96 protein-coding genes, 4 tRNA genes and 2 pseudogenes (1 of these 102 cut by a window edge) are annotated in these 98912 nt (G+C 59.3%); 56 read left to right on the forward strand and 46 right to left on the reverse strand.

Translation table 11 applies throughout. The features are described from left to right. Nucleotides 1-6: 6 nt before the first annotated feature. From AC3IUA_RS03390 to AC3IUA_RS03400, 3 genes are all read right to left on the reverse strand, one after another. Complete coding sequence (locus AC3IUA_RS03390) at nt 7-363, reverse strand: hypothetical protein (protein WP_489359124.1); 357 nt, start codon at nt 361-363, stop codon at nt 7-9. 232 nt (nt 364-595) lie between these two features. Beyond that, on the reverse strand, nt 596-2449 hold the full coding sequence (locus AC3IUA_RS03395; protein ID WP_489359125.1) for an Lnb N-terminal periplasmic domain-containing protein: 1854 nt from the start codon (nt 2447-2449) through the stop codon (nt 596-598). 92 nt (nt 2450-2541) lie between these two features. Then, nucleotides 2542-3030 carry a DUF3015 domain-containing protein gene (locus tag AC3IUA_RS03400; protein ID WP_489359126.1) on the reverse strand — a complete coding sequence of 163 codons (489 nt, stop codon included), beginning with the start codon at nt 3028-3030 and terminating at the stop codon, nt 2542-2544. A 277-nt stretch (nt 3031-3307) separates the two neighbouring features. Here AC3IUA_RS03400 and AC3IUA_RS03405 point away from each other — a divergent pair, with 277 nt between their 5' ends. Further along, the gene (locus AC3IUA_RS03405; RefSeq protein ID WP_489359127.1) at nt 3308-5746 is read left to right on the forward strand and encodes a Lon protease family protein; all 2439 of its coding nucleotides are present in this window, start codon (nt 3308-3310) and stop codon (nt 5744-5746) included. A 296-nt stretch (nt 5747-6042) separates the two neighbouring features. Continuing rightward, the gene (locus tag AC3IUA_RS03410; RefSeq protein WP_150803277.1) at nt 6043-6363 is read left to right on the forward strand and encodes a PA4575 family protein; all 321 of its coding nucleotides are present in this window, start codon (nt 6043-6045) and stop codon (nt 6361-6363) included. 22 nt (nt 6364-6385) lie between these two features. On the opposite strand, the gene AC3IUA_RS03415 is transcribed toward AC3IUA_RS03410, so the two are convergent. After that, a complete protein-coding gene (locus tag AC3IUA_RS03415; protein ID WP_489359128.1) occupies nt 6386-8215 on the reverse strand; it encodes a hypothetical protein in 1830 nt (609 codons plus the stop codon). Between the two features lie 159 nt (nt 8216-8374). On the opposite strand from AC3IUA_RS03415, the gene AC3IUA_RS03420 reads away from it, so the two are divergent. From AC3IUA_RS03420 to bamJ, 3 genes are all read left to right on the forward strand, one after another. Beyond that, the gene (locus AC3IUA_RS03420; protein ID WP_020296439.1) at nt 8375-8863 is read left to right on the forward strand and encodes a TIGR00645 family protein; all 489 of its coding nucleotides are present in this window, start codon (nt 8375-8377) and stop codon (nt 8861-8863) included. A 165-nt stretch (nt 8864-9028) separates the two neighbouring features. Beyond that, complete coding sequence (locus tag AC3IUA_RS03425; RefSeq protein WP_489359129.1) at nt 9029-9334, forward strand: DUF6482 family protein; 306 nt, start codon at nt 9029-9031, stop codon at nt 9332-9334. A gap of 126 nt (nt 9335-9460) precedes the next feature. After that, nucleotides 9461-10078, forward strand: a complete 618-nt coding sequence (bamJ, locus tag AC3IUA_RS03430; RefSeq protein ID WP_489359130.1) for a BamJ family beta-barrel-assembly machinery protein — start codon at nt 9461-9463, stop codon at nt 10076-10078. A gap of 131 nt (nt 10079-10209) precedes the next feature. On the opposite strand, the gene AC3IUA_RS03435 is transcribed toward bamJ, so the two are convergent. The 3 genes from AC3IUA_RS03435 to AC3IUA_RS03445 all read right to left on the reverse strand — a co-directional run bounded on the left by AC3IUA_RS03435 (nt 10210) and on the right by AC3IUA_RS03445 (nt 12102). Continuing rightward, nucleotides 10210-10467 carry a PA4570 family protein gene (locus tag AC3IUA_RS03435; RefSeq protein WP_489359131.1) on the reverse strand — a complete coding sequence of 86 codons (258 nt, stop codon included), beginning with the start codon at nt 10465-10467 and terminating at the stop codon, nt 10210-10212. Between the two features lie 193 nt (nt 10468-10660). Next, nucleotides 10661-11002, reverse strand: a complete 342-nt coding sequence (locus AC3IUA_RS03440) for a zinc ribbon domain-containing protein YjdM (protein WP_489359132.1) — start codon at nt 11000-11002, stop codon at nt 10661-10663. Between the two features lie 131 nt (nt 11003-11133). Continuing rightward, nucleotides 11134-12102: a polyprenyl synthetase family protein gene (locus AC3IUA_RS03445; RefSeq protein ID WP_489359133.1), complete on the reverse strand. Its 969-nt coding sequence runs from the start codon at nt 12100-12102 to the stop codon at nt 11134-11136. A gap of 241 nt (nt 12103-12343) precedes the next feature. Between AC3IUA_RS03445 and rplU the strand changes: the two genes are divergently transcribed. The 3 genes from rplU to cgtA all read left to right on the forward strand — a co-directional run bounded on the left by rplU (nt 12344) and on the right by cgtA (nt 14387). After that, nucleotides 12344-12658 (forward strand): 50S ribosomal protein L21, encoded by a 315-nt coding sequence (gene rplU, locus AC3IUA_RS03450; protein WP_003443915.1) that lies wholly within the window; start codon nt 12344-12346, stop codon nt 12656-12658. 35 nt (nt 12659-12693) lie between these two features. Then, entirely contained in the window at nt 12694-12969 is a 276-nt protein-coding gene (rpmA, locus tag AC3IUA_RS03455; protein WP_150641122.1) for a 50S ribosomal protein L27, read from the forward strand. Between the two features lie 194 nt (nt 12970-13163). Further along, nucleotides 13164-14387 carry an Obg family GTPase CgtA gene (gene cgtA, locus AC3IUA_RS03460; RefSeq protein ID WP_489359134.1) on the forward strand — a complete coding sequence of 408 codons (1224 nt, stop codon included), beginning with the start codon at nt 13164-13166 and terminating at the stop codon, nt 14385-14387. Nucleotide 14388: 1 nt separating this feature from the next. On the opposite strand, the gene AC3IUA_RS03465 is transcribed toward cgtA, so the two are convergent. Next, nucleotides 14389-14583 carry a hypothetical protein gene (locus AC3IUA_RS03465; protein ID WP_489359135.1) on the reverse strand — a complete coding sequence of 65 codons (195 nt, stop codon included), beginning with the start codon at nt 14581-14583 and terminating at the stop codon, nt 14389-14391. Between the two features lie 44 nt (nt 14584-14627). On the opposite strand from AC3IUA_RS03465, the gene proB reads away from it, so the two are divergent. Further along, nucleotides 14628-15746 carry a glutamate 5-kinase gene (gene proB / locus AC3IUA_RS03470; RefSeq protein ID WP_489359136.1) on the forward strand — a complete coding sequence of 373 codons (1119 nt, stop codon included), beginning with the start codon at nt 14628-14630 and terminating at the stop codon, nt 15744-15746. A gap of 10 nt (nt 15747-15756) precedes the next feature. Continuing rightward, entirely contained in the window at nt 15757-16221 is a 465-nt protein-coding gene (locus AC3IUA_RS03475; protein WP_489359137.1) for a CreA family protein, read from the forward strand. A 127-nt stretch (nt 16222-16348) separates the two neighbouring features. On the opposite strand, the gene rpsT is transcribed toward AC3IUA_RS03475, so the two are convergent. Continuing rightward, nucleotides 16349-16627 carry a 30S ribosomal protein S20 gene (gene rpsT / locus AC3IUA_RS03480; protein WP_029292043.1) on the reverse strand — a complete coding sequence of 93 codons (279 nt, stop codon included), beginning with the start codon at nt 16625-16627 and terminating at the stop codon, nt 16349-16351. 252 nt (nt 16628-16879) lie between these two features. Here rpsT and murJ point away from each other — a divergent pair, with 252 nt between their 5' ends. The 6 genes from murJ to ispH all read left to right on the forward strand — a co-directional run bounded on the left by murJ (nt 16880) and on the right by ispH (nt 24319). Next, entirely contained in the window at nt 16880-18418 is a 1539-nt protein-coding gene (gene murJ / locus AC3IUA_RS03485) for a murein biosynthesis integral membrane protein MurJ (RefSeq protein ID WP_489359138.1), read from the forward strand. Between the two features lie 119 nt (nt 18419-18537). Next, the gene (gene ribF, locus AC3IUA_RS03490; protein WP_489359139.1) at nt 18538-19476 is read left to right on the forward strand and encodes a bifunctional riboflavin kinase/FAD synthetase; all 939 of its coding nucleotides are present in this window, start codon (nt 18538-18540) and stop codon (nt 19474-19476) included. Between the two features lie 13 nt (nt 19477-19489). Then, nucleotides 19490-22321 (forward strand): isoleucine--tRNA ligase, encoded by a 2832-nt coding sequence (ileS, locus tag AC3IUA_RS03495; protein ID WP_489359140.1) that lies wholly within the window; start codon nt 19490-19492, stop codon nt 22319-22321. Continuing rightward, nucleotides 22314-22826, forward strand: a complete 513-nt coding sequence (gene lspA / locus AC3IUA_RS03500; protein ID WP_489359141.1) for a signal peptidase II — start codon at nt 22314-22316, stop codon at nt 22824-22826. The genes ileS and lspA overlap by 8 nt, the downstream gene beginning before the upstream one ends. After that, the gene (locus AC3IUA_RS03505; protein WP_489359143.1) at nt 22819-23271 is read left to right on the forward strand and encodes an FKBP-type peptidyl-prolyl cis-trans isomerase; all 453 of its coding nucleotides are present in this window, start codon (nt 22819-22821) and stop codon (nt 23269-23271) included. Before lspA ends, AC3IUA_RS03505 begins: the two co-directional genes overlap by 8 nt. A 100-nt stretch (nt 23272-23371) precedes the next feature. Beyond that, the gene (ispH, locus tag AC3IUA_RS03510) at nt 23372-24319 is read left to right on the forward strand and encodes a 4-hydroxy-3-methylbut-2-enyl diphosphate reductase (protein ID WP_489359144.1); all 948 of its coding nucleotides are present in this window, start codon (nt 23372-23374) and stop codon (nt 24317-24319) included. On the opposite strand, the gene AC3IUA_RS03515 is transcribed toward ispH, so the two are convergent. Then, nucleotides 24296-24850: a GspH/FimT family pseudopilin gene (locus AC3IUA_RS03515; protein WP_489359145.1), complete on the reverse strand. Its 555-nt coding sequence runs from the start codon at nt 24848-24850 to the stop codon at nt 24296-24298. The two genes, ispH and AC3IUA_RS03515, sit on opposite strands and share 24 nt — an antisense overlap. 132 nt (nt 24851-24982) lie before the next feature. Between AC3IUA_RS03515 and AC3IUA_RS03520 the strand changes: the two genes are divergently transcribed. The 7 genes from AC3IUA_RS03520 to thiO are packed head-to-tail and all read left to right on the forward strand — an operon-like array spanning nt 24983 to nt 31796. Further along, nucleotides 24983-25468 (forward strand): GspH/FimT family pseudopilin, encoded by a 486-nt coding sequence (locus AC3IUA_RS03520; protein WP_489359146.1) that lies wholly within the window; start codon nt 24983-24985, stop codon nt 25466-25468. Beyond that, nucleotides 25465-25932 carry a type IV pilus modification protein PilV gene (pilV, locus tag AC3IUA_RS03525; RefSeq protein WP_489359147.1) on the forward strand — a complete coding sequence of 156 codons (468 nt, stop codon included), beginning with the start codon at nt 25465-25467 and terminating at the stop codon, nt 25930-25932. The genes AC3IUA_RS03520 and pilV overlap by 4 nt, the downstream gene beginning before the upstream one ends. After that, on the forward strand, nt 25929-26642 hold the full coding sequence (locus tag AC3IUA_RS03530; protein WP_489359148.1) for a PilW family protein: 714 nt from the start codon (nt 25929-25931) through the stop codon (nt 26640-26642). Before pilV ends, AC3IUA_RS03530 begins: the two co-directional genes overlap by 4 nt. A gap of 11 nt (nt 26643-26653) precedes the next feature. Then, a complete protein-coding gene (locus AC3IUA_RS03535) occupies nt 26654-27130 on the forward strand; it encodes a pilus assembly PilX family protein (protein ID WP_489359149.1) in 477 nt (158 codons plus the stop codon). Then, nucleotides 27117-30215: a pilus assembly protein gene (locus AC3IUA_RS03540; protein WP_489359150.1), complete on the forward strand. Its 3099-nt coding sequence runs from the start codon at nt 27117-27119 to the stop codon at nt 30213-30215. The genes AC3IUA_RS03535 and AC3IUA_RS03540 overlap by 14 nt, the downstream gene beginning before the upstream one ends. Before the next feature lie 14 nt (nt 30216-30229). Then, nucleotides 30230-30640, forward strand: a complete 411-nt coding sequence (locus AC3IUA_RS03545; protein WP_489359151.1) for a type IV pilin protein — start codon at nt 30230-30232, stop codon at nt 30638-30640. A 55-nt stretch (nt 30641-30695) separates the two neighbouring features. Continuing rightward, the gene (thiO, locus tag AC3IUA_RS03550; protein ID WP_489359152.1) at nt 30696-31796 is read left to right on the forward strand and encodes a glycine oxidase ThiO; all 1101 of its coding nucleotides are present in this window, start codon (nt 30696-30698) and stop codon (nt 31794-31796) included. A 166-nt stretch (nt 31797-31962) separates the two neighbouring features. Here thiO and AC3IUA_RS03555 read toward each other — a convergent pair whose 3' ends face one another. The 4 genes from AC3IUA_RS03555 to AC3IUA_RS03570 form a co-directional block, all read right to left on the reverse strand. Further along, the gene (locus AC3IUA_RS03555; protein WP_489359153.1) at nt 31963-33309 is read right to left on the reverse strand and encodes a sigma-54-dependent transcriptional regulator; all 1347 of its coding nucleotides are present in this window, start codon (nt 33307-33309) and stop codon (nt 31963-31965) included. Beyond that, nucleotides 33306-34895: a sensor histidine kinase gene (locus AC3IUA_RS03560; protein WP_489359154.1), complete on the reverse strand. Its 1590-nt coding sequence runs from the start codon at nt 34893-34895 to the stop codon at nt 33306-33308. The genes AC3IUA_RS03555 and AC3IUA_RS03560 overlap by 4 nt, the downstream gene beginning before the upstream one ends. Then, the gene (locus tag AC3IUA_RS03565) at nt 34885-35118 is read right to left on the reverse strand and encodes a PP0621 family protein (RefSeq protein ID WP_489359155.1); all 234 of its coding nucleotides are present in this window, start codon (nt 35116-35118) and stop codon (nt 34885-34887) included. The genes AC3IUA_RS03560 and AC3IUA_RS03565 overlap by 11 nt, the downstream gene beginning before the upstream one ends. Nucleotides 35119-35243: 125 nt before the next feature. Further along, nucleotides 35244-36266: an outer membrane protein assembly factor BamD gene (locus AC3IUA_RS03570; RefSeq protein ID WP_489359156.1), complete on the reverse strand. Its 1023-nt coding sequence runs from the start codon at nt 36264-36266 to the stop codon at nt 35244-35246. Nucleotides 36267-36417: 151 nt separating this feature from the next. Here AC3IUA_RS03570 and rluD point away from each other — a divergent pair, with 151 nt between their 5' ends. From rluD to AC3IUA_RS03605, 7 genes are all read left to right on the forward strand, one after another. After that, nucleotides 36418-37380: a 23S rRNA pseudouridine(1911/1915/1917) synthase RluD gene (gene rluD, locus AC3IUA_RS03575; protein WP_489359157.1), complete on the forward strand. Its 963-nt coding sequence runs from the start codon at nt 36418-36420 to the stop codon at nt 37378-37380. Further along, complete coding sequence (gene pgeF, locus AC3IUA_RS03580) at nt 37377-38102, forward strand: peptidoglycan editing factor PgeF (RefSeq protein ID WP_489359158.1); 726 nt, start codon at nt 37377-37379, stop codon at nt 38100-38102. Before rluD ends, pgeF begins: the two co-directional genes overlap by 4 nt. Nucleotides 38103-38231: 129 nt before the next feature. After that, the gene (gene clpB, locus AC3IUA_RS03585) at nt 38232-40796 is read left to right on the forward strand and encodes an ATP-dependent chaperone ClpB (protein ID WP_489359159.1); all 2565 of its coding nucleotides are present in this window, start codon (nt 38232-38234) and stop codon (nt 40794-40796) included. A gap of 298 nt (nt 40797-41094) precedes the next feature. Then, nucleotides 41095-41170, forward strand: a tRNA-Asn gene (locus AC3IUA_RS03590). A 9-nt stretch (nt 41171-41179) separates the two neighbouring features. After that, nucleotides 41180-41256, forward strand: a tRNA-Pro gene (locus AC3IUA_RS03595). A 5-nt stretch (nt 41257-41261) separates the two neighbouring features. Continuing rightward, a tRNA-Lys gene (locus AC3IUA_RS03600) sits at nt 41262-41337 on the forward strand. Nucleotides 41338-41432: 95 nt separating this feature from the next. Next, nucleotides 41433-41509 (forward strand) — tRNA-Pro (locus tag AC3IUA_RS03605). Nucleotides 41510-41619: 110 nt separating this feature from the next. On the opposite strand, the pseudogene AC3IUA_RS03610 reads toward AC3IUA_RS03605, so the two are convergent. The 5 genes and pseudogenes from AC3IUA_RS03610 to AC3IUA_RS03630 all read right to left on the reverse strand — a co-directional run. Then, nucleotides 41620-41721, reverse strand: a pseudogene (locus AC3IUA_RS03610) (EF-hand domain-containing protein); the annotation flags it as partial. 205 nt (nt 41722-41926) lie between these two features. Then, nucleotides 41927-43225 carry an NAD(P)/FAD-dependent oxidoreductase gene (locus AC3IUA_RS03615; RefSeq protein ID WP_489359160.1) on the reverse strand — a complete coding sequence of 433 codons (1299 nt, stop codon included), beginning with the start codon at nt 43223-43225 and terminating at the stop codon, nt 41927-41929. 60 nt (nt 43226-43285) lie between these two features. Continuing rightward, a complete protein-coding gene (locus AC3IUA_RS03620; protein ID WP_489359161.1) occupies nt 43286-43459 on the reverse strand; it encodes a DUF3094 family protein in 174 nt (57 codons plus the stop codon). Between the two features lie 52 nt (nt 43460-43511). Then, nucleotides 43512-44039 (reverse strand): MOSC domain-containing protein, encoded by a 528-nt coding sequence (locus AC3IUA_RS03625; protein ID WP_489359162.1) that lies wholly within the window; start codon nt 44037-44039, stop codon nt 43512-43514. After that, on the reverse strand, nt 44036-44662 hold the full coding sequence (locus AC3IUA_RS03630; protein WP_150643345.1) for a DUF1780 domain-containing protein: 627 nt from the start codon (nt 44660-44662) through the stop codon (nt 44036-44038). The genes AC3IUA_RS03625 and AC3IUA_RS03630 overlap by 4 nt, the downstream gene beginning before the upstream one ends. 250 nt (nt 44663-44912) lie before the next feature. Between AC3IUA_RS03630 and AC3IUA_RS03635 the strand changes: the two genes are divergently transcribed. The 4 genes from AC3IUA_RS03635 to AC3IUA_RS03650 all read left to right on the forward strand — a co-directional run bounded on the left by AC3IUA_RS03635 (nt 44913) and on the right by AC3IUA_RS03650 (nt 49833). After that, nucleotides 44913-46256, forward strand: a complete 1344-nt coding sequence (locus AC3IUA_RS03635) for an aromatic acid/H+ symport family MFS transporter (RefSeq protein ID WP_489359163.1) — start codon at nt 44913-44915, stop codon at nt 46254-46256. A 128-nt stretch (nt 46257-46384) separates the two neighbouring features. Continuing rightward, nucleotides 46385-47596, forward strand: coding sequence for a benzoate/H(+) symporter BenE family transporter (locus tag AC3IUA_RS03640; RefSeq protein ID WP_489359164.1), 1212 nt, complete (start codon nt 46385-46387; stop codon nt 47594-47596). A gap of 78 nt (nt 47597-47674) precedes the next feature. After that, nucleotides 47675-48943 (forward strand): OprD family porin, encoded by a 1269-nt coding sequence (locus AC3IUA_RS03645; protein ID WP_489359165.1) that lies wholly within the window; start codon nt 47675-47677, stop codon nt 48941-48943. Between the two features lie 440 nt (nt 48944-49383). Next, a complete protein-coding gene (locus tag AC3IUA_RS03650) occupies nt 49384-49833 on the forward strand; it encodes a methyl-accepting chemotaxis protein (RefSeq protein WP_489362221.1) in 450 nt (149 codons plus the stop codon). A gap of 49 nt (nt 49834-49882) precedes the next feature. Here the strand turns inward: AC3IUA_RS03650 and AC3IUA_RS03655 are convergent, their stop codons facing one another. After that, nucleotides 49883-50128 carry a DUF2790 domain-containing protein gene (locus tag AC3IUA_RS03655; protein ID WP_489359167.1) on the reverse strand — a complete coding sequence of 82 codons (246 nt, stop codon included), beginning with the start codon at nt 50126-50128 and terminating at the stop codon, nt 49883-49885. A gap of 118 nt (nt 50129-50246) precedes the next feature. Here AC3IUA_RS03655 and AC3IUA_RS03660 point away from each other — a divergent pair, with 118 nt between their 5' ends. From AC3IUA_RS03660 to AC3IUA_RS03670, 3 genes are all read left to right on the forward strand, one after another. Then, complete coding sequence (locus AC3IUA_RS03660; protein ID WP_489359168.1) at nt 50247-51179, forward strand: LysR family transcriptional regulator; 933 nt, start codon at nt 50247-50249, stop codon at nt 51177-51179. A gap of 172 nt (nt 51180-51351) precedes the next feature. Next, nucleotides 51352-52041, forward strand: a complete 690-nt coding sequence (locus AC3IUA_RS03665; RefSeq protein WP_489359169.1) for an energy-coupling factor ABC transporter permease — start codon at nt 51352-51354, stop codon at nt 52039-52041. A 72-nt stretch (nt 52042-52113) separates the two neighbouring features. After that, nucleotides 52114-52329 (forward strand): hypothetical protein, encoded by a 216-nt coding sequence (locus tag AC3IUA_RS03670; protein ID WP_489359170.1) that lies wholly within the window; start codon nt 52114-52116, stop codon nt 52327-52329. A gap of 8 nt (nt 52330-52337) precedes the next feature. On the opposite strand, the gene yacG is transcribed toward AC3IUA_RS03670, so the two are convergent. From yacG to AC3IUA_RS03695, 5 genes and pseudogenes are all read right to left on the reverse strand, one after another. Next, nucleotides 52338-52541, reverse strand: a complete 204-nt coding sequence (yacG, locus tag AC3IUA_RS03675) for a DNA gyrase inhibitor YacG (RefSeq protein WP_150803319.1) — start codon at nt 52539-52541, stop codon at nt 52338-52340. Beyond that, nucleotides 52538-53161, reverse strand: coding sequence for a dephospho-CoA kinase (coaE, locus tag AC3IUA_RS03680; RefSeq protein ID WP_489359171.1), 624 nt, complete (start codon nt 53159-53161; stop codon nt 52538-52540). Before coaE ends, yacG begins: the two co-directional genes overlap by 4 nt. After that, a complete protein-coding gene (locus AC3IUA_RS03685) occupies nt 53158-54030 on the reverse strand; it encodes a prepilin peptidase (RefSeq protein ID WP_489359172.1) in 873 nt (290 codons plus the stop codon). Before AC3IUA_RS03685 ends, coaE begins: the two co-directional genes overlap by 4 nt. Nucleotides 54031-54032: 2 nt before the next feature. After that, nucleotides 54033-55250 (reverse strand): type II secretion system F family protein, encoded by a 1218-nt coding sequence (locus AC3IUA_RS03690; protein WP_489359173.1) that lies wholly within the window; start codon nt 55248-55250, stop codon nt 54033-54035. Nucleotides 55251-55253: 3 nt separating this feature from the next. Beyond that, nucleotides 55254-55589: pseudogene (locus tag AC3IUA_RS03695) on the reverse strand (ATPase, T2SS/T4P/T4SS family); the annotation flags it as partial. A 294-nt stretch (nt 55590-55883) separates the two neighbouring features. Between AC3IUA_RS03695 and AC3IUA_RS03700 the strand changes: the two are divergent. The 3 genes from AC3IUA_RS03700 to AC3IUA_RS03710 all read left to right on the forward strand — a co-directional run bounded on the left by AC3IUA_RS03700 (nt 55884) and on the right by AC3IUA_RS03710 (nt 57557). Continuing rightward, nucleotides 55884-56309: a pilin gene (locus AC3IUA_RS03700; RefSeq protein WP_489359174.1), complete on the forward strand. Its 426-nt coding sequence runs from the start codon at nt 55884-55886 to the stop codon at nt 56307-56309. Between the two features lie 338 nt (nt 56310-56647). Further along, nucleotides 56648-57001, forward strand: a complete 354-nt coding sequence (locus tag AC3IUA_RS03705) for a BON domain-containing protein (protein WP_489359176.1) — start codon at nt 56648-56650, stop codon at nt 56999-57001. Nucleotides 57002-57200: 199 nt separating this feature from the next. Next, a complete protein-coding gene (locus AC3IUA_RS03710; protein ID WP_489359177.1) occupies nt 57201-57557 on the forward strand; it encodes a BON domain-containing protein in 357 nt (118 codons plus the stop codon). Nucleotides 57558-57742: 185 nt separating this feature from the next. On the opposite strand, the gene AC3IUA_RS03715 is transcribed toward AC3IUA_RS03710, so the two are convergent. The 16 genes from AC3IUA_RS03715 to dksA all read right to left on the reverse strand — a co-directional run bounded on the left by AC3IUA_RS03715 (nt 57743) and on the right by dksA (nt 78571). Further along, nucleotides 57743-58039 carry a DUF2845 domain-containing protein gene (locus tag AC3IUA_RS03715; RefSeq protein ID WP_489362223.1) on the reverse strand — a complete coding sequence of 99 codons (297 nt, stop codon included), beginning with the start codon at nt 58037-58039 and terminating at the stop codon, nt 57743-57745. A 2-nt stretch (nt 58040-58041) separates the two neighbouring features. After that, on the reverse strand, nt 58042-60960 hold the full coding sequence (locus tag AC3IUA_RS03720; protein WP_489359178.1) for a DUF748 domain-containing protein: 2919 nt from the start codon (nt 60958-60960) through the stop codon (nt 58042-58044). 97 nt (nt 60961-61057) lie between these two features. Beyond that, nucleotides 61058-62071, reverse strand: a complete 1014-nt coding sequence (locus AC3IUA_RS03725) for a class I SAM-dependent rRNA methyltransferase (protein ID WP_489359179.1) — start codon at nt 62069-62071, stop codon at nt 61058-61060. A gap of 352 nt (nt 62072-62423) precedes the next feature. After that, entirely contained in the window at nt 62424-63296 is an 873-nt protein-coding gene (locus AC3IUA_RS03730) for an oxygenase MpaB family protein (protein WP_489359180.1), read from the reverse strand. Nucleotides 63297-63334: 38 nt separating this feature from the next. Then, entirely contained in the window at nt 63335-65272 is a 1938-nt protein-coding gene (gene acs, locus AC3IUA_RS03735; RefSeq protein ID WP_489359181.1) for an acetate--CoA ligase, read from the reverse strand. 222 nt (nt 65273-65494) lie between these two features. Continuing rightward, nucleotides 65495-67159 (reverse strand): glucose-6-phosphate isomerase, encoded by a 1665-nt coding sequence (pgi, locus tag AC3IUA_RS03740; protein WP_489359182.1) that lies wholly within the window; start codon nt 67157-67159, stop codon nt 65495-65497. Nucleotides 67160-67405: 246 nt separating this feature from the next. Beyond that, nucleotides 67406-67786, reverse strand: a complete 381-nt coding sequence (gene panD / locus AC3IUA_RS03745) for an aspartate 1-decarboxylase (RefSeq protein ID WP_489359183.1) — start codon at nt 67784-67786, stop codon at nt 67406-67408. A gap of 128 nt (nt 67787-67914) precedes the next feature. Continuing rightward, nucleotides 67915-68775, reverse strand: a complete 861-nt coding sequence (gene panC / locus AC3IUA_RS03750; protein WP_489359184.1) for a pantoate--beta-alanine ligase — start codon at nt 68773-68775, stop codon at nt 67915-67917. After that, nucleotides 68772-69572, reverse strand: coding sequence for a 3-methyl-2-oxobutanoate hydroxymethyltransferase (gene panB, locus AC3IUA_RS03755; protein WP_489359185.1), 801 nt, complete (start codon nt 69570-69572; stop codon nt 68772-68774). Before panB ends, panC begins: the two co-directional genes overlap by 4 nt. Nucleotides 69573-69904: 332 nt before the next feature. Continuing rightward, complete coding sequence (gene folK, locus AC3IUA_RS03760; protein WP_489359186.1) at nt 69905-70390, reverse strand: 2-amino-4-hydroxy-6-hydroxymethyldihydropteridine diphosphokinase; 486 nt, start codon at nt 70388-70390, stop codon at nt 69905-69907. Nucleotides 70391-70394: 4 nt separating this feature from the next. Continuing rightward, on the reverse strand, nt 70395-71804 hold the full coding sequence (locus tag AC3IUA_RS03765) for a polynucleotide adenylyltransferase PcnB (protein ID WP_489359187.1): 1410 nt from the start codon (nt 71802-71804) through the stop codon (nt 70395-70397). 674 nt (nt 71805-72478) lie between these two features. Then, on the reverse strand, nt 72479-73915 hold the full coding sequence (locus AC3IUA_RS03770) for a sigma-54-dependent transcriptional regulator (RefSeq protein WP_489359188.1): 1437 nt from the start codon (nt 73913-73915) through the stop codon (nt 72479-72481). 22 nt (nt 73916-73937) lie between these two features. Then, nucleotides 73938-76892, reverse strand: coding sequence for a sensor histidine kinase (locus AC3IUA_RS03775; RefSeq protein WP_489359189.1), 2955 nt, complete (start codon nt 76890-76892; stop codon nt 73938-73940). Then, entirely contained in the window at nt 76876-77052 is a 177-nt protein-coding gene (locus tag AC3IUA_RS03780) for a hypothetical protein (RefSeq protein WP_003176118.1), read from the reverse strand. The genes AC3IUA_RS03775 and AC3IUA_RS03780 overlap by 17 nt, the downstream gene beginning before the upstream one ends. 78 nt (nt 77053-77130) lie before the next feature. Then, on the reverse strand, nt 77131-78027 hold the full coding sequence (gene gluQRS, locus AC3IUA_RS03785) for a tRNA glutamyl-Q(34) synthetase GluQRS (RefSeq protein ID WP_489359190.1): 897 nt from the start codon (nt 78025-78027) through the stop codon (nt 77131-77133). Nucleotides 78028-78127: 100 nt separating this feature from the next. Then, a complete protein-coding gene (dksA, locus tag AC3IUA_RS03790; RefSeq protein WP_150643317.1) occupies nt 78128-78571 on the reverse strand; it encodes an RNA polymerase-binding protein DksA in 444 nt (147 codons plus the stop codon). 339 nt (nt 78572-78910) lie between these two features. Here dksA and AC3IUA_RS03795 point away from each other — a divergent pair, with 339 nt between their 5' ends. Both AC3IUA_RS03795 and sfsA read left to right on the forward strand, forming a co-directional pair. Next, a complete protein-coding gene (locus AC3IUA_RS03795) occupies nt 78911-80083 on the forward strand; it encodes a pyridoxal phosphate-dependent aminotransferase (protein WP_489359191.1) in 1173 nt (390 codons plus the stop codon). Next, nucleotides 80083-80796 (forward strand): DNA/RNA nuclease SfsA, encoded by a 714-nt coding sequence (gene sfsA, locus AC3IUA_RS03800; RefSeq protein ID WP_489359193.1) that lies wholly within the window; start codon nt 80083-80085, stop codon nt 80794-80796. The genes AC3IUA_RS03795 and sfsA overlap by 1 nt, the downstream gene beginning before the upstream one ends. Here the strand turns inward: sfsA and AC3IUA_RS03805 are convergent. Continuing rightward, nucleotides 80793-81110 carry a Rieske (2Fe-2S) protein gene (locus AC3IUA_RS03805; RefSeq protein ID WP_489359194.1) on the reverse strand — a complete coding sequence of 106 codons (318 nt, stop codon included), beginning with the start codon at nt 81108-81110 and terminating at the stop codon, nt 80793-80795. The genes sfsA and AC3IUA_RS03805 overlap by 4 nt on opposite strands. A gap of 217 nt (nt 81111-81327) precedes the next feature. Between AC3IUA_RS03805 and AC3IUA_RS03810 the strand changes: the two genes are divergently transcribed. The 5 genes from AC3IUA_RS03810 to deoC all read left to right on the forward strand — a co-directional run bounded on the left by AC3IUA_RS03810 (nt 81328) and on the right by deoC (nt 85802). Continuing rightward, entirely contained in the window at nt 81328-82215 is an 888-nt protein-coding gene (locus tag AC3IUA_RS03810) for a heme/hemin ABC transporter substrate-binding protein (protein WP_489359195.1), read from the forward strand. Nucleotides 82216-82265: 50 nt separating this feature from the next. Further along, nucleotides 82266-83249 (forward strand): FecCD family ABC transporter permease, encoded by a 984-nt coding sequence (locus AC3IUA_RS03815; RefSeq protein WP_489362225.1) that lies wholly within the window; start codon nt 82266-82268, stop codon nt 83247-83249. Next, nucleotides 83249-84016, forward strand: a complete 768-nt coding sequence (locus tag AC3IUA_RS03820) for a heme ABC transporter ATP-binding protein (protein ID WP_489359196.1) — start codon at nt 83249-83251, stop codon at nt 84014-84016. The genes AC3IUA_RS03815 and AC3IUA_RS03820 overlap by 1 nt, the downstream gene beginning before the upstream one ends. Before the next feature lie 22 nt (nt 84017-84038). Beyond that, nucleotides 84039-84914 carry a ChaN family lipoprotein gene (locus AC3IUA_RS03825; protein ID WP_489359197.1) on the forward strand — a complete coding sequence of 292 codons (876 nt, stop codon included), beginning with the start codon at nt 84039-84041 and terminating at the stop codon, nt 84912-84914. 132 nt (nt 84915-85046) lie between these two features. Then, nucleotides 85047-85802 carry a deoxyribose-phosphate aldolase gene (gene deoC / locus AC3IUA_RS03830; protein ID WP_489359198.1) on the forward strand — a complete coding sequence of 252 codons (756 nt, stop codon included), beginning with the start codon at nt 85047-85049 and terminating at the stop codon, nt 85800-85802. 406 nt (nt 85803-86208) lie between these two features. Here deoC and AC3IUA_RS03835 read toward each other — a convergent pair whose 3' ends face one another. The 3 genes from AC3IUA_RS03835 to AC3IUA_RS03845 all read right to left on the reverse strand — a co-directional run bounded on the left by AC3IUA_RS03835 (nt 86209) and on the right by AC3IUA_RS03845 (nt 88721). After that, nucleotides 86209-86481, reverse strand: a complete 273-nt coding sequence (locus AC3IUA_RS03835) for a TfoX/Sxy family protein (protein ID WP_150803350.1) — start codon at nt 86479-86481, stop codon at nt 86209-86211. Nucleotides 86482-86728: 247 nt separating this feature from the next. Then, a complete protein-coding gene (locus AC3IUA_RS03840; protein WP_489359199.1) occupies nt 86729-87073 on the reverse strand; it encodes a pentapeptide repeat-containing protein in 345 nt (114 codons plus the stop codon). A gap of 91 nt (nt 87074-87164) precedes the next feature. Beyond that, nucleotides 87165-88721: a bifunctional aminoglycoside phosphotransferase/ATP-binding protein gene (locus tag AC3IUA_RS03845; protein WP_489359200.1), complete on the reverse strand. Its 1557-nt coding sequence runs from the start codon at nt 88719-88721 to the stop codon at nt 87165-87167. A gap of 116 nt (nt 88722-88837) precedes the next feature. Here AC3IUA_RS03845 and mrcB point away from each other — a divergent pair, with 116 nt between their 5' ends. The 3 genes from mrcB to AC3IUA_RS03860 are packed head-to-tail and all read left to right on the forward strand — an operon-like array spanning nt 88838 to nt 92245. Next, the gene (mrcB, locus tag AC3IUA_RS03850; RefSeq protein ID WP_489359201.1) at nt 88838-91162 is read left to right on the forward strand and encodes a penicillin-binding protein 1B; all 2325 of its coding nucleotides are present in this window, start codon (nt 88838-88840) and stop codon (nt 91160-91162) included. A 16-nt stretch (nt 91163-91178) separates the two neighbouring features. Next, on the forward strand, nt 91179-91910 hold the full coding sequence (locus AC3IUA_RS03855) for a tetratricopeptide repeat protein (RefSeq protein ID WP_489359202.1): 732 nt from the start codon (nt 91179-91181) through the stop codon (nt 91908-91910). Then, nucleotides 91910-92245, forward strand: a complete 336-nt coding sequence (locus AC3IUA_RS03860) for a YqcC family protein (RefSeq protein ID WP_489359203.1) — start codon at nt 91910-91912, stop codon at nt 92243-92245. Before AC3IUA_RS03855 ends, AC3IUA_RS03860 begins: the two co-directional genes overlap by 1 nt. A gap of 18 nt (nt 92246-92263) precedes the next feature. On the opposite strand, the gene AC3IUA_RS03865 is transcribed toward AC3IUA_RS03860, so the two are convergent. Then, nucleotides 92264-92686 carry a DUF4124 domain-containing protein gene (locus AC3IUA_RS03865; RefSeq protein ID WP_489359204.1) on the reverse strand — a complete coding sequence of 141 codons (423 nt, stop codon included), beginning with the start codon at nt 92684-92686 and terminating at the stop codon, nt 92264-92266. Nucleotides 92687-93086: 400 nt separating this feature from the next. Here AC3IUA_RS03865 and AC3IUA_RS03870 point away from each other — a divergent pair, with 400 nt between their 5' ends. The 6 genes from AC3IUA_RS03870 to msrQ form a co-directional block, all read left to right on the forward strand. Then, nucleotides 93087-94811 carry an acetolactate synthase 3 large subunit gene (locus tag AC3IUA_RS03870; protein ID WP_489359205.1) on the forward strand — a complete coding sequence of 575 codons (1725 nt, stop codon included), beginning with the start codon at nt 93087-93089 and terminating at the stop codon, nt 94809-94811. Nucleotides 94812-94813: 2 nt separating this feature from the next. Beyond that, the gene (ilvN, locus tag AC3IUA_RS03875) at nt 94814-95305 is read left to right on the forward strand and encodes an acetolactate synthase small subunit (RefSeq protein ID WP_489359206.1); all 492 of its coding nucleotides are present in this window, start codon (nt 94814-94816) and stop codon (nt 95303-95305) included. Nucleotides 95306-95353: 48 nt separating this feature from the next. Then, nucleotides 95354-96370 carry a ketol-acid reductoisomerase gene (gene ilvC, locus AC3IUA_RS03880; protein WP_122540428.1) on the forward strand — a complete coding sequence of 339 codons (1017 nt, stop codon included), beginning with the start codon at nt 95354-95356 and terminating at the stop codon, nt 96368-96370. A 145-nt stretch (nt 96371-96515) separates the two neighbouring features. Further along, the gene (gene pssA / locus AC3IUA_RS03885; RefSeq protein ID WP_489359207.1) at nt 96516-97373 is read left to right on the forward strand and encodes a CDP-diacylglycerol--serine O-phosphatidyltransferase; all 858 of its coding nucleotides are present in this window, start codon (nt 96516-96518) and stop codon (nt 97371-97373) included. Nucleotides 97374-97436: 63 nt separating this feature from the next. Beyond that, nucleotides 97437-98450 (forward strand): protein-methionine-sulfoxide reductase catalytic subunit MsrP, encoded by a 1014-nt coding sequence (gene msrP / locus AC3IUA_RS03890; RefSeq protein WP_489359209.1) that lies wholly within the window; start codon nt 97437-97439, stop codon nt 98448-98450. After that, on the forward strand, nt 98450-98912 hold the 5' portion of the coding sequence (msrQ, locus tag AC3IUA_RS03895) for a protein-methionine-sulfoxide reductase heme-binding subunit MsrQ (RefSeq protein WP_489359210.1). 158 nt of this gene lie beyond the right edge of the window; only the first 463 of its 621 coding nucleotides appear in the window; it begins with the start codon at nt 98450-98452; its stop codon lies beyond the right edge, outside the window. The genes msrP and msrQ overlap by 1 nt, the downstream gene beginning before the upstream one ends.

Consider the following 98912-nt stretch of genomic DNA (forward strand, 5'->3'; position numbering starts at 1 on the left):
AGCGACTTATTGCGAGCGATAAGCCCGCGCCTTGTCCTGATCCTTCTGTTGCTGCCAGGCGCGTTCGCGTTCATCCCAGTGTCGATTCCGGTAATCGTTGCGCTCCTGGTTCTCCCGCATGGCCTGACACTGCCGGAAGCCATCGCTCCAGCCCTCGGCGTATTGCGCATCCTTGAGATAGCGCGGGACGTTTTTCCTGAATTGCCCGGTGATCACTCCAGCGGCCTGACGACCACTGCTGCAACCGTCATCGAAACCATCGGCGAAGGCTGGTGGATAACCTTCGGCGAGCAAATGCTCGTGAGTCGACTCGCACCCCGCCAGCAAACCCAACACCACCACAGCAGCCCAGCACCGCCACATCTCAGACTCCCACGCCGTTGAACGGCCTATGAGGTAAGTTTAGGAGTGGATTCGTCGGGCGTTTGTGAAAGGCTGGTGATTAATCTGTGGAGTTGAGCGCCTCAAGATCAAAAGATCGCAGCCTGCGGCAGCTCCTACGCCGATCGCATGCAACCGGGGTGCTGAGGGTGTACGCAATCCCGTAGGAGCTGCCACAGGCTGCGATCTTTGCGGCAACACTGCAAATCGCAAGTCAATAGTGATACCACTTCACCTCCAGCATCACTTCATTCTCCGGCGACGCCATCTGGCTGAACTCGCGCTGCGCACTCAAACGCAAGCCGAGATTGCGCGACAACTCCCACTGTTGATTGAGACTCAAGCTGCGGCGCACTTCGCCGTTGGTGAAGTAATCGCCTTTGGCTTCCAGGCTTAGATTGCCCAGCGGGTTGTGCCACAGCAGGCCGGTATTGAAGCCGGCCGCCGGGGTAATGAATCCGGAAAAGTCGGCATTGTGCTCGACGCGCGCGGTGCCAAGGGCAAAACCGAGCATCTGCTCACCGAGCTGCCAGGTACCACCGGCACCGCCATTGACATGGCTGACCAGGGTTTCATCGTCATGTTTGCCCGGTACGCGCTCCAGGCCGCCCGTGACTTGCCATGAAAGGGGCTTCAGCAGTTCGTTGCGCGGTGTCAGCGAGCGAATGGTCGCCAGGTCCAGTTGCTGTAACTGCCAGTTATTGCCTTCGTACTGACGCAGTTTCATCTGCAGGATTTCGATCTGCGCCCCGAGGGGAAAGCTCTCGGCATTGTCGTTGAGGTCGTGATAGGCCATGCGCAGGCCATATTCGCCAAACGCCTGGTCGCCCCGGGTACCGATGCCGGCTTGCCAGGTGCGTGATTCATGACCGTTCTCAGGCAGGCCCGGACGCTCGATCGAAAGCTCCGGCGCCGGGTTCTGGTTGATCGCCCGCAACAACTCGAAGCTGCGTTGTGCGCGCTGTGGATCGCGCTCCTGGCCGTTGGCGCGGTAGCGTTCGAGACGGTAGGCCGCGTCGATGATCAGTGCCTGGCGGGCCCGTGGCTGGGCCTTGAAGGCTGGATCCTGCAATTGTTTCTGGTCGGCACTGACTTTCAGCACCCAATCCTGCTCCTCGTCGCTCAATGGTTCGGCGCGGCTTAGCAGTTCGCGTTCGCGGGATGGCCGGTAGTCGATCTTCTCCACCAGCCCGGCTTCTTTCACCGCTTTAACAGTGTCGGTGGGGATGGCGGTCAGTGGGAATTGTTCGGTCAACTTCAGGCCCGGTCGCGCCACTTGCAGCAGTTCGAGCAGGCGGTAGGAACAGTTTTCATCGAAGAAGAAGTAGTCGAACTGGATCTGCTTGAGCTCCCAGACGTGCTCGACCATGCGCTCGGTCTCGGCTTGGGTCAGGTTCAGCCGGTATTCCCAGAGGTCACGGTTTTCCAGGCTGCGGTACTCAGAAAGCTTCTCCTGATAGGGCACCAGGGCGAACAGCCCGGGATAGCCACCCATCAGACCTTTCCAGGCATAGAGAATGCTGTTGTCGGAGCCTTCGATGTAAGCGCCGAAGTTGATCGCGTAGCTGAGAAGGGCGGTATTGTTGCGTTGCACGTCGGCCTGGTCGATCCGCAGCAAGGTGTGGCCGAACATCGACGACGGACTGTTCAGGTAAGCCGCCGGGAAGATCATCACCGCGCTATGCGGTGCAACATCCTTGAACCACTGGGTGAACTCGGCGCACTGCACGACGGGCAGGTCGTTGAGGCCCAGCTGCGCTTTCAGCCAGCGGCTGCGGGCCGGGTAGACGCACTGCGCGTGCTTCTCGCCAGCGCTGGCCGGGGCATACAGTGCCTGTACGGTCGCCTCCAGCTCATGATCCGGACGCTGTGCTCCATCGGCGGCGAGAAAAAACGTCGGCTCGCTGACATGGCTGCGCCAGCCGCCGAGCTTGGCGGATTCATAGTGACCCAGGGAAATCCAGAAGGGGTCATTGGCCAGTTGCTGCAAACCTTGGTTGTCGATGTGAGGCGCGGCGCACAGCGGGGCGCAGACACAGAGCGCCAGAGAGGCAAGGCGTTTGAGCATGGCGGGCAACTTAGAATTCGAAAAAAAAGACCCAAAGCGGGACAGGTCCAAAAAACAAATCCCGCCCCTCGAAAGGAGCGGGCGGGTCGAGCTTAAGCCTGGGTAGCGTATTTGGCCAGACGAGCGTCGCCTTTGAGCACGGCCAGGGTGTTGGTGTGCACATCATCGGCAGTTACATCGGCTTTGCTGAAGATTTGCTGGAAGTGTTGATGAGTGACTGCGGCGAAATGCGCGCGGTCTTCAGGGGCTACGCCCAGCACCACGGCGTAGGTAGTCAGCGCTTCGCCCTGCCCCTTGGCCATGTCTTCGGAGAGCTCGTTCATCATGCCATTCATGGCAATCCAGGACTTGCCCCCGTAAGTCAGCGCAGCGTTGGTCGAGCAACCGTTGGTGCCGGAAGTCATACCGAAGGTAGCGTTACCGGAGGTGCCGTTGGTGGTGGATGCCAGGAAATGAGCCGGGGTGCCACGCTGACCTTCAAACAGCATGTTGCCCCAACCGCAATCCGGGCCGCCTGGCGCTTGGGCCATTGCATTGATGGATACAGCGGTGAAAAGAGTACCGAGAAGAATCCGTTTCATAGCTTTGTTCTCTTTAGGTGCATACCAATGGACAAGGGTTCGGGCGCCAAGCTGACGCCGTTGGGCCGGTTATTAGTCCAGCCGCGCAGTTTGGAGTTTAGGCACGATCCAGGGGTTCCGTTGTTTTTTGCAAAGCATCCCTCGAAACAGCTTCTTTTTCGCGGGTCTGCGCGAGGTTTTTAGCTGGTCTATGCTTTCGCCTGCAGCGTGCCTTGCCAGCCGGGTGTACCCGGCGCCAGAATGCCGTCATCTGCCCCGCCTGATGTAAGGAAGCCCGATGCCTGATCCTGTTGCTGCCAGCTTGCGTCTAGCGCCCGAAGCGCTGACCCGTCCGTTTTCCGCTGAACAGTTCAGCTTCTCTACCACCAATGATCTGGAGCCTTTTCGCGGTGTGCTTGGCCAGGAACGAGCGGTCGAAGCCTTGCAGTTCGGCGTGGCCATGCCGCGCCCCGGTTACAATGTATTTGTCATGGGCGAGCCCGGCACCGGCCGGTTTTCTTTCGTCAAACGCTACCTCAAGGCCGAAGGCAAACGCCTGCAAACCCCGGCGGACTGGGTCTACGTCAACAATTTCGATGAGCCGCGCGAACCGCGGGCGCTGGAGCTGCCTTCGGGGGCGGCGGGTGCATTCATTACCGATATCAATGGCTTGATCGACAATCTGCTGGCGACCTTTCCGGCGGTGTTCGAGCATCCCTCCTACCAGCAGAAAAAAAGTGCCATCGACCGCGCCTTCAACCAGCGCTACGACCGTGCACTGGATGTGATCGAGCGTCTGGCGCTGGAAAAGGAAGTCGCCCTTTACCGCGACAGCACCAACATCGCCTTTACTCCGATGAGCGAAGGCAAAGCGCTGGACGAAGCCGAGTTTTCGCAACTGCCGGAAGTCGATCGCGAGCGTTTCCACGTCGATATCGCCGAACTGGAAGAGCGCCTGAACGAAGAGCTGGCAAGCCTGCCGCAGTGGAAGCGCGAATCCAGCAACCAGATGCGCCAGCTCAACGAGGAAACCATCACCCTGGCCTTGCAGCCGCTGCTGTCACCGCTGTCGGAAAAGTACGCGGAAAACGCCGGGGTTTGCGGTTATCTGCAAGCCATGCAGGTTTACCTGCTGAAAACCGTGGTCGAGCAACTGGTTGACGACAGCAAACCCGACGCTGTGGCCCGCAAGCTGCTGGAAGAGCAGTACGCCCCCAGTCTTGTCGTCGGGCACCATGCCAGCGGTGGCGCGCCGGTGGTCTTCGAGCCGCACCCGACCTATGACAACCTGTTCGGTCGCATCGAGTACAGCACCGATCAGGGCGCCCTCTACACCACCTACCGCCAACTGCGCCCGGGGGCCTTGCATCGGGCCAACGGCGGCTTCCTGATCCTTGAAGCGGAGAAAATGCTCAGCGAGCCCTTCGTCTGGGATGCGCTGAAGCGCGCATTGCAGTCGCGCAAACTGAAAATGGAGTCGCCGTTGGGCGAACTGGGGCGGCTGGCGACTGTAACCCTGTCGCCTCAGGTTATCCCGCTGCAGGTCAAGGTCATCATCATTGGCGCCCGGCAGTTGTACTACACGCTGCAAGACCTGGATCCGGACTTCCAGGAAATGTTCCGGGTGCTGGTGGACTTCGACGAAGACATCCCGATGGTCGATGAAAGCCTCGAGCAATTCGCTCAGCTGCTGAAAACCCGGACCTCGGAAGAGGGCATGGCACCGTTGACCGCCGATGCGGTGGCGCGTCTGGCGACCTACAGTGCGCGGCTGGCCGAGCATCAGGGGCGATTGTCGGCGCGTATCGGCGATCTGTTCCAGCTGGTCAGCGAGGCGGATTTCATCCGCCATCTGGCCAACGACGACATGACCGACGCCGGGCATATCGAACGAGCGCTCAAAGCCAAGGCGACTCGCACCGGCCGGGTTTCGGCGCGGATTCTCGACGACATGCTGGCGGGGATCATCCTGATCGACACCTCGGGAGCGGCGGTGGGCAAATGCAACGGGCTGACCGTACTCGAAGTCGGTGACTCGGCGTTCGGTATTCCTGCGCGAATCTCCGCCACCGTCTATCCGGGCGGCAGTGGCATCGTCGATATCGAGCGCGAGGTCAATCTCGGGCAGCCGATCCACTCCAAGGGCGTGATGATCCTTACCGGGTATCTGGGCAGTCGTTATGCCCAGGAATTCCCGTTGGCGATCTCCGCGAGTATTGCTCTGGAGCAGTCCTACGGTTATGTCGATGGTGACAGCGCCTCTCTGGGCGAAGCCTGCACCTTGATCTCGGCACTGTCGAAAACCCCGCTCAAGCAGTGCTTTGCGATTACCGGGTCGATCAATCAGTTCGGTGAGGTCCAGGCGGTCGGTGGGGTCAACGAGAAGATCGAAGGTTTCTTCCGTCTCTGCGAAGCCCGCGGTTTGACCGGCGAACAGGGCGCGATCATCCCGCAAGCCAACGTCGCGACCTTGATGCTCGATGAGCGCGTGCTGTCGGCGGTGCGCGCCGGGCAATTCCACGTCTACGCGGTGCGCCAGGCTGATGAAGCGCTGAGCCTGCTGGTCGGCGAACCTGCCGGCGAGCCGGATGCCGAGGGCCAGTTCCCTGAGGGCAGTGTCAACGCACGGGTGGTGGAACGCCTGCGAGTGATCGCCGAAATGATCAGTGAGGACGATCTCAAGGAGGCGGAAAAAGAGGCGGCTCAAGAGGCGTTGGCCGAGACCAAGCCGCTCTGAGACAAAGGCAAAAGATCGCAGCTTGCGGCAGCTCCTGCACGACCGCGTACACCCGCGAAATAGCAGGTGAATGCACATCCGTAGGAGCTGCCGCAGGCTGCGATCTTTTGAGGCCGCCCCTCCCCACAACGCTGGCATCAATGTTCACAAAATGACCATTTGGCGCCGCTGGTCTTTGCAAGCATTGCAGTCCGGACTTTTCCTCTATTCTCAGGGCAAGGATATCGACAGTAATCACTGGATCGAGCCAGCCTTTGTGTGAAGGCTGAATACCGGATCTACCGAGGGTCGCCGCCATGTCGCGCAACCTCTGCCTTACACGCCAATGCCTTGGCCTGGTCACTCGTATCGAATGCAGCATTCGTCCGCTTGCAGGAGATACCGGGATGTGGACCTTACTCTTCGCCGCCGGAATGGCCGGTGAACAACCTTCCGCGATTAAAGCCCAAGGCCCGTTCCATGGACCTTTCGTGGCCGAATCAATCCTTGAAACCATCGTTGAAAGCCTGACCTTGCATGGCTACGAGCTGGCTGACGATCCGCAAATCTGGTGCCTGCATCTACAGGCCCAGTTACGCGAAATCAACGGAGGGCGTTCTCGCCCCAGCGATTTTTAGTGACAACCCAGGCACTGGACCGTTACTCGACAGGGCTTTCCGTGTGTGCCCTGTCGAGTTTGACTTCGAAGCCATATTCGATCGTCTTAAGGTCGGTGCGCTGGTAGGTTTCCAGCTGGCTCGGCTGGCCGTAGAAGTAATGCACATCCAGCAGCGCTGGCTCATCTGGGGTCGCGCTGTGGCTGACCGCAAGAATTTCCTTCAAATAATTGCCGCTGTCGTCCTTGGCGTAAAAGCGCCAGTCCTGCGCCGGGAACAGCTTCTGGTCGACCACCAGGGTATTGCCCTTGAGCTCCAGGCCTTTGGGCAGTTGGCGGGCGGCGAGGGCGCTTTTTTCGATTTTGGCGAGAAACAACGACATTGAACCTACGGCATAGGCCGGCGTTTCCGGAAACAGATTCAGATCGTAAGTGATAGTGGAGCGTAGCGGATCGACGTCATAGGCTTCGGCTGGCAGCTCGATGGGGTCGCCGCGTTTACCGTCATCACCCTGGGTGAAAAAGGTTACCGGGGAGTCGCCGGCACTGAACGACGAGCCCAGCAATTCATCATTGAAGGTTTTCGGGTGATCGAACTCGATGCGTGCGGCACTGGGGTCTTCGATCGACTGGCTGATGGTGATGCGCTTTTTCAGGGTGGCCTCGTCGAGTGTGGCTTCCTTGAGCCAGTTCACCGCCTGGTCGTCATACACCACCACCGGCAATGACAGGCTCTGGATGGTCTTTGCGGTGGTATTGCGATCGAACTGGCGCACTGGCATTTTCAGGTCTTTGCGCGTCAGTGAGGCGCCCGAGAAGTCGAGTACGCTGACTTCCAGTGCGTCGATGGTGCCGTTGAAATAAACCTTGGTGTAATGACGTGCCTGCTGACGTTCGAAGGCGTGTTGCTGGTCCTTGAGCTGATTCTCGAAGGCCTCGCTCCAGGTCTGCTGTTTCTGCATCTCGGCCAGTTGTTTTTCATAGAAGGCGATTTGCTCGGCGTTCTCATTGATCGAGCCCGAACGCGAAAGAAACTGCCCGGTAGTGTCCCTGGCCTGAACCATCAGCGGATTGAGCGCAGCTGCGCCGACGTCTGCCGTCAGGGCTGCGCTGTTGCTCATTTCGATTTGCGCGCAGTTCTTGTCCAGGGCCAGCAGGGTGATGCTGATGTTTTCATCCGTATGTGTTTTGCCCACGTCCTGCCTGGTCAGTTCGAAGGTGAGCACTTTGCGTGGCACAATGACTTCAAGCTGACCTTGCAGCATTACCGGTTGAGGCTGGTGCTTGTTGTCGACTTCCAACCCCTCGATGTAGGGGTAGGCCACCGTCAGGTCATCGGGGCTGCTCAGGTTGGCGCTTGAGGGGCTCAACTGAATGCCTGGGTCGGTTTCCGACCATTCGGATTGAAACGCGATGACCTGCTTGTCGCTCAACGTCACGGATTGCCATTGCAGGCCATGAGGGAACGGAAACCCGGCCGGCATGTTGAAGTCGAACGGGAATACCGGCTGCAGGTCGATCAGATAGTCGGAACTGGATGATTTTCGCAGCACGAACAGGCCATTGATGTAAGTGTCGACCAAGGCTTGCGGGCTTGGATAGTGCTTGAGCAGGGCCATGGCATCTTCGCCGTACTCGGTTTCGATCGGCTTGCTCTGGAGTTTGAGCCGGGCCCGTTCGAGCAGCAACAAAGAGCCGCCGAGATCGGCCACGGCGTCCTTGAGCCGCGGATCCTGGATCGTGTCCAGCGACTTTTCGAACTGCGCGGTCTTCTCTTCGAGGCTGACCTGCTGCTTCTCATCGCTGGGTGAGCAGCCACTGACCAGTAACGCGATGCACAGACCGGTACTGGTTAAAGGCAATCGAAAATCCATTTTTCAGTCTTCCTGTCCGACATCAGAGAATGGCGTGATTGACTGCGACACTAGCAGAAAAACGCCTTGGCAGAGCTGCAGGCCATGGATTTTCCAGCGGTTTATGGGTTTTTGTCCGGCTGTTATACTCGCCGCCATTTCCAGACCTTGTGAGATTCAATGGAACGTTTTATCGAGAATGCAATGTACGCCTCGCGCTGGCTGCTGGCGCCGATCTACTTCGGTCTGTCCCTGGGTTTGCTGGCCCTGGCGCTGAAGTTTTTCCAGGAAGTCTTTCACGTCATCCCCAACGTATTCTCGATGGCTGAGTCGGATCTGATTCTGGTGTTGCTGTCGTTGATCGACATGGCGCTGGTCGGCGGCTTGCTGGTGATGGTGATGATTTCCGGTTACGAGAACTTCGTTTCCCAACTCGACATCGATGAGAGCAAGGAAAAGCTCAACTGGCTGGGCACCATGGACTCCTCTTCATTGAAAATGAAGGTGGCCGCCTCGATCGTAGCCATTTCGTCCATTCACCTGCTGCGCATATTCATGGACGCGAAGAACGTCGATCCAGAACACCTGAAGTGGTACGTGATCATTCACATGACCTTCGTGATCTCGGCCTTTGCCATGGGTTACCTGGACAAGCTGACCAAGCACTGACATGTGGCGATGCGGCGTTCCGACAAGCCCCCTCGCCACAACAAGCCCTTCTCATCACAAAGGCTATGGTGAAACGGACGGGCGGCGGCGATTCTGGCTTGTGCTTTTTCACCGCGAGGCATATGCCTGTTAACTGTCCTGGGCTGAGTTGCGCGAGGTGCAGTCATGAACCTGCAAGAGTTGAATGCCTTTGCCGTCGCAGGGAAAGTCGACGAGCTGAACCTGATCTCCCTCGACGGCGTTAGCTACCTGATCGAGGCGCGAATACACGGCGCGGCCCATCCGCTGAACGACTCCCATGGCCAGGTGATGCAGGTGCGCTCGGTGGAGCATGCCCGTGAAGTGCTGCACGCGTTTCCGGAACTCATGATGAACCTGATCCAAGCCCCGGTTGACGATGAAATGTGCGGGATGCCGGGCAGCGCCGAGGGGCGCCGGCGGGTAACGATTGCTTTCAAGTCGCCCGGCTAGGCTGGACACTCTCATCACAGTCACGACTTGTGTGCTAGTCTGCTTGCCCTTTTGGTTCCGGGCGCTCCGGAATGAGCTGTGCACGCACGGCAACTTTCCGAGCCGTCCGCACAGCGGAGCAGTGTTATGTCCGAAGTAAATCTGTCCACCGACGAAACCCGCGTCAGCTACGGCATCGGCCGTCAGCTGGGCGACCAACTGCGCGACAACCCGCCACCGGGCGTTAACCTGGACGCGATCCTGGCTGGCTTGACCGACGCCTTCGCCGGCAAGGAAAGCCGTGTTGGCCAGGAAGAGATGTCCGCCAGCTTCAAGGTAATCCGTGAAATCATGCAAGCCGAAGCGGCTGCCAAGGCTGAAGCGGCTGCTGGCGCTGGTCTGGAGTTTCTGGCTGAAAACGCCAAGCGTGACGGCATCACCACTCTGGCTTCCGGCCTGCAATTCGAAGTGCTGACCGCCGGTGAAGGCGCCAAGCCGTCGCGCGAAGATAGCGTACGTACTCACTACCACGGCACGTTGATCGACGGCACTGTGTTCGACAGCTCCTATGATCGTGGGCAGCCTGCGGAATTCCCGGTTGGCGGCGTGATCCCTGGCTGGACCGAAGCCCTGCAACTGATGAACGCCGGTAGCAAATGGCGCCTGTACGTGCCGAGCGAGCTGGCTTACGGCGCGCAAGGCGTGGGCAGCATCCCGCCGCACAGCGTACTGGTATTCGACGTCGAACTGCTAGACGTTCTGTAAGACCCGATCCGATGTGAATGCGGGCTAGTGTGGGAGCGGCAGTGCTCGCGATGCAGGCGACTCGGTTTAAATTTGAAACCGCGTTGATGCCATCGCGAGCAAGCTCGCTCCTACAGTTTTTGCAGTGATCTTCATATCTGGAACCTGGTATTCAGATCCCCCGCCGGGCGCAACGCTCGGGCATAGCTGAACAGAAACAGGTTGCGCACCAGTTCCTTGAGCACCATCGGCTCGCTGGAACTCAGACCGTTGAGGTCCAGGTCGCCCTGGTCCTGCAGCTCATTCAAGGCTTCTTCTTCCAGTACCGCACAGACTTCTCCGGTTTCCCGATGCAGGATCCGCAGGTAAGGATGTGGACGGTCCAGCCAGGCATCTATCAAGTAAGTCATGGTTCTCATCTCCGCTTAGGGGTTCGATGAGAATAATTCTTATTCAATTAATAGCAAGTGCCTATTGGCAGTTTCTGGTCTTTTTTGTGTGGGTATTGGTGTCAGTCAAAAGGGCTGGCCTTTTGCTATTGGTATGGGCATTCAGGGGGGGGCAGCGCCATCCCGCACAAGGCGCGGGATGGATTCGTAGGGATCAGACCTTTCTGACGAACTCGGATTTGAGCTTCATCGGGCCGATGCCATCGATTTTGCAGTCGATGTCGTGGTCGCCATCGCACAGGCGGATGTTCTTGACCTTGGTGCCGACTTTGACCACCAACGAGGTGCCCTTGACCTTGAGATCCTTGATCACGGTAATGGTGTCACCATCTTGCAGGACGTTACCGACCGAGTCTTTCTTCACGGAATCATCGGACACAACTTCGGCTTCGCCACCGGCGGTCCACTCATGGGCGCATTCCGGGCAGATCAGCTGAGCGCCGTCTTCGTAGGTGTATTCGGAATTGCATTTTGGGCAGGGTGGCAACGTGCTCACTAAGGCTCCTTGGATTCAGGATGGCTAAAAGCGCACATTGTATAGGGTTTTAGCCCGGTGAGGGGTGGGGGGAGGCGCTGGCCAAAAAAGATCGCAGCCGCAGGCTGCGATTTTTTGATCTTGCTTTGCGATTAATGCGTGCGTGCAACCGCAAACTCGCTCAATTCCACCAGAGCATCGCGGTATTCGCTGGGGGGGAGGGTGTCGAGGCAGGCGATGGCACGCGCCACGTAATCGCGGGCCAGTCGGGCAGTGTAATCCAGAGAGCCCGAGGCTTCCACGGCGGCGCGGATGCTTTCCAGGTCTTCGATACCACCTTTCTGGATCGCCTTGCGCACCAGTGCGGCTTGTTCCGGGGTCCCTTCGCGCATGGTATAGATCAGCGGCAGGGTCGGTTTGCCTTCGGCCAGATCGTCTCCGACGTTCTTGCCCAGGGTTTCTGCGTCGCCACGGTAATCCAGCAAATCATCAACCAGCTGGAAGGCTACGCCCAAGTGATCACCAAAGGTGCGCAGGGCTTCGCGCTGTTCCGGGCTGGCACCGGCCAGGGCCGCGGCGCTGTGGGTCGAAGCCTCGAAAAGCATTGCGGTCTTGCCGCGGATGACTTCCATGTAGGTTTCTTCGGTGGTGCTGGCGTCACGAACCTTGGACAGCTGCAACACTTCGCCTTCGGCGATGATTCGCGTTGCCTGGGAGAGGATCTTCATGACTGGCATCGAGCCCAGTTCGACCATCATCTCGAAGGAGCGCGAGTACAGGAAGTCGCCGACCAGCACGCTTGGGGCGTTGCCCCACATGGCATTGGCGGTCGAGCGTCCGCGGCGCATGCCGGACATGTCGACCACGTCGTCATGCAGCAAGGTGGCCGTATGCAGGAACTCGATGGTCGCGGCGAGCAGGCGCATGTCATCGCCTTCGCGACCCAGGGCCTTGCCACACAGCAGCACGAGTAATGGACGCAGGCGTTTGCCACCGGCCGAGGTAATGTAGTCGCCGATTTTCGACACCAGCGGCACTCGGGAAGTCAGCTGCTTCTTGATGATGCCGTCGACGGCGTTGAAATCGTCCGCCACCGCGCGGTAGAAAGCTTGGGGTTGCATCAGCGACAGTTGCTCCAGAAGGGTTGCGCGGCATGCTAGGACTCGCGTCCGCAGGTGTCAAGGCGCTATGCTCAGGCACTTGCATCGTCAATGCAGCTTGCGTACAATCGCGCACCCTGAACTTCCTGGGCAGCACCTGCCTTACGCAATTGCATCTGGGCCGTTCCAGCCCCATGCAGCCATGCCAGCCAATACCTCTTCTTATAAAGAGCTGGGTGAGCAGGATTATCGGAGAAATACCATGTCTTATGCAGTAATCGTTACTGGTGGCAAGCAATACAAGGTCGCCCCAGGTGAATACCTGAAGATCGAGAAACTGGAAATCGCTACTGGCGAATCCGTTACTTTTGATCGCGTTCTGTTGGTTGCCAATGGCGACGACGTGAATATCGGTGCTCCAGTTGTTCCTGGCGCAACCGTTGTTGCTGAAGTGATTTCCCAAGGTCGTCACGATAAAATCCGCATCATCAAGTTCCGTCGCCGTAAGCACCACATGAAGCGTATGGGCCACCGCCAGTGGTACACCGAGATCAAAATCACCGGTATTCAGGCTTAATTTCAGCCTAATTCCTCACTAGGAGAATTGAACTCATGGCACACAAAAAAGCTGGTGGTAGTACCCGTAACGGTCGCGACTCAGAAGCCAAACGCCTTGGCGTGAAGATGTATGGCGGCCAGGTTATCATTCCGGGCAACATCATCGTGCGTCAGCGCGGCACCCAATTCCACGCCGGTTACGGTGTTGGCATGGGCAAGGATCACACCCTTTTCGCTAAAATCGAAGGCGTGATCAAGTTCCAGGTTAAAGGCGCCTTCGGTCGCCGTTACGTAAGCATCGTCCCGAAGACTGAAGTCGTCGCGGCGTAATTGCGTAATGCTGGAAAAGCCCTGTCTTGCGACGGGGCTTTTTCGTTTGTGGGGTGAGTCTCTTGCAAAACTGTTTGTATGGGCTGCCAGCGCTGGATTTTGCGGTCGTTGATTGAGGTCGCTGCGCTCATTTTTGCAAGAGTCTTATGTCTTAGTGCTTTTCAGCTCGCCCGTGCGGCGAGAGGCGTTTTGTAATGAAGTTTGTTGATGAAGTTTCGATTCGAGTAAAGGCCGGTGACGGCGGCAATGGCTGCATGAGTTTCCGTCGGGAAAAATTCATCGAGAACGGTGGTCCGAACGGTGGCGATGGCGGTGATGGCGGCTCGGTCTACATGATCGCCGACGAAAACCTCAACACATTGGTGGACTATCGCTACACCCGGCACTTCGATGCCGAGCGCGGTGCCAATGGCGGCAGCACCGATTGCACCGGTAAAAAAGGTGAAGAGCTGGTGTTGCGGGTTCCAGTCGGCACTACCGTGATTGACTCTGCGACCCAGGAAATCATTGGCGACCTGACCAAGGCCGGTCAGCGTCTGCTGGTGGCTCATGGTGGCTGGCATGGTCTGGGCAACACGCGTTTCAAATCCAGTACCAACCGTGCTCCGCGCCAGACCACTCCGGGTAAACCGGGTGAGGCGCGTGATCTCAAGCTGGAAATGAAGGTGTTGGCCGACGTGGGTCTGCTGGGCTTGCCGAATGCTGGCAAAAGTACCTTTATCCGTTCGGTCTCGGCAGCCAAGCCAAAGGTTGCCGATTATCCGTTCACTACCCTGGTGCCAAACCTGGGTGTGGTCAGCGTCGATCGCTGGAAAAGCTTCGTGGTCGCGGACATTCCGGGTCTGATCGAAGGTGCTTCCGACGGTGCTGGCCTGGGGATTCGTTTCCTCAAGCACTTGTCGCGTACCCGTCTGCTGCTGCACCTCGTCGACATGGCGCCGCTGGATGACGCCAGTGCGCCAGACGCTGCCGAAGTGATCGTCAGCGAGCTGACCAAGTTCAGCCCGTCCCTGGCTGAGCGTGATCGTTGGCTGGTGCTGAACAAGTGCGACCAGATCCTTGAGGAAGAGCACGACGCCCGGGTCAAGGAGATCGTTGATCGTCTGGAGTGGACCGGTCCGGTCTACGTGATCTCGGCCATCGCCAAGCAAGGCACTGAGCGTCTGTGTCACGACATCATGCGTTACATGGAAGATCGTGCTGATCGCCTGGCTAACGACCCGGCCTACAAGGAAGAGCTGGCGGATCTCGATCGGCGCATCGAAGACGAAGCCCGTGCCCAGTTGCAAGCCCTGGACGACCAGCGTGCCCTGCGTCGCAGTGGCGTCAAGTCGGTCCATGACATCGGTGACGATGATTGGGATGAAGAAGATGTGGATGATGAAGACGGTCCGGAAATCATTTACGTCCGTGATTGATTCATTGTTGTAGGCGCTGCCGCAGGCTGCGATCTTTTGATGGATTGAGGATCGCTGGCATGCACTGAAGCTCCTTCGCGAAGCAATCAATCTGGCAGGGTGCGGTGTTATCATCGTCCTCAAGCCAGTTTCCAAGGCGCCGCTCATTGAGCGGCGTTTTGGTGTCTGCAAAACGCAATAATACAAATAATCTCATGGGTGACGCCGGGTCGCGTCACTCGCCGGCATAGGTTGAATAAAATGCGGAGCAAGGTGTCAGGTGCGCAGCGTTGGGTCGTGAAGATCGGCAGTGCTTTGCTGACGGCGGACGGCAAGGGCCTGGATCGCACGGCAATGGGTGTCTGGGTCGAACAGATGGTGGCCCTGCATGAAGCGGGCGTCGAGCTGGTGCTGGTTTCCTCGGGTGCGGTCGCGGCGGGCATGAGTCGCCTGGGCTGGACCGCTCGACCGAGTGCCATGCATGAGTTGCAGGCCGCGGCGGCGATTGGTCAGATGGGCCTGGTGCAGGCTTGGGAGTCGAGCTTTGCCGAGCATGGTCGGCACACGGCGCAAATTCTCCTGACCCATGATGACCTGTCCGACCGCAAGCGCTACCTCAATGCCCGTAGCACCTTGCGTGCGCTGGTCGAGCTCAAGGTGGTCCCGGTCATCAACGAAAACGACACCGTGGTGACCGACGAGATTCGTTTCGGTGATAACGACACGCTGGCGGCTTTGGTGGCGAACCTGGTCGAGGCGGATCTGCTGGTGATTCTCACGGACCGCGACGGCATGTTCGATGCGGACCCGCGCAATAACCCTGATGCCAAGCTGATTTACGAGGCTCGCGCCGATGATCCGGCGCTGGATGCCGTGGCTGGCGGCACCGGTGGTGCGCTCGGTCGTGGTGGCATGCAGACCAAGCTGCGTGCGGCGCGGCTGGCGGCGCGTTCCGGTGCGCACACGATCATCGTGGGCGGGCGTCTGGAGCGAGTGCTGGATCGGCTGAAGGCTGGCGAGCGCATTGGCACCCTGTTGTCGCCTGAGCGCGGCATGCTGGCGGCGCGCAAGCAATGGCTGGCCGGGCATTTGCAGACTCGGGGCACCCTGGTGCTGGATGCTGGCGCGGTTTTGGCGCTGTCTCAGGGCAACAAAAGTTTGCTGCCGGTCGGGGTCAAGTTGGTCCATGGCAGTTTCCGGCGTGGCGAAATGGTGGTCTGCGTGGCTCCGGATGGTCGTGAAATCGCCCGTGGCCTGGCCAACTACAGTGCCCTGGAGGCGCAAAAGATCATTGGTCAGTCGTCAGAGGCGATTGTCGGTCTATTGGGTTACATGGCTGAGCCGGAACTGGTTCATCGAGATAACCTGATCCTGGTTTGAGGAAAGTTGAATGCGTGTAGCAAAGGGATTGTTGGGTCTGCTGCTGGCGTTGCCACTGCTGGCCTCGGCCGAGGAGATTGGTCAGGTGTCTACGGTATTCAAATTCGTCGGCCCGAATGATCGCATCGTCGTCGAGGCGTTTGATGATCCCAAGGTCGAGGGCGTGACCTGCTACTTGTCGCGGGCCAAGACTGGCGGTGTGAAGGGCGGTTTGGGTCTGGCTGAGGATCGTGCCGAGGCGTCCATCGCTTGCCGTCAGGTTGGGCCGATCAGCTTCAGGGGTGAATTGAAGGATGGTGATGAGGTATTCAAGGAGCGTACTTCGTTGGTGTTCAAGACCATGCAGGTGGTGCGCTTCCTCGACAAAAAGCGTAATACCCTGGTGTATCTGGTCTACAGCGATCGCTTGATCGAGGGTAGTCCGCAGAATGCGGTGACCGCGATCCCGATCTTGCCGTGGGCGCACGCTCAGTAATTTAGCGAAGATCCGAATGTGGGGGCGACGGTGCGGCTCGCTCCCACATTTTTTTTGCGCTGCGCTTGTTAAATCGCAGGCAATAAAAAACCGACCCTGAGGTCGGTTTTTTAACAAAGCGTGTCGCTTAGGCTGCTACAGCAAGGTTCAGAGCCTTGATGTGGCCATTCAGGCGGCCTTTATGGCGAGCAGCTTTGTTCTTGTGGATGATGCCTTTATCGGCCATACGGTCGATAACTGGCACGGCCAGAACGTAAGCAGCTTGTGCTTTTTCAGCGTCTTTTGCGTCGATGGCCTTAACTACATTCTTGATGTAGGTACGAACCATGGAACGCAGGCTGGCGTTGTGGCTGCGACGCTTCTCAGCCTGTTTTGCACGTTTTTTGGCGGAAGGTGTGTTGGCCACCGTCGAGCTCCTCGAAAGACTTTTTGGGAAATAGCAAACAAAATAGGCCGCGAATCATGCCGATGAGATGAAGTCTTGTCAAGGGCGGTTGATGCGTTCCGCTGAGTGGTCGATCTAAAAGAGGCGGATATTTATTTCCGGCGCTTGACCTGTAAACTCGCGAGCTTTGGCTCTGTGCTGCTGCGGCGCGGAGTATCGCATATGTGGGCGCTTAGTTCGCCTGCTCTTTATCTACAGGCTAAAACTCTTTCAATGAATCTGCTCAAGTCGTTGGCCGCCGTCAGCTCTATCACGATGCTTTCCCGGGTTCTTGGGTTTGTGCGTGACACCATTATCGCGCGCACATTTGGCGCCGGGATGGCCACGGATGCGTTCTTCATTGCGTTTAAATTGCCCAATCTGCTGCGCCGGATCTTCGCTGAGGGGGCTTTTTCCCAGGCTTTCGTACCGATTCTGGCGGAATACAAAAGCCAGCAGGGCGATGAAGCGACGCGAACCTTTATTGCCTACGTTTCAGGGTTGCTGACCCTGGTCCTGGCGCTGGTCACAATTGCCGGGATACTGGCCGCGCCTTGGGTGATCTGGGCGACCGCGCCGGGATTTGCCAATACGCCGGAAAAATTCGCGCTGACTTCCGACCTGCTGCGGGTGACGTTCCCTTATATATTATTAATTTCCCTGTCTTCACTGGCGGGGGCGATCCTCAATACCTGGAACCGGTTCTCTGTTCCCGCCTTCGTGCCGACCCTGCTCAACGTCAGCATGATCATCTTTGCGCTATTCCTGACGCCTTATTTCGATCCGCCGGTAATGGCTCTGGGCTGGGCGGTACTGGCCGGCGGTCTGGCGCAATTGCTTTACCAGCTGCCGCACCTGAGGAAAATCGGCATGCTCGTGCTGCCACGCCTGAATTTGCGCGATAGCGGAGTCTGGCGAGTGATGAAGCAGATGCTGCCGGCGATTCTGGGGGTCTCGGTCAGCCAGATTTCGCTTATTATCAACACCATCTTTGCCTCGTTTCTGGTGGCGGGCTCGGTGTCCTGGATGTATTACGCCGACCGATTGATGGAGCTGCCGTCTGGTGTGCTCGGCGTTGCGCTGGGGACCATTCTGCTGCCAACGCTGGCCCGGACCTATGCAAGCAACGATCGCCACGAATACTCGCGAATTCTCGACTGGGGCCTGCGCCTGTGCTTCATGCTGGTGCTGCCGTGCTCGCTGGCGCTGGGGATTCTGGCCGAACCGCTGACCGTTTCGCTGTTCCAGTACGGCCAATTCAGCGCGTTTGATGCGTCCATGACGCAACGGGCGTTGATCGCTTATGCGGTGGGCCTGCTCGGGATTATCGTGATCAAGGTGCTGGCTCCAGGCTTCTATGCGCAACAGAACATCCGGACCCCGGTAAAAATCGCGATTTTTACCCTGGTTGTCACGCAACTGTTCAACCTGGTGTTGATTGGTCCCCTGCAGCACGCGGGTCTGGCCCTGGCCATCAGTATTGGTGCCTGCATCAACGCCGGCCTCCTGTTTTACCAGCTGCGCAAGCAGCAGATGTATCAGCCGCAGCCAGGTTGGGGTAAATTCGGCCTGAAATTGCTGGTCGCCGTGGCGGTGATGTCCGCGGTTCTGCTGGGCTTGATGCAGCTGATGCCGGCCTGGGAGCAGGGCCACATGCTTGAGCGCTTCCTGCGTCTGGGGGCTTTGGTCGCAGCTGGCGTCGTGGCGTATTTCGGTATGCTGGCGCTGATGGGCTTCCGTTTGAAAGATTTCAATCGCAAGGCGCTGAGCTGACGACGGATTGAAGATAATCCCTGGTTAGGCGTCGGTTCGATCACTTTGGTTGCGGTGTTGCCTGTCGTCAGCCGCCGGGTGTGGTTATAATCGACCACTTTATGAGCAAGAAGCGCGTTATGCAGCTGGTTCGAGGCCTCCACAATCTGCGCCCCCAGCATCGGGGCTGTGTCGCCACTATTGGCAACTTTGACGGTGTTCACCGTGGTCACCAGGCGATCCTGGCCCGACTGCGTGAGCGTGCGCTTGAGTTGGGCGTGCCCAGCTGCGTGGTGATTTTCGAGCCGCAGCCGCGTGAGTTCTTCGCCCCGGACACGGCTCCAGCCCGCCTGGCACGCTTGCGTGACAAGCTGCAGTTGCTGGCGCAAGAGGGTGTTGACCGGGTCCTGTGCCTGGCATTCAATCAGCGCTTGAGCAAGCTCAGCGCCGCTGAATTCGTCGATACGATCCTGGTCGATGGCTTGGGGGTGCAGCATCTGGAGGTCGGTGACGACTTCCGTTTCGGTTGCGACCGGGCCGGTGATTTCGATTTCCTGCAACAGGCCGGAATCGCCCGGGGTTTCACCGTCGAAGCGGCGCAGACCGTCGAACTGGACGGAATTCGCGTCAGCAGCACCCAGGTCCGCAATGCCCTGGCCGCTGCCGATTTTGCTTTGGCCGAGCGTTTGCTCGGTCGCCCGTTCCGCATTGCCGGGCGGGTGTTGCATGGCCAGAAACTGGCGCGCCAATTGGGCACGCCGACGGCCAACGTACAACTCAAGCGCCGTCGTGTGCCGCTGACCGGGGTTTACCTGGTGAGCGTCGACCTCGACGGCAAGACCTGGCCAGGCGTCGCCAATATCGGCGTTCGGCCAACGGTCGAAGGTGATGGCAAGGCCCACCTGGAAGTGCATCTTTTAGATTTTGCCGGCGATCTGTATGACCGGCGTGTGACGGTGGTTTTCCACCACAAGCTGCGCGAAGAGCAGCGTTTCGCCTCTCTGGAGGCGCTGAAGACGGCGATCAATGCGGATGTCGCCGCCGCCCGTGCCCATGCCGCACCTAGCGCAAATCGCTAATGAAGAGCCATAAATGACCGACTATAAAGCCACGCTAAACCTTCCGGACACCGCCTTCCCAATGAAGGCCGGCCTGCCTCAGCGCGAACCGCAGATTCTGCAGCGCTGGGACAGCATTGGCCTGTACCAGAAGTTGCGTGAGATTGGTAAGGATCGTCCGAAGTTCGTACTGCACGACGGTCCTCCGTACGCCAACGGCACCATTCACATCGGTCATGCGCTGAACAAGATTCTCAAGGACATGATCATCCGCTCGAAAACCCTTTCAGGTTTCGACGCGCCCTATGTTCCGGGCTGGGACTGCCATGGCCTGCCGATCGAGCACAAGGTCGAAGTGACCCACGGCAAGAACCTGACCGCGGACAAGACCCGTGAGCTGTGCCGTGCCTACGCCACCGAGCAGATCGAAGGGCAGAAGTCCGAATTCATCCGCCTCGGCGTGCTGGGCGACTGGGCCAATCCGTACAAGACCATGGATTTTGCCAACGAGGCCGGCGAAATTCGTGCCCTGGCGGAAATGGTCAAGGGCGGTTTCGTGTTCAAGGGCCTCAAGCCTGTGAACTGGTGTTTTGACTGCGGTTCGGCGTTGGCTGAAGCCGAAGTCGAATATCAGGACAAGAAATCCTCGACCATCGACGTGGCCTTCCCGATCGCTGACGAAGCCCAATTGGCGACCGCTTTCGGCCTGGCTATGCTGAGCAAGCCAACCTCGATCGTGATCTGGACTACCACTGCATGGACCATCCCTGCCAACCAGGCGCTGAACGTTCACCCGGAGTTCAACTACGCCCTGGTCGATGTCGGCGACAAACTGCTGGTGCTGGCTGAAGAGCTGGTCGAATCCTGCCTGGCTCGCTACAACCTTGAAGGTTCGGTCATTTCCACCGTTCCGGGCGCGGCGCTGGAGCTGATCAATTTCCGCCATCCGTTCTACGATCGTCTGTCGCCGGTTTACCTGGCCGACTACGTCGAACTGGGTGCCGGCACCGGGGTGGTCCACTCCGCACCGGCCTACGGTGAAGACGACTTCGTGACCTGCAAGCGGTACGGCATGGTCAACGACGACATCCTCGTTCCAGTGCAAAGCAATGGTGTGTATGCGCCTTCGCTGGAGTTCTTCGGCGGCCAGTTCATCTGGAAGGCCAACCCGGCCATTGTCGACAAGCTCGCTGAAGTCGGTGCGCTGCTGCACACCGAAACCATCAGCCACAGCTACATGCACTGCTGGCGCCACAAGACCCCGCTGATCTACCGCGCCACCGCGCAGTGGTTCGTCGGCATGGACAAACAACCTGCGACCGGCGAGACCCTGCGCAAGCGGGCGATCAAGGCCATCGAAGAAACCGCATTCATTCCGGCCTGGGGCCAGGCGCGTCTGCATTCGATGATTGCCAACCGCCCGGACTGGTGCATCTCCCGTCAGCGTAACTGGGGCGTGCCGATCCCGTTTTTCCTGAACAAGGAAAGCGGCGAACTGCACCCGCGTACCGTCGAGCTGATGGAAGAAGTTGCCAAGCGCGTTGAAGTCGAAGGCATCGAAGCCTGGTTCAAGATGGACGCGGCCGAGTTGCTCGGTGAAGAAGCGCCGCTCTACGACAAGATCAGCGACACCCTCGACGTCTGGTTCGACTCGGGTACCACTCACTGGCACGTGCTGCGCGGTTCGCATTCCATCGGCCATGAGAGCGGTCCACGTGCCGACCTGTACCTGGAAGGTTCAGACCAGCACCGTGGCTGGTTCCACTCGTCGCTGCTGACCGGTTGCGCCATCGACAACCACGCGCCGTACCGCGAGTTGCTGACCCATGGTTTCACTGTCGACGAGGGCGGTCGCAAAATGTCCAAGTCCCTGGGCAACGTGATCGCGCCACAGAAGGTCAATGACACTCTGGGTGCCGACATCATGCGTCTGTGGGTAGCCTCTACCGACTACTCCGGCGAGATGGCGGTTTCCGACCAGATCCTGCAACGCAGTGCCGACGCCTACCGGCGGATCCGGAACACCGCGCGTTTCCTGCTGTCGAACCTGAGCGGTTTCAACCCGGCCACCGACCTCCTGCCAGCCGAAGAAATGCTCGCGCTGGACCGTTGGGCCGTGGACCGCACCTTGCTGCTGCAACGCGAGTTGCAAGAGCACTACGGTGAATACCGCTTCTGGAACGTCTATTCCAAGGTCCACAACTTCTGCGTGCAGGAGCTGGGCGGTTTCTACCTGGACATCATCAAGGACCGTCAGTACACCACTGGCACCGACAGCAAGGCCCGGCGCTCCTGCCAGACCGCGCTGTTCCATATCTCCGAAGCGCTGGTGCGCTGGATCGCTCCGATCCTGGCCTTCACCGCCGACGAGCTATGGCAGTACCTGCCGGGCGAGCGCAACGAATCGGTCATGCTCAACACTTGGTACGAAGGCCTCAGCGAACTGCCGGAAGGTATCGAGCTGGACCGCGCCTACTGGGAGCGAATCATGGCGGTCAAGGTAGCGGTCAACAAGGAAATGGAAATCCAGCGCGCGGCCAAGGCCGTCGGTGGCAACCTGCAAGCCGAAGTGACGCTGTTCGCCGAGGACGCGCTGAGCGCCGACCTGGCCAGGCTGAGCAACGAACTGCGCTTCGTACTGATCACCTCGACTGCAAGCGTTGCGCCATTTGCGCAAGCGCCGGCCGATGCGGTGGAAACCGAAGTGGCTGGTCTCAAGCTCAAAGTGGTCAAGTCGAGCTTCGCCAAGTGCGCCCGTTGCTGGCATTGCCGTGAAGACGTTGGCGTAAACCCTGAGCACCCGGAAATCTGCGGTCGTTGTGTCGACAACATCAGCGGTGCCGGCGAGGTTCGTCACTATGCCTAACCCTGCTAGCCGTTTCGGACGGCTGAGCTGGCTCTGGTTGAGCTTGCTGGTACTGGTCATTGACCAGGCCAGCAAGTTCTACTTCGAAGGCTCGCTGGCGATGTACCAGCAAATCGTGGTGATCCCGGACTACTTCAGCTGGACCCTGGCCTACAACACTGGCGCGGCGTTCAGCTTCCTGGCTGACAGTTCCGGCTGGCAGCGCTGGCTGTTTGCTCTGATCGCGATCGTGGTCAGTGCCGTGCTGGTGGTCTGGCTCAAGCGTCTGGGGCGCAACGAAACCTGGCTGGCGGTCGCGCTGGCGCTGGTGCTCGGTGGTGCCTTGGGTAACTTGTACGACCGCATTGCCTTGGGCCATGTGATCGATTTCATTCTGGTGCATTGGCAGAACCGCTGGTATTTCCCGGCGTTCAACTTTGCCGACAGCGCCATCAGCGTTGGGGCAGTGATGCTCGCACTGGATATGTTCAAAAGTAAAAAGACCGGAGAAGCCGTACATGACTGAGCAGTTATTGGCTGTGCAACGCATTGGCCAGAGCACGGAAGTCACCTTGCATTTCGCATTGCGCCTGGCAAATGGCGATACCGTCGACAGCACCTTCGACAAGGCCCCGGCGACCTTCAAGGTCGGTGATGGCAACCTGCTGCCGGGTTTCGAAGCGGCCCTGTTCGGATTCAAGGCTGGCGACAAGCGCGAGCTGGAAATCCTGCCGGAAAACGCTTTCGGTCAGCCCAACCCGCAAAATGTGCAGATCATCCCGCGTTCGCAGTTCCAGGATATGGAACTGTCCGAAGGCCTGCTGGTGATCTTCAACGATGCGGCGAATACCGAGTTGCCCGGTGTGGTCAAAGCCTTTGATGACGCCCAGGTGACCATCGACTTCAACCACCCGCTGGCCGGTAAAACCTTGACCTTTGATGTCGAAATCATCGACGTCAAAGCGCTGTAACTGACGGGATGCGGTAAAAATGTGGGAGCGAGCCTGCTCGCTCCCACAATTAGTGTTCACTGTTTTCGCTATTTCTTGCGCGCAAGCCACGAGGCACAGTATGCAAATCAAACTCGCCAATCCCCGTGGCTTCTGCGCCGGTGTAGACCGGGCGATCGAAATCGTCAATCGCGCCCTGGAAGTCTTCGGGCCGCCGATCTATGTGCGCCACGAAGTGGTCCACAACAAATTTGTTGTCGAAGACCTGCGCGCTCGCGGCGCGATCTTCGTCGAGGAGCTGGATCAGGTGCCGGACGACGTCATCGTGATCTTCAGTGCCCACGGTGTTTCCCAGGCGGTACGTACCGAGGCGGCGGGCCGCGGCCTGAAAGTCTTCGATGCGACCTGCCCACTGGTGACCAAGGTGCACATCGAGGTCGCGCGGTACAGTCGCGACGGTCGTGAATGCATCCTCATCGGCCATGCCGGTCACCCGGAAGTGGAAGGCACCATGGGCCAGTACGATGGCCACAATGGCGGCGCGATCTATCTGGTCGAAGATGAAAAGGATGTCGCTGCATTGCAGGTGCACAACCCGGACAAACTGGCGTTCGTGACTCAGACCACCTTGTCCATGGATGACACCAGCCGGGTCATCGACGCACTGCGCAGTCGCTTCCCGGCGATTGGCGGTCCGCGCAAGGACGACATCTGCTACGCTACGCAAAACCGTCAGGACGCGGTCAAACAACTGGCCGACGAGTGCGATGTGGTGCTGGTGGTCGGCAGTCCCAACAGCTCCAACTCCAACCGCTTGCGCGAGCTGGCCGAGCGCATGGCCACCCCGGCCTATCTGATCGACGGTGCCGAAGACCTGCAACGCAGCTGGTTCGATGGCGTCGAGCGGATCGGCATCACGGCTGGCGCTTCGGCACCGGAAGTGCTGGTGCGTGGCGTGATTCAGCAGCTTCAGGCCTGGGGCGCGACCGGAGCCGAAGAGCTGGCAGGCCGCGAGGAGAACATCACCTTCTCCATGCCCAAAGAACTACGCGTTCGCTCGCTGCTCTGAGTCTTCTCCTCCCACGCACAGTTCCTGCTCGGTTTTATTACTGCGCAGGCTGATGCGCCCGGATTTGGCCAGTACCACTTGATGGTGGCTGATGCTTTGGTCCGTGGCGCAGACATGCACGGTCCCGGCGCGAAAGGCGCCGCCTGGCCCTGGCAGCAATGCTTCGCCCAAACCGGTAAATCGAACATAGGTCTTCAGCGGTCCATTCCCGACAATCGTCAGCCGCCCGCTCTCCTGGCGCTCAAGCAGCACAGGGTTGTCGCGGTCTTCATGACCCTTGCCGCTGATATCCAGAATGATTCTCCAGCCCAGGCTCCAGTCGTCTTCGACTGCATGGATGACGGTGGCCTGGTTACGCAGGATGGCTTCGGTGCGGGCATTGCGCATGCCGCTGGCCAGCACCCGGGCGGCATTCTCCCGGCGTACCGAATCGTGCAGCTCCTTGAATGGCGGGCTCACCAGTTGCAGCAGGAGGGCGGCGATCGCCATGCCTGTGAGCAGTTCAATCAGGCTGAAACCTTTCTGGTGCATGGCGTCTCCCTCCATGGAGATGCGGTGAGTGCGCAATCCGTGCGCAGCTCCTGGTAATCAACCGTGCATTCGGTGGTCGAATGCTCCAGGTTGTAACGCTAGTTATAGACGATGGTTGTTGAGGAGTGTCGGATGCACCACCGCGTAAGGGGTTTTACGCTGATTGAGTTGATGGTCACGCTGGCGGTTTCTGTGATTCTGCTGACGATGGCCATTCCGACCTTTACCCGGTCGGTACAAGGCACCAAAGCCGATACCGAGGTCGGTGATTTGCTGCGTGGGCTCAATTCAACGCGGTTGGAGGCGATAGAACGGGGTATCACCACGCAGATCCGGCCGACCGAGAAGGGCAGCGCCTGGACCGAGGAACTGTCAATTTACGACGGCCCCGACACCGACCCTGACACCCCGCCGAATGTATTGCGGGTTATTCCAGCGATGAGCAGCGGCGCCACGTTGACGCTAACCTCAGGTGTAACCAGCATCAACTTCAACAATCTGGGAGGGTTGTCAGCACCTGCTACCGCCGTGACCATGAATTATGTGTTGGGTGCGCAAACAAGGATGATCAATGTGTGTCTCAATGGACGGATTGTTTTGGGCGGGAATTGCGGATGACGGGATCGGACAAACGTGCACAGGACGGCATGACACTGATCGAAGTATTGGTTGCGGTATTGATCCTCGGCGTAGGGCTGCTGGGCGCAGCGGCGATTCAGCTCAATGCACTGAAGTTCACCGACAGTTCGCGGATGACCAGTCAGGCCAGTTTTATCGCCTACGACATGCTGGACCGGATCCGCGCCAACTCCGGCGCCGATTACACCGTCACACCTCCCGGCTCAAGCAATCCCGGTGTCGCCCGAGATGAGGACCTTTTTAACTTCACCACCAATATCCTCAACTTCGGCGGCCCGACAGCGAGCGGGAACATTACAGTGAACAAGCGAGTGTTCACGATCACCATTAACTGGGACGATTCGAGGGCGCCAGGGGCCGCCAACCCTGCTCAGGGCAGTACGCCTCAGCGGACCTTTGTCCTGACCAGCCGTGTCGCCGTCGACCCTGCGGTGACACCGTGAAGAGCCGCGTCAGAGGTTTCGGTCTGATCGAGTTGATGGTCGCGCTGGCATTGAGCCTGATCGTGGTGCTGGGCGTCGCACAGGTTTTCATCTCGGCGAAGAACACCTACCTCAGCCAGAACGCGTCAGCCAGCATGCAAGAGGATGCACGTATTGTCCTGAGCAAAATGCTCCAGGAAATCCGTATGGTCGGCATGTTCGGTTGCCTTGGCTCAATCACTGATGCCAGCTTGGCTTCGGACTTCACCGCCAACGCGGCAACCCCCATCAGTTGGGACAACGCCAAACTCAAACTGACCCTGGTGACCGCCGATGTCGGTAATAACGGCGGGGCGCCGACCTGGACCGTCGTCTCCGATTGCCTGAGCGGCGCAACCGCTTATAGCGGCGTCCGTGTGGCCCCGGCCGGGCAGTTGGCGTTCCCGATACGGCAGTTGGCCTACACCTTCCGTAACAATGAATTGTGGATGAATACAGGCACTGGAACCGACTTTGGCCAGGTGCTACTGGACCACGTCAGCGATTTTAAGGTGAGTTTCGGAGTCGCCCATTCGGCCAATGATGTCGCAGTGTCCAGCTACACCTTCAACCCGACCAAACCGGAGCTTATACGCAGTGTGCGCTTGACCCTGACCCTGGTGGACCCGAACAACCGCGTACGCGACCAGACCTATAACGTGGTTGCCGCTTTGCGCAACCGGTTGCTGTAGGTGGGCTGCCAATGAAGAGTGTTCCAATGACTGCAACCTCCGAGCGCGGCATGGCCCTGTTGGTCAGCCTGGTGTTCCTGCTACTGCTGACGCTGATCGGCATTTCGTCGATGCAGAATGCAACCTTGCAGGAAAAAATGGCTGGCAGCGTGGTCCTGCGAAACCAGTCTTTTCAATTAGCCGAAACGGCACTGCGAGTCGGCGAAAGCGCAGTGCAACTGGAGACCTATTCATTGCCCGCCTGTGCGGGCACTCGGTGCTTGCCGCCCGCCGAGTCGAAGGTGGTGGCCGCCGCCGGGCTCAACGCTACTTCGGGGGTGACCTGGATCGCTGCGGGCAAGGGCTTTTATGGGGTGCAGAATCTCGGTATCAGAAGCGGCGCGGTCAATGTGCCAAGCGGTATCCCGGCAACGCTGTATCGGGTTACGGCGGTCGGCCAGGTGGGTAACTCGCGCAGCGTGCTGGAAAGTATCTATGCAAAGTATTGAGCCACGCTGTGGCTGGCAGCACGGGCTATTGCAGCTGCTCTGCGGCGTGCTGCTGAGCCTTTATCTGGCCGCGCCGACTTACGCCTTCACGCCCTCGGACTCGCCGCTGTTGAGCGGTGCGGCGGTAACGCCCAACGTGATGTTGGTGCTCGATGACTCGAGAAGTATGAACAGCATCATCTATGCGGCGGGTTTCGATCCGAACCTCAACCGTTCTCAGGTGACAATCTGTAGTTCCGATTTCTCATGCCTGGGCGGCCAGAATCTCGACATGACCGATACCAATATTTTGTTATCGAGTTTGAATCGGGGAGGGTGTCCGTCGGGTTGGTTCGGCTTCTATGACGGACTCCGCGGTTTGAATTCGTTCTGTTTGAAACTCCCGGATCCAGTGGGTGGCCAGAAAACCCGTTATTCGGCGAACTACTTGTCCTATTTGATCGCACTGGCCAACAGAGCCAATAAGGACTTTACCAACGGCTCGATCCCCAATGAATACCGAATGAATGTGGCGCGTGACGTTTCCACCGCGCTGGTGGCCAGCAATCGCTCGTTGCGTATTGGGCTGGCGACGTTCAATCCACCGACTGGCAACAACCCGGGGCCTGGCGGTTATATCGCCCGTCCGGTCAGTGATTTGACTGTGGCGAGCGGCAGCGACAACTACAACGCATTGATCGCCTCGATCAGCGGGCTGAAAGCTGTAGCCAATACGCCACTGGCCGAAGCCTATTACGAGGTCACCCGCTATTTCCGTGGCATGGCGCCGTTCTACAACTCGACTCCCGGGACCTACACCAGCCCGATCCAGTATCGCTGCCAGAAAAACTACGCGGTGGTGATCACCGACGGCTTGCCGACCTATGACCGGACCTTCCCCACCAACGACCCTCTGGGTGGCAGCAAACTGCCCGATTGGGATGGAGTGAGCAGCAATGATGGCGACAACCTGAATGGCGATACCGAAGGCGACACGCAGTACCTGGATGACATCGCCAAGTTCGCCTACGACATCGACATGCGTTCAACGGGAACCGATCTCGCAGGCAAAAGCTGGTCGGCGCCGGATTTTTCCAGGCAGTACATGAACACCTACACCGTGGGATTCACCGCGGCGAACCAGATGCTGTCCGATGCGGCCACCTACGGCGCGGGCAAGTATTATCAAGCCAGCGACCTTGCGGGCCTGAGCAATGCATTGTCATCAGCCTTGGGTGACATCAGCTCCAGGGCAGGCTCCGGCGGCAGCGGTGTGGCCAGCGGGACCACCCTGGCTGCCGATTCCAGCTATTACCAGACCAGCTACGACCCCAAGGACTGGCGCGGTACGATCAAGTCCTTTGGCTTCACTTCGAACGGTGCGGTCAATACCTCGTCGACGCTCTGGAGCACCGACACGGCCATCGTGCCCGCCGCCACGGCACCGACCTTCCAGTCCTGGAACACTACGAACAACACGGCAGTCACCCTGGCCTACAACAACTTTTCCAGTATTCAGAAGACTGCGCTCAACCAGAGCCTGCCGACTGGTATCACGGGTGTTGACCTGGTGGAATGGAGTAAAGGCACCAACAAAACCGGTTTGAGAGTGCGTTCCGTTCTGCTTGGAGACATTATCAACTCTCCGTTGGTGCTTGCAGCGCCTACGGACAAAACCGCCTCTGACCTGGCGGGCGATACAACTTACAGCACTTTCCTGACCACCAAAGCCGCGAACATGAGTGCCAGTCTGGTGGTGAATGCCAACGACGGCTTTCTCAATGTCATTAACGCGGCCAATGGCACCCGGCGCTACGCCTATATGCCTTCCAGCGTGCTGGCATCCCTGCATTCGATCGCCGATACCGGCTACATCAATGGCCTTGGGCACAAGTTTCTCAATGATGGCCCGGTGGCTGTATTTGATGCCCAGCTCAATAGCGTCTGGAAAACCCTGGTGCTCGGCGGGGTCGGGGCAGGTGGCAAGACCTTCTACGCGCTGCAGCTTTTTGACGCCTCGGCAGGGAATGTGGCCAAGGCGATGTGGGAAATCAGCGCTCCGGCGACGGTCAACGCCGCCAACACATTCAATGATCTGGGTTATGCCTACGCCCGCCCGGAAGTGGCGCGCTTGGCGGATGGCCGTTGGGCAGCGTTCATTTCCAATGGCTATGGCAGCAACTCCGGAGTCGCCGCCTTGTATGTGGTGGATATTGGCGATGGTTCACTGATCAGGAAAATCGTCATCGACAGCGCTGAAACGAGCAATGGGCTCTCTTCAGTGAAGCTCAAGGTCAATGCGCAGAATGTAGTGCAGGCCGCGTATGGCGGTGACTTGAAGGGTCGGCTATGGAAATTTGATTTGAGTAGCGCCTCCCCCGCCAGCTGGAGTCTGGCCTTTTCCGGCAAACCGTTATTTACCGCGCCTGGCGGCGCAACCCAGCCAATCACTGCGCAACCGTTGCTGGCGGACCATCCTGCAAATGGCAAAGTGGTGTTTTTCGGCACGGGGAAATTCAATGAGACCGCGGACAAATTGACCAAGGATCCGCAAGGGTTCTATGCCATCCAGGATGCGGATGGCGGTGCCGGCCAGTTTACTGTCGCCAACTTGCAGGCCCAGGCAGTGACGGGGGTGTTCTCCGGGAGTGCGGGCCAATTCATCACTACGACCCAGAATGAAGTGACCTATCCAGCAGAAAAGGGCTGGTATCTGCCGCTGGTTTACAACAGTGCGCTGACCGGTGAGCGTGTCATCAATCAGGCCAGTCTGGTGGCGGGGCGCATTGTGTTTACCAGTGCCGGCGTGGATACCACTGACCCCTGTTCCAGCTTTGGTACCGGCAAACTGATCGAACTGGAGGCGTTCAGCGGTAAGATGCTCAGCTATGCAGTACTTGATACCAACGGCGATGGCCTCGTCGACAGCACTGACACACTGTCCAGCGGCGTCATCTTCACCGGCGGTATTCCAACACTGAACGCGATCGTCAACGACGCGGCGCGCAAGATTGTGAACGACTCCAGCGGTGGTGTTACCGCTCTGGTGGAAAAACCGGGCGGCGGCGCAACAAGCCGACGGATCATGTGGCGACAAATACAGTAAGTGAGAGATGAGGCATGCGCAGACTCAACCAGGGTTTTACCTTGATCGAAATCATGATTGTGATCGCGATCATCGGTATTGTAGTGACCATCGGCTACCCGGCCATTACCGAATACGTGAAGAAAGCCCATCGCACAGAGATTGCCGGATTGCTCTCCGAACAGGCGCAAAACCTGGAACGGTTCTATTCGAAAAACAGTGCGTATACCACCAAAACCAATACCCCCGACCTCAGCGCGGGTAATGACTACTACAGCATCACGCCGACGCTGACTGATCAGGCCTTCTCGCTGACGGCAACTCGTAAAGGCGGTTCAATGATGGCGAGTGACAAGTGTGGGGATTTCACTATCACCAATACTGGCCTCAGAACCATTGCCAATGCGGCTGAAGGTCTGGGAACCAAAGATTGCTGGGGTCGCTGAGTAACTTTTCCGGGCGCATTGTGCACCCCTGATTTTTTCATTGTTGGATCAGAAGATGGCCAAGCAACAGCAAGTGGTGATTGTCGGCGGTGGGGTTATCGGCCTGCTGAGCGCGTTTAATCTGGCTTCTGAAGTGCAGAATGTGATCCTGCTGGATCGCTCGAATGTGGGGCAGGAGTCGTCCTGGGCCGGTGGCGGGATAGTTTCGCCGCTGTATCCATGGCGCTACAGCCCGGCGGTCACCGCTCTGGCCCATTGGTCGCAGGATTTTTATCCACAACTGGGCGAACGCCTGTTTGCCGCAACCGGGGTTGATCCTGAGGTGCACACCACTGGCCTGTACTGGCTGGATCTGGATGACGAAGCCGAGGCGCTGGCCTGGGCGGTGCGGGAAAACCGCCCACTGAGGACAGTGGATATTTCGGCTGTTCACGATGCGGTGCCGGTACTGGGCACCGGTTTCTCGCGAGCGATCTACATGGAGAATGTGGCCAACGTGCGCAATCCGCGACTGGTGAAGTCGCTCAAGGCCGCATTGTCGGCATTGCCTAATGTGACGATCCATGAGCAATGCGAAGTCAGTGGATTCATTCGCGAAGGCGAGGATGTCGTGGGGGTTCAGACATCGGCGGGCGAAATTCGGGCTGACCGGGTGGTACTGTCGGCGGGCGCCTGGAGTGGCGAATTGTTGCAAGGCCTGGGCCTGGAGTTGCCGGTCGAGCCGGTGAAAGGCCAGATGATTCTCTACAAATGTGCATCGGATTTCCTCTCGAGCATGGTCCTGGCCAAAAGGCGTTATGCGATTCCACGCCGTGATGGTCATATTCTGATCGGCAGCACGCTGGAGCATGAGGGGTTCGACAAGACGCCCACCCAATCCGCGCTGGAGAGTCTGAAGGCCTCGGCCATCGAACTGATTCCGGCATTGGCGAATGCTGAAGTGGTGGGGCATTGGGCGGGGCTGCGGCCGGGTTCGCCAAAGGGCATTCCCTATATTGGCAAGGTTCCGGGTATTCAAGGACTGTGGCTGAACTGCGGGCATTACCGCAATGGCCTGGTTCTGGCCCCGGCCTCCTGTCAGTTGCTCGCCGACTTGATGCTGGACCGCGAGCCGATCATTGATCCGGCGCCGTATGCACCGACCGGGCGGATTTAGCGGCCTCCTTAAAAGATCGCAGCCTGCGGCAGCTCCGCCGATTGCATTCGCCGCCGGATCAGCGGGGGAACACAAATCCCGTAGGAGCTGCCGATAGGCTGCGATCTTTTAGGGCCTTCAATCCCCCTGAAGCAACGATCAAAAGATCGCAGCCTATCGGCAGCTCCTACTCCAGCCCCAGCTTCTTCAACCGATAGCGCATCGAATGAAACGACAGGTTCAGACGCTGCGCCGCTGCCGTGCGGTTCCAGTGGGTTTCTTCGAGGGCCTGGAGCAGCAGTTTGCGTTCGACGTTTTCCAGGTAATTCTCCAGGTTGTCGATCTGCGTCAGATCCGGTTCAGCGGGTTCGGCTATGCAACTGCCTTCTGCCAGACGCAGGTCGATCGCCTCGATCTGTTGGTTTTCACAAAGGGTGTGTGCACGTTCGAGCATGTTCTCCAGCTCGCGCACATTGCCCGGGAATCTATAGCGTTTCAGCGCATCAAGCGCTTGCGGATGAAGCCTGGCCGGCGGCAAGCCGCTGTTTGCCGCCAGTCGCTGGAGAACGTTAATGGCCAACGGTTCGATATCGTCGCGTCGCTCGCGCAAGGGCGGCACCCGCAGCTCGATCACATTCAAGCGGTAGTACAGGTCCTGACGAAAGCGTCCGGCGGCGACTTCGGCGTTCAGGTCCTTTTGCGAGGCAGACAAAATGCGCACATCGACCACCACCTCCTGTTGCCCGCCGATGCTGCAAATGGCTTTCTCCTGAATCGCGCGCAACAGTTTGACCTGCATCGCCAAGGACAGGTCGGCCACTTCGTCGAGGAACAGCGTGCCACCATTGGCCGCCTGGAACAGCCCGGGCTTGTCTTCGATGGTGCCGCTGAAGCTGCCTTTGCGATGGCCGAAAAATTCGCTCTCCATCAGTTCCGACGGAATCGCCCCGCAGTTGACCGGTACGAAGGGTTGGCTGGTGCGCGGGCTCAGCTCATGGATCAACCGGGCCACCAACTCCTTGCCGCTGCCGGACTCGCCGCTGATGTACAGCGGGGCCAGGCTTGCAGCCAGTTTATCGACCTGTTTGCGCAAGTTGCGCATTGGCAGCGAATCGCCGAGCAGGCGCCGGTCGATAGAGGGCGGTCGGGCGCTTGCTGTCGGCAGAAGCAGGGTGCTGCTGACCAACTCCCGCAGGCGGGGGAGGTCCACCGGTTTGGTCAGAAAGTCGAAGGCGCCGGCTTTCAGCGCGTTGATCGCCGTCTCGAGGTTGCCATAGGCGGTAATAATGGCGACCGGAACCTGTGGGTGGCGCTGCTGGATGTGCTGCACCAGCTCCAGACCGCTACCATCGGACAGGCGCATGTCGGTCAGGCACAGATCAAAGGCTTCCCGGGTCAGCCAGTCGCGGGCTTCGCCGACATTGCGGGCACTTTGGGTGTCGAGTTTCATCCGGCCTAACGTGATCTCCAGAAGTTCGCGGATATCCGGTTCATCGTCGACGATCAGAACTTTTTGCCGTGGGCTGATATTCAAGACTGTTTCCGTCCGTGAGCAAAGGTGATGCGAAAACAACCGCCGCCTTGGCGTGATTTGAAGTCTAGGCGGGCCTGGTTGCTTTCGCACAGCTCACGGGACAGATAGAGACCCAGGCCGGTGCCTTGGGGGGCGGTGGTAAAGAAGGGTTCGAACAAATGCGTCCGCTGCTCATCGGCTACGCCGGGCCCGTTGTCCTGTATCTCGAGGGTCGGTCGTTCGTTAGCCGGCTCGATATACAATTTCAGCCAGGCCTCGGCGTTCTCATGGGCCAGAGCACTGTGGCGCCAGGCATTTTGTAGCAAGTTGTTCAGCACTTGGGTCAGTTGATTCGGGTCCATCAGGGTTTCGAAAGAACCGGCACCCAGCTCCAGATGAACCTGTTGTCGGTCGGTGGCCATGCTGCGCAGGTCACTGACGAACTGCTCCAGCCACGGTTTCAGGTCGAGCCGTTGTGGCTCGGTAGGCTGGCGGCGTGACAGTTGCAGAACGTTTTCTATCAAACGATTCATTCGCCGGGATTGGTCTTGAACAATCTGTGCCAGACGTCGATCCGGGCCGATCAGTTCCTCGGACTCGCCTAATAGCTGCGCGGCGTGACTGATGATGCCCAGTGGGTTACGGATTTCATGAGCGATCCCGGCGGTCAGGCGGCCCAGGGCGGCGAGCTTGAGTTGTTGGGCTTGTTGGGCGACTTGCGCGAGGTCTTCGAGGAACACCAGTGTCTGACGCTGGTCGTCCGGGCCCAAAGCGATGAAGCTCGGCTGAAGAACCAGGCCGGTACCGCCGACTGTCAGGCTTTGCGGGCGCAAGGTGGGATTGTTGAGCCACAGCTGCAGGCGTTCGACCAGTGGCGGTGAGCAGGCATCGATCAACTGGCCACTCAGGTGTTCCCGGCCCAAAAGGCTCATCGCGGCCTGATTGGCCAGCACGATATGGCGTTGGGCGTCGATCACCAGAATGCCAGTGCGCATGTGTTGCAGAATCAGCGAGTTGAGGGTTTCAAGGCTGGTGACTTCACTGGCGCGCTGCTGCGAAAGCGTCTCGCTGACCTCCAGCAGACGGGTCAAGCCCTGCACCAACAACGCGGCGGCGAAGCACAGGACGGCAAGGGCGCCAGCCTGCAAATAGTAGTTGGCGAGCGTCGGACGACTGAGGGTCAGGTAAAAGGTCAGGGAAATGATGCCGATGGCCGCGACCCCGGCAATCACCAGGCCGATGCGTCCTCGCAACAACACGTTGCTGATGGCTACCGAAGCGATCAGTAGATCGCCAATGGCGCTTGGAGGGCCTCCGGCGGCATAGAACAAACCCGAGAGCAGCAGGACGTCAGCCAGCGCCAGGCTGAAGATTTCAGCAGGCCGTTTGGGGTTCCCCTGGAGGACAACCACCAGAATATTCAGAATCAGATACAGCCAGCTGCCAGCGCGAAACAAATTGTCGTTCGCGAGCTCCAGTAGCTGGTTGTCCATGTCGCTGGAAATCAGCAGCACCAGGGTGGCGCCGATACTTAAACGGTAGAGGTGATAGAGCCTCAGCATTCGCTGGGCCTGTTTGCCACCAGAGCTTAAAGTCTCAGCGGTCACGCGAACCCGGGCCTTGCTCCAGGTGAGCCTGGCTGCAATACCACTGTTGTTGAAGACTCAGCGCTCGGTCGCGCGGCAAGTGCACGCCACAGTGGGCGCAGCGGACCATGGGCGCGGCGATTTTCTCGTCGGGCGCATTGGCCACGGAAGCAGAGTGTTTGAACTTGCGCCAGAGCCATACCGCAGCAGCAATCAGAGCGATCCAGAACAGTAAACGAAGCATGATGAGCAGCTTTTCGACGAGTGAATTGGCAGTTTAGCCAAGGACACTCCCTGAGCACAGCGCAATAAAACGCCGTAATAAAAAAGGGAGACTCGAGAGTCTCCCTTTTTGCCATCAAGTCAGCGTCAGTCGAACACGCCGAAGGTCATGTGGCTGAACCATGAGCGGTCTTCGTTATTGCTTTCAGCTTCGGGTTCTTTTTCTTCGATGACATCGCCGTCGCTGTCTTTAGGCTTGAGCTCGGCCGGAATCGCGTCCTTGGCGTCCTGGAACTGCCTCTGCACGTCCTGGTTGGCGCGGGTTTCTCCCGGCGGCAGCGGTGGGCGGGATTCGATCAGACCCAGGGTCGCCTTGCTTAGCCATGAGCGGTTGTCCGCTTCGGCAACTCGTGGCACGAACTGACCGTCAACCAGGGTCGGGTGGTTCGGGTAGTTGAGCTTCAGGGTTTCCAGGCTGGTATTGGCCAGCTCGTCCAGATGCAGGCGCTGGTAGGATTCGACCATCACCGCCAGGCCGTCGCCGACCGCAGGGGTTTCCTGGAAGTTTTCCACCACATAACGACCGCGGTTGGCGGCGGCTACATAGGCCTGACGGGTCAGGTAGTAGTCGGCAACGTGGATTTCGTAGGCGGCCAGCAGGTTGCGCAGGTAAATCATGCGCTGCTTGGCGTCCGGGGCGTAGCGGCTGTTCGGGTAGCGGCTGGTGAGCTGGGCGAACTCGTTGTAGGAGTCACGAGCGGCACCCGGGTCACGCTTGGTCATGTCCAGCGGCAGGAAACGCGCCAGCAGACCGACGTCCTGGTCAAAAGAGGTCAAGCCCTTGAGGTAGTAGGCGTAATCCACGTTCGGGTGCTGCGGGTGCAAGCGAATGAACCGCTCGGCGGCGGACTTGGCAGCCTCCGGCTCGGCGTTCTTGTAGTTCGCATAGATCAGCTCGAGTTGCGCCTGGTCGGCGTAGCGACCGAACGGATAACGCGACTCCAGAGCCTTCAGCTTGGCCGTGGCGCTGGTATAGCTGTTGTTGTCCAGGTCGGCCTGCGCCTGCTGGTACAGCTCGACCTCGCTGAGGTTTTCGTCGACCACTTCCTTCGATGAGCAAGCAGCGGTCAATGCGAGGATGGCGATCAGCAGCAGGTGTTTCACTTGCATGGCGGCTTGCGTCCCTATGACGGCCGCTGTCTTGGGCGTGGCCGTCCTGTTATGATGAGTGCCCCGTTGAAAAGCTTCGGGGCAAAAGACGCCGTATTTAACCACAAGCGCGCAGCCGAAACCAAAAGCTGTGCCGACGCCTAGTCTGAGCATGTCCGATAAAATTGAACTCCGCGCAGAGGTGCCGTCCGAATTGGGCGGCCAACGCCTCGATCAAGTCGCCGCACAATTATTCGCTGAGCACTCGCGCTCGCGCCTTTCCGCCTGGATCAAAGACGGCCGCCTGACTGTGGATGGAGCGGTTATCCGCCCGCGAGACATTGTTCATGGCGGTGCGATTCTTGAGCTGACCGCCGAGCAGGAAGCTCAGGGAGAATGGGTCGCTCAGGACATCAAGCTGGATATCGTCTATGAAGACGACGACATCCTGGTCATCAACAAGCCTGCGGGCCTGGTGGTGCACCCGGCTGCCGGTCATGCCGACGGCACCCTGCTCAACGCGCTGCTGCATCATGTGCCGGACATCATCAATGTACCGCGCGCCGGTATCGTGCACCGTCTTGACAAGGACACCACCGGTTTGATGGTAGTGGCCAAGACGATTCAGGCGCAGACCCAGCTGGTTACCCAGCTGCAGAGCCGCAGCGTCAGCCGGATCTACGAGTGCATCGTGATTGGTGTGGTCACCGCCGGCGGCAAGATCAATGCGCCGATCGGTCGTCACGGCCAGCAGCGTCAGCGCATGGCCGTGATGGAAGGCGGCAAGCAGGCAGTCAGTCATTACCGCGTGCTCGAGCGTTTTCGCTCCCACACTCATGTGCGGGTCAAGCTGGAAACCGGTCGAACGCACCAGATTCGCGTGCACATGGCGCACATCAATTACCCGCTGGTCGGAGATCCTGCCTACGGCGGACGTTTCCGCATTCCGCCAGCAGCCAGCCTGACCATGGTCGAATCGCTGAAAACCTTCCCGCGGCAAGCTCTGCACGCGCGTTTCCTGGAGTTGGATCATCCGACGACCGGTAAACGCATGAGCTGGGAATCGCCGCTACCGGACGACTTCGTCTGGTTGCTGTCGCTGCTCAAGCAGGACCGTGAGGCGTTCATCGGATGACCCAGTGGCTGATTCCTGACTGGCCTGCGCCTGCCGGGGTGAAAGCCTGCGTCACCACTCGTTCGGGCGGCGTCAGTCTGGCGCCGTTCGACAGCCTCAACCTTGGCGACCATGTCGACGACAGCCCCCAGGCCGTCGCCGAGAATCGCCGTCGTCTGACCGATCACTTTTCCATCCGGCCGGCCTGGTTGCAACAGGTTCACGGGATTGCCGTGGCCCATGCCGATCCGGGCCTGGTCGCGACCGCCGACGCCAGTTGGTCGGCCACGCCGGGTATTGCCTGCACGGTGATGACCGCCGATTGCCTGCCTGCGCTGTTCTGCGACCGTGCCGGCAGCCGTGTCGCGGCGGCCCATGCCGGTTGGCGCGGGCTGGCGGCTGGCGTGCTGGAGGCGACGCTGGACAGCCTTGCCGTGCCACCTTCCGAGGTGCTGGTCTGGCTGGGGCCGGCCATCGGCCCGCAAGCCTTCGAAGTCGGCCCGGAGGTTCGTGAAGCCTTCGTCCGACAGCTTCCGGAAACGGTTCAAGCCTTTGTCCCGAGCCGCAATGCCGGCAAGTTCATGGCCGACATCTATACGCTGGCGCGTTTGCGCCTGGCCACTCGCGGCGTAACGGCGGTGTATGGCGGCGGTTTCTGCACGGTGACCGACCCGCGCTTCTATTCCTACCGCCGCAGTCCTCGCACTGGTCGGTTTGCCTCCCTTGTCTGGCTCGAACGCTAGACTCTCCTGACCTGCGTCAACCCGGCGCCGCTTGAATCTTCCAGAATCGACCGCATCTAGTGAGGTATCTGGCAGGTTTCTTCATTTAGGTGTGTCCATGACCGGCCTGCTCAACTAGGAAGGTGACCCATGCGTATAGACCGATTAACCAGCAAGTTACAGTTAGCCCTGTCCGATGCCCAGTCTCTGGCGGTCGGCCTCGATCATCCGGGCATTGAACCTGCGCACTTGATGCAAGCACTGCTTGAACAGCAGGGCGGCTCGATCAAACCGTTGCTGATGCAAGTGGGCTTTGACATCAATAGCCTGCGCAAAGAATTGACCAAAGAGCTCGACCGTCTACCGAAAATCCAGAACCCGACCGGCGATGTGAACATGTCGCAGGATCTGGCGCGCCTGCTCAATCAGGCCGATCGCCTGGCGCAGCAAAAAGGCGACCAGTTCATTTCCAGCGAACTGGTGCTGCTCGCCGCCATGGACGAGAACAGCAAGCTCGGCAAATTGCTGCTGGGGCAGGGCGTCAGCAAGAAAGCCCTGGAAAATGCGATCAACAACCTGCGCGGTGGTGAGGCGGTCAATGACCCCAACCACGAAGAGTCGCGCCAGGCCCTGGACAAATACACCGTTGACCTGACCAAGCGCGCCGAAGAAGGCAAGCTTGACCCGGTGATTGGCCGTGACGACGAAATTCGCCGGACCATTCAGGTCCTGCAACGCCGCACCAAGAACAACCCGGTACTGATCGGCGAACCAGGTGTGGGTAAAACCGCGATCGCCGAAGGCCTGGCGCAACGAATCATCAACGGCGAAGTGCCGGATGGCCTAAAAGGCAAACGCCTGCTTTCGTTGGATATGGGCTCGCTGATTGCCGGTGCCAAGTTCCGCGGCGAGTTCGAAGAGCGCATGAAGTCGTTGCTCAATGAGCTGTCGAAGCAGGAAGGGCAGATCATCCTGTTCATCGACGAACTGCACACCATGGTCGGCGCCGGTAAGGCCGAGGGCTCGATGGATGCTGGCAATATGCTCAAGCCGGCTTTGGCGCGAGGTGAGTTGCATTGCGTCGGCGCGACCACGCTTAACGAGTACCGCCAATATGTAGAGAAGGACGCAGCGCTCGAGCGGCGGTTCCAGAAGGTTCTGGTCGACGAGCCGAACGAAGAGGACACCATTGCGATCCTGCGCGGCTTGAAAGAGCGTTATGAGGTCCACCACAAGGTGGCGATTACTGACGGTGCGATCATTGCCGCGGCCAAGCTGAGCCATCGTTACATCACCGACCGCCAGTTGCCCGACAAAGCTATCGACCTGATCGATGAAGCGGCCAGCCGCATTCGCATGGAGATCGACTCCAAGCCGGAAGTACTGGATCGTCTGGAGCGGCGTTTGATTCAACTGAAGGTTGAAGTCCAGGCGCTGAAGAAAGAAGACGACGAAGCGGCGAAGAAGCGTCTTGAAAAGCTGCAGGAAGAAATTGCCCGGCACGAGCGCGAGTATTCAGACCTGGAAGAAATCTGGGCTTCGGAAAAAGCCGAAGTGCAGGGGTCGGCGCAGATCCAGCAGAAAATCGAACAGTCCCGCCAGGAACTGGAAGCCGCGCGCCGCAAAGGCGACCTCAACCGCATGGCCGAGCTGCAGTATGGGGTGATCCCCGACCTGGAGCGCAGCCTGCAAATGGTCGATCAGCATGGCAAAAGCGAAAACCAGTTGCTGCGCAGCAAAGTGACCGAGGAAGAGATTGCCGAAGTCGTTTCGAAGTGGACCGGTATTCCAGTGTCGAAAATGCTCGAAGGTGAGCGTGACAAACTGTTGAAGATGGAAAGTCTGCTGCACCAGCGTGTGATCGGCCAGGACGAGGCGGTGATCGCGGTATCCAACGCCGTACGCCGTTCCCGTGCCGGGTTGTCCGATCCGAACCGCCCAAGCGGCTCGTTCATGTTCCTCGGCCCGACCGGTGTGGGTAAGACCGAACTGTGCAAGGCGCTGGCCGAGTTCCTCTTCGATACTGAAGAGGCGATGGTGCGGATCGATATGTCCGAGTTCATGGAGAAGCACTCCGTGGCGCGGCTGATTGGTGCGCCACCAGGCTACGTAGGCTACGAGGAAGGCGGTTATCTGACCGAGGCAGTGCGTCGCAAGCCGTACTCGGTGATCCTCCTGGACGAGGTCGAGAAGGCCCATCCGGACGTGTTCAACGTGTTGTTGCAAGTCCTGGAAGACGGTCGGCTGACCGACAGTCACGGGCGAACCGTGGATTTTCGCAATACCGTGATCGTGATGACCTCAAACCTGGGCTCGGTACAGATCCAGGAGCTGGTGGGAGATCGTGAAGCGCAGCGGGCCGCGGTGATGGATGCGGTGTCCAGCCACTTCCGTCCGGAGTTCATCAACCGGATCGATGAAGTGGTGATCTTCGAGCCTCTGGCCCGGGATCAGATCGCTGGCATCACCGAAATCCAGCTGGGCCGCCTGCGCAGCCGTTTGGCCGAGCGTGAGCTGAAGCTGGAACTGAACAGCGAGGCGCTGGATAAGTTGATCGCAGTCGGTTACGACCCGGTCTACGGTGCACGTCCGCTCAAGCGAGCGATCCAGCGCTGGATCGAGAACCCATTGGCGCAACTGATCCTTTCCGGCAGTTTCTTGCCTGGGGTCACTGTGACAGCCACGGTGGCGAACGACGAAATAGTCTTCAACTGAGCCTTGGCGGCTCGATAAGAAGAGAGGCCTCGCGTTGCGAGGCCTTTTTTTCGTTAGGGCATTGAACTATAAGGAAAAGGCTTGTAAAGTGCGCCCCGCAGCATGTCACCCCCCAGGGTTTCTTCTCCCCAAGGAGAAATCTGAAACAAGACGCAAATCATTGTCTTGAAAGCAATTTAAGGGGTTGACAGGGTGATTTAAAATTGTAGAATAGCGCGCCTCAGACACACGAACGCAGCGATGCGAACGGGTCGAAGAGAGCGAAGTAGCGGTAAATGTTGTAATTGAAATATGTAGTTCCGTGATAGCTCAGTCGGTAGAGCAAATGACTGTTAATCATTGGGTCCCAGGTTCGAGTCCTGGTCACGGAGCCAATTTCAAACCGGGGTATAGCGCAGTCCGGTAGCGCGCCTGCTTTGGGAGCAGGATGTCAGGAGTTCGAATCCCCTTACCCCGACCATTTTTGGGTCGTTAGCTCAGTTGGTAGAGCAGTTGGCTTTTAACCAATTGGTCGTAGGTTCGAATCCCACACGACCCACCATTTTTGAAACCAGTTAGCGCTGGAATCGAATCTTAAGATCAGAGGCCAAAAGCGCTGATCGTAGAAGGCGCCTTTAAAAGGTGCCTTTTTTTTACCGGGGTATAGCGCAGTCCGGTAGCGCGCCTGCTTTGGGAGCAGGATGTCAGGAGTTCGAATCCCCTTACCCCGACCATATTAAAAATCCTCGTATCGAAAGATACGGGGATTTTTTTTGCCTTATGCAAACGTAAAAAAAGCCCCGTTTCTCTGGGGAGAGAAGCGGGGCGTGGGTTGCTTCAGGTCTTAGCTATAGTCTTTCAGGTGTTCGAACAAGCCCTTCGGCATTTTTTTGCCATTGGTTTCGTAGTTGGCTTTCACGTTATCGAACGCCTCTTGTTCCGAGATTTGCCGGGACATTTCAAATCGCACGACACAACCGCTCGATAAAGGACGCCACGTAAGTGCGGCGGTAACCGAAGCAGGCGGTGCCTTGCTCGGGCAAGGCAAGCGAAGGGTACATAAACCGTAGGAGCTGCCGCAGGCTGCGATCTTTTTGGGGCGCCCCAATCAGGGCCTGCCTATGATGAGGCCCTGTCAGACGCCGAAAATGTCAGTGCAACTTGAGCCGCGGCTCGGTCCCGCGCCCGATCTTGCTGCCGAGCATCAGCATCGCCGTGCGGAAGGCGCCATACAGCGCCATCTGGTGCATTCGGTACAACGACACATAGAACATCCGCGCCAGCCAGCCTTCGAGCATCACGCTGCCAGTCAGATTGCCCATCAAGTTACCCACAGCCGAAAAACGCGACAGCGAAATCAGCGAGCCATAATCGGTGTACTTGTACTCCGGCAGCGCCTTGCCTTCGATGCGCAATTTCAGCGATTTGGTCAGCCGCGAGGCCTGCTGATGTGCCGCTTGCGCCCGTGGCGGCACGTTGCGATCGGTGCCTGGCTGCGGGCAGGCTGCGCAATCGCCGAAGGCGAAGATGTTTTCGTCACGGGTGGTTTGTAGGGTCGGCAAGACGTGCAACTGGTTGATCCGGTTGGTTTCCAGACCGTCGATGTCCTTGAGGAAGCCTGGGGCACGAATCCCCGCAGCCCACACCTTCAGGCTGGCAGGAATCACCTGGCCGCTGCTGGTGATCAGCGCCTCGGCAGTGACTTCGCTGACCGCTGCGTTAGTCAGTACCGTGACCCCGAGTTTCTCCAGGGTTTTATGCACTGGCCCGCCAATGCGCTCCGGCAGTGCCGGCAGGACCCGCGGACCGGCTTCGATCAGGGTGATGTACATGTTTTCCGGCTTGATCCGGTCCAGACCATAGGCTGCCAGTTCATGGGCCGCGTTATGCAGCTCGGCCGCCAGCTCGACGCCCGTGGCACCGGCGCCGACAATGGCCACGCTGATCTGCTCGACCTTGTCGGTTTGCCCGGCATGGGCGCGCAGGTAGTGATTGAGCAATTGCTGATGGAAGCGCTCGGCCTGTTTGCGGGTGTCAAGGAACAGGCAGTGTTGCGCCGCGCCCTGAGTGCCGAAATCGTTGGTGGTGCTACCGACAGCGATTACCAGTGAGTCGTAAGGCACTTCGCGCGCCGGCACCAGTTCCAGGCCGGCTTCGTCGTAAGTGGCCGCCAGCTGGATTTTCCGCTGTGCGCGATCGAGCCCGCTCATGCGCCCCAGCTGGAACTCGAAGTGGTTCCATTTGGCCTGGGCAACATAGTTGAGTTCGTCTTCGGAAGAGTTCAGGGAACCTGCCGCCACTTCATGCAACAGCGGTTTCCAGATGTGGGTCAGGTTCGCGTCGACCAGTAGCACACTGGCCGTACCACGCTTGCCCAGAGTCTTACCCAGACGGGTAGCCAACTCCAGACCGCCGGCGCCGCCGCCAACGATGACAATACGATGGGTCATGGGGATATCTCGCAAGGCTAAAAGAAATCGGTGCAGTTACCCGAGCGAGCGCCACGCAGCTCATAGCGTCAAGTAACTCAAAAGTCGGCTCAGCAAACCCAGGCCAATAGTCGCTGCCAATACCACCACGAGGAGCAGCCATGGCCGGAAAGGCCGGCGCTCGACTCGGTTCTGGGACAGTTGCAGGTACTCTTCGACATGCTTTTGGTCGTCGGGGTTCAGGCGGCTGGTCATAAAGGCCTCGTCAGGTAGACGTTGCGAAATGTATAGAAGCTACAGCACAGAGTTATCCGGCATGGAACGGAGCATAGCCGCTCGTTTGCAGCGGCTCGACGCAGACCCGGTCATCCAGGCGAATGATCCCGCTTTGTATCACTCGCGCGGTGATTCCGCCATGTCCGCGAACGGCCTGAAAGGTCCCGTGGCCGAGGCGTTGCTCCAGACGGGCGCAGGGTTGGCACCAGCCGGTGGTTTCCAGAATCGCCTGGCCGATCTTGAAGCGCCGGCCTTTGAGGCTGAATAGATTGATCCCGCTGATCACCAGGTTTCGGCGCAAATCCAGTGGGGTCACCGGTTGCTCCGCCGAACGACCCAATAACGAGCCGATAACGGCAAAGTGCTCCCATTGCATCAAGGTCACCTGTCGCGCATTGCGCGCCCCGGGGCGTGCGTGATCGCCGGTGAGGCCGGCTTCGCGGCGAGCTTCGACCACTTCCAGTTCGACCATCGCCGAACGCGACTCGGGTCGCACGCCAATCCAGCGCACCCGGCCTTGCTGGGGTACATCGGCAAGCAACGCTTGCAGCGGACTCACAGGCTGATACCGACGTCGAAGACGATACTGCGCCCCAGGTTGTTGCGCAGGAAATCGGGCGCGTCCGGGTGGGCGAACAGCACACGGGCGAAGGTCGGGCCGACCAGCGACAGCGAGCGCCAGCCCTGGCGCAGATACTCGGTTGGCGGCGGGAAGTGGCTGTTGAGGTCGAGCACTTCCCGCTTGAGGCTGGCAAAGGCGATGATGTCCAGCTCACCCAGGTCCATGCCGCGTTCCTTGTAGTTATGCGCTTTTTTGCGCAGGGTCGGCGCCAGTCGCAACAAGAACTCGTTGGCTGGAATACGCCTCGGTTTGGCTTCGCGGCGCACCAGCTGACTCAGGGAAAACGCACTGCGCCGGCGCTGCAGCTCATCTCGCCACTCATCGTTCAGGCGGCGGCCTTCATCGAGCACGAAGAACACCTCGAAACTGGCGTCACGGAACAGCACGTCCGGCGGTTCCGCAGCGGGTGCAAATTCGTCGACGCGATAGGGGATGTTCAAGCCTTGCAGCAGGCGTTGGCAGACCCAACGCTCACGCTCCCATTTGCGGGCATTGGACAGGAACGCATTGGCCTGTTCGGCCGCGATGGTAAGCAGGCGTAAATAATCTGAGTCATCCATAGCCCAAGCTTAGCGTCCAAATGTGATCCGAAAGAATACTTTCTGTCGCACAAAAACAAAGACGCTCCGGCTCTCGGGGCGAAATTCCCGACCTTGGGCCCTTGAGCGCCCCTGTGCACAAAACGGATAGCGATCTGCACAAATCGGATATTGCAGGTTGTTTTGTCTCCATACCCTCACATGGCCTGCATAAAAAAAACGATGGAGTTCTCGTCCGTCGTTCAAAAAACAACAACAAGAGACAGATGCCATGCGGAATATCGACGTACATGAGGTTATCGACAAAGCCCGGTTCAATCGCTTCCACTGGATGGTGCTGTTCTGGTGTGCCCTGATCATCATCTTCGATGGCTACGACCTGGTGATTTACGGGGTAGTTCTGCCGATGCTGATGAAGGAGTGGGGCTTGACCCCACTTGAAGCCGGCGCGCTAGGCAGTTATGCGTTGTTCGGCATGATGTTCGGGGCGCTGTTTTTCGGCCCGCTCTCGGACAAGATCGGCCGCAAAAAAGCCATCACCATGTGCGTGATGCTCTTCAGCGGTTTCACCGTACTCAATGGTTTTGCCAGTAACCCGACAGAGTTCGGTATTTGCCGGTTCATTGCCGGGCTCGGCATTGGCGGCGTGATGCCCAATGTGGTGGCGCTGATGAACGAGTACGCGCCGAAGAAAATCCGCAGCACCCTGGTGGCCATCATGTTCAGTGGTTACTCGGTGGGCGGCATGCTCTCTGCAGGCCTGGGTATTGTGCTGATTCCCAGCTTCGGTTGGCAGTCGGTGTTTTATGTGGCGGCGCTGCCATTGCTGCTGCTACCACTGATCATGTACTTCCTGCCCGAGTCGGTGGGCTTCATGCTGCGCCAGGGGCGCAATGAGGAGGCACGCAACATCCTCAAACGGATCGACCCGGCGTATGTCGCGCAAGCCACCGACCAGCTGCACATGACGGATGTAAAGGGCACCGGCACGCCGGTTCTGCAACTGTTCCGTGAAGGTCGGGCAATGCGCACACTGATGCTCTGGGTGGCGTTTTTCTGCTGCCTGCTGATGGTCTACGCCCTGAGCTCCTGGCTGCCGAAGTTGATGGCTAATGCCGGCTACAGCCTGGGCTCGAGCCTGTCCTTCCTGCTGGTGCTGAACTTCGGCGCAATCTTCGGTGCGGTAGGCGGCGGCGTGCTGGGCGACAAACTCAACCTGCCGCGAGTATTGGCGGTGTTCTTCACCATTGCCGCAGTGTCGATCACCTTGCTCGGCTTCAAGAGCCCGACACCCGTGCTGTACCTGCTGATCGCCATCGCCGGTGCGACCACCATCGGTTCGCAGATTCTGCTGTATGCCTGTGCTGCGCAGTTCTACTCCATGACCATCCGCTCCACTGGCCTGGGCTGGGCCTCGGGTATCGGCCGCAACGGTGCCATCGTCGGACCGCTGCTGGGCGGCGCGCTGCTGGGCATCAGTCTGCCATTGCAACTCAACTTCATGGCCTTCGCCGTGCCGGGGGCTATCGCTGCCATCGCCATGACCTTGTTCGCCATCAGCAGCCAACGCTCTGCCCGTAGCGTTGCGTCGACGCTATCGACGACCAGCGCTTGAGTCTGACGACCGGTGGTGCGGCAAACTGCCGTGCCGCCGGTTGCTCCTGAACGACTCGATTTTTCCCCAGACAAGAGCATCCAGGCCGCGTGCCAGGGATCGCCTGATGAATCGTGCGGCGAGGTTTCATGAAAGCATTTTTCCACGACTTCTCCCTGTCCGCGGCGGTCGCCGGGTTTATCGCCACGGTGATCTCCTATGCCGGTCCCCTGGTGATCATTTTCCAGGCGGCCGAAACCGCCCAGCTGTCCCGGGAAGTGCTGTCGTCCTGGGTCTGGGCGATTTCCATTGGCAGCGCAGTGCTGGGTATCGGCCTGAGCCTGCGTTATCGGGTGCCGGTGATCATTGCCTGGTCGGCACCCGGCTCGGCATTGCTGGTGGCGTTGCTGCCCGGGATCTCCATGGAGGAAGCGGTGGGCGCCTACCTGGTCAGTAGTTTGATCATCTTTCTGGTGGGGGTGTCGGGGGCCTTCGATCGCATTATCAGCAAGCTGCCCTCCGCGATCGCCGCGGCGATGCTGGCGGGCATTCTGTTCAGCTTCGGCACCGGGTTGTTCGTTTCCTTGCAGGGCAAGCCGTTGCTGGTGCTGGCGATGTTCGCCACTTACCTGGTGTGCAAGCGGGTGATGCCGCGTTATGCGGTGTTGATGGTGCTGTTGGTCGGTTGCTCCATTGCCTTTATCGCCGGGGACCTGCATCGCGAGGCGCTGGTGATTGGTCTGGCTACACCGGTGTGGATCACCCCGCAGTTCAGCTTGAGCGCGACCCTGAACATCGCCTTGCCGCTGGTGATGGTGGCACTGACCGGCCAATTCGTTCCGGGCATGGCGGTGCTGCGGGCCAGCGGTTATGCCACGCCGGCCAGCCCGATCATTGCCAGCAGCGCGCTAGGTACTGCGCTATTGGCACCGTTCGGCTGCCATGGGCTGAATCTGGCAGCGATTACCGCCGCCATCTGCACCGGGCGTGAGGCCCATGAACATCCTGGCAAGCGCTATGTCGCCGGGGTCGTGGGTGGCCTTTGCTACCTGCTGCTGGGAATCTTCGGCGCCACCCTGGTCTCGCTGTTTTCCGCCTTCCCCAAAGAGTTGATTGCGGCCCTGGCCGGGCTGGCGCTGTTCGCCGCGATTGCCGGCGCTCTGGCGGGTGCCATGGCGGTACCGGATGACCGCGAGGCAGCGTTGGTGACCTTTCTGGTCACCGCATCGGGGATGTCGCTGTTCGGCTTGTCCGCGGCTTTCTGGGGGCTGATTTTCGGCATCGCCGCGCACCTGGTGTTGAGTGCCCGGCGACCGGTCCCCGCGATTCCGGCAACCCGCGGCCAGGAGGTGGCGCGCTGAAGTCCACCACCACCCGCAGCGAAAGAGGCCCGGGTGGAGCACTGCAACCTGTCGATCAATAACAATAAGAGCAAAACGATGAAACAGACTTTCCAAGCAACTCGTTCAGTGTTGTCCCTGGCTCTCGCCTTGGGTTTTTCCAGCAGCCTTGTGGCCGCCGAGAGCGGCTTCATCGAGGATGCCAGCGCTACCCTGCAGGCCCGCAATTATTACTTCAGTCGCGATTTTTCCGACATTGTCGGGGCCAACCAGCAGTCGAAGGCCGAGGAGTGGGCGCAAGGTTTTATCCTCAACGTCAAATCGGGTTACACCCAGGGGCCGATCGGCGTCGGCGTGGATGTCATTGGCTTATTGGGGATCAAGCTCGACAGCAGCCCCGACCGGGTCAACACCGGGCTGTTGCCGGTGCAGAGCGATGGCCGCGCGGCGGATGAGTACAGCCGTCTGGAGGGCGCACTGAAGCTGCGATACTCGAAGACCGAGGTGCGGGTCGGGGAGTTGCAGCCCAATGTACCAGTGCTGGTATTCAGCGATATTCGCTTGCTGCCCCCCAGCTACCAGGGGGCGAGCATCAGCTCCGCCGAGATCAACGGTCTGACCTTGCAGGGCGGTCATTTGAATTCAACCAGCCTGCGCAACGAGGCCGGCGACGAAAAAATGCAGGCGATGCTCGGTCATGTACCGCAACGTCAGGTCAGCAGTGACGGCTTCAACTTTGCCGGCGGCGATTACGCCTTCAATGACAAACGCACCTCGGTCAGTGCCTGGTATGGGCAGCTGGAGGATATTTATAATCAGCGCTTCCTCGGCCTCAAGCACAGCGAGCCGTTCGGTGACTGGACCCTGGGTGCCAATCTCGGTTACTTCGACTCCAGGGAGGACGGCAAAAAGCTGCTGGGCAACATTGATAACCAGGCGTTTTTCTCCTTGCTCTCGGCAAAACGCGGCGGCCATACCTTCTATGTCGGCTATCAGGGCATGTATGGCGATAGTGCCTTTCCGCGGGTATTCGCCAACATCTCGCCGCTGGGCAACGAAGTACCGACCTATGAGTTCGCCTTCACCGATGAGCGTTCCTGGCAGGCGCGCTATGACTACGATTTTGCGGCGTTGGGGTTGCCTGGCCTGACCAGCACCGTGCGTTACATCACCGGTAATAACGTCGACACCGGCAAGGGCTTCGAAGGCAAGGATCGCGAGCGCGATCTGGATATCGGCTATGTGGTGCAGAGTGGAACCTTGAAGGGGCTCGGGATGCGAGTGCGCAATGTCATGGCACGTTCCAACTACCGCAGCGATATCGACGAAAACCGCTTGATCCTCAGTTACACCTGGACGCTGCTCTGATCGGCATGGAGATTCATATGACAGCTAAACTCTCGGCGGGTCTGCTGCTGATCATCGCGGGCGTGGGGGCTTTAGTATTGGCCTGGGGCGATAGCGGGCGCTTGCTGCTGGCTAGCGGGATCAACCTCGCATTGCTGCTCGCGGCGGCGCTTTATCATCGCCAGCCGACAGTAGTGTTACAGGATCCGCCAGAGCGCGAGCTGGAGGTGGCCGTATTCAGCGCGCCGGTGGCTGTTGTCCAGCCTGCGGCGCAGATGCCCGAACCGCTGTGGCCGGGCGAGGTGCAGGCCACCCTGGAGCAATTGACCCAGGCGGTGTTGCAGACCGAGGAAGACATGCGTTTCGCCGATCAGTTGGCGAGGGCTGCGGGCGAGCGGGTGAAGTCGAGTGCGCAAAGCATGCAGTCTTCGGCGACCGTGCTTGGCGATCTCAACCTCTACATGCAGGGGCTGGATCAGGTGTTCAACGAGTTGGGCAGTCAGTCGGTCCGTATCGGCGCCATTGTCGGGAGCATTCAGGACATCGCCCGGCAGACCAATCTGCTGGCCTTGAATGCTGCCATCGAGGCGGCGCGGGCCGGCGCTCATGGGCGGGGATTTGCGGTGGTGGCGGACGAGGTGCGCAATCTGTCGCGCCAGGCCGCCGATTCCAGTGCGCAGATCCGGCAGATTGCCACCGGCCTGGAACAGTCTGCCGAGAATGCGCGGCAGGGTATTGAACATTTGGCGGGTTCGACGCGCCTGGGCCTGGAAAAGGCCGAGGTCGCATTGCACTCGATGGGCGAACTTAAAAGCGGTGCGACCGCCAGGGTGGAAGTGGTCGAACGCATCATGCAGCGTCTGGCCAGTCTGCATCAGTTGGCATTGCAGGCGAAACAGATAGTCTCGTGAATCGTACTGCCCACCGTCCTGGTCTACTCTTGAGCTTCTCAAGAAATGCTCAGGAGTTGCCCCAGCAGCCGCCCATTACGTGGTAATCCAGGCGATGGGTCTGACCCTGGTGATCGACATAAATCATGGTCGCGGGCACCACTTCGCAGGCATTGGAAGTGGGCGTTACCGAGATTACCTTGGCGATATCCGGTGGCTGAACCGGGTTGTAGACAGTGGCCGGGGCTTGTTCGTTGTCGGCCGCCATGACCGAGGTGGCCATGACTGCCAGCAGCAGGCTGATCAAGGTTTTCATTTCATTGTTCTCCGTGGTGATCCTGATGTCTGAAGTCTATTCCTCGCCTGCTGTGGATAAAGAGGGCTTTGCTTGATGCAGCCTTACATGAAGCGCAACAGTCAAAGCTGGAGAAATAATGGATTTGCTCAATAGCCTGCGGGTATTCGTCCGCGTGGTGGACAGCAGCAGTTTTACCGCAGCAGCGCAGGCGCTCGACTTATCGACCGCGCAGGTTTCGCGGTTGGTCGCCGATCTGGAGCAGCATGTGCAAGCGCGCCTGCTGCAACGCACCACCCGGCGTCTGGGCTTGACCGACGCTGGCGAACGATTTCTGTTGCGTGGCCGGCAGATACTCGAGGAAATGGACGTGGCCACTGCCGAAGCCCGCGGCGCCCATCTCAAACCCAGCGGCCGCTTGCGGGTCCACAGCATGAACGCCCTGGGCGTGTTGATTACTCCGCTGATCGCTCGATACTCTGAGCTCTACCCCGATGTGGTGTTCGAATTGACCCTTTCGCAACGCAATCCCGACCTGCTGGAAGAAGGTCATGACGTGGTCATCTCGATTGCCCAGGAACTGGCCGATTCACAATTTGTCGCCCAAGCCATCGGGCAGATTTACAGCGTGCCCTGCGCCTCACGGGAGTACCTGCGACGCCACGGGGTTCCGAGCAACCCGGCGGAGCTGAACGAGCACCGCTGTTTACGCATGCTTGACCCGTTGTACAGCGATCAGTGGCTGTTCCATGACGAGCAGGGTGAACATTGCGTCATTCCCGGCAAGACCTTTCAGTGCAATGTCGCCGAGTCGATGGTCAAGGCTTCTGAAGCCGGCATGGGCATCAGTCTGCTGCCGTTTTATAGCGCGACGCAGCCGGTGAGTGAGGGCCGGCTGGTGCGCCTGCTGCCCGCCTATCGTCCGCGGGAGCGCAATGTCTATGCGGTCTATCCGTCGCGCAGCTTTCTCGATGCCAAGGTTCGAACCTGGGTGGATTTTCTGAAAGCCGAGTTGCCCAGGCTATTTGCCGAACACGAAACGGTGATGAACGATCCGCGGCACTGGGCTTGAGAATTCAGGGCCAGACTCGATCGAAGGAGGCGGGAAGGGCGGTGTAGACTGACCACTAGTTCCGGTGGCGCGAGGAGTCTGACGTGAAGTTTTGCCCAGTGGTGTTACTGAGCCTTGTGCCATTGTGGCCGCAGGCGCTGGAAATGGGCGCGGCACCGGAGCAAACCCGAGCATGATCAGTGCACAGGTACTGGCGCCGGAAACCCTCACGGTCGGCTGGCTGATTTATGCGCCGGTGCTGGCCTGGGCGATAGTGCGTGCGCCTTGGGTCGAACTGTTCACTGACCGTCGGCGTCAGCATCTGCTATTCGGAACGGTGTTCACGCTGTTTGTGCTGTGGCTGGTGCGCCAGGACTTCGATACCGGTGTGTCCTATCACCTGATCGGCATGACCGCGGTGACCTTGCTGCTGGACTGGCCACTGGCAATCGTCGGCGGCCTGGTCGCGCAACTCGGCCTGGTGGCTTTGGGGCGTCAGGATCTGACGGCAGTCGGGGTCAATGGCGCTTTGCTGGTCCTGCTACCGGTGCTGGTCACCGAGTGTTGCGCAATCCTTGTCGAGCGGGCGCAACCGCGTAATCCCTTCGTATATATCTTTTGCTCGGGCTTTTTTGCCGCGGCACTCTCGGCGTTGCTGTGCCTGCTGCTGGCCCTCGGTGTGCTGTGGTTCGACGGGCGCTTCGCCATGCCGGAATGGCTTGAAGACTTTGTCGGCTATCTGTGGCTGATCATTTTTCCCGAGGCCTTTATCAACGGCATGGTGGTCAGCGCGTTGGTGGTGTTCTGCCCCGAGTGGCTGGAGACTTTCAATCGCACGCGCTACCTGTCGGCACCCTGGAAGGACGACGAGTCAGGGCGGTGACGACCTTGATCCACATCAAGGACCGAACTTATCAAGCCCTGCATGCTCTGGAAAATCTTCAGGAGCACGAACATGAGCGTCTATGAGTGGGCAAGACAGGAACTGCGCAGGAGTCTGGATTCGGCGCAGGAAGTGGGGTTTGACCCGGGGTTGAGTCTGCGCGCCTTGCTCAGTGCCGTGGTGCAGCAGAGCAAAGGCGTGCGCAGCGTCGAGGATCTGGCGGATGAGTTGCAGTTTCTGGCCGAGAACCTCGACGAAAGCCGGGAACACGGGTTTATGCGACCGTGATTGTCTGATTAGTGCCTACGAGGATCGAAGTCCTCTGAGAACATCTCGTCTTCGGCATCCGGGCTGACCGGGATCTTGTGCTCTTCAGACGCCCAGGCGCCCAGGTCAATCAGTTTGCAGCGCTGCGAACAGAACGGCCGGTCGGGATTGGCGGCGCTCCATTCCACTGGAGCGCCGCAGGTTGGGCATTCGACGGTCAGGGGTTGGCTCATGACTGGCCTCCACGCAAAGTAAGATAAAAGTGATGCAGGCGTTCGACCTCGCTATGCAACCAGTTTAGATCGCGATCATTGACCAGCACGTCATTGGCATGGCGCAAGCGATCCTCGCGGCTGGCCTGGGCTTTGAGAATCGCCTGGACCTGCTGCTCGCTGGTCTGGTCGCGTTGCAGGGTTCGCTCGATTTGCAGCCGTTCTGGCGCATCGATCACCAGAATACGTTGAGTCTGCGCGTACTGCCCGGACTCGATCAGCAGCGGTGAAACCAGAATCGCATAAGGCGACTCGGCGCGTGCCAGATGACTGGCGATCTCCTTTGCGATCAGCGGGTGCAGCAGGGATTCGAGCCAGCGCCGTTCATCAGGCACTTCGAAGATCAGTTTGCGCAGCGCCGCGCGATCCAGCTGGCCGTCTGGTTGCAGCACACCGGGACCGAAGTGCTCGGCGATCTGCGCCAGTGCCGCACGTCCCGGTTCGACCACCCAGCGGGCAGCATGATCGGCGTCCACCAGGTGCACGCCCAGATCGATGAAGTGCTGGGCCGCGGCACTTTTACCGCTACCGATGCCGCCGGTCAGGCCAAGAATCCAGGGTTTGAGAACAGAGCTAGTCATTTGAAACCGACAAACTGCCAATAGGAGTCGGTTATTTGACCACCCCAGAGCAACGCAATCCAGCCGGCAATTGCCAGATAAGGACCGAAAGGGATAGGCGTCGAAGTTTTCGCCTCACGCAGGCGCAATAAAATCAGCCCCAGCACCGCACCGACCAGGGACGACAGCAGAATCGTCAGCGGCAGAACTTGCCAGCCGCCCCAGGCACCGAGCAGCGCCAGCAGTTTGAAGTCGCCATAGCCGATGCCGTCCTTGCCGGTGAGCAGCTTGAACAGCCAATACACCGACCACAGGCTCAGGTAGCCGAGGACCGCTCCCCACAGCGCGTCATGCAGCGATGCGAACAGACCGAAACTATTGACGATCAGGCCCAGCCAGAGCAACGGCAGCACCAACACATCCGGCAGCAATTGATGATCGGCGTCGATCAGACTCATCGCCAACAAACCCCAACTCAGAATCAATGCAAGCCCCGCCTGCCAGCCAAAACCGAAATGCCAGGCGACGAAGGCACTCAGGAGGCCGCAGGCCAGTTCGGTGAGCGGGTAGCGTTTGCTGATCGGTGCCTTGCACTTCGAACAGCGGCCCCGGAGCAGCAGATAGCTGAGGAGCGGAATGTTTTCCCAGGGACGGATTGGGTGCGCGCAGTGCGGGCATTGGGAGTGCGGTAGCAGCAGGTTGTAGGTCGGGCCGGGAGGATCCGCGGGTAGTCCCAGCACATCCTGGGCCTGGTCCCGCCATTCGCGTTCGAGCATTTTTGGCAGGCGCCAGATCACTACGTTGAGGAAGCTGCCGACGATCAGGCCCAGGGCCAGCGCTGATAAAACAAAGGCCAGCGGATCGTTGGCCAGAAAATCGCTCAAGGACATATTCAGATCGCAGAGCCAAGTTGGAAGATAGGCAGGTACATGGCAACCACCAGACCGCCGACGACGATACCAAGAATCACCATGATGAATGGCTCCATCAGGCTGGTCAGGTTATCGACCATATTGTCGACTTCGCCCTCGTAATAAGTGGCGACCTTTTCCAGCATATCGTCCAGTGCCCCGGATTCTTCGCCGATGGCAGTCATCTGGATCGCCATATTCGGAAAGATCCCGGAGGTGCGCATGGAAAAATTCAGCTGCATGCCGGTCGAGACATCCTGCTTGATGCGATTGACCGCGTTCTTGAACACCACGTTACCCGTGGCGCCAGCCACCGAATCCAGGGCTTCGACCAGCGGAACTCCAGCGGCAAAGGTGGTGGACAGCGTGCGGGCATAACGGGCCACAGCTGATTTGTACAACAGCGCGCCCACCAGTGGCAGTTTCAACAGGTTGACGTCCAGCCAGTCGCGAAAGCGTTGAGAGCGTTGGCGTGCATGGCGCAAACCGAATAGGGCGGCGGCGATCCCGATCAGTATCAGCCACCACCATTGCTGCATGAACTCGGAGAGGGCGATGACCATCAGGGTGAAGGTTGGAAGCTCTGCGCCAAAACCGCTAAATACCGTTTTGAACTGCGGAACCACCTTGATCAGCAGAATGCCGGTCACGATGATTGCAACGAAGATCACCGCCAGGGGATAGGTCATGGCCTTCTTGATCTTGGCCTTGAGGCTTTCGCTCTTTTCCTTGTAGGTCGCCACCCGCTCCAGCAAGGTTTCCAGGGCCCCGGCCTGTTCACCGGCGTCCACCAGGTTGCAGTACAAATCATCGAAATACTGGGGTTTTTTGCGCAGCGCAGCGGCAAAGGTGTTGCCAGCGGCGACTTCCTGTTTCACCTCGTCCACCAGCTTGCGCATGTTCGGGTTATCGAAACCCTCGCCGATGATGTCGAAGGACTGCAGCAATGGCACTCCGGCTTTTATCATGGTTGCCATTTGACGGGTGAACAGGGCGATATCGAGGGGTTTAATACGTTTGCCAGCGCTGAAGATCGAGCCGCTTTTCTTGCGTACCTTGCCCGGAGTAATACCTTGCTTGCGCAACTGCGCCTTGATCAGCGCCGGGTTATGACCGCTCAGTTCACCGGTCATTTTGGTGCCTTTCCTGTCGGTGCCGTCCCAGGTGTAAACACTGACTTTTACTGCTTTGACCGCCATTGATTAATCCTTGGTGACCCGGTTGATTTCCTCGAGGCTGGTAATATCCTGCATGACCTTGAGCAGGCCGGAGGTACGCAAGTCGTTGAAACCGTCCTTGCGCATCCGGGCGTCGATCTCCAGTGAATTGCCTTCTGCCATGATCAAACGTTGCAGCTGCGGCGTGTTCTTCACCACCTCATAGATTCCCACTCGCCCCTTGTACCCGCTGTTACAGAAGTCACACCCGACCGGCTCATAGATCTTGAATGTGCCGATATGTTCCTCGGCAAATCCTTCCTTGAGCTGCGTCTCGCCAGGAACCTCGATGTCCTTTTTGCAGTGACTGCACAGCTTGCGCACCTTTGTCGGTGAGCAGTTCGGCCAGCACCAATTGCTTGGCCAGACCGGAAAGGGCGATGTCATTCATTCGAGTACCAAACGCAAACAGTCAAAGACTTATAGCCTAGTCCGGCGGATGAGCCTAATCGCGGAGGTAAGGTGACAAAAAACTCACATTGCGCAGTTTTTGCGGTGATGGCGGTGCGCCATCGCCTATGCTCGCCTGCTGGAAAGGGGCTTATCGGTCTGGCAGGTGCTGTGCTTTAAACCTGTTAAGGTGATGAGACTTCACTTAATGCTTGGAACTTGTCTATGAATACTCAAAAGGGTTTTACCTTGATTGAGCTGTTGATCGTGGTAGCGATCATCGGCATTTTGGCCACGTTTGCGATACCGGCGTACTCCAAGTATCAGGCCAGAGCCAAGGTTACCGCTGGATTGGCGGAGATCTCCGCCTTGAAAGTTCCTTTTGAAGACATCATCAACCAGGGGACAAACCCGGACCTGGCTTCGATAGGCGGCACCGCATCGACCTCCAATTGCGCGATTACCGCATCGGGTACAGCCAGTACGGGTGTTGGCACAATCGTCTGCACCATTGCCAATGCTCCAGGCCCGGTGCTGGGCAAAACCATCACGCTCTCGCGCACATCAAACGGTTGGACCTGCGCTACTGGTGTGACGGAGGAATACACTCCAAAAGGCTGCACCGCGGCGGCAGCGCCGGCAGCGGGCTAATCGTATGGTTTAATCAAAATGCCCCGTCTGACGGGGCATTTTTTTTAATATCTGATTCGACGGGAGCTATTTTTATCTCGGTAACGTCCCATCCAAAGAACCCATTGGAATAAGTCGGTAATTCAGCATGTTAGGTTTCCTTGAAAACCCGCAACTTGCATGCAGATTAGGTTCAAGTCATGCAATCTGCACGATTTCGGATTTGGATGGTTTTTATAACTGATTGATTTATAAAGTTTTATTTTCTAATCGTTAGTTGGCACAGCGCCTGCAACATCACTAGTAACCCTGCAGACCGGACATGGCGCAGACTTTCTGGATGAACAGGAGTTACTCAAATGAAGAAGTTAGCAATCGCTGCCGCAACTGCTACCGCTCTGACCCTGACCCTGGCCAACGTTGCATTTGCGCAAACTCAAACCTCTCAGTCGCCTATGGTTGTGGCTGCAGGTGAAATGACCGAAGCGAAGGAAGATGTTACGGATGCCTGGATCACCACCAAAGTGAAGACTGAACTGATGGCCAAAAAAGATGTTCCCGGCATCGGTGTCAACGTCGATACCAAGGATGGTGTTGTGTCCCTGACTTCGACTGATCCGGTGACTCCAGCAGAGAAAGACAAGGCAATCGCCATCGCCAAGAGTATTAAAGGTGTCAAAGGCGTTATGGCTGACGGCCTGAAAACCAAATAAGGCTCAAGCTTGTCGCCTGGACAGGGAGAAGAGAGGTGATAGGCGATGACCCGGTCATCCGCCGGTCCTTCCTTCCAAGGGTTCATGCGAAAGACCACAGGGATGTGTTTATTACAGGCTCCGGCACTGTGTGTCGGCGCCAAAAAACCGCAAGCTGTATGCGGGTGCAGATTTTTCTGGAAGAACAGGAGTTACTCATATGAAGAAGTTCGCAATCGCTGCCGCAACTGCTACCGCTCTGACCCTGACCGTGGCCAATGGCGCATTTGCCCAGACTACTCAAGCTACTCAGGCTCCCATGGTCCTCGCGGCAGGTGAAGTCACCAAGGTCGAGGAAGCTGCTTCCGACACGTGGATCACCACCAAAGTGAAGGCTGACCTGGTCACCGAAAAAGGTATTCCTGGTACCGACATCAAAGTCGAAACCAACAAGGGCGTGGTATCGCTGTCCTCTACTGTTGCGTTAACTGACGCACAGAAAGCAACGGCAGTCGCTATTGCCAAGAAAATCAAAGGTGTTCAAGCGGTTTCGGCTGATGGCCTGAAGTCCGAATAAGATTCAAGCTTCTCGCCTGGACCGGGAGAAGAGGGACGGCAGGCGATTCAGTAATACGCCGGTCCTCCCTTTAAAGTTCATGCGAAAGACCACAAGGATGTGGTCATTACAGGCCCTGGCATTCGTGTCGGGGCCTGTGCTATTTGGGGGGCAGGAAAGTTGCGAGTGGATGGCAGGGGGAGGTATCAGTTGCCGCGCTTGCTATTGATCTGCACCAGTCGATTGCCCTCAAAGCGCAGATACTGATACATGCCGCTGTTCGGCCCGTATACCCACTCCTCGACCTGAAACTCTTCACGCCTGTTGGCGCTGCGTTTATAGCCCAGAACATCACGGGAAACCGGCTCGCCACACTTCTGCAAAACCTCGCTGGAACGGTCTCCCACGCTGATCAATTGACTGCCACAGCGCAGGGTATCGGCCGCCAGTGCCTGGCTGGCGGTAAGCGCCAATGTCAGGCCGAGGAACGATCGGGCGGCAATGATCACTCCGCCTCCAGGTGCAGCGGCGTGACCACCCGCCCATCGCTTTGCGCCTGACCAAGGCTGGCGTCGATGAAGTACACGCGGTCATCGGCCAGCTGACCTTTATCCACCAGGTAATCCTTGATGCTGCTGGCGCGATCTTGTCCCAATTGGCGCAGGAGAACTTCACTTTCGCTCCAGAACTTGATCACGCCCTGGCGCAGTTTTGCCGTGCGTTCATCGCGGCTTAGTTGTGTCCATTCGACCGGTGGCTGGGTTTTCAGGCGGATACGGTAGATGCCTTCGAGCAGCGGGGCTTTCTCATCCTCCGGAACCTCCAGTAGCGAGGCCTGGGCCGGGACCTTGTCACCGCGACGCTGGAGGATCTTGTAATAGTTGTACTGATACTCACGTTCGAGCCGCTGTTCGGCGATCAATGGGCCATCACTGGTTTGCGCGCTGGTGCCTTCAATCTCCAGGCGCAGGGCTGGCCGCTCTTTGAGGGCCTTGGCCAGTTTGGTCAAGGCTGATTCGGCGTCTTTGCTCAGGTCACTGGAGCCCGGGGCAAACGCCACTGTGCCGAGGTCCTCGGAGCCGCCACCGCTGACCAGGCCACCAATGAACTTGAACGGCGCTTGAGCGGCGCGCAATACCAGATTGCGCAGGGTCTGCCAGACAATCGGCATCACACTGAATTGTGGGTTGTTCAAGTCACCACTGACGGGCAGCTCGATAGAGATTTTGCCGTCAGTGTCTTTGAGCAGTGCGATCGCCAAGCGAATCGGCAGATCCACGGCATCCGGGCTGTCGACTTTCTCACCCAGTTGCAGTTGCTCGACCACCACTTTGTTTTCGGCGGTCAACTGGCCCTCGATGATCTTGTAGTGCAGGTCGAGATTGAGTCGACCCTTGCGGATGCGAAAGCCCGCGAACTTGCCCGAATAGGGGGTCAGGGTGGTCAGCTCGACGCGTTTGAAGCTGGTGGCGATATCCAGCGCGGCCATCGGGTCGAACGGATTCACGCTGCCTTTGATGGTAACCGGTGCATAACGGTCGACCTTGCCTTTGATATCCACATTCGCCGGCTTCGTCTGGCGGCTGTCGATGGTGCCGATCTGGCCATTGAGCTGTTGAATGGCGGTGGCGAAATTGGGCGTCAGGCTGAAGTCGGCGAAGTTGGCTGAACCATCGTTGATGGCAATTCCACCGATATGAATGCCCAACGGTTTTTCCTGGCTGGCGGCCGGTTTCGCCGCGCCTTTGCTGGCGCTGTCCGCAGGTTGCGGGATCAGCAGGTCATCGATGTTGGTGGTGCGATCCTCGTTGATCATGAAACGCACGTAGGGCTGCAACAGATTGACCTTGGTGATCGACAGGCTGTCGCCATGTTGATAATTCAGCCCTTCGAGCACCAGTTGCTGCCATTTGAGGAAGTCGCGGGTCTTCAAGGTGTCCAGGGTGTGCAACTGATCGACCTGGGCCCGGCCTGTGACGTTGAACGCCAGCGGCTCGGTGCTTTTCAGATCGACCGCCAGATCACTGCCAAGCATGCCGCTGCGCAGTTCCAGACGAATGAACGGACTGATATAGGACTGGGCGACGCGCAGGTCGATGTCTTTGGTCTGCACCTGCAGTTTGGCGCTGACCGGGTTCAGGTTGACTTCGCCGCTGGCCTGGAGCTTGCCTTGCTTGCCGAGCCCGCTATCGAGCTTGAGGGTGAAAGGCGACCGGTTGAGACTGTCGAAGTTCTGCAGGTCCAGGTTCAGCGGGCCAAGTTCCAGCTCCACCGCAGGTTGTGCCTGGCGGTCAGCCAAATGAACCCGGTAGTCACGCAGTTGCACATCCTTGAGCAGTACCTGCCATGGCTTGCTGGGTGCCGTCGGCTCGGGCTTGGGAGACGCAGTGGCGGGTGCGGGTTGTGCTGCGGGTTTGGCCGGTTGGCTGGCGAACAGCTTCTGCCAGTCGAGCTGACCATCGGCTTCGCGAGCGGCCCAGGTTTCCAGTTTCTGGCTGCGGATCTTGCCGACCACCACTTGCTGTTTGGCCAGATCGACCGTGGTCTCGCTGACGTCCAGCCGAGCGAGGCGCGCCAGCGGTCGACCATCCGGGGCCTTGATGGCGAAGGGCGCGATGCTCAGGGACGCGTTGCTCAGGAGCAGTTCGGTTTCTTTGGAGAGGCTGAGTTTGTAATCGGTGCTCAGGTTCAGCACGCCGTTTTCCAGCACCAGCGGCACGGCATCGCGCACGTAAGGCCACAAGGCTTTCATCTGGCCGTTGGTAACTTTGAGCTTACCTTCGGAGGCAATCGGCACCAGGCTGAAGTTGCCGGTCCAGTCGATCTGCCCACCGTGGGGACCGACGGCGACCAGCGTCATGTCGGCGTTATCGTCGGGCAACGTACTGAGGTTTTTCAGCTCGAAATCGAGCTTGTCGTAGAGAAATTCGATCGGTTCGCTGGGACGTACATCCTGAAAGTGCACATAGCCGCCGGCCAGCTTGATCCGTTCGATGCGCAGCGGAAATGGCTTGCTCTCTGGGTCGGGCGGGGTCGGCTCGCTGGTCGGCAGCTTGAACAGCTGGACCAGATTGAGCTTGCCGTCCTTGGCGAAGAGGATCTCGCTCTTGGGGTTAAGCAGTTCGACATCGGCCAGATGCAGGGCGCGGGTCCACAGGCTATCGAGTTGCAGGTTGGCGTAAAGCCGCTCGAACGCCACTTGCTCCTTGCCCGGCTCGCCGATTTTCAGCCCCCACAGATTCAATTCAAGGCTGAACGGGTTGAGCTCGATCCGATCGATGCTAGCCGGTACCGTTGCGTAGTTGGCCAATTGCTGATTGGCAATCCGCAAGGCAATGCCCGGCAAAATCAGAAACCCCAGCAAGCTATACAGGGCGAGAGCGGTCAACACGGCGCCAATGGCGCGGATCAATCCTTTGGGCATGTGAGGCGTCATCTATCTGGATCGGAGGTGCGTTGGAGTATGGCATGCGATTCCGGTTCCGAAGTAACTGCCTTTATTCGTGTAAGACTTGTCTGAGTCAGAGTTGCAGGATCAAGGTTTTCAGTGGCGGTTGCTGATCCAGAGACGGGAAATCGCTGCCTGGAGACAGTACCTGCCAGTCGCGCACCGGTCGTCCGGCTTTTTCGGCACAGCGCAAAACCTGTTCACGCCAGTCGTCCATGGCGACCTTTGCCAGGTTGTTACAGCAGATCAGCACGCCATTTTCCGCGGTGGTCAGCAGGGCCGGTTTGAGCAGGCTTTGATAGTCGCGCAACAGATCAACGGTGCCGAACGCGCTTTTTGCCCACGCGGGCGGGTCAAGCAGGACCAGGTCATACTGGCGCTGTTCCAGGCGTGGGTAGCTCGGTAATTTGTGGCGACGCTGAATGATCGGCAAACCGGCCAGCTGGCGGATCGCGGCAAAATAGTCGGACTGGATGAACTGCATCTTCGGCAATTGTGGATTGAGTTGACCGTTCTCACGGCCGACCGCCAGATTGCCCTCGGCAAAGTCCAGGTTGCACACCTCGCTGGCGCCGCCGGCGGCGGCACTCAAGCCGACGCCACAGGTGTAGGCGAACAGGTTCAGCACGCTTTTTCCGGCGCTGTGTTCCTTGACCCAGCCGCGGGCATTGCGCAGGTCGAGAAACAGCAGTGGGTCCTGCCCTGCGTGGCGGCCGCGGACCCGATAGTTCAGGCCCCATTCGTGGCCGACCAGATCTTCCAGCGCAGCGTCTTCGGCACGGTAGACCGGGTCGTCCCGATCGATGCGCGAATTGCCCTTGGAACGGTCGTTGTAAACCAGCAAGCTGTGCAGGTCGAGGTGCTGATTGACGGTTTCGTGCAGTTGCAGGAGTGCGTCGCGCTCCAGCGACTGATGGAAGCTTTGCACCAGCAGTTGCGGGCCGTAACGGTCAATAGTCAGGCCCGCGGCGCCTTCCTGGCTGCCGTGGAACAGCCGATAGCAGTCGGTGCCTTGCTGATGCAGCTCGGCCAGCAGGTCTTGGCGATGATCGAGAGCGGCGCGCAGCGCCTGATTCAAGGAAGACATGCTGGGCGCCTTGCAGGGGGATTTGGCGCGAGAGTTTAACAGCTAAGGGCGACCGGCTGGAGGGCAATGGTGTTCTGGAGGCCGCCTTCGCTGGCTTGTCCCAATACCGGTCAGTTAACACGATACTTCAGCCGAGTGGATACCTGTGGCGAGGGGGCTTGCCCCCGCTCGGCTGCGAAGCAGTCGTAACGTCGATGGCTGCGGCATGCTTGATACAACACGTTTGCAGATTTTAGGGCCGCTGCGCGCCCCAGCGGGGGCAAGCCCCCTCGCCACAGTTGATCGTCCGACCATAAATTGCTGTTAACTGGCAGTGGGGTAGGCCCGCTCCCACAAGGTCACAGCGCCGGTTTCAGGTCAGCAAGCCCATGCGCCGTCTGGCGCGGTGCACTGAGCCGTTGCGCACGGCCCAGCGCAGCAGCGGCGCACTGCGCTTGACGCCGGCACGGATCAGCTTGCGTTGCGTCGGGCCCTGGCTGACACCGAGCATGTCGCTGGCCCAGTCCGGCAACAGGTCGATACCGGCCTGCATCATCAGCGCGCCGAAGGGTTTGGCCAACTGGCTGGGTGAAGGCGCATCCAGCAGCAGGCGCAGTACCTCGTGGCTGCGTTTGTCACACAACAGCTGAGGGCGGATGCGTACAAGGTAGTCGGCGATCTCCTCTCGAGAGCGCGGCACGTTTCGGGCGCCAAGACGTTCGGCGACCAGGGCGATTTCCGCGTAATAGCGGTCCTGATCGGCCAGTGACAGATTCGGGTTGCGGTAACGCAGGTGGGCTGCGAGGAAGTTGCTGACTTCGGCCACATGCACCCAGGTCAGCAGATCCGGATCGCTGGCGGCATAAGGCCGGCCATCGGGCGCGGTGCCGACCACTTGCAGGTGGATAGTGCGAACCTTGTCGATCAGCCACTCGGCGTCCTGCCGCGAGCCAAAGGTGGTGCCGGAAATGAACTGTCCGGTGCGTCGCAGGCGGCCGAGCATGTCCTCGCGAAAGTTCGAGTGATCCCAGACACCGGCCAGGGCCAGCGGATGCAGGGCCTGCAGCATCAAGGCGCTGATGCCGCCGATCAACATACTGCTGAAGTCGCCATGCACCTGCCAACTGACCGAATCCGGGCCGAACAGGCCGGGATCACCCTTGGGATTTTCCAGATCGAGCTTGCCCAGGGACAAGCCGCTCAGGCTCATGACCTGTGTTTCGATACGACGACGAATGAATTCCATGACCGCTCAGGTGAAGGCGCGGCTTCGGCCGCGCAAGGTTATTGGTTCAGGCGTTTGTCGATCAGCCCCTCGACCACGCTCGGATCGGCCAGGGTCGAGGTATCGCCCAGGCTGTCCAGTTCATTGCAGGCGATCTTGCGCAGAATCCGCCGCATGATCTTGCCCGAACGGGTTTTCGGCAAGGCCGGCGCCCACTGGATCAGGTCCGGTTTGGCAAAACTGCCGATCTCCTTGCTGACATGGGCCAGCAGTTCTTTCTTCAGGGCCTCGTTCGGTTCGGTGCCATTCATTGGCGTGACAAAGGCGTAGATCCCCTGGCCCTTCACGTCATGGGGGTAACCGACCACGGCGGCCTCGGCAATGCTGTCGTGGAGCACCAACGCGCTTTCAACCTCAGCGGTACCGATGCGGTGTCCGGATACGTTGATCACGTCATCGATACGCCCGGTGATCCAGTAGTCGCCGTCTTCATCGCGACGGGCGCCGTCGCCGGTAAAGTAGTAACCGGGGTAGGGCTTGAAATAGGTTTCGAGCATGCGTTTCGGGTCGCCGTAAACGCTGCGGATCTGCGCTGGCCAGCTGGCCTTGATCGCCAGTATGCCGCTGCCGGCACCGCTGATTTCCTTGCCCTGATCGTCCAGCAGCACTGGCTGCACACCGAACATCGGTCGGGTGGCGCAGCCGGGTTTGACCCGACTGGCGCTGACCAGCGGGCTGAGCATGATGCCGCCGGTCTCGGTCTGCCACCAGGTATCGACGATCGGGCAGCGTTGTTCGCCGACGGCATTGAAATACCATTCCCAGGCTTCCGGGTTGATCGGTTCGCCCACAGTACCCAGCAAGCGCAGGCTGCTGCGCGAGGTTTCTTTCAACGGCTCCGGGCCTTCGCGCATCAGGGCGCGCAGGGCGGTCGGTGCGGTGTAGAAGATGTTGACGTGGTGCTTGTCGATCACTTCCCAGAACCGTGAGCTGCTCGGGTAGCTCGGCACCCCTTCGAAGATCAGCGTGGTCGCGCCATTGGCCAGCGGGCCGTAGACGATGTAGCTGTGGCCGGTGACCCAGCCGACATCGGCGGTGCACCAGAAGACTTCGCCGTCCCGGTAGTCGAGCACGTACTTGAAGGTCATCGCCGCTTGCAGCAAATAACCGCCGGTGCTGTGCAGCACGCCTTTGGGTTTGCCGGTGCTGCCGGAGGTATAGAGGATGAACAGCGGGTCTTCGGCGTCCATTGGCTCGGGCGGGCAGTCATCGGTCACGCTGCGCAGAGCCTGGTGATACCAGAGGTCACGGCCTTCGACCCAGTTGATTTCCCCCTGGGTGCGCTCGATCACCAGCACCGTGCCGACATCCGGGCAACTGAGCAATGCTTTGTCGACGTTCTGCTTGAGCGGGATGAATTTGCCGCCGCGTATGCCTTCATCGGCGGTGATCACTGTGCGGCAGTCGGCATCGAGGATCCGGTCGCGCAGGGAGTCCGGGGAAAAGCCGCCGAAGACCACCGAGTGCACCGCCCCAATCCGCGTGCAGGCGAGCATGGCATATGCGGCTTCGGGGATCATCGGCATGTAGATGCAGACCCGGTCGCCTTTTTTCACGCCGCGACTTTTCAGCACATTGGCCAGCCGGCAGACGTTGTGATGGAGTTTTTTGTAGGTAATCTGCGCCGATTCGACGGGGTCGTCGCCTTCCCAGATGATCGCGACCTGATCGCCGCGTTTTTCCAGATGGCGGTCGATGCAATTGTAACTGACGTTCAACTGACTTCCGGCAAACCAACTGGCGGCACCGGTTTTCAGGTCATAGCGCTGGACGGTTTGCCACGGTGCACTCCAGTCGAGAAAACGCGTGGCCTGTTCAGCCCAGAAAATATCGGGTTGCTCGATGGATTGGCGGTAAAGACGCTGGTAGTCGTCCTGACTCAGTTGTGCAGCCCGGCGGACGGCATCGGCTTCAGGAAATTGGCTGATATCGATCATGACGGTTCCTTATTCTTGTTTTTTGCGACAAGAGGGGAGCTACGCGACCCTCGTAGGAGCTGCCGAAGGCTGCGATCTTTTGACGTTGAGGATCAAAAGATCGCAGCCTTCGGCAGCTCCTACAGGGACCGAGCACGCCACCGATTTTGCGGTTAACCCGGTGCCGTAGGAACTGTCGTAAGCTGCAAGCTGCAGGGGCGGGCAAACCGCCCCTTCAGCGTATCACCCGCGGTGACGACCACGGAAGTAGTTGATCAGGCCTTGGGTGGACGCATCATCAGCCGGTGTTTCCTCGCTGCCGGTCAGGCGGTTGTAGACGCCCTTGCCGAGTTCCTTGCCCAGTTCCACGCCCCACTGGTCGAAGGCGTTGATGCCCCAGATCACGCTCTGCACGAAGACTTTGTGTTCGTACATCGCCACCAGTGCGCCGAGGCGACGTGGGCTGATGCGTTCGACCACCAGGGTGTTGCTCGGACGGTTGCCCGGGATCACCTTGTGCGGTGCAAGCTTTTGCACTTCGTCTTCGGCCAGACCTTTGTCGCGCAATTCGGCTTCAGCTTCGGCGCGAGTCTTGCCGAGCATCAGCGCCTGGCTTTGCGACAGGCAGTTGGCGTACAGCCATTGGTGATGGTCGGCTACCGGGTTGTAGCTGACGATCGGCACGATGAAGTCGGCCGGAATCAGTTGGGTGCCCTGGTGCAGCAACTGGTGGTAGGCGTGCTGACCATTGCAACCGACGCCGCCCCAGATCACCGGGCCAGTGTCGGTGGTCACGGGTGTACCGTCCTGGCGCACGCTCTTGCCGTTGGATTCCATGTCCAGCTGCTGCAAGTGCTTGGTGATGTTGCGCAGGTAGTGGTCGTACGGCAGGATCGCGTGGCTTTGCGCGCCCCAGAAGTTGCCATACCAGACGCCGAGCAGTGCCAGCAGTACCGGCATGTTCTGTTCGAATGGCGCACTCTGGAAGTGCTGGTCCATGGTATAGGCACCGGACAGCAGTTCCTTGAAGTTCGACATGCCAATGGCCAGGGCGATTGGCAATCCAATGGCCGACCATAGCGAGTAACGCCCGCCAACCCAGTCCCACATCGGGAAGATGTTCTCTTCGCGGATACCGAACGCCACAGCGGCAGCATTGTTGCTTGAGACCGCGATGAAGTGACGATACAGCTCGGCTTCGGAGCCGCCCTGGGCCAGGTACCAGGCGCGAGCGGCTTGAGCGTTTTTCAGGGTTTCCAGGGTATTGAAAGACTTCGAGGAAACGATGAACAGCGTGGTCTCGGCACGAATATTCATCGACAGTTCGTGGAACTCACTGCCATCGATGTTCGCCAGGTAATGGCAGCGCACGCCTTTCTGGGCATAGGACAGCAGCGCTTCGGAGACCAGCTCCGGACCGAGGAACGACCCACCGATCCCGATGTTCACCACGTCAGTGATCGGCTTCTCGGTGTACCCGCGCCACAGACCGTCATGGATACGGCCAACCAGCTCGGTTATCTGGTTCAGGACCTTGTGCACTTCCGGCATCACGTTGACGCCGTTCACCGACAGCTTGTCACCCACCGGGCGGCGCAGCGCGGTGTGCAGGGCCGGGCGACCCTCCGAAGAGTTGACCAGTTCGCCGGCGAACAGTGCTTTGATCGCCTCTTGCAGGCCGGCCTCTTTACCCAGGCCAACCAGCAGGTCGCGGGTTTCTTTGTTGATCAGGTTTTTCGAATAATCGAGAAAAAGCCCACAGCTGCTCAAAGTGAATTCATTGAAGCGTTGAGGGTTGGCATTGAAGGCTTCACGCATGCTGAAGTCTTGCATGGCTTCGCGGTGTTCATTCAACGCTTGCCAAGCGGGCAGAGCGGTAACGTCGTGTGGAGTGCGGTAGTACGCCATCGCTGCGGATTTCCTTTTACTTGAACTGCCTTTTGGACACTGAAAATCCCGGAATGTCCTGCTCAAACACAAGACCCGATCCGGTCAGCCTACGTTGACACAATTTAGTTGCGCAGGGGCGACCACAGTAAACCTCGCGTCTTGATCTGTCTTGGCTTTGTCTGACCTGCGGCCGGTACTTTTTTATACCGGCGCGTCAGGTGAATGCAACAGGCAGGCTTTCAGTGCAGAGAAATGCGCGGTAGGTCAGGCGACCTGTACCGGGATGGCATTGCTGGTATGGCTCAGTTCATTACCCGGTGCCATGTAGAGCATGCGCGGCTTGAAGCTGAGCAGTTCGGCTTCGCTGTAGTGGGCGTAGGCGCAAATGATCACCCGATCCCCAACCTTGGCTTTGTGCGCGGCCGCGCCATTGACCGAGATCATCCGCGAACCTTCTTCACCACGGATCGCGTAGGTGGTAAAGCGTTCGCCGTTGTCGATGTTGTAGATCTGGATCTGTTCGTACTCACGGATCCCGGACAAGTCCAGCCATTCGCCATCGATGGCGCAAGAGCCTTCGTAGTCGAGCACAGCGTGGGTGACTTCGGCGCGATGCAGCTTGGCTTTGAGCATGATTGCGTGCATGAGTGTTTTCCCAGGTTGGAATCGAACGGCGGGCAGCGCCTACAGGCGTGTAGGAGCTGCCGCAGGCTGCGATCCTTTGATCTTGCCGTTATTGTTTGATCTTGCTGTTTAAGTTTCGATTTTGCCGTTTAAACCGTAGCGTCGAGGTTCAGATGCAGGTTGTCGATCAGCCGGGTGGCACCCAGATAGGCCGCGACAAGGATCACCAGGTCGCGGTCGTCCGGGGTCGCCGGACGCAGGCTCAGCGCCTGGCGAATTTCCAGATAATCGGGCCGGAAACCGACAGCTTCCAGCTGCTGTTTATGCGCTGACAGCAGCTTGGGGTAATCGCGCTCACCCTGTTGGATGGCTTTGGCAATCTGGCCCAGGCTGCGATACAGCGCCGGGGCGATGGCGCGTTGTTCTTCAGTCAGGTAGCCATTGCGCGATGACAGCGCAAGGCCGTCGGCGGCGCGTACGGTTGGCTCGCCAATGATCTGGATCGGCAGGTTCAGGTCATGGACCAGGGCGCGAATGACCGCCAGTTGCTGGAAGTCTTTCTCACCGAAGATCGCCAGGTCCGGCTGGACCATGTTGAACAACTTGTTGACAACCGTCGCCACGCCTTCGAAGTGACCGGGACGGCTGGCGCCGCACAGGCCTTCGGACAATTGCGGAACACTGACGCGTGTCTGGCCGGCCATGCCGTCCGGGTACATTTCTTCGACAGTCGGGGCGAACAGCAAATGGCAGCCGGCCTGGAGCAATGTCTCCTGGTCGGCGGCCAGGGTCCGTGGGTACTTGTCGAGGTCTTCGCCAGCGCCGAATTGCAGCGGATTGACGAAAATGCTCGCCACCACGAAGTCCACCCGTTGGGCTGCCTTGGTCACCAGCGCCGCATGGCCACTGTGCAGGTTGCCCATGGTCGGCACGAAGCCGATCCGCTTGCCTTCACTGCGGGCGCGAGCTACGGCGGCGCGCAGTTCGCGCACGGTCTTGACAGTATTCATGCAGAGAATCCGTGTTCAGGGCCAGGGAAAGTTACCGCTTTGACTTCAGTGACGTAGGCGCTCAAGGCCGCCTGAATACTGTCCTGCCCGGCCATGAAGTTCTTCACGAACTTCGGCGCGCGGCCAGTCAGCGACAGACCGAGCATGTCGTGCAGCACCAGTACCTGACCGTCGGTGGCGCTACCGGCACCAATCCCGATCACTGGAATACCCACCGCCTGGGTAATTTCAGCTGCCAGCTCGCTCGGTACGCATTCGAGCAGCAACATGGCGGCGCCGGCCTGCTCCAGGGCGATAGCGTCAGCGCGCATCTGCCGGGCCTGGTTTTCATTGCGACCCTGGACTTTATAGCCGCCGAGGATGTTCACCGACTGTGGCGTCAGTCCCATGTGGGCGCAGACCGGCACGCCACGTTCGGCCAGCAGCCGGATCGAGTCCGCCAGCCACAGCGCACCCTCGACTTTTACCATGTGCGCGCCAGCCTGCATCAGCAGGGCACTGTTGATCATCGTCTGTTCGGTGGTTGCATAGGCCATGAAGGGCAGGTCGGCGAGGATCAGCGCTCCGGCGTTACCGCGTTTGACTGCTGCAACGTGGTAAGCCATGTCCGCGGTGGAGACCGGCAGGGTGCTGTCATGCCCTTGCAAGACCATGCCGAGGGAATCGCCCACCAGCAGCACGTCGACACCCGCCTCGCAGCAGGCGTGAGCAAAGGTCGCGTCATAGCAGGTCAGCATGGCGATCTTTTCACCTTTGAGCTTGAGGCTCTGCAAGGTGGTCAGGGTAATGTCTGGCATGAAAAGTGTCCTCATTCAGGCGCTGTGAAAACTACTGCGAGTAACGCGCGTGATGTTTCGTTTATACAGGCGCACGGTCTTTTGTCGTGCTTATAAGGCCTGGATGGCGCCCTTTAATGCCGGGTTGGCGGCAGTGGGACGCCTATAGTCGTGAGGAGAACTCGGGAAGTCAATTGTGTGTGTTACCGCATTGTTACGTCAGCGGTGTTACCCATGTTACTGATGCGATTCAGCAGCGTGCAGGAGCAAGCTTGCTCGCGATACGGACGACGCGGTCTATCTGGAGCACCGCGTTATCGTTCATCGCGGGCAAGCTTGGCTGCTACAAAAAATCAAACCTGCGCGAGACGTTCGAGTCCGACAAACGGACAGTCGGCGAGCAAGTCGCTGAGAAGGCGCCCGTCAGCCAGTTGCAGGTCAGGCGGGGCCAGTTCGGCCAAGGGATAGAGCACAAAGGCTCTGGCCTGCAGGTGGTAATGCGGGACTTTGAGGCGTGGTTCGTCGATCAACCGGTCACCGAACAGCAGGATGTCCAGGTCCAGCGTACGCGGCCCCCAGCGTTCATTGCGCTCGCGGCCCTGAGCGTTTTCGATGGCTTGCAGCGCATCGAGCAATTTCAGGGGCGCAAGACGGCTGTCCAGCGCGGCCACTGCGTTGGTGTAGCGCGGTTGGCCGGGGAGCAGGGAGTCGCTCTGATAGAAGGCCGAGACGCCGAACAGTTCGGTCTGAGGCAATTGCGCCAACGCATCGACGGCGTTGCGTAATTGGTCCGCTGGGTCAGCCAGATTGCTGCCCATGCCAATGTAGATACGTTCCATCGGTTTACTCGCCCGAAGCGCTCGGAGTGCCGACCGCGGTCGTGCGTTTACGCTTGCTGCCGCCGCTGCGGCGGCGCTTGCGCGGGGCGCCGCCGGTACCGTCGTCCTTGCCGCTGAGGTCGCGGATCATGTCGCGACGCTCGCTGTCGTTAGCGTCCTGATAATCGGTCCACCACTCGCCCAGGTCATCGGTCTGTTCGCCGGCGCTTTCGCGCAGCAGCAAGAAATCGTAACCGGCACGGAAACGCGGGTTGTCCAGCAGCAGATCGGCACGTTTGCCACTGCGCCGCGGCAGGCGCTCCTGCATGTCCCAGATTTCGCGGATCGGCAGGGTGAAGCGTTTTGGAATCGCGATGCGCTGGCACTGTTCGCTGATCAGCTCGTGAGCGGCTTCCTGCATGGCCGGAATCGGCGGCATGCCGCGGTCTTGCAAGCGCAGTACGCGAGCCGGCAGGGCAGGCCAGAGCAGGGCGGCGAAGAGGAACGCCGGGGTGACCGGCTTGTTCTGCTTGATGCGCAGATCAGTGTTGATCAAGGCTTCGCTGATCAGGGTGTGGGTGTAGGTCGGGTTGTGCTCCAGCGCTTCGGCGGTGGCCGGGAACAATGGGTCGAACAACTGCAGATCCACCAGCATTTCGAAGGTGTCTGCGGCATGGCCGGAGAGGAACAGCTTCAGCACTTCCTCGAACAACCGTGCCGAAGGGATCTCGCGCAGCATTGGCGCCAGGTCGCGAATCGGCGTGGCGCTGTGCTTTTCGATGCCGAAATCCAGCTTGGCGGCGAAACGCACGGCCCGCAGCATCCGTACCGGGTCTTCCTGGTAACGCTGCTGTGGATCGCCGATCAGGCGGATCAGGCGGTTGCGGATGTCATGTACGCCGTTGGCGTAGTCGAGAATGCGCTCACTGACCGGATCGTAATACAGGGCGTTGATGGTGAAGTCGCGACGTTGAGCGTCTTCTTCCAGCGTGCCATAGACGTTATCCCGCAGAATGCGCCCGCTTTCGTTGCGTGAGGACTGATTGCTGTCTTCCTCTTCGTCGTTTTGCGGGTGATTGGCGCGGAAGGTCGCGACTTCGATAATTTCGCGACCAAAGTGGATATGCACCAGCTTGAACCGGCGGCCAATGATCCGCGCATTGCGAAATTCGGCGCGAACCTGTTCCGGCGTGGCGCTGGTGGCGACGTCGAAGTCTTTGGGCGTGATGTTGAGCAGCATGTCGCGCACGCAACCACCGACCAGGTAAGCCTGGTAACCGGCGTTCTGCAGGCGTTCGACGATGTTGACCGCATAACGGCTGAATTGAGTGCGTTGCAGCGAATGCTGGCTGCTGTTGAGCACTTCAGGCGTGCTACGGATGTGTTGCGTACGACGCAAGGGAGAACGGAATGACTGGAACAGCTTCTTCAGCATGGGATGCACTGTTTGAAGGAATGTTCGGCCATAACGAAGAATGACCGCATGATGGGCGGGGATTCTAGCATTTAGTCGGGGGATGGTGTAGGAAGCGTGCGCGGATAGCTCAAACGCCAGAAACCACAAGGGGAGCCGAAGCTCCCCAAGAAGTAGTTGCATGCTCTATTTTTATTATTGGTATTGGGCTTCTTGTTTTTGTTGAGTGCCCTCGTCACGAGTTCTTACCTTCGTGACCCTCCCAATCGGGAGCCAAGAGCAAACGGATTGCTTTGGTCGCTGTGTTGCATGATCCAGTGATCCAACCAGTTCAGGCTCTGTCTTTAGGACAGTTTTTTGTTGTTCTCGGCCTGGTTGCGGGGCAAGCCCCAAATACAACGCCTCTCCAAAAGAATCAGTTAGCTGCGCCTCCGCCGTGTTGTTTTTATTGTGCGTGAGCCGTTTCGTCTTATTTTTATTGTTTGTTGCATTGCTTGTTATTGTTTTTGTACTAAGCATATAGCAGGTGTCGTGCCAACTTTTGCAAAGGCCAGTAAAGCCGGGGGTTTGGAGGTGTGGTGAGGTTTTTTCGGGCATAAAAAAGCCGGGGTTTCGTTACCGTAAGCCCCGGCTTCTGTTACGTGAAAAACCTGAGGTAACAGTTTCTTCACCTGTGCGGGTGTTACCCGCGCGCATCAGCTCTCGCTGGCAACCCCGGTCTTGCGCCGTGGAATGCCCAGGCGCTGGCGCCGTTCCCACAGGCATTTGCGGCTGACCCCGAGTTTGCGGGCCAGTTCGGTCTCGGTCATGTGGTCCTGATGCTCGAGAACGAAATGCTGGAAGTAGTCTTCCAGCGACAAGTCTTCGGTAGGCTCGTGGCTGGTGGTGTTGGCACTGCCTTGTTGCGGTGCCAGACCGATGAAATCGTCGTCTTCCAGATCGCTCAGCTCGATATCGATGCCCAGCAGTTCGGCGGAAATCTCTGGGCTCTCGCACAGGATGACCGCGCGCTCCACCGCATTTTCCAGTTCGCGAACGTTACCCGGCCAGGAGTAGTGACGAATCGCCTGCTCGGCGTCCGCGGCGAACCTCAGGTCTGTGCGGTTGATTCGGGCACTTTGCCTGGCGAGGAAGGCGGTGGCGATTTCGTTGACGTCGGCACCCCGCTCGCGCAGGGCTGGCAGCTTCAGGGCAATCACGTGAAGGCGGTAATACAGGTCCTCGCGGAACTGGCCGATCTTGGCCAGGCTTTTGAGGTCGCGGTGGGTTGCAGCGATCAGGCGGACATCGACCTTCTGCGACTGCACCGAGCCGACACGGCGGATTTCGCCTTCCTGTAGCACGCGCAGCAAGCGCGCCTGGGCTTCCAGTGGCAGCTCGCCGATTTCATCGAGGAACAAGGTACCGCCATCCGCCGCTTCGACCAGGCCAGCGCGACCGGCGCTGGCACCCGTGAAGGCGCCTTTTTCGTGGCCGAACAGCTCGGACTCGATGAGGCTTTCCGGGATGGCCGCGCAGTTCACCGAAATCATCGGCGCCTTGGCGCGTCTGGACAGGTTGTGCAGGGCGCGGGCCACCAGTTCCTTGCCGGTACCGGACTCACCCTGGATCAGCACATTGGAATCGGTTGGCGCGACTTTGCGGATCTTGCTGTACATATCCAGCATTGGCGGGCAGGAGCCGATGATGCCGATCTCGCCGTTGCTGTTGTCGATACCGGATTTCGCTGCGCCATTGCCGGTCTTGCCGACGGCCGGTTCGCCCGCGGTAATCTGCGCCGTTTGCCGGTCACGCAGGATGCGTGCGACGGCCTGCAGCATTTCGTCATGATCGAAAGGCTTGGCGATGTAATCCACCGCGCCCATCTTCATCGAGTCGACGGCCGAGCGCAGGCTGGCATAGCTGGTCATGATCAGCACCGGGGTGCCCTGGCCATGCTTGATCAGCTCGGTACCCGGTGCGCCGGGCAGGCGCAGGTCACTGACGATCAGGTCGAACGAGGGAATGCTGAAACGCTCTTGTGCTTCCTGCACGGAACCGGCTTCGCTGACCTGGTACTGGTTACGTTCCAGCAGGCGGCGCAAGGCGGAGCGAATAATTGTTTCGTCTTCGACGATCAAAATGTGCGGCATTGATTCGATACTCTCGACGGTCTCAGTTCACAGCGGACGTCGCTTCGACATGACGCGGTAAGGTCACCCTGATACGGGTGCCGCGCTGGCTTTGTGTGTCAGCCGGGCTGTCGATGGTGATTTGTCCATAATGCTCTTCAACGATGGAATAGACCAGTGCAAGGCCCAGACCGGTGCCTTCGCCAGGATCCTTGGTGGTGAAGAAAGGTTCGAACAATCGGTCCATGATGTTCTGTGGAATACCGCTGCCTTCGTCTTCGACGATCAGATCGACCGTGTGTTCGCCGGCTTCGCTCTTGACTCGTACTGCACTGCCGGGCGGTGAGGCATCGCGGGCATTGGACAGCAGGTTGATCAGGACCTGGGCGAGCCGCTGCGGGTCGCCGTCGACCCAGTGCTCCGGGTCGCACAGGTTGTAGAAGTGCACTTCGAAGTTGCGTCGGTTCAGTGCCAGCAAGCCAATCGCATCCTGCGCCACTTCGGCCAGGCACACCGGCTCGTCACTGTTTTGATGGCTGCCGGCGTGGGCGAAGCTCATCAATGACTGGACGATGCGCGACACGCGCTTGGTCTGTTCGAGGATCTGCCCGCTGATTTCGGTCAGCTCGCTGTCATCTTCGCGCTCTTCACGCAGGTTTTGCGCAAGGCAGGCGATGCCGGTGATCGGGTTGCCGATTTCATGGGCGACGCCGGCCGCCAGACGGCCGATGCTGGCCAGTCGCTCGGAGTGCACCAGTTTATCCTCAAGCATCTGGGTATCGGTCAGGTCTTCCACCAGCAGCACCAGGCCGCTGTTGCCGGGGGCCAGCGGTTCGTCGATGGCGGCTTTGTGCAGGTTCAGCCAGCGGGTCTGGCCGTCGAGGGCCAGGTGTTGTTTGTGCAGGTGCTCGTCCGGGAGGTCGATGAAGCCTTGCAACAGCGCCCTCCACGGATCGCCGAGGGTGCTCAGGCGCGAACCGACCACGCGCTGGGCGGCGATGCCGGTCAGCTCCTCCATGGCTTTGTTCCACATGAGGATTTCCTGGTCCTTGGCCAGCGAGCAGACACCCATCGGCAGCTCCTGCAGGGTTTGCCGGTGATATCGGCGCAGGGCGTCGAGCTCGGCGGCCAGGCCGGTCAGGCGCGAGTGGTAGTCCTCGAGGCGGCTTTCGATGAAGTGGATATCTTCGGTGACATAGTTCTCGCCGCCAGCCTTGTACGGCAGGAAGGTTTCGACCATGTCTTGAGCCACGCTGGGCCCCATCAGGCCCGAGAGATTGGCCTCGATGCGGTCGCGCAGTCGGCGCAGGGCATAGGGGCGGCGCTCATCGAAGGGCAAGTAAAGATCGCGCAAGGCCTGTTCGACTTCTTTCTGCGCGGCCTTGGCCCCCAGTGGCTTGGCCAGTTGCGTGGCGAATTCCTGAGGCGAGGCGGCGTGCAGTTCCCGGCGTTGCGGGCGACGAACGTTATCCACCGCGCAAGCTTCGGCGGCGCTGGCTTCTTCGGGGCTGGCATTGGTAAACAGCGAGATCAGGGTGAACATCAGCACGTTGGCGGCGAGCGAGGCGATGGCCGCCATATGCCAGCTGGTGTCATCGAGCACGTAAATCATGTTCAGCAGCGGAATGTAGAAGCCCTGCAGGTTGCCGACCAGCGGCAACAGCATGGTCACCAGCCACACCACAATCCCCGCCAGCAAACCGGCGATGAAGCCGCGGCGGTTGGCGGTCGGCCAGTACAGTACCGACAACACCCCCGGCAAGAACTGCAAAGTGGCGACAAAGGCGACGATACCGAGGTTAGCCAGATCCTGCTCCGCGCCCAGCAGCAGGTAAAAACCGTAGCCGGCCATGATAATCGCGACGATCAGCGCCCGACGGGTCCACTTCAGCCAGCGGTAGATGTTGCCTTCGGCCGGCGGCTGATAGAGCGGCAGCACCAGATGGTTCAGGGCCATCCCGGACAGTGCCAGGGTGGTGACGATAATCAGCCCGCTGGCTGCCGACAGTCCGCCGACATAGGCCAATAACGCCAGTGGCTTACTGTTGGCGGCGATGCCGATTCCCAGGGTGAAGTATTCCGGGTTGGTGGTGGCGCCCAGTTTCAAGCCGGCCCAGAGAATCAGCGGCACCGCCAGGCTCATCAGCAGCAGAAACAGCGGCAAGCCCCAGCTGGCACTGACCAAGGAGCGCGGATTGAGGTTTTCGGTGAAGGTCATGTGGTACATGTGCGGCATGACGATCGCCGAGGCGAAGAACACCAGCAACAGTGTGCGCCATGGGCCTTCTTGCAGCGGGGTGTGCAGGGCGGCGAGGGCGGTCTGGTTCTGCAGCAGCCACAGTTCGAGCTGTTGCGGACCGTCGAACACGCCGTACAAGGCATACAGGCCGACGCCGCCGATGGCGATCAGTTTGATCACCGACTCAAAGGCGATCGCGAACACCAGCCCTTCGTGTTTTTCCCGGGTGGCGATATGCCGGGAGCCGAAGAAGATGGTGAACAGGGTAATCAATGCGCAGAAGCTCAAGGCCACGCGATGCTGCACCGGTTCACGGGTGAGGATGCCGATGGAATCGGCGACTGCCTGAATCTGCAGCGCCAGCAGCGGCAAGACCCCGATCAGCATGAAAATCGTCGTCAATGCACCGGCCCACGTGCTGCGAAAGCGGAACGCGAACAGGTCAGCCAGGGACGAGAGCTGATAGGTACGAGTGATTTTCAGGATCGGATAGAGCAGCACTGGCGCCAGCAGAAAGGCCCCGGAAACCCCGAGGTAGCTGGAAAGAAAGCCATAACCGTACTGATAGGCCAGGCCAACCGTACCGTAAAACGCCCAGGCGCTGGCATACACACCCAGCGACAGGGTGTAGGTCAGCGGGTGGCGAATGATCCAGCGCGGGATCATCCCGCGTTCACTGATCCAGGCCACACCGAACAGCACCGCCAGGTAGGCGGCGCTGATCAGGATCATCTGGGTCAGGCTAAAGCTCATCGGCATCTTTTTGGCTCTGCAGGATGAAGGTCACGACGATCAGAATCAGCCAGAGCAGATAAGGTCGGTACCAGGCGCCAGTGGCGTCGATCCACCAATCCATGATGGCCGGGGAGAACAGATAGATCCCGACTACCAGGAGCAGGACCAAACGATAGATGTACATCCTGGCCTCTCTTTAATAGTGCGCGTGCCCGAAAACGTGCGGCGATGGTAACGGATGGGCGCCAAGCTGCAAGTGGCGTCAGCGTATTTGCGCTTCGGGCAGCGTCAGTGTGCGCGGTATCTTCAGCGCATCCCAGTGCCGGATACCCCAGTTCAGTACTTCCCGGGGGCTTGCGTCGTCCAGTTCGCTCGCGGGATTCTGGCCCAGGGCACGTAGCGCGCGCAGTAGTAACGGCGTGGCCTGGTCGTCGCTCAGCGGTGGCGAACGGTAAGACTTGCCCAGCTTGTGACCGTTCGGTTGGGTGATCAGCGGCACGTGCAGGTAACGCGGTTGCGGCAGTCCGAGCAGCTCTTGCAGGTATAGCTGACGTGGCGTGGAGTCCAGTAAATCGGCGCCGCGGACGATGTCCGTCACACCTTGCCAGGCGTCGTCGAGCACCACCGCCAGTTGATAGGCGTACAGCCCGTCGCGCCGGCGGATGACAAAATCACCCACCTCGCGCCCCAGATGCTGACGGAACTCGCCCTGTACCCGGTCTTCGAAATGGTATTCCAGTTCAGGCACTCGCAGGCGGATGGCCGCGCCTTCACTGGCGTGGCCAGCGTTGCGACAGGATCCGGGATAAATGCCGTGCCAGGGCGCAAGCGTTTTGCGTGAACAGGTGCAGGCGTAGGCCAGGCCTTGATTGAACAGGCGGTCGAGCACCTGGGCGTAGGCGTCATGGCGATCGCTCTGGCGAACCATTTCACCGTCCCATTCAAAACCGTATTTTTCCAGGGCGTTGAGGATCGCGGCCTGGGCACCGGGCTCTTCCCGTGGCGGGTCGAGGTCTTCCATGCGCATCAACCAGCGTCCGCCGACGGAGCGGGCGTCAAGGTACGAGGCCACGGCGGCGACCAGCGACCCGAAGTGCAGATGACCACTGGGAGTGGGGGCGAAGCGCCCGATATAGGCGGATGAGGTGATGGCAGTCATGGGGCGGATGCTACTGGGAAATCCGGAGATTATTGGGGATCAAAAGCCACAAACAAAAAACGGAGCGTTCGCACGCTCCGTTTTTCGTTCAGTCCGGCGGTTACTTGCCGACCTGCTTTTCCTTGATTTCCGCCAGGGTTTTGCAATCAACGCACATGTCGGCGGTAGGGCGTGCTTCCAGTCGGCGAATACCGATCTCTACGCCGCAGGACTCGCACCAACCATATTCTTCATCTTCGATCAGCTGCAGGGTCTTGTCGATTTTCTTGATCAGCTTGCGCTCGCGATCGCGGGCACGCAGTTCCAGGCTGAACTCTTCTTCCTGACTGGCACGGTCGGCCGGGTCAGGGAAGTTGGCCGCTTCGTCTTTCATATGATCAACAGTGCGGTCGACTTCCTGCATCAAGTCCTGTTTCCACTTGTTCAGGATCTTGGTGAAGTGCTTGCGCATGGGCTCGCCCATGTACTCCTCGCCCTTGGTCGGAACATAGGGTTCGAAGCCGCTAATCAGTTGGCTGCTCTGTTGCTTTGCTTGGGTGGGCATGAAGGACCGCCTCTACTCTTGTAATCCATTGCGCAGGATTGCTCCATCACCGACACCTGCCGGCCCTGCGGCTGCAAGCGGGCGAACTTACCAGATCAAATCGGACCGCGCTACTCCCTGTTGACGAGCCTGCGGTCCGCGATGCTTGCAAAAGGTTGCAAACCCTTGGCTGGTGGGTCTGGACGCCTGATCAAATATTGATTTTAGTCAATCCCCGGCCAAACGCATGAGTTGTTCCGGCTTTCTGGTAAATCAGACCGTTTCAGGCTCTCGCTCGTTCCCGCCATTGGATAGAAGTTGGGTAGAATCGGTTTTTTGCTCACCCTTGAAGGAAGGCTAATGGCTCAGCCCTACAGTGCGCGCAGCCGCGCTATCGAACCTTTCCACGTCATGGCGTTGCTGGCGCGTGCCAACGAGCTGCAGTCAGCCGGGCACGACGTGATTCACCTGGAAATCGGCGAGCCGGACTTCACCACGGCCGCACCGATCATCAAAGCCGGCCAGGACGCGCTGACAGCGGGGAAGACCCGTTACACCGCCGCCCGTGGGATCCCGGAGTTGCGCACGGCCATCTCGGGCTTCTACCAGCAGCGTTATGGCCTGGACATCGATCCCGAGCGCATTCTGATCACCCCCGGTGGTTCCGGGGCATTGTTGCTGGCCAGCAGTTTGCTGGTCGACCCGGGCAAGCACTGGCTGCTGGCGGATCCGGGCTACCCGTGCAACCGGCACTTTCTGCGCCTGGTGGAAGGCGCGGCGCAGCTGGTGCCGGTCGGTCCGGACGTGCGTTATCAGCTCACCCCCGGGCTGGTCGAGCGTCATTGGGATCAGGACAGTGTCGGTGCGTTGGTGGCTTCTCCCGCCAATCCGACCGGGACGATTCTGACTCGCGACGAACTGGCCGGACTGTCCGCCGCGATCAAGGCACGCAAAGGTCACCTGGTGGTGGACGAGATCTATCACGGCCTGACCTATGGCACCGATGCGGCCAGCGTGCTGGAGGTCGATAACGAGGCATTTGTCCTCAACAGCTTCTCGAAATACTTCGGCATGACCGGCTGGCGCCTGGGTTGGCTGGTGGCGCCACCCGCCGCGGTCGGGGAGTTGGAAAAACTCGCGCAAAATCTCTACATCAGCGCCCCGAGCATGGCCCAGCACGCTGCGTTGGCCTGCTTCGAGCCCGATACCCTGAGCATTCTCGAAGAGCGTCGCGCCGAATTCGGCCGCCGGCGTGATTTCCTGTTACCGGCCTTGCGCGAGCTGGGCTTCGGGATTGCCGTGGAACCGGAAGGCGCCTTCTATTTGTATGCGGATATCAGCGCGTTTGGCGGAGATGCCTTCGATTTCTGCCGACATTTCCTGGAAACCGAGCATGTTGCGATTACCCCGGGGCTGGATTTCGGTCGCCATCAAGCCGGCCATCATGTGCGGTTTGCCTACACCCAGAACCTGGATCGTTTGCAGGAAGCTGTCGAGCGGATTGCCCGCGGCTTGCGGAGTTGGCAGGGCTGATGCGCTTCCATCCTCCACTCGAAGAAGGTCGATTGCTTCGTCGCTACAAGCGGTTTTTGGCGGATATCGAAACCGTTGATGGCGAGTTGCTGACCATTCACTGCCCCAATACCGGTTCGATGTTCAATTGCATGGTCGAGGGCGGGCAGGTCTGGTTCAGTCGTTCCAACGACCCCAAGCGCAAATTGCCCGGCACCTGGGAGATCAGCGAAACCCCGCAGGGGCGCCTGGCGTGCGTCAATACGGCACGGGCCAATGGCTTGATCGAGGAGGCATTGCACGCCGGTTTGATCACTGAACTTAGTGGTTTTACCGGGCTCAAGCGCGAAGTCGCTTACGGGCAGGAGAACAGCCGGATCGATTTCCGCCTGGATTACCCGGGCGGCCCGGCCTTTGTCGAAGTCAAAAGTGTCACGCTGGGCTTTGATAGCCTGGCGATAGCAGCCTTTCCTGACGCGGTGACCCAGCGCGGGGCCAAACACCTGCGCGAGCTGGCTTGTCTGGCGCGAGAGGGCATTCGCGCGGTGCAGCTGTATTGCGTCAACCTGACCGGCATCGAGGCAGTACGTCCGGCCGAGGAAATCGACCCGGTGTATGCCGCGGCTCTGCGTGAAGCGGTTGATTGCGGGGTCGAGGTATTGGCTTATGGTGTGCGGCTGACCGCTGAAGAGGTCTGCATCGACCGGCGTTTGGAAGTCATTCTGAACGGCTAAAGCTCGACCCAGATGCCTTGGTCGTCTTCCTTGCAGGTCAGGGCGGTCAAGGACTGCCCGGCACAGGGGCCGGCGACGCATTCGCCGGTTTCGATCAGGAACAGGGCGCCGTGGGTGGCGCACTGGATCAGGCTGGCGCTCTGGTCGAGAAACTGGTCGGGCTGCCATTCCAGCGCAACACCCCGGTGCGGGCAGCGATTGATATAAACGTAGACCTCGCCTTCGCGGCGCACGGCAAACAGCTTCTGACCGTCGATATCAAAACCGCGGCTGCTGGCATCGACCAGTTCGGCGTGGGTGCAAAGAAACTTCATGGCTATCCTTTGGGGGCCGCAGGCTCGACGCCATGGCTGTCATGGCGTGCTCGCAGGGCATGTGACGAAACACGTCTGTGCTTGACGTGCAAATGCAAACAATTATCAAATGGCCGCTCGCCCGTTTCCACGTGCTTGCGGATTATGTTGCCGTGGGTCCTCCGGATGTCAGATTGACCCGTGACCCAGTGTGTCGCCCCTCAAAGGAAAACCTTTTATGCGCCTGAGTACCAGCGCTATTGCGTTCTGTGTCGCACTTCTGCTCAGCCAAGGGGTTGCTGCGGCCGATTTGCCGCAACGCTGGGTCAGTGCCGGTGGCGCGTTATCGGAATGGGTCAGTGCATTGGGCGGCGAGTCGAAGCTGGTCGGCGTCGATACTACAAGCCAGCACCCGGAATCACTCAAGGCGCTGCCCAGTATCGGTTACCAGCGGCAGTTGTCGGCTGAAGGCGTATTGAGTTTGCGTCCGCAGATTCTGGTGGGAACCGAAGAAATGGGCCCGCCGCCAACGCTGTCGCTGATTCGCAACGCCGGCGTGCAGGTCGAGTTGTTCTCGGCGCAGCCGGAGCTGCCGGCCTTGCAGGGTAACTTGCAGCACCTGGGCAAGCTGTTGGGCAGCGAAGACAAAGCCGCGCAATTGTTCCAGGACTATCAGCAACAACTCCTGCAGCACAAGGCCTGGGTCAGCCAGGCGCAGACCCGGCAAGCGGCACCGGGGGTGTTGTTGCTGGTGGGGAATGCCGGCGGCAAACCCTTGGTCGCCGGCAAGGACACTGCTGCAGACTGGCTGCTGCAGCAGGCCGGTGGTCAGAATCTGGCCACCCACAACGGCTACAAGCCCTTTTCGGTCGAGTCACTGGCCAGTCTCAATCCCGAAGTGCTGGTGTTCGCCGACCGCAGTCTGTCCGGCGAGGTGGCCCGGGCTGCGTTATTCAGGGAGAACCCGATCCTCGCTGCTACCCGTGCCGCCAAGGGCGGGCGGGTGTTCGAACTCGATCCAACCTTGCTGGTAGGCGGGCTCGGGCCACGTTTGCCGGCGAGCCTGGTGAAACTCTCGAGCGGTTTTTATCCCGCTGAACCGGCCAGGGCTAACACTGCCCCATGACCATTCATGTTAAACCGCGAGCGTTGTTTATCGGGCTGAGCCTGCTGTGTTTGCTGGCGATCTGGCTGTCATTGGCCCTCGGGCCGGTCAGCCTGCCGTTGCTCGATACCTTGCGCGCCGCCTTGCGTTTGCTCGGGCTGCCAATCGACGCCGACGGTCTGGAGCAGGCCGAATTGATACTCGGGCAAATTCGTCTGCCCCGGACCTTGTTGGGCCTGGCGGTAGGCGGAGTCCTGGCCTTGTCCGGCGTGGCGATGCAGGGCCTATTTCGCAATCCACTGGCTGACCCGGGGTTGGTCGGCGTCTCTAGCGGCGCGGCATTGGGCGCGGCGATCGCGATCGTCGGCGGTTCGCTGTTTGGCGGCCTGCCGGAGGCGCTGGGGCCTTACCTGCTATCACTGTGCGCCTTTCTCGGCGGGCTCGGGGTGACGGCGCTGGTCTATCGCCTCGGTCGGCGCAACGGCCAAACCAACGTGGCGACCATGTTGCTGGCGGGCATCGCCCTGACCGCGCTGGCCGGTTCGGCCGTCGGCCTGTTCACCTATCTGGCGGATGACGCGACCTTGCGCACCCTGGCCTTCTGGAACCTGGGGAGTCTTAATGGCGCCAGTTACTCCAGGCTCTGGCCGCTGTTGCTGGTGAGTGCGGCGGTAGCATTGTGGTTGCCGCGGCGGGCCAGGGCGTTGAATGCGTTGTTGCTGGGGGAATCGGAAGCCAGCCATCTGGGCATTGATGTCGAAAGGCTCAAGCGTGAATTGGTGTTCTGCACCGCGCTCGGGGTCGGGGCGGCCGTTGCGGCGGCTGGCATGATCGGTTTTGTCGGTTTGGTGGTGCCGCATCTGGTGCGGCTGCTGGCCGGGCCGGATCATCGCGTCTTGTTGCCGGCCTCGGTGTTGGCGGGGGCGAGCCTGCTGCTGTTCGCCGATCTGCTGGCACGTTTGGCCCTGGCCCCGGCCGAGCTGCCGATCGGCATAGTCACTGCGTTTATCGGCGCACCGTTCTTTCTGTATTTGCTGTTGCGAGGGCGTGCCTGATGCTGCGAGCGGAAAACCTGCAGGTCCGCCGTGGCAAGCAGACGGTGCTGATGGAGATCAACCTGCAACTCCAGCCGGGGGAAGTGCTCGGCGTGCTCGGTCCCAACGGTGCGGGCAAGAGCACCTTGCTCGGCGCCTTGTGCGGTGAATTGGCTCCGAGTCAGGGCACGGTCTGGCTGGATGACCGTGAGTTGCGACACTGGGACGGTGTGCAAAGGGCACAACGCCTGGCGGTGTTGCCACAGACGTCGACCCTGGATTTTGCCTTTCGGGTCGAGGAAGTGGTCGGCATGGGGCGCTTGCCCCATCAAAGCGGTCGAGTCCGCGACGAGGAAATTATCGCCGCCGCGCTGGAAGCCGCTGACGCCGGGCACCTGAGCGGTCGCAGTTACCTGGCGTTGTCCGGTGGCGAGCGCCAGCGAGTGCATCTGGCACGGGTCCTGGCGCAGCTGTGGCCGGGACAGGCCGGGCAGACGTTATTGCTCGACGAGCCGACTTCGATGCTCGACCCGCTGCATCAGCACACCACCTTGCAGGCCATTCGCGAGTTTGCCGGTCGTGGTGCATCAGTCCTGGTGATCCTGCATGATTTGAACCTGGCGGCACGCTATTGTGATCGTCTGTTGCTGCTTGCGGGCGGACGCCCCTATGCACTGGACAGCCCGGCGATGGTGCTGCAACCGGAGCCACTGAAAGCGGTGTTCGGCCTGGAGGTGCTGGTGCAGCCCCATCCGGAGCGTGGGCACCCCTTGATCATTGCCCGTTAAGCCGATTTTCTGGAAGGAACCCATGCGCGCGATTCTGCTACTGGCTTTGATCCTGCTCAGCGCTTGTCAACCCGCGAGGGTGTCGCCCATCGAGCCGACTTCAAGCGGTTCGAAACAGCGCGCCGGGATGATTGGTGATCTCGGCAATGGACAATGGCTGACTGCCGATGAACTGGTCGCACGCCTGGCCAAGGCGCCACGGGTCATCGTCGGCGAGCAGCACGACAACCCCGATCACCATCGGCTGCAAGTGTGGTTGTTGCAGGCGTTGTCTGAGCGCCGTGGCCAAGGCAGTCTGCTGTTGGAGATGCTGACACCAGACCAGCAACCCCGCGTCGATCAGGTCCGTACGCAGCTGAAGACCACGGGTTGGCCCGACGACTTGCCCGACGCCCTGGCATGGCAATCCGGCTGGGACTGGAAATTGTATGGGCCTATCGTGCGTTTTACCCTGGCGCAGCCTTATCCATTGCTGGCGGCCAACCTGAACAGCGGTGAAATACGGAAAATCTATGTCCAGGCGCCGGCATTGAGCGGCACTCGTTCGAACTCGGATTCGGTCAGGAGCGAACTGTTGGAGCAAATACGCGAATCCCATTGTGGCCTGCTGCCGGAAACGCAAATGCCCGCCATGCTGGCGGTCCAGCAGCAACGCGATCGGCGGATGGCTGAGCGCCTGTTGGCGGCGCCTGCGCCTTCGCTGTTGTTTGCCGGCGCTTATCATGCGCGCAAGGATGTCGGTGTGCCGGTGCATCTGCTTGATCTCGGGGCGTCGGATGGGACGCTGGTGCTGATGCTGGCCGAGCAAGGTGTGGAGGTCGCGCCTGGCGCGGCGGATTACGTCTGGTACACCGCGGCCAGGCCGGAGCAGGACTATTGCGCACAAATGCGTAAATAGGCTTCGGAAGCTTCTCTTGATCACGTAGTTAGCGTCCTGACTGGTCCGGATTCAGGCACTCATCCGGCTGACTGCTTTATTGTTTATCCCCTATGTCGACCGGCGATTTCACGATTGAAAGTGGAGGGCTCTATGGATCAACCGGATAAACAGCTGGCACGCCTGGCAATCAGCTTGCTCGATTTGACCTCGCTGAATGCCAATGATGATGAGGCGCGAATTGTCAGCCTTTGCCAGCATGCACTGACGCCTTTTGGTCCGGTGGCCGCAGTCTGTGTCTATCCAGGATTTGTCGGCCTGGCACGCAAAACCCTGGACGGCCTGGGAGGCGCAGCGGTCCGAGTGGCAACCGTCGCCAACTTCCCCTATGGCGGCAGTAACATCGCTTCCACCGTCACCCAAGTCGTACAGGCCATCGCTGCGGGAGCGGATGAGGTGGACGTGGTCTACCCCTTTCATGATTTGCTGGCAGGGGATTACGACATCGGCAGGGAATTGGTGGCCGCCTGCCACCAAGTCTGTTCAGAGCAGGTGTTGCTCAAAGTGATTCTGGAAACCGGTGAATTGCGCGATCCGCAGCTGATTCGTCGGGCCAGCCTGGACGCGATTGCCGCAGGCGCGGACTTTATCAAGACCAGCACCGGCAAGGTGGCGATCAATGCCACGGAGCAAGCCGCGCGAATCATGTTGGAGGCTATTGCCGAGCAGGGGGATGAGGTCGGCCTCAAGGTTTCCGGGGGGATTCGTACGTTGGCGGATGCCGGCTTGTACATCGGGCTTGCCCGGCAGCGCTTGGGTGCTGACTGGGTCAGCGCCAGGCATATGCGCATCGGCGCCTCGGGCTTGCTGGATGAATTGCTGGCGTGCCTGGCACAACGACCTGGCTGACTGCGTTGGTCTGGTGCCTGGCCCGCGTGGTAGCGAGTTTTCAACAGGCAAAAAAAAAAAAGACCCGGCAAAAAAGCCGGGTCAAATAACCGTGATTAGCCTGATGAGGAGATAATCTGAGAGTCCGAACCACTGGTCTTCCAGGTCATCGACTGATCTCGCGACCAGATGTGATAATCATAACGATTCTCATTACTAAGTCAACAGCTGATTTACGCATTTCGCTGAATCGAGTTGCAGGCTCTTTCGGATAGCCCGTTAAGCAGGGGTCCGGAGAGTTTGTTTGAAGCGAAATGAGCTGGATGATTTCCTTGTTTCGCAGGTCCTGGACCCGGTAGCAGTCGATTGATCAGTGCCTCAGCGCAGGCCGGTGCTCCCCGAATAAGTAAATGACAATCGCCTCGGCTCAGTTTTTATGGCGTGCCGATATGGCTTCCAGTTGTTTGTTCAAGGCCTCTTTGCGCTCTGCCGGTATGTCGTTCCAATGCACGTCCATTAGAGCCCCTTCAATCGCATACAACAGCACTTTCGACGCGCGAAACCCCCTGGTTCGCACAGCGCGATAGGCATCCACCGCTCCCAGTCGACGCAAGTCCGAGGCACTGTGGATGCCCACGGCATGCAGCCATTGCGCCGACGTCTTGCCAAGGTTTTTCAAGTGTTGCAGTTCATCATTCATCAAGCCTCCTTGCGACAGCCGAACAAGCGTGGGCGAGTTTCAAGGAGTGTAGCGGTCAGTAAGAAAAGCGTGGTTGTTTGGTCGGTTTCATCGAAAAAGCTTCTAAGCCGCCCGCCCAGAGGGGTGTGGAAAGGGCTGTACGCGCGGCAGGGGAGTAGTTGTCAGCGGGCAGGCTGGATGACGGCAAGGCGCACGGCGCCCTACCCAGCGCGCAACAAGGGCGCCGGACTCTGGGGCGAGGAGGTCGTTACTGGGGGCGGTAGCGCAAGCGTGTACCGAAATTGACCGACATCAGGATTTCATCTGCCGTCAGTTCTGGCGGGAAGTAGGCTCCAGAGATTTGCGCGTGTGCCAGGCTTGCGCCTTCCATGCACGCACTGCGCAAATCCAGGCCGCGCAAGTCAGCCGAACGGAAGTAGGCATCCGTGAAGTCAATGCCTTCGGCATTCAGTTCACGCAGATCGAGACCACGGAAATCCCCGCCACGCATATCGACAGGCGCGTTTTTCGGTCTCTGGTTATTGAAGCCGGCAATGTCGTCTTTGTGCAGCAGCGCGTACAGCGGGGTGTCGAGGAATTTTGGCTGGCTCATGGGGCGTCACCTGTTGGATTTATGACGCCAGTGTAGTGCCACTATTCTCAGGTAGCGAAACCGTTAGCGGTTTCGCTATCTGAATAGTTGCTTACAGGCCGGGCATGCGCTGGCGAATTTGTGCAACCACGGTATCAAGGGTACCGCTTTCATTGGTCTGGACGCGTTTGCTGCAGAGGATTTCTGCTGGCGTCAGCGCCTCACGAGTGGCTTGCTGAGCTTCGATAACCGCCATGGTCGCGTCGGACGGATCGTTCTGGTCCGCCTGACGTCGCGCCAGCCAGCTCTCGATCACCGCTTGCGGTGCGTTGCAGTCGAGGATCAGGAACGGCGTGCCGGTGGCTTCGGCGATTTTCGCGGCACCATCGCGCTGTTCGCGCTTGAGGTAGGTGGCGTCGATCACCACCGGGAAACCGGCGCGCAGAATGACAGCGGCAATCTCATGCAGGTGGGCGTAGGTGGCAACGCTCGACTCGGCGCTGTAGATCCCGACTTGCGGATCATTCGGCACCTGTTGCTCACCGAACAGGCGTTTGCGTTCGACATCGGAGCGCAGGCGGATCGCACCCAGAGCTTCTACCAGGCGCATGGCTACATAACTCTTGCCGACGGCCGAAACACCGTGGGTGATCGCCATGAAGCGCGACGGAATGGTGCTGTAGCTTTCCGCCAGATTGGCGTAGTTGCGGTACTGGCGCAGGGTGGTCGCACGGTGTACCGGATCGGCTTCGGCGGGCATGCTGAACAGGCTGACCTTGGCGCGGACCAGCGCGCGATAGGCTTTATAGAAATTCAGCAGCTCAAGTCCGCGGTAATCGCCGGTCAGCTCCAGGTACTGGCTGATGAACCGTCGGGCCAGGCTTTTAAGGCCGCGATCTTCCAGGTCCATCGCGAGGAACCCGGTGTCGGCGTAAACGTCCGTGAAACGGAAGGGTTCGTTGAACTCGATGCAGTCGAAGATCACCACTTCGCCGTCGATCAGCGTGGCATTGCCCAAGTGAATGTCGCCGTGGCACTCGCGGATAAAACCTTCGGCCTTGCGCTGGGCGAACAGTGGCTTGAGGCGCTCGAAGCTGCTTTCAGCCCAGGCTTGCAGAGCTTCGAGTTGCAGCAGGTCGGCCTTGTCGCTGAGGAACGGACGGATTTGTTCGAAATTCTGTCGCACCGGTGCCATCACGCTTTCCGGAGTACCGGCTTCGTGGTCTGCCGGGACCACGGGCGCACTGAGGTGGAACCGGGCAATCTGCCGGGCCATCTGGTCGATGTGCGCGGTGGTCAGTTCGCCATTGGCTTGCAAGGTGCTGAGCAACTGGCTTTGCGGGAACTGACGCATTTTCAGCGCGTAGTCGATCGCCGGGCCACTGCCACCCAATTGCGGTGCATCGGCGCTGCCGGTAATTGGCAACACTTCCAGATACAAATCATGGGTCAGGCGCTGGTTGAGGCGCAGTTCTTCGCCGCAGAAGTGTTCACGAGCCTCCAGGCCCGTGAAGTCGAGGAAGCCGAAATTGACCGGCTTCTTCACTTTATAGGCGTAGGGGCCTGTCAGCAGCACCCAGGAGATGTGCGTCTCGATGACCTGGAAACCGTCTACGGGATGGGGGTAGAGGGCCGGGTTTTGCAGGGCGGCGATCAGGGACTGGCTCACAGGTGATCCTTCAGAGTCGGAAAAATTCAAGGGCGTCATTATGGCCGCATGCGGCTGTCGTGCAAACCTCGGCGGGCTCCTGTTGAGGATGAATAAAGTGCGTATAATCCGCCGCCATGACTCGTACCCAATCCCCTCGTTCCCGTTCCAAACGCCCGCCCGCTCGCCTGCGCCCGTGGTTAGGCTGGGCTCTGAAGCTTAGTCTGGTCGCCCTGGTGGTGCTCGCAGGCTTCGCGGTTTATCTCGATGCCGTGGTCCAGGAGAAGTTTTCTGGCAAGCGCTGGACCATTCCGGCCAAGGTTTATGCCCGGCCGCTGGAGCTGTTCGTCGGACAAAAGCTCAGCAAGGAAGACTTTCTGATCGAGCTTGATGCGCTCGGTTACCGGCGTGAAAGCGTCGCCAACGGTCCCGGCGCGGCTTCGGTCAGTGGCAATACGGTCGACTTGAATACCCGCGGCTTCCAGTTCTATGAAGGGATGGAGCAGGCTCAGCCGGTGCGCGTGCGTTTCTCCGGCGACTATGTGGCCGGGCTCTCGGGGAGTAACGGTTCGAAAGTCGCGGTGGTACGTCTTGAGCCGCTATTGATCGGCGGTCTTTACCCGAAAAACCTCGAAGATCGCATCCTGATCAAGATCGATCAGGTGCCGCCGTACTTGCTCGAGACGCTGGTCGCGGTGGAAGACCGGGATTTCTATTCTCACTTCGGCGTCTCGCCCAAGTCGATCGCCCGGGCCGTCTGGGTCAACACTTCGTCGGGACACATGCGCCAGGGCGGTAGTACCTTGACCCAGCAACTGGTCAAGAACTTCTATCTGACCAATGAACGCAGCCTGAGCCGCAAGTTGACCGAGGCGATGATGGCCTTGCTGCTCGAACTGCATTACGACAAGCGCGAGATCCTCGAGGCCTACCTCAACGAAGTCTTCGTCGGTCAGGACGGTCAGCGCGCGGTGCACGGTTTTGGATTGGCCAGCCAGTTCTTCTTCAGTCAGCCGCTGTCCGAACTCAAGTTGCATCAGGTGGCGTTGCTGGTGGGCATGGTCAAGGGACCGTCTTCCTATAACCCGCGACGTAATCCCGAGCGCGCGCTCGAGCGCCGTAACCTGGTGCTTGATCTGTTGCAAGAACAGGGTGTCGCGAGCGCCGAGCAGGTGGCAGCGGCGAAGAAAATGCCACTGGGCGTGACCAAGCGCGGCAGTCTGGCCGACACTTCGTACCCGGGTTTCATCGACCTGGTCAAACGCCAGTTGCGCGAAGACTACCGCGACGAAGACTTGACCGAAGAGGGGCTGCGGATTTTCACCAGTTTCGATCCGATCCTGCAGATGAAGGCTGAGGCTTCGGTCAACGATACCTTCAAGCGTCTCGCGGGGCGCAAGGGCTCCGATGAGGTCGAAGCCGCGATGGTGGTGACCAACCCGGAAACCGGGGAAGTCCAGGCCATGATCGGCAGCCGCCAGGCCGGTTTTGCCGGTTTCAACCGGGCACTGGATGCGGTACGTCCGATCGGCTCCCTGATCAAGCCGGCGGTTTACCTGACCGCGCTTGAGAAGCCGAGCCAGTACACCTTGACCAGTTGGCTCTCCGATGAATCCTTTTCGGTGAAAGGCGCCGATGGTCAGGTCTGGAAGCCACAGAACTATGATCATCGCTCCCACGGCACAGTGTTCCTGTATCAAGGCTTGGCGCATTCCTACAACCTGTCGACCGCCCGGCTTGGCTTGGCAGTCGGCGTGCCGAATGTCCTGAAGACGCTCGCGCGGCTGGGCGTTGAACGTGAGTTCCCGGCCTTCCCGTCGATGTTGCTGGGAGCCGGCGGCTTGAGCCCGATGGAAGTGGCGACCATGTACCAGACGCTGGCCAACGGTGGCTTCAATACGCCGATGCGCGGGATTCGTAGCGTGCTCACCGCCGAAGGCGAACCGCTCAAGCGTTACCCATTCCAGATCCAGCAGCGCTTCGATCCGGGTTCGATCTTCCTGATCCAGAGCGCGATGCAGCGGGTGATGCGTGAAGGTACCGGTAGTTCGGTCTACAACGCCTTGCCGAAAACCCTGGCACTGGCCGGCAAGACCGGCACCAGTAACGATTCGCGAGACAGCTGGTTCGCCGGTTTCAGCCAGGACCTGCTGGCAGTGGTCTGGATGGGTCGCGATGACAACGGCAAGACGCCGTTCACCGGTGCCACAGGTGCCCTGCAGGTCTGGACCAGCTTCATGCGCAAGGCGGACCCATTGCCGCTGGATATGCCGCAGCCGGATAATGTGGTTCAGGCCTGGGTCGACTCCCGTACCGGGCAGGGTTCCGAAGCGAGTTGTCCGGGCGCGGTGCAGATGCCGTATATTCGCGGCAGTGAACCACCTCCCGGTGCCGCGTGTGCGGGCGAAAGCCCTGCACCCGCTGATGCGGTGATGGATTGGGTCAGAGGCTGGATGAATTAAGCGAAGAGGTTTTGAAGTGAACAAGTGGTGGATACCAGCTATTACAGCGCTGGCTTTGCTCAATGGTTGCGCCAGCGTGCAGCGCGGTTCGATCCCGGTGGTCGACTCCGGCAGTGCTGTTTCCAACAGCGAGCGGATCCAGGCCAATGGTGGCTCTCGTCAGACGACCGTCAAGCGTCCGACGCAAGCCCAGACCCAAGCCATCCCGCAGGGTGAAGGCGTGGTAGTCATGATTCCGGGTGGCGCTGCCGCCACTTCGGCACCGATCAGCAGTGCGCCGATTACCCCGGGGCCGATCATTCCCGGGCCGATGGATTCTGCACCGGTTCAGTCGGCACCGATCAATCAGGGCACGTACAACATGCCGTCGACACCGAGCGGGATTCCTTCCGCGAACTCCGGCGGGTTGTCGGCCGACGAACAACTGGACGGTCCGGTTCTGGCTTTGCTGACCACTGCTCAGCAACAACAGGCCAGCGGCGACCTCAACGGCGCGTCCTCCAGTCTGGAGCGCGCCCAGCGTGTCGCCCCGCGCGAACCGCAAGTGCTCTATCGTTTGGCGCAGGTGCGCATGGCCCAGGGTGATGCGGCGCAGGCCGAGCAGTTCGCTCGTCGTGGGCTGAGCTTCGCCAATGGTCGCCCGGCTCTTCAGGCAAGCCTGTGGAATTTGATCGCTCAGGCGCGTGAGAAGCAGGGTGATCCAGCGGGTGCCGCACTGGCCCGGCAGAAAGCCAAGGTCAGTCTCTGATGGATGCGCGCTTTCCGAAGATTGCCGAGCAACTGTTGTTGATCGAGCGTGAACTGCGGGTTCAGGGCTGGTGGGATGAAGCCTCGCCATCGGCAGAAAGTCTAAACAGTGTCGAGCCATTCTCGATCGATACCCTGGACTTCGAACAATGGCTGCAATGGATCTTCCTGCCGCGAATGAAAGCGATTCTGGAAAATGATCTACCGCTGCCCAATGTCTCGGGTATTCAGGAGATGGCCGAAATGGTCTTCGCTGCCCGGAATGTCCAGGGCAAGGATCGGCAGCTGCAGATCCTGCTCAAGGAATTCGATCTGCTGATCAGCGCCTCCCGCTGAGTCGGAGACTGCCAGTCCCTACTGGCAGTTATCCGCAATCTGTTTCTGTGCTTCGGTGGTGCGTTCCTGACGTTGTTGATCGGTCAGTCGGCGCATTTCACCGTCGACCTCCTCCCGTAGTCGCGGATTGTTCTGCAGTTGAGCCAGGTTGGTTCGGGCCTGTTCACAGAACGCCTTTAGCTGGGCTTGCTGCTCGTTCACCTGCTTTTTTACTGTGTTGTCGATGGCCTGCTGATCACCGATGGTGCTGCTGCGCGGTGGTGCGGTCGGTTTGCTCGCAGGCGTGGAGGGCGTCACCACCGAAGTGGCTTCCTGGCCTTGGGGCGGTTGTGCGTCGAAGTGGGTAACACCTTGAGCGTCGACCCATTTGTAGATCTGGCCGGCCATGCACAAAGGGCTCAGGCTGATCAGCAAGCTTGCCGTGAAGAAAAACGTTCGCATGCCATTTCCTTGTCATGGGTTGCGCAATTGAAGCTAACACAGATGCTGTTTAGAGGTTTTTTCTTGCTTTCTCATGCGCTTAGTTCGAATAAAGCATTTGACGACTTGACTTGGAGAGGGCGAAACAGAAGAATCCAAAGTCCGCTGTAGAGGGACTGCCAGAAGCAGACCCGCTCAGTAGATCATGAGGTGCACATCCGCGCCGACCTGTTACACCCGCAACGCGTTACCTCGCGCTGGGTGGGAAAACCCCGCAACACTTGGGGAGCTCCCAATACTTGCTCAGTCAGTGCTGACGTAGTCGGCGACCACCGTCGCTCATGCTCTGCTAAGCAGTAAACCTATTAAGACCCGTTCCCTTTTGAGTGGACGGTATTCTGGCGTTTTAGAGGTGAACAACGTGGAGCTTTTATCTGGCGGTGAGATGCTCGTCCGCTTTTTGCGTGACGAAGGCGTCAAATATATCTACGGGTACCCGGGTGGTGCTCTCCTTCATGTATACGATGCGCTGTTCAAAGAACCGGAAGTGACTCACATCCTGGTTCGTCACGAACAGGCTGCGACCCATATGGCTGACGGCTACGCTCGTGCCACCGGTAAAGCCGGTGTGGTACTGGTGACCTCCGGCCCGGGCGCGACCAACGCCATCACCGGTATTGCCACGGCCTACATGGACTCCATTCCGATGGTGATCATTTCCGGCCAGGTGCCTAGCACCATGGTGGGCACCGATGCATTCCAGGAAACCGACATGATCGGTATCTCCCGGCCAATCGTGAAGCACAGCTTCATGATCAAGCATGCGTCGGAAATCCCGGAAGTCATGAAGAAGGCGTTCTACCTGGCGCAATCCGGTCGTCCTGGCCCGGTCGTGGTCGACATCCCGAAAGACATGACCAACCCGGCCGAGAAGTTCGAATACATCTTCCCGAAAAAAGCCAAGCTGCGTTCCTACAGCCCGGCTGTTCGTGGTCACTCCGGGCAAATCCGCAAAGCCGCGGAAATGCTGCTGGCGGCCAAGCGTCCGGTGCTCTATGCGGGCGGCGGCGTGATCCTCGGTGGCGGTTCCGCACCGCTGACCGAACTGGCGCAAATGCTCAACCTGCCGGTGACCAATACGTTGATGGGCCTGGGTTCGTACCCTGGCACTGATCGTCAGTTCATCGGCATGCTCGGCATGCACGGCAGCTACACCGCCAACCTCGCCATGCACCATGCCGACGTGATCCTTGCAGTCGGCGCGCGATTCGACGATCGGGTGATCAATGGTCCGGCCAAGTTCTGTCCGAATGCCAAGATCATTCACATCGACATCGACCCGGCTTCGATCTCCAAGACCATCAAGGCAGACGTGCCTATCGTCGGTCCGGTCGAGAGCGTGCTGACCGAAATGGTCGCCACCCTCAAGGAAATCGGCGAGACCCCGAACAAGGAGTCCGTTGCCAGTTGGTGGAAGCAAGTCGAAGAGTGGCGCGGTGATCGTGGCCTGTTCCCTTACGATAAGGGTGACGGCAGCATCATCAAGCCGCAGACCGTGATCGAAACCCTCAGTGAAGTGACCAAAGGCGATGCCTACATCACTTCCGACGTGGGTCAGCACCAGATGTTCGCGGCGCAGTACTACCGGTTCAACAAGCCTAATCGCTGGATCAACTCCGGTGGCCTGGGCACGATGGGCTTCGGTTTCCCTGCGGCCATGGGCGTCAAGCTGAGCTTTCCGGACGACGACGTTGCCTGTGTTACCGGTGAAGGCAGTATCCAGATGAACATTCAGGAGCTGTCGACTTGCCTGCAATACGGCCTGCCGGTGAAGATCATCAACCTGAACAACGGCGTGCTGGGTATGGTTCGTCAGTGGCAGGACATGAGCTACGGCAGCCGTCACTCGCACTCTTATATGGAATCGCTGCCTGACTTCGTCAAGCTGGCCGAGGCCTACGGTCATGTGGGCATACGCATCACTGATCTGAAGGATTTGAAGCCGAAGATGGAAGAAGCGTTCGCCATGAAGGATCGCCTGGTGTTCCTCGATATTCAGGTCGATACCAGCGAGCACGTCTACCCGATGCAGATCAAAGACGGCTCGATGCGCGATATGTGGCTGAGCAAGACGGAGCGTACTTAATCATGCGGCACATTATCTCCTTGCTTCTGGAAAACGAACCGGGCGCCTTGTCTCGCGTTGTTGGCCTGTTTTCGCAACGTAACTACAACATCGAAAGCCTGACCGTGGCGCCGACCGAAGACCCGACTCTGTCGCGTCTGACGCTGACCACGGTGGGGCACGATGAAGTGATCGAACAGATCACCAAGAACCTCAACAAGCTGATTGAAGTGGTCAAACTGGTCGACCTGTCGGAAAGTGCTCACATCGAGCGCGAACTGATGCTGGTCAAGGTCAAGGCCACCGGTGCCCAGCGCGCCGAAATCAAACGCACGACCGATATTTATCGTGGACAGATCGTCGATGTCAGTGCCAGCGTGTATACCATTCAATTGACTGGTACCAGCGACAAGCTCGACAGCTTCATTCAGTCGATCGGCACGGCCGCGATACTGGAAACCGTACGCAGTGGCGTCACCGGGATTGCCCGTGGCGACAAAGTGCTGAGCATCTAAACCAAATTAGCGAATGGCCTGAACGGCCTGGATATATAGGGGAAACTCATGAAAGTTTATTACGAAAAAGACTGTGACCTGTCGATCATCCAGGGCAAGAAAGTAGCCATCATCGGTTACGGCTCCCAAGGCCACGCACAAGCTTGCAACCTGAAAGACTCCGGCGTTGACGTCACTGTTGGTCTGCGCAAAGGCTCGGCAACCGTTGCCAAGGCCGAAGCTCACGGCCTGAAAGTGACCGACGTTGCCAGCGCTGTTGCTGCTGCCGACCTGGTCATGATCCTGACCCCGGATGAGTTCCAGTCCGCGCTGTACAAGAACGAAATCGAGCCGAACATCAAGCAGGGCGCAACCCTGGCCTTCTCCCACGGCTTCGCGATCCACTACAACCAGGTCGTGCCGCGCGCCGACCTCGACGTGATCATGATCGCGCCGAAAGCTCCGGGCCACACCGTGCGTTCCGAGTTCGTCAAAGGCGGCGGTATCCCTGACCTGATCGCTATCTATCAGGATGCTTCCGGCAACGCCAAAAACGTTGCGCTGTCCTACGCTGCCGGCGTTGGCGGTGGTCGTACCGGCATCATCGAAACCACCTTCAAGGACGAGACTGAAACCGACCTGTTCGGCGAACAAGCCGTTCTGTGCGGCGGTACCGTTGAACTGGTCAAAGCCGGTTTCGAAACCCTGGTTGAAGCTGGCTACGCGCCAGAAATGGCCTACTTCGAATGCCTGCACGAACTGAAGCTGATCGTTGACCTCATGTACGAAGGCGGTATCGCCAACATGAACTACTCGATCTCCAACAACGCTGAATACGGCGAGTACGTGACCGGTCCGGAAGTGATCAACGCCGAATCCCGTCAGGCCATGCGCAACGCCCTGAAACGCATTCAGGACGGTGAGTACGCCAAGATGTTCATCAGCGAAGGTGCTACCGGCTACCCATCGATGACCGCCAAGCGTCGCAACAACGCCGCTCACGGTATCGAAATCATCGGCGAGCAACTGCGCTCGATGATGCCGTGGATCGGTGCCAACAAAATCGTCGACAAAGCCAAGAACTAAGTTCCGGCCTTGAAGGGAAAACGCGGCTTAGGTCGCGTTTTTTCGTTTGGGCAGACAGGTTCTGGTATAAAGCTGGATCGTTTGCGCACGAACCATCGGCGCAGACACCTGTCGAAATTCTCCACACCGTTGCAAGGTAATGTCCATGAGCGAACGTCCCGAAGAGCCAAACAAGGCCTCTGACGCCGAAAGCCTGCTACCGATCGATGAACATGTCGAAGAAGGACATGACGCTGAAGGCCGTAAAGTCCGGCATCGTGGTATCTATCTTCTGCCGAATTTGTTTACCACCGCGAACCTGTTCGCGGGGTTCTACTCCATCATCAGCTCCATGAGCGCTCAAAGTGCCTTGAGTGCCGGTGACGCGGTCAGCGCAAGCAAGTATTTTGCGTTTGCTGCGATCGCGATCTTCGTCGCCATGGTGCTCGACGGGCTGGATGGTCGTGTTGCCCGAATGACCAACACCCAGAGCGCCTTTGGCGCTGAATACGACTCGTTGTCCGATATGGTCGCCTTTGGTGTCGCCCCAGCGCTGCTGGCATTTGGCTGGGCCTTGGGGGATATGGGCAAAGTAGGCTGGATGGTCGCTTTCGTCTATGTGGCGGGCGCGGCGTTGCGTCTGGCGCGTTTCAATACTCAGGTGGGTACCGCCGACAAACGTTATTTCATCGGTCTGGCCAGTCCGGCCGCGGCAGGTGTGGTCGCCGGGATTGTCTGGGCGTTCAGCGACTATGGCATCCAGGGTTCCAAGATGTCCTTCCTGGTTGCGCTGATGGTGGCTGCCGCCGGCATGCTGATGGTCAGCAACATCAAGTACAACAGCTTCAAGGAGCTGGATCTGAAAGGGCGGGTGCCATTTGTCGCGATTCTCGCGGTAGTGCTGGTGTTCGCGGTGGTGTTCAGTGATCCACCGCGCATTCTGCTGCTGGTTTTCCTCGCCTATGCGGCTTCCGGCCCGGTGCAGTACCTGTTGCGCCTGCGCCGTCACAAAAAAGTCGAGTGATGTAATATCCCTCATACTCCGCAGTCTATTGGTACATCAGTCCTCCAATACTGCGGAGTTTTAATGTTAATCAAGTTGCCCAAGTCGTCTGACTGCCAAGAGTCGGATGTCACGCCAGAGTCCCTCTACTACTCTCGCCGCAGCGTACTGGGCGGCGCCATGGCCGCGCTGGCCGTCAGCAGTCTGCCGCGCTGGGCGAGTGCCGATACGGCCGCGCGTTATGCGGATGTCGAGCCGGGCAAGGCGCCGGCCTGGTTTACCGAGAAGCTGCCGACAACCCAATGGCAGGCTGTCACGGTCAAGGGGGAGGCGATCACCCCATTCAAGGACGCGACCCACTACAACAACTTCTATGAGTTCGGCACTGATAAAGGTGACCCGGCACAAAACGCCGGTACGCTGAAAACCGAGCCGTGGAGCGTGGTGGTAGATGGTGAGGTCGGCAAGCCCGGGCGTTATGCCCTGGAAGATTTCATGAAACCCTATCAGTTGGAGGAGCGGATTTACCGTCTGCGCTGCGTCGAGGCCTGGTCGATGGTGATTCCCTGGATCGGCTTTCCCGTCTCGGCGTTGCTCAAGCAGGTCGAGCCGACTTCCAAGGCCAGGTTCATCCGCTTCGAAACCCTGCAGGATCCCAAGAGCATGCCAGGCCAGCGTTCCGGTTTTGCCCTGATCGACTGGCCTTATGTAGAAGGTCTTCGCCTGGATGAGGCGATGAACCCTTTAGCGATTCTTGCCGTGGGTATGTACGGACGTGAGCTGCCTAATCAGAACGGCGCACCGTTGCGTCTGGTGGTGCCGTGGAAGTACGGTTTCAAGAGCATCAAGTCCATCGTGCGCATCAGCCTGGTCAGCGAGCAGCCGAAAACCACCTGGCAGAGCATTGCTGCGGATGAGTATGGGTTCTACGCCAACGTCAATCCTGAAGTGGACCACCCGCGCTGGACTCAGGCGCGTGAACGGCGTTTACCGAGCGGGCTGTTCAGCCCCAATGTGCGCGAGACGCAGATGTTCAATGGCTACTCCGATGAGGTGGCTTCTTTATATACCGGCCTCGATTTGCGGAAGAACTATTGATGCGTTATCCGTTGTGGCGCATTGGCGTCTTTATAGCAGCGGCGGTGTGGCCGCTGCTCTGGTTGTACCAGGCCTGGATCTTCGCCCTGGGGCCGGATCCGGGGAAGGTGCTGGTTGATCGCCTGGGATTGGGCACGCTGACGCTATTGTTGATCACTCTGGGCATGACACCTGTGCAGCGGCTGAGCGGTTGGGCGGGATGGATTGCCGTGCGCCGACAGTTGGGACTGTGGTGCTTTGCTTATGCGGCCCTGCATCTGGTGGCCTACCTGGTGTTTATTCTCGGTCTTGACTGGTCGCAGCTGGGCGTCGAGTTGCGCAAGCGGCCTTACATCATTGTCGGCAGCATTGGGTTCCTGGGTTTGCTGGCATTGGCGGTCACTTCCAATCGTTACAGTCAACGACGCCTCGGCGCTGGCTGGAAGAAGTTGCATCGCCTGGCTTATGTGATCCTGGGGCTAG

This window comes from Pseudomonas sp. KH_050 (assembly GCF_057838875.1).

Bases quoted from the DNA above. Each gene is read 5' to 3' on its own strand.
- AC3IUA_RS03390 (WP_489359124.1), bottom strand. From the start codon at position 363: ATGTGGCGGTGCTGGGCTGCTGTGGTGGTGTTGGGTTTGCTGGCGGGG.
- AC3IUA_RS03395 (WP_489359125.1), bottom strand. From the start codon at position 2,449: ATGCTCAAACGCCTTGCCTCTCTGGCGCTCTGTGTCTGCGCCCCGCTG.
- AC3IUA_RS03400 (WP_489359126.1), bottom strand. From the start codon at position 3,030: ATGAAACGGATTCTTCTCGGTACTCTTTTCACCGCTGTATCCATCAAT.
- AC3IUA_RS03405 (WP_489359127.1), top strand. From the start codon at position 3,308: ATGCCTGATCCTGTTGCTGCCAGCTTGCGTCTAGCGCCCGAAGCGCTG.
- AC3IUA_RS03410 (WP_150803277.1), top strand. From the start codon at position 6,043: ATGTCGCGCAACCTCTGCCTTACACGCCAATGCCTTGGCCTGGTCACT.
- AC3IUA_RS03415 (WP_489359128.1), bottom strand. From the start codon at position 8,215: ATGGATTTTCGATTGCCTTTAACCAGTACCGGTCTGTGCATCGCGTTA.
- AC3IUA_RS03420 (WP_020296439.1), top strand. From the start codon at position 8,375: ATGGAACGTTTTATCGAGAATGCAATGTACGCCTCGCGCTGGCTGCTG.
- AC3IUA_RS03425 (WP_489359129.1), top strand. From the start codon at position 9,029: ATGAACCTGCAAGAGTTGAATGCCTTTGCCGTCGCAGGGAAAGTCGAC.
- bamJ (WP_489359130.1), top strand. From the start codon at position 9,461: ATGTCCGAAGTAAATCTGTCCACCGACGAAACCCGCGTCAGCTACGGC.
- AC3IUA_RS03435 (WP_489359131.1), bottom strand. From the start codon at position 10,467: ATGACTTACTTGATAGATGCCTGGCTGGACCGTCCACATCCTTACCTG.
- AC3IUA_RS03445 (WP_489359133.1), bottom strand. From the start codon at position 12,102: ATGCAACCCCAAGCTTTCTACCGCGCGGTGGCGGACGATTTCAACGCC.
- rplU (WP_003443915.1), top strand. From the start codon at position 12,344: ATGTCTTATGCAGTAATCGTTACTGGTGGCAAGCAATACAAGGTCGCC.
- rpmA (WP_150641122.1), top strand. From the start codon at position 12,694: ATGGCACACAAAAAAGCTGGTGGTAGTACCCGTAACGGTCGCGACTCA.
- cgtA (WP_489359134.1), top strand. From the start codon at position 13,164: ATGAAGTTTGTTGATGAAGTTTCGATTCGAGTAAAGGCCGGTGACGGC.
- AC3IUA_RS03465 (WP_489359135.1), bottom strand. From the start codon at position 14,583: ATGAGATTATTTGTATTATTGCGTTTTGCAGACACCAAAACGCCGCTC.
- proB (WP_489359136.1), top strand. From the start codon at position 14,628: ATGCGGAGCAAGGTGTCAGGTGCGCAGCGTTGGGTCGTGAAGATCGGC.
- AC3IUA_RS03475 (WP_489359137.1), top strand. From the start codon at position 15,757: ATGCGTGTAGCAAAGGGATTGTTGGGTCTGCTGCTGGCGTTGCCACTG.
- murJ (WP_489359138.1), top strand. From the start codon at position 16,880: ATGAATCTGCTCAAGTCGTTGGCCGCCGTCAGCTCTATCACGATGCTT.
- ribF (WP_489359139.1), top strand. From the start codon at position 18,538: ATGCAGCTGGTTCGAGGCCTCCACAATCTGCGCCCCCAGCATCGGGGC.
- ileS (WP_489359140.1), top strand. From the start codon at position 19,490: ATGACCGACTATAAAGCCACGCTAAACCTTCCGGACACCGCCTTCCCA.
- lspA (WP_489359141.1), top strand. From the start codon at position 22,314: ATGCCTAACCCTGCTAGCCGTTTCGGACGGCTGAGCTGGCTCTGGTTG.
- AC3IUA_RS03505 (WP_489359143.1), top strand. From the start codon at position 22,819: ATGACTGAGCAGTTATTGGCTGTGCAACGCATTGGCCAGAGCACGGAA.
- ispH (WP_489359144.1), top strand. From the start codon at position 23,372: ATGCAAATCAAACTCGCCAATCCCCGTGGCTTCTGCGCCGGTGTAGAC.
- AC3IUA_RS03515 (WP_489359145.1), bottom strand. From the start codon at position 24,850: ATGCACCAGAAAGGTTTCAGCCTGATTGAACTGCTCACAGGCATGGCG.
- AC3IUA_RS03520 (WP_489359146.1), top strand. From the start codon at position 24,983: ATGCACCACCGCGTAAGGGGTTTTACGCTGATTGAGTTGATGGTCACG.
- pilV (WP_489359147.1), top strand. From the start codon at position 25,465: ATGACGGGATCGGACAAACGTGCACAGGACGGCATGACACTGATCGAA.
- AC3IUA_RS03535 (WP_489359149.1), top strand. From the start codon at position 26,654: ATGAAGAGTGTTCCAATGACTGCAACCTCCGAGCGCGGCATGGCCCTG.
- AC3IUA_RS03540 (WP_489359150.1), top strand. From the start codon at position 27,117: ATGCAAAGTATTGAGCCACGCTGTGGCTGGCAGCACGGGCTATTGCAG.
- AC3IUA_RS03545 (WP_489359151.1), top strand. From the start codon at position 30,230: ATGCGCAGACTCAACCAGGGTTTTACCTTGATCGAAATCATGATTGTG.
- thiO (WP_489359152.1), top strand. From the start codon at position 30,696: ATGGCCAAGCAACAGCAAGTGGTGATTGTCGGCGGTGGGGTTATCGGC.
- AC3IUA_RS03565 (WP_489359155.1), bottom strand. From the start codon at position 35,118: ATGCTTCGTTTACTGTTCTGGATCGCTCTGATTGCTGCTGCGGTATGG.
- AC3IUA_RS03570 (WP_489359156.1), bottom strand. From the start codon at position 36,266: ATGCAAGTGAAACACCTGCTGCTGATCGCCATCCTCGCATTGACCGCT.
- rluD (WP_489359157.1), top strand. From the start codon at position 36,418: ATGTCCGATAAAATTGAACTCCGCGCAGAGGTGCCGTCCGAATTGGGC.
- pgeF (WP_489359158.1), top strand. From the start codon at position 37,377: ATGACCCAGTGGCTGATTCCTGACTGGCCTGCGCCTGCCGGGGTGAAA.
- clpB (WP_489359159.1), top strand. From the start codon at position 38,232: ATGCGTATAGACCGATTAACCAGCAAGTTACAGTTAGCCCTGTCCGAT.
- AC3IUA_RS03615 (WP_489359160.1), bottom strand. From the start codon at position 43,225: ATGACCCATCGTATTGTCATCGTTGGCGGCGGCGCCGGCGGTCTGGAG.
- AC3IUA_RS03620 (WP_489359161.1), bottom strand. From the start codon at position 43,459: ATGACCAGCCGCCTGAACCCCGACGACCAAAAGCATGTCGAAGAGTAC.
- AC3IUA_RS03630 (WP_150643345.1), bottom strand. From the start codon at position 44,662: ATGGATGACTCAGATTATTTACGCCTGCTTACCATCGCGGCCGAACAG.
- AC3IUA_RS03635 (WP_489359163.1), top strand. From the start codon at position 44,913: ATGCGGAATATCGACGTACATGAGGTTATCGACAAAGCCCGGTTCAAT.
- AC3IUA_RS03640 (WP_489359164.1), top strand. From the start codon at position 46,385: ATGAAAGCATTTTTCCACGACTTCTCCCTGTCCGCGGCGGTCGCCGGG.
- AC3IUA_RS03645 (WP_489359165.1), top strand. From the start codon at position 47,675: ATGAAACAGACTTTCCAAGCAACTCGTTCAGTGTTGTCCCTGGCTCTC.
- AC3IUA_RS03650 (WP_489362221.1), top strand. From the start codon at position 49,384: ATGCAGGGGCTGGATCAGGTGTTCAACGAGTTGGGCAGTCAGTCGGTC.
- AC3IUA_RS03655 (WP_489359167.1), bottom strand. From the start codon at position 50,128: ATGAAAACCTTGATCAGCCTGCTGCTGGCAGTCATGGCCACCTCGGTC.
- AC3IUA_RS03660 (WP_489359168.1), top strand. From the start codon at position 50,247: ATGGATTTGCTCAATAGCCTGCGGGTATTCGTCCGCGTGGTGGACAGC.
- AC3IUA_RS03665 (WP_489359169.1), top strand. From the start codon at position 51,352: ATGATCAGTGCACAGGTACTGGCGCCGGAAACCCTCACGGTCGGCTGG.
- AC3IUA_RS03670 (WP_489359170.1), top strand. From the start codon at position 52,114: ATGAGCGTCTATGAGTGGGCAAGACAGGAACTGCGCAGGAGTCTGGAT.
- yacG (WP_150803319.1), bottom strand. From the start codon at position 52,541: ATGAGCCAACCCCTGACCGTCGAATGCCCAACCTGCGGCGCTCCAGTG.
- coaE (WP_489359171.1), bottom strand. From the start codon at position 53,161: ATGACTAGCTCTGTTCTCAAACCCTGGATTCTTGGCCTGACCGGCGGC.
- AC3IUA_RS03685 (WP_489359172.1), bottom strand. From the start codon at position 54,030: ATGTCCTTGAGCGATTTTCTGGCCAACGATCCGCTGGCCTTTGTTTTA.
- AC3IUA_RS03690 (WP_489359173.1), bottom strand. From the start codon at position 55,250: ATGGCGGTCAAAGCAGTAAAAGTCAGTGTTTACACCTGGGACGGCACC.
- AC3IUA_RS03700 (WP_489359174.1), top strand. From the start codon at position 55,884: ATGAATACTCAAAAGGGTTTTACCTTGATTGAGCTGTTGATCGTGGTA.
- AC3IUA_RS03705 (WP_489359176.1), top strand. From the start codon at position 56,648: ATGAAGAAGTTAGCAATCGCTGCCGCAACTGCTACCGCTCTGACCCTG.
- AC3IUA_RS03710 (WP_489359177.1), top strand. From the start codon at position 57,201: ATGAAGAAGTTCGCAATCGCTGCCGCAACTGCTACCGCTCTGACCCTG.
- AC3IUA_RS03720 (WP_489359178.1), bottom strand. From the start codon at position 60,960: ATGCCCAAAGGATTGATCCGCGCCATTGGCGCCGTGTTGACCGCTCTC.
- AC3IUA_RS03725 (WP_489359179.1), bottom strand. From the start codon at position 62,071: ATGTCTTCCTTGAATCAGGCGCTGCGCGCCGCTCTCGATCATCGCCAA.
- AC3IUA_RS03730 (WP_489359180.1), bottom strand. From the start codon at position 63,296: ATGGAATTCATTCGTCGTCGTATCGAAACACAGGTCATGAGCCTGAGC.
- acs (WP_489359181.1), bottom strand. From the start codon at position 65,272: ATGATCGATATCAGCCAATTTCCTGAAGCCGATGCCGTCCGCCGGGCT.
- pgi (WP_489359182.1), bottom strand. From the start codon at position 67,159: ATGGCGTACTACCGCACTCCACACGACGTTACCGCTCTGCCCGCTTGG.
- panD (WP_489359183.1), bottom strand. From the start codon at position 67,786: ATGCACGCAATCATGCTCAAAGCCAAGCTGCATCGCGCCGAAGTCACC.
- panC (WP_489359184.1), bottom strand. From the start codon at position 68,775: ATGAATACTGTCAAGACCGTGCGCGAACTGCGCGCCGCCGTAGCTCGC.
- panB (WP_489359185.1), bottom strand. From the start codon at position 69,572: ATGCCAGACATTACCCTGACCACCTTGCAGAGCCTCAAGCTCAAAGGT.
- folK (WP_489359186.1), bottom strand. From the start codon at position 70,390: ATGGAACGTATCTACATTGGCATGGGCAGCAATCTGGCTGACCCAGCG.
- AC3IUA_RS03765 (WP_489359187.1), bottom strand. From the start codon at position 71,804: ATGCTGAAGAAGCTGTTCCAGTCATTCCGTTCTCCCTTGCGTCGTACG.
- AC3IUA_RS03770 (WP_489359188.1), bottom strand. From the start codon at position 73,915: ATGCCGCACATTTTGATCGTCGAAGACGAAACAATTATTCGCTCCGCC.
- AC3IUA_RS03775 (WP_489359189.1), bottom strand. From the start codon at position 76,892: ATGCCGATGAGCTTTAGCCTGACCCAGATGATCCTGATCAGCGCCGCC.
- AC3IUA_RS03780 (WP_003176118.1), bottom strand. From the start codon at position 77,052: ATGTACATCTATCGTTTGGTCCTGCTCCTGGTAGTCGGGATCTATCTG.
- gluQRS (WP_489359190.1), bottom strand. From the start codon at position 78,027: ATGACTGCCATCACCTCATCCGCCTATATCGGGCGCTTCGCCCCCACT.
- dksA (WP_150643317.1), bottom strand. From the start codon at position 78,571: ATGCCCACCCAAGCAAAGCAACAGAGCAGCCAACTGATTAGCGGCTTC.
- AC3IUA_RS03795 (WP_489359191.1), top strand. From the start codon at position 78,911: ATGGCTCAGCCCTACAGTGCGCGCAGCCGCGCTATCGAACCTTTCCAC.
- sfsA (WP_489359193.1), top strand. From the start codon at position 80,083: ATGCGCTTCCATCCTCCACTCGAAGAAGGTCGATTGCTTCGTCGCTAC.
- AC3IUA_RS03805 (WP_489359194.1), bottom strand. From the start codon at position 81,110: ATGAAGTTTCTTTGCACCCACGCCGAACTGGTCGATGCCAGCAGCCGC.
- AC3IUA_RS03810 (WP_489359195.1), top strand. From the start codon at position 81,328: ATGCGCCTGAGTACCAGCGCTATTGCGTTCTGTGTCGCACTTCTGCTC.
- AC3IUA_RS03820 (WP_489359196.1), top strand. From the start codon at position 83,249: ATGCTGCGAGCGGAAAACCTGCAGGTCCGCCGTGGCAAGCAGACGGTG.
- AC3IUA_RS03825 (WP_489359197.1), top strand. From the start codon at position 84,039: ATGCGCGCGATTCTGCTACTGGCTTTGATCCTGCTCAGCGCTTGTCAA.
- deoC (WP_489359198.1), top strand. From the start codon at position 85,047: ATGGATCAACCGGATAAACAGCTGGCACGCCTGGCAATCAGCTTGCTC.
- AC3IUA_RS03835 (WP_150803350.1), bottom strand. From the start codon at position 86,481: ATGAATGATGAACTGCAACACTTGAAAAACCTTGGCAAGACGTCGGCG.
- AC3IUA_RS03840 (WP_489359199.1), bottom strand. From the start codon at position 87,073: ATGAGCCAGCCAAAATTCCTCGACACCCCGCTGTACGCGCTGCTGCAC.
- mrcB (WP_489359201.1), top strand. From the start codon at position 88,838: ATGACTCGTACCCAATCCCCTCGTTCCCGTTCCAAACGCCCGCCCGCT.
- AC3IUA_RS03860 (WP_489359203.1), top strand. From the start codon at position 91,910: ATGGATGCGCGCTTTCCGAAGATTGCCGAGCAACTGTTGTTGATCGAG.
- AC3IUA_RS03865 (WP_489359204.1), bottom strand. From the start codon at position 92,686: ATGCGAACGTTTTTCTTCACGGCAAGCTTGCTGATCAGCCTGAGCCCT.
- ilvN (WP_489359206.1), top strand. From the start codon at position 94,814: ATGCGGCACATTATCTCCTTGCTTCTGGAAAACGAACCGGGCGCCTTG.
- ilvC (WP_122540428.1), top strand. From the start codon at position 95,354: ATGAAAGTTTATTACGAAAAAGACTGTGACCTGTCGATCATCCAGGGC.
- pssA (WP_489359207.1), top strand. From the start codon at position 96,516: ATGAGCGAACGTCCCGAAGAGCCAAACAAGGCCTCTGACGCCGAAAGC.
- msrP (WP_489359209.1), top strand. From the start codon at position 97,437: ATGTTAATCAAGTTGCCCAAGTCGTCTGACTGCCAAGAGTCGGATGTC.